The 112,081-nt window shown below is 65.4% G+C and carries 109 protein-coding genes and 2 tRNA genes (1 of these 111 running past the window's edge); 53 read left to right on the top strand and 58 right to left on the bottom strand.

What is annotated here, in order from left to right; genetic code table 11:
• The first annotated feature begins 97 nt into the window (after positions 1-97).
• Positions 98-988 carry a UTP--glucose-1-phosphate uridylyltransferase GalU gene (gene galU, locus EJI00_RS01335; RefSeq protein WP_126745660.1) on the top strand — a complete coding sequence of 297 codons (891 nt, stop codon included), beginning with the start codon at positions 98-100 and terminating at the stop codon, positions 986-988.
• Between the two features lie 65 nt (positions 989-1,053).
• Here galU and EJI00_RS01330 read toward each other — a convergent pair whose 3' ends face one another.
• The 3 genes from EJI00_RS01330 to cysM are packed head-to-tail and all read right to left on the bottom strand — an operon-like array spanning position 1,054 to position 2,761.
• A complete protein-coding gene (locus tag EJI00_RS01330; RefSeq protein ID WP_126745659.1) occupies positions 1,054-1,281 on the bottom strand; it encodes a sulfurtransferase TusA family protein in 228 nt (75 codons plus the stop codon).
• Positions 1,271-1,849: an NUDIX domain-containing protein gene (locus tag EJI00_RS01325; protein ID WP_126745658.1), complete on the bottom strand. Its 579-nt coding sequence runs from the start codon at positions 1,847-1,849 to the stop codon at positions 1,271-1,273. The genes EJI00_RS01330 and EJI00_RS01325 overlap by 11 nt, the downstream gene beginning before the upstream one ends.
• Positions 1,850-1,858: 9 nt before the next feature.
• Positions 1,859-2,761 carry a cysteine synthase CysM gene (cysM, locus tag EJI00_RS01320; RefSeq protein ID WP_126745657.1) on the bottom strand — a complete coding sequence of 301 codons (903 nt, stop codon included), beginning with the start codon at positions 2,759-2,761 and terminating at the stop codon, positions 1,859-1,861.
• Positions 2,762-2,828: 67 nt separating this feature from the next.
• On the opposite strand from cysM, the gene EJI00_RS01315 reads away from it, so the two are divergent.
• Positions 2,829-2,913: transfer RNA gene (locus EJI00_RS01315), tRNA-Leu, on the top strand.
• A 16-nt stretch (positions 2,914-2,929) separates the two neighbouring features.
• Here EJI00_RS01315 and EJI00_RS01310 read toward each other — a convergent pair.
• Positions 2,930-3,862, bottom strand: a complete 933-nt coding sequence (locus EJI00_RS01310) for an SDR family oxidoreductase (RefSeq protein WP_126745656.1) — start codon at positions 3,860-3,862, stop codon at positions 2,930-2,932.
• Between the two features lie 64 nt (positions 3,863-3,926).
• Here EJI00_RS01310 and EJI00_RS01305 point away from each other — a divergent pair, with 64 nt between their 5' ends.
• Positions 3,927-4,994: a CDP-6-deoxy-delta-3,4-glucoseen reductase gene (locus EJI00_RS01305; protein WP_126745655.1), complete on the top strand. Its 1,068-nt coding sequence runs from the start codon at positions 3,927-3,929 to the stop codon at positions 4,992-4,994.
• Between the two features lie 31 nt (positions 4,995-5,025).
• Positions 5,026-6,003 (top strand): Bug family tripartite tricarboxylate transporter substrate binding protein, encoded by a 978-nt coding sequence (locus EJI00_RS01300; RefSeq protein WP_126745654.1) that lies wholly within the window; start codon positions 5,026-5,028, stop codon positions 6,001-6,003.
• A gap of 15 nt (positions 6,004-6,018) precedes the next feature.
• On the opposite strand, the gene EJI00_RS01295 is transcribed toward EJI00_RS01300, so the two are convergent.
• The 8 genes from EJI00_RS01295 to EJI00_RS01260 all read right to left on the bottom strand — a co-directional run bounded on the left by EJI00_RS01295 (position 6,019) and on the right by EJI00_RS01260 (position 15,263).
• Entirely contained in the window at positions 6,019-6,804 is a 786-nt protein-coding gene (locus EJI00_RS01295) for an ABC transporter ATP-binding protein (RefSeq protein WP_185868036.1), read from the bottom strand.
• A 16-nt stretch (positions 6,805-6,820) separates the two neighbouring features.
• Entirely contained in the window at positions 6,821-7,594 is a 774-nt protein-coding gene (locus EJI00_RS01290; protein WP_124957304.1) for an ABC transporter ATP-binding protein, read from the bottom strand.
• Between the two features lie 19 nt (positions 7,595-7,613).
• Complete coding sequence (locus tag EJI00_RS01285) at positions 7,614-8,810, bottom strand: ABC transporter permease subunit (protein WP_126745653.1); 1,197 nt, start codon at positions 8,808-8,810, stop codon at positions 7,614-7,616.
• Between the two features lie 13 nt (positions 8,811-8,823).
• Complete coding sequence (locus tag EJI00_RS01280; RefSeq protein ID WP_126745652.1) at positions 8,824-9,753, bottom strand: branched-chain amino acid ABC transporter permease; 930 nt, start codon at positions 9,751-9,753, stop codon at positions 8,824-8,826.
• A gap of 240 nt (positions 9,754-9,993) precedes the next feature.
• The gene (locus tag EJI00_RS01275) at positions 9,994-11,286 is read right to left on the bottom strand and encodes a replication-associated recombination protein A (protein WP_126745651.1); all 1,293 of its coding nucleotides are present in this window, start codon (positions 11,284-11,286) and stop codon (positions 9,994-9,996) included.
• A 22-nt stretch (positions 11,287-11,308) separates the two neighbouring features.
• A complete protein-coding gene (gene lolA / locus EJI00_RS01270; protein ID WP_126745650.1) occupies positions 11,309-11,941 on the bottom strand; it encodes an outer membrane lipoprotein chaperone LolA in 633 nt (210 codons plus the stop codon).
• 153 nt (positions 11,942-12,094) lie between these two features.
• A complete protein-coding gene (locus EJI00_RS01265) occupies positions 12,095-14,497 on the bottom strand; it encodes a DNA translocase FtsK (protein ID WP_126745649.1) in 2,403 nt (800 codons plus the stop codon).
• A gap of 91 nt (positions 14,498-14,588) precedes the next feature.
• On the bottom strand, positions 14,589-15,263 hold the full coding sequence (locus tag EJI00_RS01260) for a Crp/Fnr family transcriptional regulator (protein WP_126745648.1): 675 nt from the start codon (positions 15,261-15,263) through the stop codon (positions 14,589-14,591).
• A 182-nt stretch (positions 15,264-15,445) separates the two neighbouring features.
• Here EJI00_RS01260 and trxB point away from each other — a divergent pair, with 182 nt between their 5' ends.
• The 3 genes from trxB (at position 15,446) to rpmG (ending at position 17,005) form a co-directional block, all read left to right on the top strand.
• Complete coding sequence (gene trxB / locus EJI00_RS01255; protein ID WP_126745647.1) at positions 15,446-16,405, top strand: thioredoxin-disulfide reductase; 960 nt, start codon at positions 15,446-15,448, stop codon at positions 16,403-16,405.
• Positions 16,406-16,586: 181 nt separating this feature from the next.
• A complete protein-coding gene (gene rpmB, locus EJI00_RS01250; RefSeq protein ID WP_007830293.1) occupies positions 16,587-16,820 on the top strand; it encodes a 50S ribosomal protein L28 in 234 nt (77 codons plus the stop codon).
• 11 nt (positions 16,821-16,831) lie between these two features.
• On the top strand, positions 16,832-17,005 hold the full coding sequence (rpmG, locus tag EJI00_RS01245) for a 50S ribosomal protein L33 (protein WP_007830291.1): 174 nt from the start codon (positions 16,832-16,834) through the stop codon (positions 17,003-17,005).
• Between the two features lie 165 nt (positions 17,006-17,170).
• On the opposite strand, the gene EJI00_RS01240 is transcribed toward rpmG, so the two are convergent.
• The 3 genes from EJI00_RS01240 to EJI00_RS01230 all read right to left on the bottom strand — a co-directional run bounded on the left by EJI00_RS01240 (position 17,171) and on the right by EJI00_RS01230 (position 21,671).
• Complete coding sequence (locus EJI00_RS01240) at positions 17,171-18,385, bottom strand: fatty acid desaturase (RefSeq protein ID WP_126745646.1); 1,215 nt, start codon at positions 18,383-18,385, stop codon at positions 17,171-17,173.
• 132 nt (positions 18,386-18,517) lie between these two features.
• Entirely contained in the window at positions 18,518-19,789 is a 1,272-nt protein-coding gene (locus EJI00_RS01235) for an RsmB/NOP family class I SAM-dependent RNA methyltransferase (RefSeq protein WP_126745645.1), read from the bottom strand.
• Positions 19,790-19,817: 28 nt separating this feature from the next.
• Complete coding sequence (locus EJI00_RS01230) at positions 19,818-21,671, bottom strand: M48 family metallopeptidase (protein ID WP_126745644.1); 1,854 nt, start codon at positions 21,669-21,671, stop codon at positions 19,818-19,820.
• A gap of 45 nt (positions 21,672-21,716) precedes the next feature.
• On the opposite strand from EJI00_RS01230, the gene EJI00_RS01225 reads away from it, so the two are divergent.
• Complete coding sequence (locus tag EJI00_RS01225; RefSeq protein WP_126745643.1) at positions 21,717-21,950, top strand: DUF1653 domain-containing protein; 234 nt, start codon at positions 21,717-21,719, stop codon at positions 21,948-21,950.
• A gap of 34 nt (positions 21,951-21,984) precedes the next feature.
• Here EJI00_RS01225 and EJI00_RS01220 read toward each other — a convergent pair whose 3' ends face one another.
• Complete coding sequence (locus EJI00_RS01220) at positions 21,985-22,308, bottom strand: I78 family peptidase inhibitor (protein WP_126745642.1); 324 nt, start codon at positions 22,306-22,308, stop codon at positions 21,985-21,987.
• A 37-nt stretch (positions 22,309-22,345) separates the two neighbouring features.
• The gene (gene purN, locus EJI00_RS01215; RefSeq protein WP_126745641.1) at positions 22,346-22,942 is read right to left on the bottom strand and encodes a phosphoribosylglycinamide formyltransferase; all 597 of its coding nucleotides are present in this window, start codon (positions 22,940-22,942) and stop codon (positions 22,346-22,348) included.
• Between the two features lie 154 nt (positions 22,943-23,096).
• Here purN and EJI00_RS01210 point away from each other — a divergent pair, with 154 nt between their 5' ends.
• The 4 genes from EJI00_RS01210 to EJI00_RS01195 all read left to right on the top strand — a co-directional run bounded on the left by EJI00_RS01210 (position 23,097) and on the right by EJI00_RS01195 (position 27,643).
• Positions 23,097-24,278 carry an acyl-CoA dehydrogenase family protein gene (locus tag EJI00_RS01210; protein WP_126745640.1) on the top strand — a complete coding sequence of 394 codons (1,182 nt, stop codon included), beginning with the start codon at positions 23,097-23,099 and terminating at the stop codon, positions 24,276-24,278.
• 12 nt (positions 24,279-24,290) lie between these two features.
• Positions 24,291-25,406: an acyl-CoA dehydrogenase family protein gene (locus EJI00_RS01205; protein ID WP_126745639.1), complete on the top strand. Its 1,116-nt coding sequence runs from the start codon at positions 24,291-24,293 to the stop codon at positions 25,404-25,406.
• A gap of 81 nt (positions 25,407-25,487) precedes the next feature.
• The gene (locus EJI00_RS01200; protein WP_126745638.1) at positions 25,488-26,840 is read left to right on the top strand and encodes an alpha/beta fold hydrolase; all 1,353 of its coding nucleotides are present in this window, start codon (positions 25,488-25,490) and stop codon (positions 26,838-26,840) included.
• An 11-nt stretch (positions 26,841-26,851) separates the two neighbouring features.
• Positions 26,852-27,643, top strand: coding sequence for an enoyl-CoA hydratase (locus EJI00_RS01195; protein ID WP_126745637.1), 792 nt, complete (start codon positions 26,852-26,854; stop codon positions 27,641-27,643).
• Between the two features lie 8 nt (positions 27,644-27,651).
• Here EJI00_RS01195 and EJI00_RS01190 read toward each other — a convergent pair whose 3' ends face one another.
• Entirely contained in the window at positions 27,652-28,212 is a 561-nt protein-coding gene (locus tag EJI00_RS01190) for an HNH endonuclease (protein WP_055804374.1), read from the bottom strand.
• Positions 28,213-28,378: 166 nt separating this feature from the next.
• On the opposite strand from EJI00_RS01190, the gene EJI00_RS01185 reads away from it, so the two are divergent.
• From EJI00_RS01185 to EJI00_RS01140, 10 genes are all read left to right on the top strand, one after another.
• Positions 28,379-29,416: a bifunctional riboflavin kinase/FAD synthetase gene (locus EJI00_RS01185; protein WP_126745636.1), complete on the top strand. Its 1,038-nt coding sequence runs from the start codon at positions 28,379-28,381 to the stop codon at positions 29,414-29,416.
• A gap of 121 nt (positions 29,417-29,537) precedes the next feature.
• Positions 29,538-32,387: an isoleucine--tRNA ligase gene (gene ileS, locus EJI00_RS01180; RefSeq protein ID WP_126745635.1), complete on the top strand. Its 2,850-nt coding sequence runs from the start codon at positions 29,538-29,540 to the stop codon at positions 32,385-32,387.
• Positions 32,387-32,899: a signal peptidase II gene (lspA, locus tag EJI00_RS01175; protein ID WP_126745634.1), complete on the top strand. Its 513-nt coding sequence runs from the start codon at positions 32,387-32,389 to the stop codon at positions 32,897-32,899. The genes ileS and lspA overlap by 1 nt, the downstream gene beginning before the upstream one ends.
• 133 nt (positions 32,900-33,032) lie before the next feature.
• Positions 33,033-34,043 carry a LacI family DNA-binding transcriptional regulator gene (locus tag EJI00_RS01170; protein ID WP_126745633.1) on the top strand — a complete coding sequence of 337 codons (1,011 nt, stop codon included), beginning with the start codon at positions 33,033-33,035 and terminating at the stop codon, positions 34,041-34,043.
• A 51-nt stretch (positions 34,044-34,094) separates the two neighbouring features.
• Entirely contained in the window at positions 34,095-35,108 is a 1,014-nt protein-coding gene (locus EJI00_RS01165; RefSeq protein ID WP_126745632.1) for an ABC transporter substrate-binding protein, read from the top strand.
• A 312-nt stretch (positions 35,109-35,420) separates the two neighbouring features.
• Positions 35,421-36,242, top strand: a complete 822-nt coding sequence (locus EJI00_RS01160) for an ABC transporter permease (RefSeq protein WP_126745631.1) — start codon at positions 35,421-35,423, stop codon at positions 36,240-36,242.
• A 15-nt stretch (positions 36,243-36,257) separates the two neighbouring features.
• Positions 36,258-37,061 carry an ABC transporter permease gene (locus tag EJI00_RS01155; RefSeq protein WP_126745630.1) on the top strand — a complete coding sequence of 268 codons (804 nt, stop codon included), beginning with the start codon at positions 36,258-36,260 and terminating at the stop codon, positions 37,059-37,061.
• Positions 37,051-38,112: an ABC transporter ATP-binding protein gene (locus EJI00_RS01150; RefSeq protein WP_126745629.1), complete on the top strand. Its 1,062-nt coding sequence runs from the start codon at positions 37,051-37,053 to the stop codon at positions 38,110-38,112. The genes EJI00_RS01155 and EJI00_RS01150 overlap by 11 nt, the downstream gene beginning before the upstream one ends.
• Positions 38,109-38,969, top strand: a complete 861-nt coding sequence (locus EJI00_RS01145; protein WP_126745628.1) for a phosphodiesterase — start codon at positions 38,109-38,111, stop codon at positions 38,967-38,969. The genes EJI00_RS01150 and EJI00_RS01145 overlap by 4 nt, the downstream gene beginning before the upstream one ends.
• Before the next feature lie 66 nt (positions 38,970-39,035).
• Positions 39,036-40,697 (top strand): Na/Pi cotransporter family protein, encoded by a 1,662-nt coding sequence (locus tag EJI00_RS01140; RefSeq protein ID WP_126745627.1) that lies wholly within the window; start codon positions 39,036-39,038, stop codon positions 40,695-40,697.
• 45 nt (positions 40,698-40,742) lie between these two features.
• Here EJI00_RS01140 and EJI00_RS01135 read toward each other — a convergent pair whose 3' ends face one another.
• Both EJI00_RS01135 and EJI00_RS01130 read right to left on the bottom strand, forming a co-directional pair.
• Positions 40,743-41,153 carry a response regulator gene (locus EJI00_RS01135; protein WP_126745626.1) on the bottom strand — a complete coding sequence of 137 codons (411 nt, stop codon included), beginning with the start codon at positions 41,151-41,153 and terminating at the stop codon, positions 40,743-40,745.
• A gap of 131 nt (positions 41,154-41,284) precedes the next feature.
• Positions 41,285-42,268 carry a quinone oxidoreductase family protein gene (locus tag EJI00_RS01130; RefSeq protein WP_126745810.1) on the bottom strand — a complete coding sequence of 328 codons (984 nt, stop codon included), beginning with the start codon at positions 42,266-42,268 and terminating at the stop codon, positions 41,285-41,287.
• Between the two features lie 102 nt (positions 42,269-42,370).
• On the opposite strand from EJI00_RS01130, the gene EJI00_RS01125 reads away from it, so the two are divergent.
• Positions 42,371-43,279 carry a DMT family transporter gene (locus EJI00_RS01125; RefSeq protein WP_126745625.1) on the top strand — a complete coding sequence of 303 codons (909 nt, stop codon included), beginning with the start codon at positions 42,371-42,373 and terminating at the stop codon, positions 43,277-43,279.
• Positions 43,280-43,294: 15 nt separating this feature from the next.
• Here EJI00_RS01125 and EJI00_RS01120 read toward each other — a convergent pair whose 3' ends face one another.
• From EJI00_RS01120 to EJI00_RS01105, 4 genes are read right to left on the bottom strand one after another with little or no spacing between them, the layout of a single operon-like run.
• Positions 43,295-44,089 carry an SDR family oxidoreductase gene (locus EJI00_RS01120; RefSeq protein ID WP_126745624.1) on the bottom strand — a complete coding sequence of 265 codons (795 nt, stop codon included), beginning with the start codon at positions 44,087-44,089 and terminating at the stop codon, positions 43,295-43,297.
• A gap of 26 nt (positions 44,090-44,115) precedes the next feature.
• On the bottom strand, positions 44,116-45,063 hold the full coding sequence (locus EJI00_RS01115; RefSeq protein WP_126745623.1) for a DMT family transporter: 948 nt from the start codon (positions 45,061-45,063) through the stop codon (positions 44,116-44,118).
• A 21-nt stretch (positions 45,064-45,084) separates the two neighbouring features.
• A complete protein-coding gene (locus EJI00_RS01110; RefSeq protein WP_126745622.1) occupies positions 45,085-46,698 on the bottom strand; it encodes a gamma-glutamyltransferase family protein in 1,614 nt (537 codons plus the stop codon).
• An 11-nt stretch (positions 46,699-46,709) separates the two neighbouring features.
• On the bottom strand, positions 46,710-47,684 hold the full coding sequence (locus EJI00_RS01105; RefSeq protein WP_126745621.1) for a Bug family tripartite tricarboxylate transporter substrate binding protein: 975 nt from the start codon (positions 47,682-47,684) through the stop codon (positions 46,710-46,712).
• A gap of 97 nt (positions 47,685-47,781) precedes the next feature.
• Between EJI00_RS01105 and EJI00_RS01100 the strand changes: the two genes are divergently transcribed.
• Positions 47,782-48,708 (top strand): LysR family transcriptional regulator, encoded by a 927-nt coding sequence (locus EJI00_RS01100; RefSeq protein ID WP_126745620.1) that lies wholly within the window; start codon positions 47,782-47,784, stop codon positions 48,706-48,708.
• A 370-nt stretch (positions 48,709-49,078) separates the two neighbouring features.
• On the opposite strand, the gene EJI00_RS01095 is transcribed toward EJI00_RS01100, so the two are convergent.
• The 7 genes from EJI00_RS01095 to EJI00_RS01065 all read right to left on the bottom strand — a co-directional run bounded on the left by EJI00_RS01095 (position 49,079) and on the right by EJI00_RS01065 (position 55,811).
• On the bottom strand, positions 49,079-50,590 hold the full coding sequence (locus EJI00_RS01095; protein WP_124957338.1) for a tripartite tricarboxylate transporter permease: 1,512 nt from the start codon (positions 50,588-50,590) through the stop codon (positions 49,079-49,081).
• Between the two features lie 16 nt (positions 50,591-50,606).
• Positions 50,607-51,095, bottom strand: a complete 489-nt coding sequence (locus tag EJI00_RS01090) for a tripartite tricarboxylate transporter TctB family protein (RefSeq protein ID WP_126745619.1) — start codon at positions 51,093-51,095, stop codon at positions 50,607-50,609.
• Between the two features lie 150 nt (positions 51,096-51,245).
• Complete coding sequence (locus EJI00_RS01085) at positions 51,246-53,042, bottom strand: GspE/PulE family protein (RefSeq protein ID WP_126745618.1); 1,797 nt, start codon at positions 53,040-53,042, stop codon at positions 51,246-51,248.
• On the bottom strand, positions 53,039-53,821 hold the full coding sequence (locus EJI00_RS01080) for a spermidine synthase (RefSeq protein WP_126745617.1): 783 nt from the start codon (positions 53,819-53,821) through the stop codon (positions 53,039-53,041). The genes EJI00_RS01085 and EJI00_RS01080 overlap by 4 nt, the downstream gene beginning before the upstream one ends.
• Complete coding sequence (locus EJI00_RS01075) at positions 53,821-54,348, bottom strand: DNA-deoxyinosine glycosylase (protein WP_126745616.1); 528 nt, start codon at positions 54,346-54,348, stop codon at positions 53,821-53,823. Before EJI00_RS01075 ends, EJI00_RS01080 begins: the two co-directional genes overlap by 1 nt.
• Before the next feature lie 78 nt (positions 54,349-54,426).
• Complete coding sequence (locus tag EJI00_RS01070) at positions 54,427-54,819, bottom strand: hypothetical protein (protein ID WP_126745615.1); 393 nt, start codon at positions 54,817-54,819, stop codon at positions 54,427-54,429.
• Between the two features lie 131 nt (positions 54,820-54,950).
• The gene (locus EJI00_RS01065) at positions 54,951-55,811 is read right to left on the bottom strand and encodes a TatD family hydrolase (RefSeq protein ID WP_126745614.1); all 861 of its coding nucleotides are present in this window, start codon (positions 55,809-55,811) and stop codon (positions 54,951-54,953) included.
• Between the two features lie 88 nt (positions 55,812-55,899).
• Here EJI00_RS01065 and EJI00_RS01060 point away from each other — a divergent pair, with 88 nt between their 5' ends.
• From EJI00_RS01060 to EJI00_RS01045, 4 genes are read left to right on the top strand one after another with little or no spacing between them, the layout of a single operon-like run.
• Complete coding sequence (locus EJI00_RS01060) at positions 55,900-56,898, top strand: S1C family serine protease (RefSeq protein WP_126745613.1); 999 nt, start codon at positions 55,900-55,902, stop codon at positions 56,896-56,898.
• A 55-nt stretch (positions 56,899-56,953) separates the two neighbouring features.
• The gene (locus tag EJI00_RS01055) at positions 56,954-57,967 is read left to right on the top strand and encodes an AAA family ATPase (protein ID WP_126745612.1); all 1,014 of its coding nucleotides are present in this window, start codon (positions 56,954-56,956) and stop codon (positions 57,965-57,967) included.
• Positions 57,948-58,937 (top strand): DUF58 domain-containing protein, encoded by a 990-nt coding sequence (locus EJI00_RS01050; RefSeq protein WP_126745611.1) that lies wholly within the window; start codon positions 57,948-57,950, stop codon positions 58,935-58,937. Before EJI00_RS01055 ends, EJI00_RS01050 begins: the two co-directional genes overlap by 20 nt.
• Complete coding sequence (locus EJI00_RS01045) at positions 58,934-59,971, top strand: VWA domain-containing protein (protein ID WP_126745610.1); 1,038 nt, start codon at positions 58,934-58,936, stop codon at positions 59,969-59,971. The genes EJI00_RS01050 and EJI00_RS01045 overlap by 4 nt, the downstream gene beginning before the upstream one ends.
• On the opposite strand, the gene EJI00_RS01040 is transcribed toward EJI00_RS01045, so the two are convergent.
• Complete coding sequence (locus EJI00_RS01040; protein ID WP_126745609.1) at positions 59,955-60,551, bottom strand: TetR/AcrR family transcriptional regulator; 597 nt, start codon at positions 60,549-60,551, stop codon at positions 59,955-59,957. The two genes, EJI00_RS01045 and EJI00_RS01040, sit on opposite strands and share 17 nt — an antisense overlap.
• 144 nt (positions 60,552-60,695) lie before the next feature.
• On the opposite strand from EJI00_RS01040, the gene EJI00_RS01035 reads away from it, so the two are divergent.
• Positions 60,696-61,499, top strand: a complete 804-nt coding sequence (locus EJI00_RS01035; RefSeq protein ID WP_126745608.1) for an SDR family NAD(P)-dependent oxidoreductase — start codon at positions 60,696-60,698, stop codon at positions 61,497-61,499.
• On the opposite strand, the gene EJI00_RS01030 is transcribed toward EJI00_RS01035, so the two are convergent.
• Both EJI00_RS01030 and EJI00_RS01025 read right to left on the bottom strand, forming a co-directional pair.
• Positions 61,481-62,125: a TetR/AcrR family transcriptional regulator gene (locus EJI00_RS01030; RefSeq protein WP_126745607.1), complete on the bottom strand. Its 645-nt coding sequence runs from the start codon at positions 62,123-62,125 to the stop codon at positions 61,481-61,483. The two genes, EJI00_RS01035 and EJI00_RS01030, sit on opposite strands and share 19 nt — an antisense overlap.
• A 64-nt stretch (positions 62,126-62,189) precedes the next feature.
• On the bottom strand, positions 62,190-62,792 hold the full coding sequence (locus EJI00_RS01025) for a phenylacetic acid degradation protein PaaY (RefSeq protein WP_126745606.1): 603 nt from the start codon (positions 62,790-62,792) through the stop codon (positions 62,190-62,192).
• 151 nt (positions 62,793-62,943) lie between these two features.
• On the opposite strand from EJI00_RS01025, the gene EJI00_RS01020 reads away from it, so the two are divergent.
• The 16 genes from EJI00_RS01020 (at position 62,944) to EJI00_RS00945 (ending at position 78,804) form a co-directional block, all read left to right on the top strand.
• Positions 62,944-63,747 carry an enoyl-CoA hydratase-related protein gene (locus tag EJI00_RS01020; RefSeq protein WP_126745605.1) on the top strand — a complete coding sequence of 268 codons (804 nt, stop codon included), beginning with the start codon at positions 62,944-62,946 and terminating at the stop codon, positions 63,745-63,747.
• A 312-nt stretch (positions 63,748-64,059) separates the two neighbouring features.
• A complete protein-coding gene (gene paaI, locus EJI00_RS01015) occupies positions 64,060-64,503 on the top strand; it encodes a hydroxyphenylacetyl-CoA thioesterase PaaI (RefSeq protein ID WP_126745604.1) in 444 nt (147 codons plus the stop codon).
• A 15-nt stretch (positions 64,504-64,518) separates the two neighbouring features.
• On the top strand, positions 64,519-65,835 hold the full coding sequence (gene paaK, locus EJI00_RS01010; protein WP_126745603.1) for a phenylacetate--CoA ligase PaaK: 1,317 nt from the start codon (positions 64,519-64,521) through the stop codon (positions 65,833-65,835).
• A 36-nt stretch (positions 65,836-65,871) separates the two neighbouring features.
• On the top strand, positions 65,872-66,882 hold the full coding sequence (gene paaA, locus EJI00_RS01005) for a 1,2-phenylacetyl-CoA epoxidase subunit PaaA (protein WP_126745602.1): 1,011 nt from the start codon (positions 65,872-65,874) through the stop codon (positions 66,880-66,882).
• On the top strand, positions 66,879-67,175 hold the full coding sequence (paaB, locus tag EJI00_RS01000) for a 1,2-phenylacetyl-CoA epoxidase subunit PaaB (protein WP_126745601.1): 297 nt from the start codon (positions 66,879-66,881) through the stop codon (positions 67,173-67,175). The genes paaA and paaB overlap by 4 nt, the downstream gene beginning before the upstream one ends.
• 9 nt (positions 67,176-67,184) lie before the next feature.
• Positions 67,185-67,964, top strand: a complete 780-nt coding sequence (gene paaC, locus EJI00_RS00995; protein ID WP_126745600.1) for a 1,2-phenylacetyl-CoA epoxidase subunit PaaC — start codon at positions 67,185-67,187, stop codon at positions 67,962-67,964.
• Entirely contained in the window at positions 67,961-68,488 is a 528-nt protein-coding gene (gene paaD / locus EJI00_RS00990) for a 1,2-phenylacetyl-CoA epoxidase subunit PaaD (RefSeq protein ID WP_409513996.1), read from the top strand. The genes paaC and paaD overlap by 4 nt, the downstream gene beginning before the upstream one ends.
• Positions 68,489-68,494: 6 nt before the next feature.
• Entirely contained in the window at positions 68,495-69,589 is a 1,095-nt protein-coding gene (gene paaE, locus EJI00_RS00985; protein WP_126745598.1) for a 1,2-phenylacetyl-CoA epoxidase subunit PaaE, read from the top strand.
• 36 nt (positions 69,590-69,625) lie between these two features.
• Positions 69,626-70,771 (top strand): ABC transporter substrate-binding protein, encoded by a 1,146-nt coding sequence (locus tag EJI00_RS00980; protein ID WP_126745597.1) that lies wholly within the window; start codon positions 69,626-69,628, stop codon positions 70,769-70,771.
• Between the two features lie 169 nt (positions 70,772-70,940).
• Positions 70,941-71,969: a branched-chain amino acid ABC transporter permease gene (locus EJI00_RS00975; RefSeq protein WP_126745596.1), complete on the top strand. Its 1,029-nt coding sequence runs from the start codon at positions 70,941-70,943 to the stop codon at positions 71,967-71,969.
• Complete coding sequence (locus EJI00_RS00970; RefSeq protein ID WP_126745595.1) at positions 71,966-73,864, top strand: ABC transporter permease subunit; 1,899 nt, start codon at positions 71,966-71,968, stop codon at positions 73,862-73,864. Before EJI00_RS00975 ends, EJI00_RS00970 begins: the two co-directional genes overlap by 4 nt.
• Positions 73,861-74,592: an ABC transporter ATP-binding protein gene (locus EJI00_RS00965; RefSeq protein WP_126745594.1), complete on the top strand. Its 732-nt coding sequence runs from the start codon at positions 73,861-73,863 to the stop codon at positions 74,590-74,592. The genes EJI00_RS00970 and EJI00_RS00965 overlap by 4 nt, the downstream gene beginning before the upstream one ends.
• Before the next feature lie 20 nt (positions 74,593-74,612).
• Entirely contained in the window at positions 74,613-76,664 is a 2,052-nt protein-coding gene (gene paaZ, locus EJI00_RS00960; RefSeq protein ID WP_126745593.1) for a phenylacetic acid degradation bifunctional protein PaaZ, read from the top strand.
• Positions 76,664-77,422 (top strand): SDR family NAD(P)-dependent oxidoreductase, encoded by a 759-nt coding sequence (locus tag EJI00_RS00955; protein ID WP_126745592.1) that lies wholly within the window; start codon positions 76,664-76,666, stop codon positions 77,420-77,422. Before paaZ ends, EJI00_RS00955 begins: the two co-directional genes overlap by 1 nt.
• 30 nt (positions 77,423-77,452) lie before the next feature.
• Positions 77,453-78,013, top strand: a complete 561-nt coding sequence (locus EJI00_RS00950) for a methyltransferase family protein (protein WP_126745591.1) — start codon at positions 77,453-77,455, stop codon at positions 78,011-78,013.
• On the top strand, positions 78,010-78,804 hold the full coding sequence (locus EJI00_RS00945) for a CPBP family intramembrane glutamic endopeptidase (protein ID WP_260590414.1): 795 nt from the start codon (positions 78,010-78,012) through the stop codon (positions 78,802-78,804). Before EJI00_RS00950 ends, EJI00_RS00945 begins: the two co-directional genes overlap by 4 nt.
• A 25-nt stretch (positions 78,805-78,829) precedes the next feature.
• Here the strand turns inward: EJI00_RS00945 and EJI00_RS00940 are convergent, their stop codons facing one another.
• The 9 genes from EJI00_RS00940 to EJI00_RS00900 form a co-directional block, all read right to left on the bottom strand.
• Complete coding sequence (locus tag EJI00_RS00940) at positions 78,830-79,471, bottom strand: flavin reductase family protein (protein WP_126745589.1); 642 nt, start codon at positions 79,469-79,471, stop codon at positions 78,830-78,832.
• Between the two features lie 356 nt (positions 79,472-79,827).
• A complete protein-coding gene (locus EJI00_RS00935) occupies positions 79,828-81,300 on the bottom strand; it encodes an N-acyl-D-amino-acid deacylase family protein (protein ID WP_126745588.1) in 1,473 nt (490 codons plus the stop codon).
• Positions 81,297-82,208: a MurR/RpiR family transcriptional regulator gene (locus EJI00_RS00930; protein WP_126745587.1), complete on the bottom strand. Its 912-nt coding sequence runs from the start codon at positions 82,206-82,208 to the stop codon at positions 81,297-81,299. Before EJI00_RS00930 ends, EJI00_RS00935 begins: the two co-directional genes overlap by 4 nt.
• A gap of 13 nt (positions 82,209-82,221) precedes the next feature.
• Complete coding sequence (locus EJI00_RS00925) at positions 82,222-83,541, bottom strand: amino acid deaminase (protein WP_126745586.1); 1,320 nt, start codon at positions 83,539-83,541, stop codon at positions 82,222-82,224.
• Positions 83,538-84,515 carry an ABC transporter ATP-binding protein gene (locus tag EJI00_RS00920; protein ID WP_126745585.1) on the bottom strand — a complete coding sequence of 326 codons (978 nt, stop codon included), beginning with the start codon at positions 84,513-84,515 and terminating at the stop codon, positions 83,538-83,540. The genes EJI00_RS00925 and EJI00_RS00920 overlap by 4 nt, the downstream gene beginning before the upstream one ends.
• A gap of 148 nt (positions 84,516-84,663) precedes the next feature.
• A complete protein-coding gene (locus EJI00_RS00915) occupies positions 84,664-85,701 on the bottom strand; it encodes an ABC transporter ATP-binding protein (RefSeq protein WP_126745584.1) in 1,038 nt (345 codons plus the stop codon).
• A complete protein-coding gene (locus EJI00_RS00910) occupies positions 85,701-86,540 on the bottom strand; it encodes an ABC transporter permease (RefSeq protein ID WP_126745583.1) in 840 nt (279 codons plus the stop codon). The genes EJI00_RS00915 and EJI00_RS00910 overlap by 1 nt, the downstream gene beginning before the upstream one ends.
• An 8-nt stretch (positions 86,541-86,548) precedes the next feature.
• Positions 86,549-87,490 carry an ABC transporter permease gene (locus EJI00_RS00905; protein WP_126745582.1) on the bottom strand — a complete coding sequence of 314 codons (942 nt, stop codon included), beginning with the start codon at positions 87,488-87,490 and terminating at the stop codon, positions 86,549-86,551.
• A 43-nt stretch (positions 87,491-87,533) separates the two neighbouring features.
• Positions 87,534-89,108, bottom strand: coding sequence for an ABC transporter substrate-binding protein (locus EJI00_RS00900; protein WP_126745581.1), 1,575 nt, complete (start codon positions 89,106-89,108; stop codon positions 87,534-87,536).
• 187 nt (positions 89,109-89,295) lie between these two features.
• On the opposite strand from EJI00_RS00900, the gene EJI00_RS00895 reads away from it, so the two are divergent.
• Entirely contained in the window at positions 89,296-89,682 is a 387-nt protein-coding gene (locus tag EJI00_RS00895) for a RidA family protein (protein ID WP_126745580.1), read from the top strand.
• A gap of 16 nt (positions 89,683-89,698) precedes the next feature.
• Here the strand turns inward: EJI00_RS00895 and EJI00_RS00890 are convergent, their stop codons facing one another.
• From EJI00_RS00890 to EJI00_RS00880, 3 genes are all read right to left on the bottom strand, one after another.
• Positions 89,699-90,292 (bottom strand): ATP-dependent Clp protease proteolytic subunit, encoded by a 594-nt coding sequence (locus EJI00_RS00890; protein ID WP_126745579.1) that lies wholly within the window; start codon positions 90,290-90,292, stop codon positions 89,699-89,701.
• A 92-nt stretch (positions 90,293-90,384) separates the two neighbouring features.
• Entirely contained in the window at positions 90,385-91,092 is a 708-nt protein-coding gene (lolD, locus tag EJI00_RS00885) for a lipoprotein-releasing ABC transporter ATP-binding protein LolD (protein WP_126745578.1), read from the bottom strand.
• Positions 91,085-92,341 carry a lipoprotein-releasing ABC transporter permease subunit gene (locus EJI00_RS00880; RefSeq protein WP_126745577.1) on the bottom strand — a complete coding sequence of 419 codons (1,257 nt, stop codon included), beginning with the start codon at positions 92,339-92,341 and terminating at the stop codon, positions 91,085-91,087. The genes lolD and EJI00_RS00880 overlap by 8 nt, the downstream gene beginning before the upstream one ends.
• A gap of 88 nt (positions 92,342-92,429) precedes the next feature.
• Here EJI00_RS00880 and EJI00_RS00875 point away from each other — a divergent pair, with 88 nt between their 5' ends.
• The 4 genes from EJI00_RS00875 to EJI00_RS00860 all read left to right on the top strand — a co-directional run bounded on the left by EJI00_RS00875 (position 92,430) and on the right by EJI00_RS00860 (position 96,869).
• Complete coding sequence (locus EJI00_RS00875; RefSeq protein WP_126745576.1) at positions 92,430-93,395, top strand: hypothetical protein; 966 nt, start codon at positions 92,430-92,432, stop codon at positions 93,393-93,395.
• Positions 93,392-95,113 carry a single-stranded-DNA-specific exonuclease RecJ gene (gene recJ / locus EJI00_RS00870; protein WP_126745575.1) on the top strand — a complete coding sequence of 574 codons (1,722 nt, stop codon included), beginning with the start codon at positions 93,392-93,394 and terminating at the stop codon, positions 95,111-95,113. The genes EJI00_RS00875 and recJ overlap by 4 nt, the downstream gene beginning before the upstream one ends.
• Before the next feature lie 215 nt (positions 95,114-95,328).
• Positions 95,329-96,351 carry an SDR family oxidoreductase gene (locus EJI00_RS00865; RefSeq protein WP_126745574.1) on the top strand — a complete coding sequence of 341 codons (1,023 nt, stop codon included), beginning with the start codon at positions 95,329-95,331 and terminating at the stop codon, positions 96,349-96,351.
• A 104-nt stretch (positions 96,352-96,455) separates the two neighbouring features.
• The gene (locus tag EJI00_RS00860) at positions 96,456-96,869 is read left to right on the top strand and encodes a YXWGXW repeat-containing protein (RefSeq protein ID WP_126745573.1); all 414 of its coding nucleotides are present in this window, start codon (positions 96,456-96,458) and stop codon (positions 96,867-96,869) included.
• 94 nt (positions 96,870-96,963) lie between these two features.
• On the opposite strand, the gene EJI00_RS00855 is transcribed toward EJI00_RS00860, so the two are convergent.
• The 6 genes from EJI00_RS00855 to petA all read right to left on the bottom strand — a co-directional run bounded on the left by EJI00_RS00855 (position 96,964) and on the right by petA (position 101,374).
• Positions 96,964-97,039 (bottom strand) — tRNA-Thr (locus EJI00_RS00855).
• 34 nt (positions 97,040-97,073) lie between these two features.
• Positions 97,074-97,658 carry a ClpXP protease specificity-enhancing factor gene (locus EJI00_RS00850; protein ID WP_126745572.1) on the bottom strand — a complete coding sequence of 195 codons (585 nt, stop codon included), beginning with the start codon at positions 97,656-97,658 and terminating at the stop codon, positions 97,074-97,076.
• A 140-nt stretch (positions 97,659-97,798) separates the two neighbouring features.
• Complete coding sequence (locus tag EJI00_RS00845; RefSeq protein ID WP_062473683.1) at positions 97,799-98,410, bottom strand: glutathione S-transferase N-terminal domain-containing protein; 612 nt, start codon at positions 98,408-98,410, stop codon at positions 97,799-97,801.
• A gap of 95 nt (positions 98,411-98,505) precedes the next feature.
• Positions 98,506-99,279: a cytochrome c1 gene (locus EJI00_RS00840; protein ID WP_126745571.1), complete on the bottom strand. Its 774-nt coding sequence runs from the start codon at positions 99,277-99,279 to the stop codon at positions 98,506-98,508.
• A 29-nt stretch (positions 99,280-99,308) separates the two neighbouring features.
• Positions 99,309-100,745, bottom strand: coding sequence for a cytochrome b (locus EJI00_RS00835; RefSeq protein ID WP_126745570.1), 1,437 nt, complete (start codon positions 100,743-100,745; stop codon positions 99,309-99,311).
• 14 nt (positions 100,746-100,759) lie between these two features.
• Positions 100,760-101,374, bottom strand: coding sequence for a ubiquinol-cytochrome c reductase iron-sulfur subunit (gene petA / locus EJI00_RS00830; RefSeq protein ID WP_126745569.1), 615 nt, complete (start codon positions 101,372-101,374; stop codon positions 100,760-100,762).
• A gap of 296 nt (positions 101,375-101,670) precedes the next feature.
• On the opposite strand from petA, the gene EJI00_RS00825 reads away from it, so the two are divergent.
• The 3 genes from EJI00_RS00825 (at position 101,671) to EJI00_RS00815 (ending at position 105,793) form a co-directional block, all read left to right on the top strand.
• Positions 101,671-101,958, top strand: coding sequence for a hypothetical protein (locus tag EJI00_RS00825; RefSeq protein WP_126745568.1), 288 nt, complete (start codon positions 101,671-101,673; stop codon positions 101,956-101,958).
• Between the two features lie 134 nt (positions 101,959-102,092).
• Positions 102,093-102,716 (top strand): YjbF family lipoprotein, encoded by a 624-nt coding sequence (locus EJI00_RS00820; RefSeq protein WP_185868032.1) that lies wholly within the window; start codon positions 102,093-102,095, stop codon positions 102,714-102,716.
• Entirely contained in the window at positions 102,713-105,793 is a 3,081-nt protein-coding gene (locus tag EJI00_RS00815) for a YjbH domain-containing protein (RefSeq protein ID WP_126745567.1), read from the top strand. The genes EJI00_RS00820 and EJI00_RS00815 overlap by 4 nt, the downstream gene beginning before the upstream one ends.
• Positions 105,794-105,835: 42 nt before the next feature.
• On the opposite strand, the gene EJI00_RS00810 is transcribed toward EJI00_RS00815, so the two are convergent.
• The 6 genes from EJI00_RS00810 to EJI00_RS00785 all read right to left on the bottom strand — a co-directional run.
• Positions 105,836-107,062: a lipopolysaccharide biosynthesis protein gene (locus tag EJI00_RS00810; protein WP_126745566.1), complete on the bottom strand. Its 1,227-nt coding sequence runs from the start codon at positions 107,060-107,062 to the stop codon at positions 105,836-105,838.
• Between the two features lie 2 nt (positions 107,063-107,064).
• Positions 107,065-108,300 (bottom strand): hypothetical protein, encoded by a 1,236-nt coding sequence (locus tag EJI00_RS00805; RefSeq protein WP_260590412.1) that lies wholly within the window; start codon positions 108,298-108,300, stop codon positions 107,065-107,067.
• A 23-nt stretch (positions 108,301-108,323) separates the two neighbouring features.
• Positions 108,324-109,397, bottom strand: a complete 1,074-nt coding sequence (locus tag EJI00_RS00800; protein ID WP_126745564.1) for a glycosyltransferase — start codon at positions 109,395-109,397, stop codon at positions 108,324-108,326.
• Positions 109,398-109,408: 11 nt separating this feature from the next.
• Complete coding sequence (locus EJI00_RS00795) at positions 109,409-110,557, bottom strand: polysaccharide pyruvyl transferase family protein (protein ID WP_126745563.1); 1,149 nt, start codon at positions 110,555-110,557, stop codon at positions 109,409-109,411.
• Between the two features lie 13 nt (positions 110,558-110,570).
• Positions 110,571-111,281, bottom strand: coding sequence for a sugar transferase (locus EJI00_RS00790; protein ID WP_126745562.1), 711 nt, complete (start codon positions 111,279-111,281; stop codon positions 110,571-110,573).
• Between the two features lie 335 nt (positions 111,282-111,616).
• Positions 111,617-112,081, bottom strand: the 3' end of a protein-coding gene (locus EJI00_RS00785; protein WP_126745561.1) for a polysaccharide biosynthesis tyrosine autokinase. The gene runs 1,788 nt beyond the window's last position; 465 of the gene's 2,253 nt are visible here — the last part of the coding sequence; the start codon falls outside the window, past its right edge; the stop codon is at positions 111,617-111,619.

Here is a 112,081-nt window from a genome sequence, read left to right as displayed (position 1 = left end):
GTCGGGTCAGGGTTTAGCATGGCAACGGCGGCTTTTGCGCCGCCGTTGACTGTAAGACCTTATTCTTCAACCGAACGAACCGACGCCCAATTTGTCCATGCCCACTCCCTCGACACGCATCCGCAAGGCCGTATTTCCTGTTGCAGGTTTCGGCACCCGCTTTCTGCCCGCCACCAAGGCGCAGCCAAAGGAAATGCTGCCGGTTGTCGACAAGCCACTCATCCAATACGCGGTTGAGGAAGCCTACGCGGCGGGCATTCGCGACATGATTTTCGTAACTGGCCGAAACAAACGTGCCATCGAAGACCACTACGACACCGCCTACGAGCTCGAGAGCCAACTCGAAGCCAGCGGCAAGCACGCATTGCTCGACATTGCGCGCTCGGTGATGCCCGACGACATGACCTGCTCCTACGTGCGCCAACCGCGCATGCTGGGCCTTGGCCATGCGGTGCTGTGCGCCGAACATCTGGTCGGCAACGAACCTTTTGCCGTGCTGCTGGCCGACGACTTGATGGTCGGCCCGGTGGGTGGCGCACCGGTGCTCGCGCAGATGACGGCTGCCTTCGGCAAGCTGGGCGCCTCGGTGCTTGCGGTGCAGGAAGTGCCGCTCGAGCACGTGAAGCGCTACGGCATCGTGGCCGGCGAATCCATCGGTGACGATCTCGTGAAGGTCGACCGCATGATCGAGAAGCCATCGCCGGACAAGGCACCATCGCGCCTCGGCGTGGCGGGCCGCTACATCCTCACGCCCGGCGTGTTCGATGAAATCCGCAACCAACCCAAGGGCGCGGGCGGCGAGATCCAGCTCACGGACGGCATTGCGTCGCTGATGAAGAAGGAATCGGTCTATGCCTATGCCTACAAGGGCATCCGCTACGACTGCGGCAGCAAGGAAGGCTTTCTGCAGGCCTCCGTGGAGCTTGCACTGGCGCACCCCGAAGTGGGCGCACAGTTCCGCGAATACTTGAAGAGCCTGGAGCTCTGAAAGAAAGAAAAAGAAAAGGGGCCCTGCGGGGCCCTTTTCTTTTTGCCGGCCAGTTTTGCTGCTGCTCAGCGCCTCTTCAGCACGTGGATGAAGTCGCTGCCGACGGTCTGCTGCTCGACCAGTTCGTTGCCGGTCTGGCGCGAGAAGGCCTGAAAGTCGCGCAGCGAGCCCGGGTCGGTCGACACCACCTTCAGCAGCTGGCCGCTGGCCATGTCGTTCAGCGATTTCTTCGCCTTGAGAATGGGCAGCGGGCAGTTCAGGCCCCGCGTGTCGAGTTCGCGATCAATTTGCATGCTTCGGCTCCTCGGGCGGCAAGTTCAGGCCGCGCCGCCGCTCTTCGTTTTCCGCCGCTGTAAAGAACACCGGCTCGTGTCCCCGCGTGCGCAGCCAGTCGGCCAGCGCGTAGCCGGTGCCGGCGGGCCAGCACTTGAGATCGGGCAGGTCGTAGAGGCGGTAGTCCAGCAGCTCGGGCGAGAGCTTCACCTCGCCGTCGGCCACCACGTGGTACGCGATGATGATCTGGTTCATGCGCTGGAAGTCGTAGGCGCCGACGAGCTTGGTCGCGCTCACGTCGAGGTTGGTTTCTTCCTTCACCTCGCGCGCAATGCCTTCTTCAGGCGTTTCGCCGGCTTCCATGAAGCCGGTGATCAGCGCATACATCTTCACCGGCCAGGCGGCGTTTCGCGCCAGCAGCACCTGGCCGCGGTATTCGACGATGGCCGCGAGCACGGGCGTGGGGTTGTTCCAGTGGGTGTGGCCGCAGTTGGGGCAGCGCAGGCGCTCCTTGGCGCCGCCGTCCTCCATCAGCGCGATCCATTCGAGCGGCGTGGCGCAGGCCTGGCAGAACTTGGGATGGGGCATGGGCTTCTGTCAGGCGGGGAACACGCCGGTCGAAAGATAACGGTCGCCGCGGTCGCACACGACGAACACGATGGTGGCGTTTTCGACCGTCTTTGCAACCTCGAGCGCCACCCACAGCGCACCGGCCGCGGAAATGCCACCGAAGATGCCCTCTTCGCGCGCGAGGCGCCGGCACATTTCTTCGGCGTTGTCCTGGCTCACGCTGATTTCTTCATCGACCCGGCTCGCGTCGTAGATCTTGGGCAGGTATTCTGCCGGCCATTTGCGAATGCCCGGAATGCGCGAGCCCTCGGCCGGCTGCGCACCGATGATGCGCACCGCGGGGTTCTTTTCCTTGAGGAAGCGCGAGACGCCGGTGATGGTGCCGGTGGTGCCCATGGCGCTCACGAAATGCGTGATCTTGCCCTTGGTGTCGGCCCAGATTTCAGGGCCGGTGGTCTCGTAGTGGATGCGCGGGTTGTCAGGGTTGGCAAACTGGTCGAGCACCCGGCCCTTTCCCTGCGTCACCATCTGCTCGGCCAGGTCTCGCGCGTATTCCATGCCGCCGCTCTTGGGCGTGAGCACCAGCTCGGCGCCGAAGGCCTTCATGGTCTGAGCGCGTTCCACGGACAGGTCCTCCGGCATGATCAGCACCATGCGGTAGCCCTTGATGGCCGCAGCCATGGCCAGCGCAATGCCGGTGTTGCCCGAAGTGGCTTCGATCAGCGTGTCGCCAGGCTTGATTTCACCGCGCTCCTCGGCGCGCTTGATCATCGAAAGGGCGGGCCGGTCTTTGACCGAACCCGCGGGATTGTTGCCTTCCAGCTTGCCGAGGATCACGTTGCCGCGCTTGGCGTTTTCGGCGGCATCGATGCGTTGCAGTGCCACCAAGGGGGTCTTGCCGATGGCGTCTTCGATCGTCGGATAATTCATAAGTAATGAGCGTGGGGGCAAGTCATTTTCCCACTGTGCCATAATTTTGGGCTTCGTTCAGAACCCTGCCCGGGTGGTGAAATTGGTAGACGCAGGGGACTCAAAATCCCCCACCGAAAGGTGTGCCGGTTCGATTCCGGCCCCGGGCACCATATTTTCGACTGGCATTCAGGCCGCCTCGCGCAGCCCTGTATGCACCGTCGGATGCGCAAGCCGCACGCGCAGCTCGCGCTTGAGCCGCGTGTTGTCCAGCCTGCGCGATTCCCCCATGAAACTCAGCAATTGCAGCGGCAACTGGCGCTCGGCTTCGTCGCGGGCCACGCGCGGAGGGCGCGGCATGCCGTACATGTCCGCGGCCAGGTCGATGTAGTCGCCCATGCGCAGCTCGGTGTCGTCGGCGGCATGCACGATGCGCTGCGGCCGGCCACGGAACAGCGCCGCCACGCAGGCGCGCGCAAGATCGTCGGCATGAATGTGGCTGGTGAACACGTCGTCCTCGCGCCGCAGCACGGGCGTGCCACGCTGCAAGCGCTGGCGCGGTGTGCCGCCCTCCCGGTCGGGCGCATAGATGCCCGGAATGCGCAGGATGCTCGCGCGCACGCCCGCACTGCGGCCGAGCCAGCGCACGGCGCGCTCGGCGTCCACGCGGCGGTGGGCACGGGGTGTATCGGGTCGCACCGTGCGCGTTTCGCTCACGCGCGCACCGCCGCAGTCGCCGTAAACCCCGCTGGTGGAGCCATAGACGAACGCGAGCGGCGTGGAACGCAGCCGCAGTGCACGCGCCAGCGCGGTGGTGCGCTGGTCGCGCCACCAGGCGGCGCCGCCGTCGCGGGCCGGCGGCGCCAGGTGCAGCACGCGGGTGGCCACGCCGGCCAGCCGGCGAAGCGTGGCGGGATCGTCAAGATCGCCCACGAGCGGACGGATGCCGGCGGCCCGCAGCGCCTGCACCCGCTCAGCCGATGAAGTGAGCGCCACCAGCTGCATGCGGCCGCGCAGATCGCGGGCCACGCGCTGGCCGACGTCTCCGCAACCGACAATGAGCAGGCGCTCGCGGCGGAAGCGCGCCGGCAGCGCGCCGGAAGGGCTATTGATTGAAGGCAAAATCCGGTTTCCTTTCCCTTTTTTCTCTTTTCTGCCACAGGCTGAAACAAGCCGAAGAATACCGATGACTGTTGCAGCGCCGCATGACGCGGGCTTTTCCATCACCGTCGAGCCCAGCGGGCGTCATTTCGTGGTGCATGGCGACGAAACCATTCTCGCGGCCGGCATCCGGCAAGGCATCGGCCTTCCCTATGGCTGCAAGGACGGCGCCTGCGGCTCTTGCAAGTGCAAGAAGCTCTCAGGCGAGGTGGAGCTGGGGCCGCACCAGAGCAAGGCCCTGAGCGCCGAGGAGCAGCTGGCCGGCTTCGTGCTGACCTGCTGCGCCCATGCCAAGAGCGACGTGGTGCTCGAGTCGCGCCAGGTCACGGAAGCCGGTGCTTTTCCAATCCGCAAGATGCCCGTGCGGGTGCTGGCGCTCACGCGCCTGTCACACGACGTGATGAAGCTGCGCCTGCAGTTGCCGGCCGGCGAGCCGCTGCAGTTCCACGCGGGCCAGTACGTGGAATTCATCCTGCGCGACGGCGCGCGCCGCAGCTATTCGATGGCCAATGCGCCGCACACGCTGTCCGCCGGACCCGGCACAGGCATCGAACTGCACCTGCGGCATTTGCCGGGCGGCAAGTTCACCGATCACGTGTTCGGCGTGATGAAGGAAAAGGAGATCCTTCGCATCGAAGGCCCGTACGGCAGCTTTTTCCTGCGCGAAGACTCCAGCAAGCCGATGATCCTGCTGGCCTCCGGTACGGGCTTCGCGCCCATCAAGGCGCTTCTCGAACACATGAAGTTCAAGGGCATCGACCGGCCGGCCGCGCTCTACTGGGGCGGCCGCCGGCCCGAAGACCTGTACATGGACGACTGGGTGCGCGAGCAGTTGGCGGAAATGCCGAACCTGCGCTACGTGCCGGTCGTTTCCAACGCCACACCGGAAGACAACTGGACCGGCCGCACGGGCTTCGTCCATCGGGCAGTGCTGGAAGACTTTGCCGACCTTTCTGGCCATCAGGTGTACGCCTGCGGCGCGCCGATCGTGGTCGATTCGGCCAAGCACGACTACGTGGCGTTGGCCGGCCTTCCCGAAGAAGAATTCTTTGCCGACGCGTTCACCACCGAGGCCGACAAGGCGCTGCCCTGATCGGCCTGCCTCCCTTGGACAACACAGAAAAATGAAAACGAGACACTTCCTCATCACCCTCCTCGCAAGCGCCGCCGCACTGCTTGCCACCGGCCAGGCCGCAGCGCAGCAGCAGCGCCCGATCCGCCTTGTGGTGCCGTACGCCGCGGGCGGCCCGATCGACGTGACGGCCCGCATCCTGGCCGAGCGCGTGAAGGACACCCTGGGCACGGTCATCATCGACAACAAGCCGGGCGCGGGCGGCAACATCGGCGCCGACGCGGTGGCCAAGGCCGCGCCTGACGGGCTCACCATCGGCATTGCGGCCACGGCCACGCATGCGGTCAATCCGTGGCTCTACAGCAAGATTCCGTTCAACGCGGCCAGCGACTTCGCGCCCATCACGCAGATGGTGCGCGTACCCAATGTGCTGGTAATGAACGCGGAAACGGCGCAGCGCCTGAAGATCAACACCGTGGCCGACCTGATCCGCTACGCCAAGGCCAACCCGGCCAAGCTCAACTACGGCAGCGGCGGCAACGGTAGCGCCGGGCACCTCGCGGGCGAACTGTTCAAGAAGCAAGCCGGCATCTTCGCGCTGCACATTCCGTACAACGGCGGCAATCCGGCGCAACTGGCGCTGCTCTCGGGCCAGGTCGACTTCAATTTCGACAACCTTGCCACGGCGGCACCGAACATCCGCTCGGGCAAGCTCAAGGCCATTGCCGTGACCACCTTGCAGCGCAGCAGCGCCATGCCCGACGTGCCGCCTGTGGCCGACACGCTCAAGGGCTTTTCGATCGATACCTGGTGGGGGCTGGTCGCACCGGCCGGCACACCGCACGACGTGCTCGCAAAGCTCAACCAGGCCTTTGTGGCGGCGCTCAACGCACCGGAAACGAAGACCCGTTTTGCCACGCTGCTGGCCGAGCCGGTGGCGAGCTCGCCGGAGCAGTTCGGCGCGTTCATGAAGAGCGAGCTCTCCAAGTACGAAACCGTGGTGAAGACCACCGGCGCAAGGGTCGATTGACCCTCGTGGTTTGGTTTATTCGCCGAGGTAGGCGGCCCGCACGCGCGGGTCGCGCAGCAGTTCCTTGGCATCGCCGGTCATGGTGATGAGCCCCGACTCCATCACGTAGCCTCGGTCGGCCAGTTGCAGTGCGCGATTGGCGTTCTGCTCTACCAGCAGAATGGTCACGCCCTGCGCGGCCACGGTCTGCACCACCTCGAAGATCTTGTCGCACATGATGGGCGACAGGCCCATGGTCGGCTCGTCGAGCAGCAGCACCTTGGGGCGCGCCATGAGCGCGCGGCCCATGGCCAGCATCTGCTGTTCACCGCCCGACATGGTGCCCGCGAGCTGGTCCTTGCGCTCGCGCAGGCGCGGGAAGGTCACGAACACCCGCTCCATGTCGCTGGCGATCTCGGCCTTGTCCTTGCGGATGTAGGCGCCGATCTGCAGGTTCTCGGTGATCGTCATGCGCGTGAACACGCCGCGGCCTTCGGGCACCATGACGAGGCCCTCGCCCACCAGGTCCCACGCCCCGCGGCCCTTGATGTTGCGGCCCAGGAACTCGATGCTGCCGGCGCCCGCCGGCAGCGTGCCGGTGATCGCCTTCATGGTGGTGGTCTTGCCGGCGCCGTTGGAGCCGATGAGCGACACCAGTTCGCCTTCGTGGACCTCGAAGTCCACACCCTTCACGGCCTGGATGCCGCCGTAGCCGACCTTCAGGCCGCTGACCTTGAGCAGCGTCTTGCCTGGGGCATTGGCCGCAGTCTTCAGCAGGGTTGCAGTTGCCGTTGCTGTCGTTGTTTCTTCTGCGCTCGTCATCGTCGTCGTCGCCATTTCAATGTCCTCCGGTGCCGAGGTAAGCCTCGATCACCTTCTCGTTCTTCTGCACGTCGTAGGGCGTGCCTTCGGCGATCTGCTTGCCGTAGTCGAGCACGGTGACGCGGTCGCACAGGCCCATGATGAGCTTGACGTCGTGTTCGATGATCAGGATGGTGCGGTCGTCCTTGCGGATGCGGTCGATCAGTTCGCGCAGCAGCACCTTCTCGGTGGAGTTCATGCCGGCGGCGGGCTCGTCGAGCGCGATGAGCTGTGGGTCGGTGGCCAATGCGCGCGCAATTTCGAGGCGGCGCTGGTCGCCGTACGAGAGCGTGCGCGCCTTGTAGTCGGCAAACTTGCCGATGCCCACGTAGTCGAGCAGCTCCTGTGCGCGGTCGGCAATGGCTTTTTCCTCGGCCTTGAACGAACGCGTGCGCAGCATGGCGCCGAACACGCCCGAATGGGTGCGGATGTGGCGGCCGACCATGACGTTCTCGAGCGCCGTCATTTCGGAGAACAGGCGAATGTTCTGGAAGGTGCGCGCAATGCCGGCCTTAGCCACTTCATGCACGGCCGTGGGCTGGTAGGGCTTGCCGGCCAATTCGAAGCTGCCGCTGTCGGGCGTGTAGAGCCCGGTGATCACATTGAAGAACGTGGTCTTGCCGGCGCCGTTGGGGCCGATCAGGCCATAGACCTGGCCGCGCTTGATGGTGATGCCGACGTCGGAAAGCGCCTGCAGGCCGCCGAAGCGCTTCGAAATTCCGCGAACGTCGAGGATGGTGTCTGTCGTCATGTTGATTGCTTCCTTCGGCTCACGGATTGATCGACATGGGACGCGAAGCCGCACCGGGCAATTCGTCGGCGGGTGTATCGATGCCGGGCGCATGAGTCTGGAGCGAGCCCGGGGCCACAGGAGCATCCGGGGCCACGCCCTTGCGCTGCAAGGTCTTGCCATGCTCGGGCGAAGGCCAGAGGCCGCGCGGGCGCATCAGCATGATGACGATCATGGCCAGCGCAATGAAGAGCTGGCGCAGGATGGACGCGTCGAGGCGGCCGTCGGTCATGGCTTGGAGCGGGCCGGCCACATAGCGCAGCACTTCGGGCAAGGCGGCCAGCAGCACGGCGCCGAGGATCACGCCCGGCAGGTGGCCGATGCCGCCCAGCACCACCATGGCGACGATCATCACCGACTCCATGAGGCTGAACGATTCGGGCGACACGAAGCCCTGGAAGGCCGCGAACATGGCACCCGACACGCCGCCGAAGCTCGCGCCCATGCCGAAGGCCAGCAGCTTCATGTTGCGGGTGTTGATGCCCATGGCCTTAGCGGCGATTTCGTCTTCGCGGATGGCCATCCAGGCGCGGCCGATGCGGGAGATCTGCAGGCGGTGCGAAATGATGATCGTGGCGATCACCAGCGCAAGGAACAGGTAGTAGTAGAGCGTGACCGACGAGATCGTGAAGCCGTCGAACTTCCATGCCTTGCCGAGGTCGAGCCCCCAGAACTTGATGGAGTCGATGGCGGTGATGCCCTTGGGTCCGTTGGTGATGTTGATCGGCTGGTCGAGGTTGTTCAGGAACACCCGGATGATTTCGCCGAAGCCGAGCGTCACGATGGCCAGGTAGTCGCCGCGCAGCTTGAGCGTGGGCGCACCGAGCATCACGCCGAGCACCCCCGCCACCACCAATGCCAGCGGTACCACGATGAGCAGCGAGGTGTGCAGCCCGTTCGGGAACATGGCCTTGAACCACGGGAAGGTGTCCGAAAGGTGCGACGAGCCCATGAGCGCGAAGAGGTACGCGCCCACGGCAAAGAAGGCGACGTAGCCCAGGTCGAGCAGGCCGGCGTAGCCGACGACGATGTTCAGGCCGAGCGCGAGCATCACGTAGAGCAACGCGATGTCGGCGATGCGCACCCAGGCATTGCCCTGGCTTTGCAGGAAGATCGGCAGTGCGAGCACCGCGACGACGCCGAGGATGTAGAGAGCGAGGTTCTTGCTGTTCTTCATGGTGTGCTGCTCCTCAGGCCCGATCCGCCACACGCTCGCCGAGCAGGCCCGAGGGCCGCAGCGTGAGCATGACGATCAACACGATGAAAGCGAAGATGTCGCTGTAGTTGCTGCCGAGCACGCCACCGGTGATCGCACCGATGTAGCCGGAGCCGATGGCTTCGATCAACCCGAGCAGGATGCCGCCGACCACCGCGCCGGCCAGGTTGCCGATGCCGCCGAACACTGCCGCGGTGAAGGCCTTGAGGCCGGGCAGGAAGCCCATGGCGTGCTGCGCAATGCCGTAGTTCGAGGCGTACATCACTCCGGCAATGGCCGCGAGCACGGCGCCGATGATGAACGTGGCCGAAATGACCATGTCGGGCCGGATGCCCATGAGCGCCGCGACGCGCGGGTTCTCGGCGGTGGCGCGCATGGCGCGGCCGAGCTTGGTGTAGTTGACCAGCCACATCAGCACCACGAGCGAGAACGCCGTGACGCTCAGGATCATGACCTGCGTGGGCGAGATCACCGCGCCGCCCACCTCGATGGGCGTGGTGGACAGCAGGTTGGGATACGCCTTGTTGGTGGGCTTCCAGATGATCATTGCCAGCGTCTGCAGCAGGATCGACATGCCGATGGCAGTGATGAGCGGCGCGAGCTTGGGGCTGTTGCGAAGGGGACGGTAGGCGACCTTCTCGATCACGAAGTTGAGCGTGGCGGCCACCACGCACGCAATGACCAGCGAGATGATGAGGATCAACCATCCGGGCGTGCCGGGCATCGATTCCTGCATGAGCCCGATGATGGTCCAGCTCGTAAGCGCCCCCACCATCAGCACCTCGCCGTGCGCAAAGTTGATCAGATTGATGATGCCGTACACCATTGTGTAGCCCAAGGCTATCAAGGCATACATGCTGCCGAGGACCAGACCGTTGATGATCTGCTGCAGCAATATTTCCATAACGCGTTCCTATTTATTGCACCGTTGCAGGGTGCCATTCACCCACCGTGGCACCGGTTTGGCACCTTGGCTTGATAAGCAAAAAACCAGCCAACATGTGTCGCTGGCTGATTTGTGGGCGGGATTGTAAGCACGCGCCAGCGCCGATTTGGTGCGCGCTCACCGGGGTTTACCCGCTCAAGTCATGCTATATGTAAGTGAAGCCATGCATCGCACGCACGCAAGCGTGCATGCGGCACCTTACTCGTCGCGCTGGCTGTTGAGGCGTCGAAGCTCGCGCAGTTTTTCTGCTATGCGGATCTCGAGTCCGCGTTCCACGGGCTGGTAGAAAACTTGGCCCTCGAGGCCTTCGGGCAGGTAGCGCTCGCCGGCGGCAAAACCGCCCTCCTCGTCGTGCGCGTAGCGGTAGCCCTTGCCGTAGTCGAGCTCCTTCATGAGCTTGGTGGGCGCGTTGCGCAGGTGCATGGGCACCGGACGCGTGCTGTCTTTCTTGATGAGCGCGCGCACGGCGTTGTAGGCGGTGTACACGGCGTTCGACTTGGGCGCCATGGCCAGGTAGATCACGCACTCGGCCAGCGCAAGCTCGCCCTCCGGCGTGCCGAGCCGCTCATAGACCTCGGCCGCGTCGAGCGCCAGCCGCAGCGCGCGCGGATCGGCCAGGCCGATGTCCTCGCTGGCCATGCGCACCAGCCGCCGCGCCATGTAGCGCGGGTCGGCGCCGCCATCGAGCATGCGCACGAACCAGTAGAGCGAGGCGTCGGGGTCGCTGCCGCGCACCGACTTGTGCAGCGCGCTGATGGTGTCGTAGAACTGCTCGCCGCCCTTGTCGTAGCGCCGCATGCGCTCGCCAAGCACGCGCAGCAGCCATTCGTCGGTGATGTTGTCGAGCTTCTCGGCCTTGGCCGCTACGGCCAGCGTTTCGAGCGTGTTGAGCAGGCGCCGCGCATCGCCGTCGGCATAGGCGACGAGCCGGTCGACGGCCGCGCCTTCGATGGCGGGCACGGCCTGGATGGCCTGCGCCTTGGCCACGATCTGCTTGAGATCGGCCTCGGTGAGCGGTTGCAGCACATACACCGCCGCCCGCGAAAGCAGGGCCGAGTTGACCTCGAACGATGGGTTTTCGGTGGTGGCGCCGATGAAGGTGAAAAGCCCCGACTCCACATGCGGCAGGAACGCGTCCTGCTGGCTCTTGTTGAACCGGTGCACCTCGTCGACGAAAACGATGGTGCGCCGCTGCTCCAGGCCGTCGCGCGCCGCGGTGGCGCGTTCCACCGCCTCGCGGATGTCTTTCACGCCGCCAAGCACGGCGCTGATGCTGAGGAACTGCGCATCGAAGGCATCGGCCATGAGACGCGCAATGGTCGTCTTGCCTGTGCCCGGCGGCCCCCAGAGGATGCAGGAATGCGGCTGGCCCGATTCGAAGGCAATGCGCAGCGGCATGCCCGGCCCCAGCAGATGCTGCTGGCCGATCACCTCGCCCAGCGTCTTCGGACGCAGGCGCTCGGCAAGGGGTTGATGCGAACTGGTGGCCAAACCTGCCTGTCTGTCTGATCTGCTATTGCTTGATGACGTCGGCACCGGCCGGCGCCTTGAATTCGAACACGCTGGCATTGAGCGCCGGGTTCACTTCGACCTTGCTGAACTTGAGCACCGAGCGCTGTCCAAAGCTGTCGAGAATTTCAAGCGCCGCCAGGGAATCGCCCTGGAAACCGACCAGCACATTCTGCAACTGGCCGTCCTTGTTCTTGGGCGTGGCCTTCACCCACTGCAGGCCGTCGCGCTCCGGCGCGGCCTCGAGCGTGAAATCGGCCTGCAGCGCGCGCACGTCCGGGGCCGCGGCAATCAAAGCGGCCGGCGTGGAGCCCAGCGCCTGCGACTGCGCACGCTGCGTCACCTGGTTCAGGTCGGCGTCGTACAGCCAGAGCGTCTTGCCGTCGGCCACGATGACCTGGGCGAATGGCTTCTGATAGTCGAACTTGAATTTACCGGGGCGCTGGAATTCGAAAGTGCCGTTCGATGTCTTGACGCGGCCCGGCTGCCCTTCGCGCGGCGGCGCGGTAACGGTCTGGGTGAACTCGGCGCGGCCCGACTTGACCGTCTTCACGAAGGCTTCGAGGCTCTCCAGGCCACCGGCCCAGGCGTTGGCGGATGAGAGAAGGCCGATCAACAGCCAATGACGAAATTTCAATTTGGATTCCTCGGAAAAGCAGTGGCGTTGAAGCGACCTTACCCCGCCACGCATTGCGGCATGTGCGGGGTTTGATGAAGTTTTGCAACGTTATTGCAGCTTTTGCAACGTGCCTGTCGGCGCGGGACGCCTGGGCTCGCAGGTGTTTGCCGGCTATTCCGCGCGTGCCGGCACCAGGATTTCGCGTTGCCCGCTGCCGCTCATGGCACTCACCAGGCCCGCCTTTTCCATGTCTTCGACCAGCCGCGCCGCGCGGTTGTAGCCGATCTTCAGGTGGCGCTGCACCAGCGAAATGCTGGCCTTGCGGTTCTTGAGCACCACCTCCACGGCCTGGTCGTACATCGGGTCCTTCTCGGCGTCGCCGCCCTCGCCCAGCATGTCGCCGTCGCCGTCGACCGTGCCGCCTTCGAGCACGCCTTCGATGTAGTCGGGCTCGCCCTGGCTCTTGAGGTAGGCCACCACGCGGTGCACTTCTTCGTCGCTCACGAACGCGCCGTGCACGCGGATCGGCAGGCCGGTGCCGCTGGGCATGTAGAGCATGTCGCCCATGCCGAGCAGCGCTTCGGCGCCCATCTGGTCGAGGATGGTGCGGCTGTCGATCTTGCTCGACACCTGGAATGCGATGCGGGTCGGAATGTTGGCCTTGATGAGGCCGGTGATCACGTCGACGCTGGGCCGCTGCGTGGCAAGAATCAGGTGAATGCCGGCGGCGCGCGCCTTCTGCGCCAGGCGGGCGATGAGCTCTTCGATCTTCTTGCCGACCACCATCATCAGGTCGGCCAGTTCGTCGATCACGACGACGATGTGCGGCTCGCGCTTGAGCGGCTCGGGATCGTCGGGCGTGAGGCTGAACGGGTTGTAGATGAACTCTTCACGCGCCTTGGCTTCGTCGATCTTGGCGTTGTAGCCGGCCAGGTTGCGCACGCCCAGCTTGCTCATGAGCTTGTAACGACGCTCCATTTCGGCCACGCACCAGTTCAGCCCGTGCGCGGCTTGGCGCATGTCGGTGACCACGGGGGCCAGCAGGTGCGGAATGCCTTCGTAGACCGACATTTCGAGCATCTTCGGGTCGATCATGAGCAGGCGAACGTCGCGCGCCTCGGCCTTGTAGAGCAGCGACAGGATCATGGCGTTGATACCCACCGACTTGCCCGAACCCGTGGTACCGGCCACCAGCACGTGCGGCATCTTTGCAAGATCGGCCACCACGGGGTTGCCGATGATGTCCTTGCCCAGGCCCATCGTGAGGAACGACTTGCCTTCGTTGTAGACCTGCGAGCCCAGGATTTCGCTGAGCTTGATCGACTGGCGCTTGGCGTTCGGCAACTCGAGCGCCATGTAGTTCTTGCCCGGAATGGTTTCGACCACGCGGATCGACACCAGCGAGAGCGAGCGCGCAAGGTCCTTGGCAAGGCCGACGATCTGCGAGCCCTTGACGCCGGTGGCAGGCTCGATTTCGTAGCGCGTGATCACGGGGCCCGGCGAGGCCAGTACCACCCGCACCTCGACGCCGAAGTCCTTGAGCTTCTTCTCGATCATGCGCGAGGTCATCTCGAGCGTGTCGGGAGAAACCGTTTCCTGGCGCGCCTGCGCGGCGTCGAGCAGGTCGACCTGCGGCAGCTTGCTGTCGGGCAGTTCCTTGAAGAGCGGCTTCTGTCGTTCCTTGACGACGCGGTCGCTCCTGGGCACTTCGGTCATCGCGGGTTCGATCTGCACCGGCGGAGAGGGCACCCTTCGCTTGGGGCGCGGCTCGATGCGCAGCTCTTCGTCGTCGTCGGCGCCCATCGGCTCGACGGCACCACCCGGTTCACGCGAGAACACGGGCTCCTCGGCTTCCGCGCGTTCGCGGGCGGCCTGCTTGCCCATGGCAATGTCGGCCGCCAGTTCGCGCTTTTCGCGGCGCGATTCAAACAGCGAGTAGGCCCGTGCGCCGATTCGTTCGGCGATCAGGCTCCACGAGAAACGGAACACCAGCGCCGAGCCGATCACGCCGGCAGCAATGGCCACCAGCGCGGAGCCTGTGAAGCCGAGCCAGCGAACGCTTGCGGGCCCGACGAGATAGCCGAGCGCGCCGCCGCCTGAACCCGGCAAATACGATTCGAGCCGGTACAGGCGCGACCACTCCAGCGTGGTGCTTGCACAGAGCAGCAACACAAGGCCGAACCAGAACGCCAGCCGGCTGCGGTTGAACCGGCCGCGCACCGGCTGCTCGGCTGGCGCGGCCTCGCCTCCGCGAAGCCAGTTGGCCAGGGAAGACAGCCAGGCCCGGAGTCCCGCGGCCAGGCACCACCAGACCGAATAGCCAGCCAGGAAATAGCTGCCGTCCGCCAGCCATGCGCCGATGCGGCCCGCCCAATTCTTGATTTCTCCTCCGGTGCCGGAGGTCGACCAGGCTGCATCTGAAGGCGTGAAGCTCAGCATGGCAAGCAGCCAGAACAGCAACGCGGCAAATCCCGCGATCAGCGTGATTTCGTGGGCGAAGCGCATGGCGCGAACGCGCACGGGTTGCCCCTCGGTAGCCGAAGAAGATTGAAGCGTATTGAGCGAATAGGTCATGAAAAACACAGCACCCAGCGCTCGGAAGCGGCGGCTGGAGGCCTGAACACTACAACAAAAGGACTTGGCCGCCAGGAGCGCCAGTGACGGCTCAAGTCAGCGACAGGAGCCGTTCCTTGACGAGCATGGAGCCGTCGTCCTGCGTCTGCACGAATCCGCGCTCTTCCAGGTCCTTCATCACGCGGCTCACCATCTCACGCGAGGCACCGACCATTTTCGCAAGGTCCTGGCGGGATATCTTGTCGCGCACCTTGAGGTTACCCGCGCCGTCGTCGATGGCGAACTCGAGCAGCGAGCGTGCCACGCGGCCATACACATCCATGAGCGCGAGCGACTCGATCTTGCGATCCGCATGGCGCAGGCGCTGCACGAGCCCGCGCATGATGTTGTAGGCCATGGAGGAGTTTTCGGGCAGGCAGCGCGCAAACGCATCCCGGCCGAGCATGAGAACGTCGCACTGGATTTCGGTGCGCACCGTGGCCGAATGCGGCTCGTCGTCGATCAGGCTCATTTCACCGATGTAGTCGCCGGGGTGCAGTGTCGCAAGAATCACTTCGCGGCCGCGGCTATCGGCGCTGGTGACGCGCGCCCGGCCGGTCAGGATGATGTAGAGCGCATCGGACTTCTTGCCCTGCTCCACAATGATTTCCGCTCGCTTGAGACGCTTCTTGACAATCGCATCCGCAATGCTCGACGACTGAGAGGACGTCAGCGAGGCAAACAGCGGAACGCGCCGCAGCAATTCAAGATTGGACAGCATCGACATTTATCAATCCCTGATATGGCGCGTGGGGAGCCCGTCCGCCGGCAAGCCGATGGATTACTACAATCGCGCGCATTGAAAACACCGTGCACCCGGTGTTGAACCGAGCGGTGATACTCCACATATATCGCTACCACCCTGAAAATGTACACGCTGAAGCAGCGCAAATCCTAGGTTTTCTACTTATGCCCGCACCCCAACACGCCAAGGTTTTGATTCTGGGCTCCGGCCCTGCCGGCTATACCGCCGCTGTTTATGCAGCCCGCGCGAACCTCCAGCCTTTGCTGATTACCGGCATTGCCCAAGGCGGACAATTGATGACAACCACCGAGGTCGACAATTGGCCAGCCGACGTGCACGGCGTGCAAGGCCCCGAGCTGATGCAGCGCTTTCTCGAACACGCGGAGCGCTTCAAGACACAAATCGTTTTCGATCACATTAACAAAGTCGATCTAAGCAGGCGTCCTTTTACATTAGCGGGCGACAGCGGCACTTACACCTGCGATTCCTTGATCATTGCCACGGGCGCCTCGGCCAAGTATCTGGGGCTCGATTCGGAACAGAAATTCATGGGCCGCGGCGTTTCGGCCTGCGCAACTTGCGATGGATTTTTCTACCGCGAGCAGGAAGTCTGCGTGATCGGCGGAGGCAATACGGCCGTTGAAGAAGCGCTGTATCTCGCCAACATCGCAAACAAGGTCACGCTGGTTCATCGCCGCGATAAATTTCGCGCAGAGCCCATCCTGATCGACAAGGTCAAGGAGAAGGTGGCCGAAGGCAAGATCGTGCTGAAGCTGCACAACGAACTCGACCAGGTGCTGGGCGACGACACCGGCGTGACAGGCATCCAGATCAAGAACACCCAGACCGGCGAAACCGAGCAGATCGACCTCAAGGGCTGCTTCATCGCCATCGGGCACCACCCCAACACTGACATTTTCCAGGGACAACTGGAAATGAAGGACAACTACATCCTGACCCGCTCCGGCCTGCAGGGCTTTGCAACGATGACCAGCATTCCGGGCGTTTTTGCCGCTGGCGACGTGCAGGACAACGTGTACCGCCAGGCCATCACGAGCGCTGGCACCGGCTGCATGGCCGCGCTGGACGCCCAGCGCTTCCTTGAGCAGGACGGCACGCTCTGACCCGAGCTGCCACAAAAGGGCTATAATCCAAGGCTTTGCCGAAATGAGGCCGCTCTTGTGGTGGCCTTCAGCGTTCGGGCAAGCCGGGGTACCGCCACCCGTTTCTGGCGAGGTCAAGCTGCAAAACACCTGCAATCTCCACGGTTGCGCCGGTGCCAGCTGTTCAAGAAAGAGTGTCCTCATGGCACGCGTATGCGACGTAACGGGCAAAGGCCCGATGGTCGGAAACAATGTTTCCCACGCCAACAACAAAACCAAGCGCCGGTTCCTGCCGAACCTGCAATACCGCCGTTTCTGGGTCGAAACCGAAAACCGCTGGGTTCGCCTGCGTGTTTCGAGCGCCGCGCTGCGCCTGATCGACAAGAACGGCATCGACGCCGTGCTCGCAGACCTGCGCGCACGCGGCCAAGCTTAAGGAGCTAAATCATGGCAACGAGCAAAGGCGGACGCGAAAAGATCAAGCTGGAATCCACCGCGGGTACCGGCCACTTCTACACGACCAGCAAGAACAAGAAGACGATGCCTGAAAAGATGTCGATCATGAAGTTCGACCCCAAGGCGCGCAAGCACGTCGAATACAAGGAAATCAAGCTGAAGTAATTCAGCGCTGGTTCCACCAACAAGAAACCCCGCCGGGCTTGCCCAGCGGGGTTTTTTGTTGCCCGCTTCATTCTCGCTTCCCTGGGCGCAGAAAACGGGCGTAAAAAAGCCGGCTCGAAGCCGGCTTTTTTATGAGGAGCGCGGTTCCCCGCCTCTTCTGATCGATCAGGCTCGTGCAGCGCGCAGACGCGTCGAGAACTCGCGCAGGCCGGCAATGCCGCTGGCTTCGGCACGATGGCACCAGGCAGCCAGGTCGGCGGCCAGTTGCTCGCGCGAGTGCGAAGTGTTGAGCCAGAGCTGGCGCAGCTCTTCGCGCATCGTGACCATCTTGTCGATCACCGGGTGGGCAGCGCGCGCCTGCACCAGGTGCGTGCGGGCCGACGCCGGCACCTTGTCGTCGTCGCGATGCAGCCAGTTCTTGGCCGCCTTGAGCACCGAGATGTCGCCGCCCTTGGTCTTGAGCGCAATCAGCTCGGCCTTGGTCACGCGGCGCATTTCGCGGGCGTAGCCGGCCATGACTTCGTAGCGATTCGCAATGACGGCCTCGAGCGTCTTTTCGTTGGCCACGGGCTGGATGTCGCCCATCTGCATCTTCGGCGGCACCTTTTTGACCTTGGCCCAGCCGATCGCCTGCATCATCTGGATGTAGACCCAGCCGATGTCGAATTCGTACTTCTTGACCGAAAACTTGGCCGACGTGGGATACGTGTGGTGGTTGTTGTGCAGCTCTTCACCGCCAATGATCAGGCCCCAGGGCGAGACATTGCGGCTGGCGTCGGGTGCCTCGAAGTTGCGGTAGCCCCAGTAGTGGCCAATGCCGTTGATGATGCCGGCGGCGGTGATGGGAATCCACAGCATCTGCACGGCCCAGACGGTCAGGCCCAGCGCGCCGAAGAGCGCCAGGTTGATGACCAGCATGAGGCCCACGCCTTGCCAGCTGTAGCGGGTGTACAGGTTGCGTTCGATCCAGTCGTCGGGCGTGCCGTGACCGTAGCGGTCCATCGTTTCCTTGTTCTTCGACTCGGCGCGATACAACTCGGCGCCGCGCCAGAGGACTTCGTCGATGCCCTTGACCTGCGGGCTGTGCGGGTCTTCCTCGGATTCGCACTTGGCGTGGTGCTTGCGGTGAATGGCCACCCATTCCTTGGTGACCATGCCGGTGCCCAGCCAGAGCCACAAACGGAAGAAGTGCGAGGGGATCGGCCCCAGGTCCATGGCCCGGTGCGTCTGCGTACGGTGCAGGAAGATGGTGACCGCGGCGATCGTGATGTGCGTGGTGACGAGCGTGTACAACACGATCTGCCACCATGTCAGGTCCCACAAGCCGTGACCGAGCCACTGGAGGGCCGCGCTCAAAACGGCAGAGTCAGGAATCAACATTGAATTAAGTACTCCATGGCCACACGAAGGTGCAGCCTTCAGTTAACCCACGATTTTAAGGTGGCAAGGCCAAAATGAGGCCTTTTACCCTTCCTTAATAGCGCAGATTTACCCTACTTTGGAGTGCCGAGCCTATTTGCGGTTCCACACCGCCGCAAAGAAACCGTCCGTGGCGTGGCGGTGGGGCCATAGCCGCAGGTAGCGCCGTCCGTCCTCGCCGCCGGCGCAAAGGGCCTCGAAGCCCTCTACCTTCAGGCCCTGCAGCAGTTCCGCCGCGTCCTGGGGCACGAAATCGGGGTTGGCGGCGCTGAAAGCCTCGGCAATGGCCTCGTTTTCCTCCGGCAGCACGCTGCAGGTGGCATAAATGAGACGCCCGCCCGATTTCAGAAGGCGTGCCGCGCTCTGCAGGATGGCCGCCTGCTTGACCGTCAGCTCCTCGACCGACTTAGCCGATTGGCGCCATTTCAGGTCGGGATTGCGGCGCAGTGTTCCCAGGCCCGAACACGGGGCGTCGACCAGCACCCGGTCGATCTTGCCAGCCAGGCGCTTGATGCGGTCGTCGCGCTCATGCGCAATGGCGGCCGGATGAACGTTCGAAAGCTTGCTGCGCGCCAGCCGCGGCTTGAGCGCATCGAGCCGGTGCGCCGACGTATCGAAGGCATAGAGCCGGCCGGTGTTGCGCATGGTTGCGCCAACCGCCAGCGTCTTGCCGCCGGCGCCGGCACAGAAGTCGACCACCATCTCGCCTCGCTTCGCGTCCAGCAGCAGCGCCAGCAACTGGGAACCCTCGTCCTGCACCTCGACGGCGCCTCGGGCGAACGCGTCCAGCTTGGTCAGCGCCGGCTTGCCGTCGATGCGCAAGCCCCACGGCGAGAACGGCGTTACTTCGGATTTGATAGCAGCCTTGGCAAGCTCCGCCTTGACTTCGGCGCGTTTGTCGGTGAGTGCATTGACCCGGAGATCGAGCGGCGCGGGCTGCTGCAGGCTTTCGACCATCGGCCAGAAACCGTCGCCCAATTGCGCCTTGAGCGGCGCGACCAGCCACTCGGGGAGATTGTGGCGATGGCGTTCCAGCAGGTCTTCGGGCTTGACGGCTTCGCAGTTGTCGAGCCAGCGCTTTTCGGTGTCGTTGAGCGCGCTCTTCAGAAAGTCGCGCGGGCCATGAAAGCCGAGGATCGCCATGCGGCGCTCCTTGGAGCCGCTGCCCGAGGGCGACAGGTGGTCGAACAGGAGCTTCTTGCGCAACACGGTGTAGACCGTCTCGGCAAGCGTGGCGCGCTCTCGGGGGCCGAACTCGCGGTGGTCGCGAAAAAATCGCGAAACGACCTGGTCGGCCGGGTGATCGAATTTCAGGACAAGGCCGACCAGATCGGCGGTGGCCTCCAACAGGGCTTTGGGGTGCATACCCCGATTGTCTCAGCCGGATGGCTCTCTACGCCCGGCGCGTCCAGATCGGCCCGAAAGCCTGTCGTTCAATGTCGGCCAGCGTAGGCGAATGGCCGGCCCACAGAACCAGCGCCGCCCCCGGCAGGCTCAAGGTGTGTTCGAGGTGGCGGCAAAGCTGCCAGCGGTCCTCGTCGTCCATGCCCGGCAGATCGACGAACACGATGTAGGCCCGGCGCCACGGAAATTCGCGCAGCGTCTTGCGCACCAGCCAGGCGCGCGAAATGGGAAGGCACCGCGCCAGGTCCGCCTGCAGCTCGCCCAATTCATAGTCGCTCAGATCATGCCGTGCGATCTGGCTGAAGAAGGGCGTCTCTGTGATCTCCTCCCAGGCCCGCGCTTCGGCTTCTTCCGCCTCCTTGAGGCGGCCGCGCCAGAGCTTGAGTGCTTCTTCGTCGTGAGCTCCGGCGTCGGGATTTTCGAGTGCGGCCACGGCGCTTTTTGCGGCCCACCAGCGGCTGGCGGCACTGGACCCGTGCAAGCGCTCGAGCACGGCAAGACGTGCTGCGCGATCGCGCACGGGGAGCATCTGGGACAGTCCCCGCAAGGCGCCGACATGCTCGGGCGAGACCTGGAGCGCACGTTCGTACCGAACGCGCACGGGTGCCGCCGGATCGAGCCGCCGCTCTGAATCGGCCCATTCGACGAGGTCGTCAGGGGTATTGCGCTCGCCCCGCGCCGCCAGAAGCTCGACGCGTTCCCGGATGCGGGACCGGTGCGCATGGTGCTGCTTCCAGTCGCTGGCGTGGTTGCGCCGCCACTGGTTGTCGAAATGCTCGATCCACTTGGCGCTGTCGGCCAGCATGCCCAGCGCGGGCTCGGCCGACCAGGGCGGCACCACGGCCTTCTGGCCGAGCGCCTCGAGCCGGTCGCGCAACACCGGATGTGTGTCTTCGAGATCGCTGACGCGCCGCATGGCGTCGCGCAATGCCCGGCGCGCGAATTCGTCGCTGGGCGGCGTGGCGGCAAGCTCCTTCAGCGCCTTGAAAGGGCCCGGCGGCTGCGGCTCCCTTTCGGCACGGGCCCAGTGCGAAGCCCAGAACTCATCGGCATACCAGTTCGCCTTGATGGCAATTTCCGTCAGCGCGGCAGCGGCGACGGTCGTGCCCAGGAGGCGGCCCGAAATGCGGTCGGCCTCGTACTCGTCCTGCCGGGCGAGCGCGAAAGTGCGGGCCGCAAAACGCGGAAAATACCAGCGAAAGAAGCTCTGCGACACCAGTGCCATCACGCCTTCGTCGCGCTGCAGGCTGGCGTCGAGCTTGAGCCACGACAGCCGCGTTCGGTAGATCCAGGCGCTGAGCTTGCCGTGGTTGCCGCGCAGGTGTCCGTACTCATGCGCAAGCACCGACAGCAGCCGCCGCCGGTCCAGCATCATGAGCAACGGCAGCCCGATGCTGAGGGAATTGACCGCGCCGCCAAACAGCCCGAAACGCGGCACCTGCCGGATGCTGGCGTTGAATTCGTCGTCCAGGTAAACGCGGTGAACCCGCGGGCCCTTGATCTTCTTGCGTATGCGGTCGAGCGCCTCGAACAGCGCCGGCGCATCCGCGCGCGAAAGCTCCCGCCCCTCGGGTTCGTCGAACCGCACCCAGAGCGCGCGCAGCGTGGCCCAGAGCAGGCCCAACGCAAACAGAGCCAGCCAGCCGCGCCCGAAACTGAAGCGTCCCTGTCCGGCCGACAGCGCAACCCAGGCGATGATGCCGACGGAGAGCGCCAGGCAGGCCAGCACCCACAGGTAGCCGAGTGCGGCAAATGCCGCGACGCTGCGCCGGTAGCGCGCACTGTCGTCCGCGCTGGCATGCTCGCTCAGGCGGACAAGGTGAACAAAATCAGCGCGATCCATCCGACTTTTCCCCAACCGACCCTACAGTTTGAAAGAAGCAAGACCGTGAACGACAACGACCTGCCACCCCTGATAGAGACGCCGCCCGGCCGTTATCGCCACTACAAGGGGGGCGAATACGACGTGCTGGGCACCGTGCGCCACAGCGAAACGCTGGAGCCGATGACGCTGTACCGTGCCCTTTACGGCGCCAAGGGGTTGTGGGTTCGGCCCGCCGCGATGTTCGGTGAAACCGTGGAGATCGACGGTGTTCGCCAATTGCGCTTCACCCCTGTCTAGGCCGCTACGTATTCGATAGCGTCATGGACGGCGCTCAGCCGCAGCGAACGTCCGTCACGCGGCCGCGGGCGTCCACATCGAGGTTGAGGCGTCCGCCATTGAGTTCCATCGTGACCACCTCACCGGGCTTCAGAGCCCGCACCGTGCCCGCACCGGCGCGAACGCGGGCCGCGGCTTCGAGTTGGGGCGAAAGCGGCTGGCCGACGGCGAAGCGCGCGCCATCGGCATTGCACTGGAACACCGGCTCGGGTGCCCGAGCAGCTGCAGCGGGGGTTACCGCAGGGGTTGAGCCTTGCGTGGCACAAGCCGTCATCAAGACAGCGCCGGCAACGATGAACAGTAGTGATTGGGTTTTCAACTTGTCTTCTCCCGAAAACCCGCGAATATAAACAACTTTAAAGAATGTGACCTGATGTATCTGCAAGCCATCCAGCAATGGCGCGTGGATACAACTGATGTTCCTGCGCCAGCACGCGGCCGGCCAGGGTGGCGGCCGTGTCGTCCGGCAGCACGGGCACCACGGCCTGCGCCAGGATCGGCCCGTGGTCGAGTTCGGTCGTCACCTGGTGCACGGTGACTCCAGCCACTTTGCAGCCCGCGTCGATGGCCCGCTGGTGGGTGTGCAGCCCCGGAAACGCAGGCAGCAGCGAGGGGTGGATATTGATCAGGCGCCCGGCGTAGCGGCCCACAAAGCCCGGCGTCAGGATGCGCATGAAGCCCGCCAGCACCACGAGCGCCGGCGCGTGCGCATCGACCACCTTGGCCAATGCCTCGTCGAAAGCTTCGCGCGTCGGAAATTCCTTGTGCGGAACCACGGCAGTTGCGATGCCGTGCGTGGCGGCAATCGCAAGCCCGCCCGCTTCGGGCTTGTTGCTGACCACCGCGGCAATGCGGGCGCTAAACCGCTCGGCCCAGCGGTCGCGCTCGGCGGCGCGCACGATGGCCGCCATGTTGGAGCCGCCGCCGGAAATAAGGATCACGATGTTCTTCATGGGACGCGGGATTATCTGTGCTCGGCTCCGGCCACCCTGAACTTGTCGCCGCGCGGACACCGATTCACAGCACGACCGTGCTAAAACTCGAAGTTCCGGAGACACACCGCCATCGGCGCGATGGCGGCGGACCGATCAACACAGCGAGGCACGCATGGATTTGAGCTTCACGCCCGAAGAACAGAAGTTCCGCGAGGAAATTCGCGCATGGGTCAGGGACAACCTCCCCAAGGAGATTTCGCACAAGGTGCACAACGCGCTCGAGCTGACGCGCGACGATCTGCAAGGCTGGGCCAAGATCCTCGGCAAGAAGGGTTGGCTGGGCTACGGCTGGCCGAAGGAATTCGGCGGCCCGGGCTGGACGGCCATCCAGCGCCACCTGTTCGAGGAAGAAACCGCCCTGGCCGGCGCGCCGCGCATCGTGCCGTTCGGCCCGGTGATGGTGGCTCCGGTGATCATGGCGTTCGGCAATGCCGAGCAGCAGAAGCGCTTTCTGCCCGGCATCGCGAGCGGTGAAGTCTGGTGGAGCCAGGGCTACAGCGAACCCGGCTCGGGCTCCGACTTGGCTTCGGTCAAGACCAAGGCCGAGCGCAAGGGTGACAAATACATCGTCAACGGCCAGAAGACCTGGACCACGCTCGGCCAGTACGGCGACTGGATGTTCAACCTCGTGCGCACCAGCAACGAAGGCAAGCCGCAAACCGGCATCAGCTTCTTGCTGCTCGACATGAAGTCGCCCGGCGTTACCGTGCGGCCCATCAAGCTGCTCGACGGCAGCCATGAAGTGAACGAGGTGTTCTTCGACAACGTCGAAGTGCCGGCCGAGAACCTGATCGGCGAAGAGAACAAGGGCTGGACCTACGCCAAGCACCTGCTCTCGCACGAGCGCACCAACATTGCCGACGTGAACCGCGCCAAGCGCGAGCTCGAGCGCCTGAAGCGCATTGCCAAGAGCGAAGGCGTGTACGACGACCTGCGCTTCCGCGACGAGATCGCCAAGCTCGAAGTCGACATCGTCGCGCTCGAGATGATGGTGCTGCGCGTGCTCTCGGCCGCCACCTCTGGCAAGAACTCGCTGGACGTCGCGGGCCTGCTCAAGATCCGCGGCAGCGAAATCCAGCAGCGCTACAGCGAACTGATGATGCTGGCAGGCGGCGCGTATTCGCTGCCCCTCATCCGCGAAGCCATGGAAGCGGGTTGGCAGGGCGACTTCCCGGGCGGCAACCCGGCGCTTGCGCCGCTCGCATCGACCTTCTTCAACATGCGCAAGACCACCATCTACGGCGGCTCGAACGAAGTGCAACGCAACATCGTCGCGCAGACGGTACTGGGCTGAGGAGACAAGAACATGGATTTCAATTTTTCTGACGACCAGGAACAGCTGCGCGACGCCGTGCGCAAATGGGTCGACAAGGGCTACGACTTCGAGCGCCGCCGCGGCATCGAGGCCAAGGGCGGCTTCTCGCGCGAAGCATGGGACGAGCTGGCCGAGCTCGGCCTGGGCGGCCTCTACATCGCCGAAGACGACGGCGGCCTGGGCATGGGCCCGGTGGCCGGCATGGTGGTGATGGAAGAACTGGGCCGCGGCATCGTGCTGGAGCCCTTCGCGCAGACGCTGATTGCCGGCGCCGTGCTCAGCGGCTACGCCGGCGCCGACCTCAAGGACAACTGGCTGCCCCGCATTGCAGGCGGCCAGGCCATCGTGGTGCTGGCTTATCAGGAGCGCAAGTCGCGCTACCGGCTGGACGTGTGCGAGGCCAAGGCCGTGAAGGCCGGCGACGGCTGGTCGCTGACCGGCGCCAAGAGCGTGGTGCCCGTGGGCGACGAAGCCGACGCTTACATCGTGCCCGCGCAGGCCGACGGCAAGATCGCCGTCTTCCTGGTCGAGCGCAGCGCCAGCGGTGTCGAGGCACGCGGCTACGGCACGCAAGACGGCAGCCGAGCGGCCGAGGTCGTGTTCGACAAGGCAGACGCCACGCTGATCACCGCGGACGGGTTGGCTGCGCTCGAGTACGCAGTCGACGTGGGCATTGCCGCCACATGCGCCGAGGCGGTCGGCGTCATGGACAAGACCGTGGCCCTCACGGTCGACTACATGAACCAGCGCAAGCAGTTCGGCGTGGTCATCTCCACCTTCCAGGCGCTGCGCCATCGCGTGGCCGACATGAAGATGCAACTCGAGCTCGCACGCTCGATGAGCTACTACGCCACGCTCAAGCTCAACGCGCCGGCCGACGAGCGGCGCCAGGCCCTGGCGCGCGCCAAGTACCAGCTGGGCGTTTCGATGCGCTTCGTGGCAGCCAACTCGGTGCAGCTGCACGGCGGCATCGGCGTGACGGACGAATACATCGGCAGCCACTATTTCCGCAAGCTCACGCAGCTTGAAATGACTTTCGGCGACACCCTGCACCACCTGGGCGAAGTGTCGGCCCGCATGCAGGACACCGCGGGCGTCTTCGCCTGACGATGTTTTTCCCATAGCATCCAACGCCCGCCCGCCTTGCGCCGGCGGGCGTTTTTACTTGGAACCAGCCAGGAACAAAACATGCCATCACGCCGCACCCTTCTTGCCCTCGGGCTCGCATCGACCGCCATGCTGACCGCTTGCGCCACCGCACCCTCGCCTTCGTTCAGCGAACGCCCGCCGATCGTCTTCATGCACGGCAACGGCGACTCCGCCGCGCTCTGGCAAACGACGATCTGGCGCTTCGAATCGAACGGCTGGCCGCGCAACCGGCTCTTTGCGGTCGATCAGCCCTATCCGCTGGCGCGCGACGACGACACCGTGGCGCAACCGGGCCGCAGCTCGACCGCCGATTCGGCCGCCTTCCTGAAGGCCGAAGTCGAGAAGGTGCTGAAGGCCACGGGTGCGAGCAAGGTGGTGCTGATCGGCAACTCGCGCGGCGGCAACACGATCCGGAATTACGTACAGAACGGCGGCGGCTCCGCCGTGGTGAGCCATGTGGTGCTGGGCGGCAACCCGGCGCACGGCATCTGGGCCGTGAAGGGCTTCCGCGAGAACAACGAGTTCTCGGGCCTGTCGGCCTTCATGCAGCAGCTCAATGCGCCCAAGGGACCGAACGGCGATGAGGTCACGCCGGGCGTGAAATGGCTCACGCTGCGCTCCGACAACAACGACAAATATGCGCAGCCCGATGGGCTGTGGATCGGCGTGCCAGGCCAGCCGACCAACATCGGCTTCGACGGGCCGGCGCTCAAGGGCGCGACCAACGTGGTGCTGCCGCGCGTGGACCATCGCGAGACCTCGTTCTCCCCCGCCGCCTTTGCCGCGACCTGGCAGTTCCTGACGGGCGAGCCGCCGCGCAGCACGGCGATTGCAGCCGAAACGAATGTCGTGCTCGATGGCCGTGCCGTCGGCGCGGAAAACCTCTCGCTGAACGGCGGCCACGTGACCGTTTACGCGGTCGATCCCGCCACGGGCGCGCGGCGGGGCAATGCGGTGCACAGCAAGAACATCGGAGCGGACGGCCGCTGGGGGCCCTTCAGCGCGCGCGGCGACACAGCCGATGAATTCGTCCTCAGCGCGCCGGGCTACGGCATCACGCACATCTACCGCAGCGCGTTTCCGCGCAGCAGCAGCGTGGTAAACCTGCGCCCCGAACGCCTGGCCGCGGCCGATGCCAGCGCCAATGCAGTGGTCGTCTTCACGCGCCCTCGCGGATATTTCGATGCGCAGCGCGACACCATGCGCTTCGACGGCCAGAGCCCGCCGCCCGGCGTGCCGCCCAAGGGCTCGGGCGTGTCGAGCTCCCGGCTGCGCGTTGCCGCGGCGGAGCCTCAGCGCGCCGTGACCGGTGAATTCAACGGCGAGCGCATCACCGGCCTCACCTGGCCGGCCTCACAACAGCATGTGACGGTGCTCGAGCTGACTTACTGAGGGGCAACAGCATGAACGACGCGGCTTCCTCCCCTTTCGTGCTGAAGGCACGCGATGCGCGCGGCGTGGTCACGCTGACGCTGAACCGTCCGGCCTCGTTCAACGCGCTTTCGGAGGGCATGCTCGGCGCGCTCGAGCAGGCCATCGCCGAAATTGCGGTGGACGAGAACGTGCGCGCGGTCGTCATCGCCGCGGCCGGCAAGGCCTTCTGCGCGGGCCATGACCTGAAGGAAATGCGCGCGGAACCGTCGCTCGGCTATTACCAGCAGCTTTTCGAGCGCTGCGGCGCGATGATGCTGTCGATCCAGCGGCTCTCCGTGCCCGTGATCGCGCGCGTGCACGGCATCGCGACCGCCGCGGGCTGCCAGCTGGTGGCAGTGTGCGACCTGGCGGTGGCCTCCAGCGAGGCGCGTTTCGCGGTCAGCGGCGTGAACGTGGGCCTGTTCTGCGCCACGCCCAGCGTCACCCTCTCGCGCAACCTCGGCCGCAAGGAGGCGTTCGAAATGCTCGTGACCGGTGAGTTCATCGATGCGCAGGAGGCCAGGCATAAGGGCCTGGTCAACCGGGTCGCCGAGCCGGCCGAGCTCGATGCCGCGGTCGAGGCGCTGGTTGCCAGCATCGTCGCCAAGCCCCGCAAGGCACTTGCGCTGGGCAAGGCCCTTTTCTATCGCCAACTCGAAACCGGCATCGAAGCCGCCCTGGCCGACGCCAGTCAGACCATGGCCTGCAACATGATGGACGAGAGCGCGCTCGAAGGCGTTCAGGCCTTCATCGAGAAACGCCCGCCCGGCTGGAGGCGCTGAGCCGCAGGCTAGCTGTCGTGAAGCCGTGAGCTCTGCGGCAGATGCGCCATAAGAAATTCCATCTGGTCCGCCAGGATGCGGCGGTTTCGCAGAATGAAATCTTCCCAGAGGCTGGGCACATAGGGCGCGTACAAGAGCGGCATGTTGGCCTGCTCCGGCGTGCGGCTGCTCTTGCGGTGGTTGCATGGCTTGCAGGCCGTGACCACGTTCATCCAGGTGTCGATGCCCTTTTGCGCGAACGGAATGATGTGCTCGCGCGTGAGTTCGTCTTCGTGGAAATGCCCCCCGCAATAGGCGCAGACATTGCGGTCCCGCGCAAAAAGCTTGCTGTTGGTAAGCCCTGGGCGCTGGGTGAAGGGGTTGATGCGCGGCACGCCCTTGGTGCCGATGATGCTGTTGATGGCAATCTGCGATTGCTCGCCCGTGATGGCGTTGTGTCCCCCGCGGAACACAGCCACCTGCGCGCCCACCTCCCAGCGGACTTCGTCCGCTGCATAGTGAATAACCGCCTGTTCGAGCGATATCCACGACTGGGGCAGCCCTTGGGCCGACAGCTTCAAGACCTTCACCACACGCCTCCTCAAAAAGGGAAGAATCACGGAAAGACCAGGGACACGGAGCGCGCCGGAGACCACTTCAAGCGACGCACTGAGTCACAATATACCGGCTTTGTGACAAAACGGCCTGATTCGCCCAATTGACGGGCGCAAGGCGCTATCAAAAAGATACTCACCAATGCAGGTTTTCCGCGGCTTCCGGCACCCGGGCGTGGCTCCGGCCTGCGCCCTCACCATAGGCAATTTCGACGGCGTGCACCGTGGCCACCAGGCCATGCTGGCGCTGCTGCAGACCGAGGCGCGCCATCGCGGGCTGCCGAGCTGCGTACTCACGTTCGAGCCGCACCCGCGCGACTATTTCGCCGCCGTCACCAAAAAGCCCGACCTGGCCCCGGCGCGCATCGGCACCCTGCGCGACAAGCTGACCGAGCTTGCGGCCTGCGGCGTGGCGCAGACGATCGTGCTGCCCTTCGACGGACGGCTGGCATCCCAGTCGCCTGACGAATTCATCCAGAACGTGCTGATCGACGGCTTGGGCGCACGCTACGTACTGGTAGGCGACGACTTCCGCTTCGGCGCCAAGCGGGCGGGCGACTACGCCATGCTCGACGCGGCCGGCGATGCCCACGGCTTCGACGTGGCGCGCATGAACAGCTACGAGGTCCACGGCCTGCGCGTTTCGAGCTCGGCCGTGCGCGAGGCGCTGGCCGAGGGCCGCATGGCCGACGCCCATCACCTGCTCGGCCGGCCCTACACGATCTCCGGCCACGTGGTCCATGGCCGCAAGCTCGGCCGCGCACTGGGCGCCTCCGAACCCGGCAAGGACGACGGGTTTCGCACCCTCAACCTGCGCTTCAAGCACTGGAAACCGGCCGCGAGCGGCATCTTCGCGGTGCTGGTGCACGGGCTGGCCGACCAGCCCCTGCCCGGCGTGGCCAACCTGGGCGTGCGCCCCTCCCTGGACGCCAACGACGTCAACGCCGGCCGGGTTTTGCTGGAGACGCATTGCCTGGAGTGGCCCTCGCATCTGGGAGCCGAAGGTGCCTACGGTAAAATCGTCCGCGTGGAACTCCTGCACAAACTGCACGACGAATTGCGCTACACCAGCCTTGAGGCCCTCACTGCGGGCATCGCGAAGGATGGGCGCGACGCGCGCGCGTTCTTTGCGTCGACCCACGCCGAAACCCATCGCCAGACGACACGCGATCGAATTTAGCCCTGCACGCACCGTGCTGCCGCCCTTCGACAAGCTCAGGGCGAACGGCTTTTCTTCCGCACCGACCGCTCAATGCAGTTCGGGCTGAGCCTGTCGAAGCCCCTCTGTTTCGCACCCCAACATGTCTGACGCCGCCTCCACCACCGATTACCGTTCCACGCTGAACCTGCCCGACACCCCCTTCCCGATGCGCGGCGACCTGCCCAAGCGCGAACCGGGCTGGGTGAAGGAATGGAATGACGAAGGCCGCTACCAGCGCCTCCGCGACGCCCGCCACGGCGCGCCCAAGTTCATCCTGCACGACGGCCCGCCCTACGCCAACGGCCAGATCCACATGGGCCACGCGGTGAACAAGATCCTGAAGGACATGATCACCAAGGCGCGCCAGCTCGAAGGCTACGACGCGCTGTACGTGCCCGGCTGGGACTGCCACGGCCTGCCGATCGAGAACGCCATCGAAAAGCAGTACGGCCGCAACCTGAGCCGCGACGAAATGCAGGCCAAGAGCCGCGCCTACGCCACGGAACAGATCGCGCAGCAAATGGCCGACTTCCAGCGCCTGGGCGTGCTGGGCGAATGGGACCATCCCTACAAGACGATGGATTTCGCGAACGAAGCCGGCGAGCTGCGCGCGTTCAAGCGCGTGATCGAGCGCGGCTTTGTCTACCGCGGCTTGAAGCCCGTGTACTGGTGCTTCGACTGCGGCTCGTCGCTCGCCGAGTTCGAAATCGAATACGCCGACAAGAAGAGCCAGACCATCGACGTCGCCTTCAAGGCGCACGACCGCGAGAAGGTGCTGAAGGCCTTCGAGACCGACCACACGATCCTCGGCGACATCTTTGCCGTGATCTGGACCACCACCGCGTGGACCATCCCGGCCAACCAGGCGATCAACCTGAACCCCGAGATCGAGTATTCGCTGGTCGACACCGAGCGCGGCCTGCTGATCCTGGCCAACTCGCTCGTCGAGATGTGCATGACGCGCTACGCGCTCGATGGCAAGGTGCTGGCCACGGTCAAGGGCGAGAAGCTCGGGGGCCTGGAATTCGAGCACCCGCTGTACGACGTCGATGCTGGCTACAAGCGCCTGTCGCCGGTGTACCTGGCCGACTACGCCACCGCCACCGACGGCACCGGCCTCGTGCACTCCTCGCCCGCTTACGGCGTGGACGACTTCAACTCCTGCATCGCCCACGGCGTGGCGTATGACGACATCCTGAACCCGGTGCAGGGCAACGGCAGCTACGCGCCCGACTTTCCGCTCTTCGGCGGCCAGAACATCTGGAAGGCAGTGCCGGTGATCATCGCCGCGCTGCGCGACGCCAACCGCCTGCTCACCACCGAGACCATCACGCACAGCTACCCGCATTGCTGGCGCCACAAGACGCCGGTGATCTACCGCGCCGCGGCGCAGTGGTTCGTGCGCATGGACGAAGGCGAAGGCGTGTTCACCAAGGACAAGGCGCCCAAGACGCTGCGCCAGACCGCGCTCGAAGCCATCGAGAAGACGAGCTTCTATCCGGAGAACGGCAAGGCGCGCCTGCACGACATGATTGCCAACCGGCCCGACTGGTGCATCAGCCGCCAGCGCAGCTGGGGCGTGCCGATCCCGTTCTTCCTGCACAAGGATTCGGGCGAGCTGCATCCGCGGACGATGGAAATCCTCGACCAGGCCGCTGACATCGTCGAAAAGGGCGGCATCGAGGCCTGGAGCCGGGTCACCGTCGAAGAAATCCTGGGCGCCGAAGACGCGCCGCACTACACCAAGAGCACCGACATCCTCGAGGTGTGGTTCGACTCGGGCTCGACCTTCTATCACGTGCTGCGCGGCACGCACCCCAACGTGCACCACGAAACGGGGCCCGAGGCCGACCTGTACCTGGAGGGCCACGACCAGCATCGCGGGTGGTTCCACTCGTCGCTCCTGATCGCCTGCGCGCTGGAAGACCGCGCGCCGTACCGCGGCCTGCTCACGCACGGTTTCACGGTGGATGCCAAGGGCATCAAGATGAGCAAGTCGCTCAAGAATGGCATCGACCCGCAGGAAATCAGCAGCAAGCTGGGCGCCGAAATCATCCGCCTGTGGGTGGCTGCGAGCGATTACTCGGGCGACATCGCGGGCGACGACAAGATCCTCGCGCGCGTGGTCGACTCGTACCGCCGCATCCGCAACACGCTGCGTTTCCTGATGGCGAACACCAGCGACTTCGACATCGCCAAGGACGCGGTGCCGCTCGACCAGCTGTTCGAAATCGACCGCTATGCGCTTGCGCGCGCTTCGCAGTTCCAGGCCGAGATCCTTGCGCACTACAAGGTGTACGAGTTCCACCCGGTGGTGGCCAAGCTGCAGATCTACTGCTCGGAAGACCTGGGCGGGTTCTACCTCGACATCCTGAAAGACCGGCTCTACACGACGGCGCCGGGCTCGCTCGCGCGCCGCAGCGCGCAGACCGCGCTCTGGCACATCTCGCAAGCCATGCTGCGCTGGATGGCGCCGTTCCTGAGCTTCACCGCCGAAGAGGCGTGGAAGTTCGTGAGCACCGGCAAGCCGGGCGAATCGATCTTTGCGCAGACATTCAGCAAATTCGCCGCGCCCGACGAAGCACTGCTTGCCAAGTGGGGCCGCATCCGCGAGATCCGCGATGTGGTCAACAAGGACATCGAGGCGGTGCGCGCCGAAGGCAAGGTCGGTTCGTCGCTGCAGGCCAACCTGCAGCTCACCGCACCGGCCGACGACTTCGCGCTGCTGGGTTCGCTGGGTGATGACCTGAAGTTCGTCTTCATCACCTCGGCCATCGCAATCGCTGCCGGCGAAGCGCTCTCGACGACGGTAACGCCGAGCAGCGCGCAGAAGTGCGATCGCTGCTGGCACTACCGCGACGACGTGGGCCACGACACGGCGCATCCGACGATCTGCGGCCGTTGCACGAGCAATTTGTTCGGCGCCGGCGAAGCACGGAGCTTTGCCTGATGGCGGCCGCTCGCTCCATGTCGGCATCGCGTTCGCGCAGCGGCAGCATCTGGCCTTGGCTCGGGCTGGCGGCGATCATCCTGATCATCGACCAGTTCACCAAGACGCTGATCCTGGGCTACTACAAGCTCGGTGACGCAACCTACGTCACGAGCTTCTTCAACGTGGTCCGCGCGCACAACACGGGTGCCGCGTTCTCGTTCCTGGCCGACCATTCGGGATGGCAGCGCTGGTTCTTCACGGCCATTGGCCTTGCGGCCGCAGTGTTCATCGTGTGGATGCTGAAATCGCACGCGGGACAGAAGCTGTTTTCGTTCGCGATGGCCTGCATCCTGGGCGGCGCCATCGGCAACGTGATCGACCGGATGATGCACGGGTACGTGGTCGACTTCCTGAGCTTTCACGCGGGGAACTGGTACTTTCCGGCCTTCAACGCGGCGGACAGTGCGATCACGCTGGGGGCCATCTGCCTGATCGTGGACGAGATCCGGCGGGTTCGGCGCGGGAAGTAAGCCAGTTTCTCAAGGGGCCTTCGGGCCCTTTCTCTTTAAGACTCAACGCGAGGGTTTTTCCCGGCTTTCTTGGCCTGTCATAGCGGGGTCATACTGCCGCGGTGCAATGTAATCGATTACATAGCACCGCACGATGAGCATTCAATCCGTTGCAGCCAAAGCCGGGGTTTCCGTGGCCACCGTGTCGCGGGCGTTCAACTTCCCCGACAAGGTCACGCCAGCCACGCGTGAGTTGGTGGAACGCGTGGCGCGCGAGCTCCACTACGTGCCCAACGCCAGCGCGCGCACCTTGCGCACCCAGCGCAGCCGCGCATTGGGCGTGGTGCTGCCGACGCTTCTGAATCCGACCTTCGCCGAGTGCTTGCAAGGCATTGCGCGTGCAGCCATGGCAGGCGGCTACGCCATCATTCCCGTCACCACCGGCTACCGGCTCGACGAAGAAGAACGCGCGGTCCATCTGCTGATGGCGGGCAATGTCGACGGGTTGATCCTGGTGGTATCGAACCCCTCCACTTCGGCGGCCCTCGCACGGCTTCGCACCACCGGCACGCCTTATGTGCTGGCCTACAACCGGCACCCTGATCACCCCTGCGTGACCGTCGACGGCGAAGCTGCCGTGGCCGACGCGGTCGCACGCCTGGTACTGCTGGGGCACCGCCGCATCGCCATGGTCAGCGGCACGCTGGCCGCCTCCGACCGGGCGCAGCAGCGCTACCGGGGCTACGAGAAAGGCATGGCCGATGCCGGGCTCGATGCGCCGCCGCTCATCGAGGTGCCCTTCGTCGAAAGCGCGGTCGGTGCGGTCGTCAACGTGTTGCAGGCCGACGATCGTCCCACCGCGCTGGTCTGCTCGAACGACCTGCTCGCCATCCGCAGCATTCGCGCCGCGCACATGAGCGGACTCTCCGTACCCGACGACCTCAGCGTGGTCGGCTTCGACGGCATTGCGCTCGGCGAAGACCTCACGCCGGCGCTCACCACCATCGCGCAACCCAACAGCGACATCGGCCGCCGCAGCGTCGAGTTGCTGATCCAGGCCATGGCCGGCGGCACCACGCTGCAAGCCGACGCGAGCCTGCTGCTGCCTTGCTTCTTCCGCGACGGCGAATCGTGCGCATCCGCACGCGATATCGCCGACGACTGATCACCCCTCTCACCCGCCTCAACCCTTACATCCACATCAAGGAGTTCTTTCATGTCTCTCCGCATCTCCCGCATGGCCCGCCTGGGCTTGCTCACCGCCGCGCTGGTCGCCGCCGGCAGCGCCGTGGCACAGACCGCCATTTGCTACAACTGCCCGACCGAATGGGCCGACTGGGGCACGCAGCTCAAGGCCATCAAGGCCAAAACCGGCATCACCGTGCCGGCCGACAACAAGAACTCGGGCCAGTCGCTCGCGCAGCTCGTCGCCGAGAAGGCCAGCCCCGTGGCCGACGTTACCTACCTGGGCGTGACCTTCGCGGTGCAGGCCCAGAAGGACGGCGTGGTCGAGCCCTACAAGCCGGCAGCGTGGAAAGACATTCCCGACGGCCTGAAGGACCCAGCCGGCAACTGGTTCACCATCCACTCGGGCACGCTCGGCTTCATGGTCAACGTCGATGCGCTAAAGGGCAAGCCGGTTCCCAAGTCATGGGCCGACCTGCTCAAGCCCGAATACAAGGGCCTTGTCGGCTATCTCGACCCCGCATCGGCCTTCGTCGGCTACGTGGGCGCGGTAGCGGTGAACGAAGCACGCGGCGGCACGCTCGACAACTTCGGCCCGGCCATCGACTACTTCAAGGCGCTGCAGAAGAACGAGCCCATCGTGCCGAAGCAAACCTCTTATGCGCGCGTGCTGTCGGGCGAAATCGCGATCCTGCTCGACTACGACTTCAACGCCTACCGCGCGAAGTACAAGGACAAGGCCAACGTCGCTTTCGTCATCCCGAGCGAAGGCACGCTGGCCGTCCCCTACGTGATGAGCCTCGTCGCCAAGGCACCACATGCAGCCGAAGGCAAGAAGGTGCTCGACTTTGTACTTTCCGACGAAGGCCAGGCCATCTGGGCCAAGGCCTACCTGCGGCCGGTGCGCGCTGGTGCGATGCCGAAGGACGTGGAGGCGCAGTTCCTGCCGGCTACCGAGTACGCCCGCGCGAAGAGCGTGGACTATGCGCGCATGGCTGAGGCGCAGCGGGCGTTCTCTGATCGTTACCTCAAGGAAGTGCGCTGAAGTGTCTTGTTCGGGGCGCGCACCCGCCGACGGGGTACCTTTCTCCGCGAATGTCCCCCGGCCTGCGGCCTCCTCCTTTATGTCGCTGCGCAAGGCACCCCGCCAGCGGGTGCGTTGCACGGAGCAGTGGTTGATCAGCGGAACACCACGAACCTGCCCAAGTGCACAGGGCATCGGGTGCTCCGCGCAGCGAAATAAAGGAGGAGGGGCGCAGCCCCGGGGGACATTCGCGGAGGGGAGTACCCGGTGGCCTTTGCACACGCCCTGAACAGCGGCGCCAAGAACAACAACGCCGCAAGACAAGCAACTGAGATGAAGCAACCCAACGCCTGGAACCCACGCTGGCGCCTGCTGGCCTGCGCAGCCCCCGCAGCCGTGTTCTTCGCTGCCTTCTGGCTATTGCCGGTGGTGCGCCTGCTCACGCTGCCCGCGACCAAGGGCTGGTCCACCTACTTCGCGGTGCTGACAGATTCGCGCTACCTCCATAGCATGGTCAACACCGTTGCGCTGTCGGCGGCGGTGACGCTGACGACACTGGTGCTGGGCGCGGCCGTCGGCATCTACCTCGCGCGCCATGCCTTCACAGGCAAGCGCATGCTGCTGTCGCTGCTCACGTTGCCGCTCTCTTTTCCGGGCGTGATCATCGGCTTCTTCGTCATCCTGCTCGGCGGTCGCCAAGGCGTGGTAGCCGACCTCAGCGACAGCCTGTTCGGCGAGCGCATCACCTTCGCGTATGGCCTGCTCGGGCTGTTCCTGGCCTATCTGTACTTCTCGCTGCCACGCGCCATTGCCACCTATGCCGCAGCGGCCGAGGCCATGAACGTGCAGCTCGAAGAAGCCGCGCGCTCGCTCGGTGCCTCGCGCCTGCGCGTGGCTCGCGATGTCTGGATGCCCGAGCTTGCCCCCACTACGCTGGCCTGCGGCGCCATTCTTTTCGCCACGTCGATGGGCGCCTTCGGAACCGCCTTCACGCTCGCCAGCAAGTTCGAGGTGATTCCGATCACCATCTACAACGAGTTCACCAACTACGCCAACTTTGCACTCGCCGCGTCGCTCTCGATTGCGCTGGGCCTCGTGACCTGGCTGGTGCTGTTCGTCGCGCGACGCTTCGGCGCCAACCCGGTCGCACGCTGAACCGAGGAAACGCTCATGCGAAAGAAGAACACGCAACCCAAGGCGCCCTTCCTGCTGGCCATTACCGTGCTCGTGAGCATTTTCATGATCGCACCGATGCTGCTGTCCGTCATGGCCGGTCTGGTCAACAACTACAGCACGGGCTTGAAGAGCGGCCTCACGCTGCGCTGGCTCGGTGAGGTGTGGGAGAACTATGGCGGCACCGTCGGCTGGTCGCTCGCGCTGGCGGCAGCCTGCGTCGTCGGCACCGTGCTGCTGGGCGTGCCCTGCGCCTATGTGCTGGCGCGCAGCCGCTCGCGCGCGGCGCACATCTTCGAGGAACTGCTCACGCTGCCCGTTGCGGTGCCCGGGCTTGCGACCGCACTGGCGCTCATCCTCGCCTACGGCCAGCTCACGGCCTTCCGCCAGAGCTTCGCTTTCATTCTGGTGGGCCACATCGTGTTCACGCTGCCGTTCATGGTGCGCACCGTGAGCTCGGCGTTCCAGCGTGATGACCTGCTCGCGCTCGAGGAAGCCGCCCGTTCGCTGGGCGCGAACTTCGGCCAGCGCTTCATGGGCATCCTGGTGCCGGCCGTGTTCCCCGCCATCGTGGCCGGCAGCCTCATGGTGTTCACGCTCTCGGTGGGCGAGTTCAACCTAACCTGGATGCTGCACACGCCGCTCACGCGCACCCTGCCTGTGGGGCTGGCCGACAGCTATGCCTCGATGCGCATCGAGATCGGGTCGGCCTACACGCTGGTCTTCTTCGCCGTCATTCTTCCGGTGCTGTGGGGGCTGCAGTACCTTGCCAACCTGATGCAGAAACGCCATGGAACTTGAACGCATTCCTATCGACATCGCGAACTGCGCGAAGACCTACGCCGACGGCACGCGCGGCCTGCTGCCGACCGACCTGCACGTGGAAGCGGGCGAAGTGCTCGCGCTGCTCGGCCCCTCCGGCTGCGGCAAGACGACGCTGCTGCGCCTGATTGCGGGACTCGAGGCACCCGACGAAGGCAGCCGCATCGTGTTCGGCGGACAGGACGTGACCGGGCGGCCGGTGGAGCACCGCGGCGTGGGCATGGTGTTCCAGAGCTACGCGCTTTTTCCGCAGATGACGGTGGCCGCCAACATTGGCTACGGCCTTCGCATCCGCGGCGTGGCGCCCGAAGAAGAAAAGCGCGCCGTGGGCGAACTGGTCGACCTGACGCGGCTCGGCGGGCTTGAAAACAAGCGACCCGCCGAGCTCTCCGGCGGCCAGCGCCAGCGCGTGGCCCTGGCGCGCGCGGTTGCCGTGCGCCCGCGCGTGCTGCTGCTCGACGAGCCGCTGGCCGCGCTCGACGCCAAGCTCAAGGAATCGCTGCGCGACGAACTCGCCGAACTGCTGCGGCGGCTGCACATCACGGCCATTCACGTCACGCACGACCAGCAGGAGGCGCTGGCCATTGCCGACCGCCTGGCAGTGATGAGCGCCGGGCGCATCGTGCAGATCGGCCGCGGCGAAGAGCTGTACCGCGCGCCCGCGCATCCCTTCGTGGCGGAGTTCCTGGGCCGGGTGAATCGGCTCACGCGCGAGCCCGACGCCGTTGCGCAAGGCGTTGTCCGACTCGGCGGAAGCACACTGCCTTGCCCACCTGCCTGGCGCGACCATGCGATGCTTCTGGTGCGACCCGAAGACGTGGAAGTGAGCGCGCCCCAGCCCGGCTGGGGGCTTGCCGCCGTCGAACGCCGCACCTTTCTCGGCGACCGCGTGCAGCTGCAGCTGCGCACGCAGGACCAGTCCTTGCTGGTAGCCGATGTAGGCCGCGACACGCCTTTCGGCCCGGGTGATCCGGTCGGCCTTCGCATCCAACCCGATCGCCTGATGACGTCGCAGGAAACCAGCGCATGAACACGGCAACGACACAAGACACCACCTTCCTGGCGCAGCTGACGGACCTGCACATCCGCGAGCCCGGCCGCCTGGCGTACGGCCGCATCGACACCGCGCCTTACCTGGAGCGCGCGGTGCAGTCGGTGCTGCGCCTGCCGCAATTGCCCGACGCGGTGGTGATCACCGGCGACCTGAGCGACTTCGGCCGCGCGGCCGAATACGAGCACCTGGCGCGCCTTCTGGCACCGCTCAACATGCCGGTCTACCTGATGCCCGGCAACCATGACGACCGCGACCAGCTGCGCCGCAGCTTTCCGGGCCACGGCTACCTGGCGGGGGGCGTGGGCTCCGCCGGCTTTGTCCAATACTCGGTGCGCGTGGGCGCGCTGCGCCTGCTGACGCTCGACACCTGCGTGCCGGGCGAGAGCCATGGTGCCCTCTGCAACGAACGGCTGGCGTGGCTGGAGCAACAACTCGAAACCTGCCGGGGGGAGCCCGTGGTCATTGCCATGCACCACCCACCTTTCCAAACCCTGATCGGCCATATGGACGAGATCGGCCTGCTGCAGGGCGCAGAGGCGCTGGAAGCACTGGTCGCGCGGCACCCCAGCGTCGAACGCGTGATCTGCGGCCACCTGCACCGCGCCATCGACGTGCGCTTTGGGGGCACCATTGCATCCACCTCGCCCGCACCGGCCCACCAGGTCTGCCTGGACCTGGCACCCGACGCGGCCTCTGCGTGGACGCTGGAGCCGCCCGGTTTCCGGGTTCACGCCTGGTCTGCGCGCAGCAGGCGGCTGGTCACCCATCTGGCGGCTTCCGGCACATTCGAGGGCCCTTTTCCTTTCCACGACAACGGAGCACTGATCGATTGAGCCCATAGTGTGGAAAATGGGGCTGAAGAAAACGAACCAAAACGAAAAGGATAGAAACCGCCACCCATGAAGCATCTTCTGAACCTGCTCGCCGCCGTCGCACTGCTGGTGTGGGGCACGCACCTCGTTCGAACGGGCGTGCTGCGCGTGTTCGGGGCCAACCTGCGCAAGATCCTCGTGCAGAGCATGCGCAACCGCTTCACCGCCGCGCTGTCGGGCATCGGTGTGACCGCGCTGGTGCAGTCGAGCACGGCCACGTCGCTGATGACTTCGTCCTTCGTGGGGCAGGGCCTGGTCACGCTGCCGGCGGCGCTGGCTGTGATGCGCGGGGCGGATGTCGGCACGGCGCTCATCTCGGTGCTGTTCTCGGCCGACCTCTCCTGGCTCTCGCCGATGTTCATCTTCGTGGGGGTGGTGCTGTTCATCTCCCGTTCGGCCACCGTGGCGGGCCGCGTGGGCCGGGTGCTCATCGGCCTGGGGCTGATGCTGCTGGCGCTGCAGCTGGTGGTGGAAGCCACCGAGCCGCTCTTCTCGGCCCCGACCGTGCGGGCGCTGCTGGCCTCTCTCAGCAGCGACGTGCTGCTCGAAATCACCCTTGGCGCCGCGCTCGCCATCGTGGCGTATTCCAGCCTGGCCGTGGTGCTGCTGGTGGCGGCCATGGCAAGCTCCAACGTGGTTCCGCTCGATGTGGCGCTGGGGCTGGTGCTCGGCGCCAACCTCGGCAGCGGCTTGCTGGCCGTGCTGACCACCGCCAAGTCGGCCATTCCGGTGCGGCAGGTCACGGTAGGCAACCTGCTGTTCAAGGCGCTCGGCGTGGCCATCGTCGCGCCCTTCGTCGGGCTCTGGCTGCGCTACGTGCAGCCCCAGGTGCCGAACGCGACCCACGGCGTGGTGCTGTTCCACCTGGCGTTCAACGTGATCATCAGCGTGGGCTTCATCGGACTCACGCAGTGGGTGGCAACGCTGGTCACCAAGATGCTGCCGGTGCCGCAGCAGCCGGCCACTTCCACGCGGCCGCATCACCTCGACCCCTCGGCGCTTTCAACGCCTTCGCTCGCCATTTCGAATGCGGCGCGCGAGGCGCTGCACCAGGCCGACATCGTGGAGACCATGCTCATCGGCACGCTCGACGTGATTCGCCACAACGACTTGCGCCTGTCGCAGGAGCTGCGGCAGCTCGACGACACGGTGGACGAGCTCTACTCGGCCATCAAGTACTACATGACGCGCATCTCGCGCGAGGCGCTGGGCGAAGAAGAAAGCCGGCGCTGGACCGACATCATCAGCTTCACCATCAACATGGAGCAGATCGGCGACATCATCGAGCGCGTGATCATCGACATCGAAGACAAGAAGATCAAGCCGCAGCGCAACTTCTCTGCCGCGGGCATGGCTGAAATCGTGGAGCTGCACGAGCGGCTGGTGGCCAACCTGCGGCTGAGCATGAGTGTCTTTCTCAACGGCAATGTGCGCGACGCGCAAAAGCTGCTCGAAGAAAAAGCCCGCTTCCGCGACCTCGAGCGGGCCTATGCCACCACCCACCTCGACCGGCTGTCCGACCGCACCACGCTGAGCATCGAAACCAGCTCGCTGCACATCGACCTGATCAGCGACCTGAAGCGCATCAACTCGCACATCTGCTCCATCGCCTACCCGATCCTCGAGTCGGCGGGCGCACTGGCGCCCAGCCGGCTGCGTGAATCGCGGCTGGGGAAGATCGAGGGCTGATTTTTTGAGGGGCGCGGCCTGCACGCGCAGGCCGCCACGCAAGCGTCAGTGCGCAGCCGAGAACGCTGAGCGCATGAACTGCTCCTGGCGGCGGCGCAGGCAGAAGTCGATCAGGTCGTCGATCTCCGTGGCCTTGTCGAACACCGCATCGGCGCCGAGCTGGGTGCACTTGCGGCGCATTTCGGGGGTGAGATGGTTGCTGAGCACCACCATCTTCTGCGCCGGTTCACGGTTGCGGCAGGCCTCGAGCACGCTGAACCCCGTGCCGTCCTTCAGGAACAGGTCGACGATGGCAAGGTCCCATTGCGCGAGGTTGCTCGTCAGCCAACGCGTACCTTCCCGCTCCGATTCCGCTTGGCCCACGGGGTCGACCCTGGCCACTTCCCGCAAGGTGCCCAACAGGTTTTCGCGGATGGTGGGGTTGTCCTCGACAACAAAGGTTCTAACGGTGTCCATGGCGGCGGCGATCCTCGGGCTTTCTAGCAGGCTACAAATTGCGCGCCGGACAAGACGAAGGCATGACACCCCATCGCGGGTAGGACAAGGCTGGCCCGTCGCCGGGCCGGCCGTGGCCCACTACCAGAGCGTCAGAGCGTGAGGATCGTGCAGCCGGTGGTCTTGCGCGCTTCGAGGTCGCGGTGCGCCTGCTGCACGTCGGCCAATGCATAGCGCTGGTCGATCGGGATCTTCACCGCGCCGCTCTGCGCCACCGCGAACAGGTCGTCCGCCATGGCCTGCGTGCTCTCGCGCGTGGAAATGTGCGTGAACAGCGTCGGGCGCGTCACGTAGAGCGAGCCCTTCGAGGCCAGCGTGCCAAGGCTGATCGGTGGCACGGGGCCCGAGCCGTTGCCGAACACTGCCAGCAAACCGAACGGGCGCAGGCACTCGATCGAGGCTTCCCAGGTGTCCTTGCCGACCGAGTCGTACACCACCTTCACGCCCTTGCCGCCCGTGATCTCCTTCACCCGGGCCGCGAAGTTCTCGGTGCTGTAGTTGATGGCATGCGCCGCGCCATGCTCGAGCGCAAGCTTGCACTTGGCGTCGCTGCCGGCCGTGCCAATCAGCTGCAGCCCCAGCGCCTTGGCCCATTGGCACGCGATGAGCCCGACCCCGCCGGCCGCGGCGTGGAACAGCACGAAGTCGCCGGGCTGCAACCCTTCCGCCGGCAGCGTCTTCTTGAGCAGGTATTGCGCCGTGAGCCCCTTGAGCATCATCGCCGCGCCGGTTTCGAACGAAATGGCATCGGGCAACTTGCAGACGCACTTGGCCGGCATGACGCGCAGCTCGCTGTAGGCGCCCGGGGGCTGGCTCGCATAGGCGGCGCGGTCGCCCGCCTTGAGGTGCGTAACGCCCTCGCCCACCGCCTCGACCACGCCCGAGGCTTCCATGCCCAGCTGCAAGGGCATCTGGAAAGGGTAGAGGCCGCTGCGCTGATAGGTGTCGATGAAGTTCAGGCCCACGGCCTTGTGGCGAATGCGTATTTCGCCGGGCCCCGGCTCGCCGACCTCCACGTCGACGATCTTCAGTTCCTCGGGGCCGCCATGGCGGTCGATACGGACGGCTTTGCTCATCATCTTTGCGGTCTCCAAGCATGCGGAAAAAGAAGACGCGCATCGTGCCACGTTTGGCCTTTCCGCGGCGGCGGCGGGCAATGCCCGGTAGAGTCGGCGGCCATGCAGATCCAGCAACGCCTCACACCGACGACCGTCTTCCTGCTCATCGTGCCGCCGCTGCTGTGGGCCGGCAATGCGGTGGTCGGCCGCATGGTGCGCGAGCTGGTGTCGCCGCTCACGCTGAACTTCGTGCGTTGGGTCATTGCCTTCGTGCTGTTGCTGCCGCTTGCATGGCCCGTGCTGCGCCCCGGGAGCCCGATGTGGGCGCACTGGAAGCGCTACGCGGTACTGGGGCTGCTCGGCATCGGCTGCTACAACGCCTTCCAGTACTTGGCGCTACAGACCTCCACGCCGATCAACGTCACGCTCGTCGGCTCCAGCCTGCCGCTGTGGATGCTCGCGACGGGTGCCGTTTTCTTCGGGGCCCGCGTCAGCGGTCGCGAAATCGGCGGCTCGCTGCTTTCGATGCTTGGCGTGCTGCTGGTGCTGAGCCGGGGCGAATGGCGGCAGCTGCTTGCGCTGCGCCTGGTGCCGGGCGACCTGTACATGATCCTGGGCACCATTGCCTGGGCGTTCTACAGCTGGATACTGGCCCGCACGCGGGAGCCTCAAACCGTGCGGCAAGACTGGGCCGCGTTTCTCATGGCGCAAATGGTGTTCGGCCTCGCGTGGTCGGGCGCGTTCGCGGCCGGCGAATGGACCCTGGCAGACGCCCGCATCGTGCCGGGCTGGCCCCTGTTCGCCGCCCTGGCCTTCATCGGCATCGGACCCGCCGTATTGGCCTACCGCTGCTGGGGCAGCGGCGTGCAGCATGCCGGCCCGCAGGCGGCGAGCTTCTTCATGAACCTCACGCCGCTTTTCGCCGCGCTGTTGTCCGCCGCGTTCCTGGGTGAGCCGCCGCACTGGTACCACGGCGCGGCCTTCTTGCTGATCGTGGGCGGAATCGTGGTCTCATCGTCTAGACGTTGAGACCACGACGCGGGCTCAATAAGTGCCGGGGTAGGCGCCGCCGTCGGCCAGCACGTTCTGCCCGGTCATGTAGCCGGCCTGCATGCTGCAGAGAAAGGCGCAGATGGCGCCAAACTCGGCCGGCGTGCCGAAGCGCTTGGCCGGGATGTTCTTCTTGCGGGCTTCCCACACGGTGTCGAAGTCCTGGCCGGTCTTCTGGGCCGTGCCGGCCATCGTGCCCTTGAGGCGATCGGTGTCGAAGGAACCCGGCAACAGGTTGTTGATGGTCACGCCCTGCGCCGCGATGGAGGTGCGTGCGACGCCCGCCACGAAGCCCGTCAGGCCGCTGCGCGCACCGTTCGAGAGGCCGAGGATGTCGATGGGCGACTTCACCGAACTCGAGGTGATGTTGACGATGCGCCCGAAGCCGCGCCGGGCCATGCCGTCGACCGTGGCCTTGATGAGCTCGATGGGCGTGAGCATGTTGGCGTCGACCGCCTTGATCCACGCCTCGCGGTCCCAGTTGCGGAAATCGCCGGGAGGCGGCCCGCCGGCGTTGGTCACGACGATGTCGAAGTCGTGGCCCAGCGCAAACACGGCCGCGCGGCCCGCCTCGGTGGTGATGTCGGCGGCCACGTGCTTGACGAAGGGCGCCGGCGAACCGGCCGCTGCCGCGGCCAGCCTGGCCGCCGCCGCTTCGAGCGCCTCGGCGCCGCGCGCCACGATCACCACGTTCACGCCTTCGCGCACCAGCGCTTCAGCGCAGCCGTAGCCTAGTCCCTTGCTCGCGCCGCATACCAGCGCGGTCTTTCCTGCAATGCCCAGATCCATGTTGCTTCTCCTGAACTGCAGGGGCGCTAGCGCCCCGTGCGTGTGAAAACGAAGATGCCCGCAATCACGAGCACCGTGCCGGCCGCGATCCACGCGGTGAACGGCTCGTCGAGTATGACCACCCCCATGAGGATGGTCGAAAGAGGCCCGATCATGCCGGTTTGCGCGGCCATGGCCGGACCGATGCGCTCGATGGCCATCATGACCATCAGGACAGGCACCGCCGTGCAGAGCGTGGCGTTGAGCACAGACAGCCAGATGACCTCGGGCGCCACCTGCATCGCAACACTCACCGGCCGCATCAGCACGAACTGCAGGATGCACAGCACGCAGGCCACGGTGGTGGCCAGGCCCACCAGCCGCAGCGACCCGAGGCGCTTGACGAACTCGCCGCTGTAGACGAGGTAGCCCGCATAGCTCACGGCGCTCAGGAACACCAGGAACGCGCCCCAGGCCGCGGCCCCTCCGCCCTTGCCGTCGCCGCCCGTCCAGAGCTCGTGCCCGAAGACCAGCAGCACGCCGGCGTAGCTCACGATCATGCCGAGCACCTGGGGACGCGTCGCGCGCCGCCGGTACAGGAGCCAGCCGAACAGCAGCACCAGCGTCGGGTTGAGATAGAGGATCAGCCGCTCGAAGCTGGCCGAGATGTAGGCGAGCCCCGCGAAGTCGAGGAAGCTCGCGAGGTAGTAGCCCGAGAAGCCGAGCCCCACCACCCCGAGCCAGTCGCGCAAGGTGAGCGCAGGCTTGCCGCGGCCGGCCCACCACGCCATGACGGCGAAGAGCGGCAGCGCGAACAGCATGCGCAGCATGATCAGCGTGACGGCATCGACGCCATGGCGGTAGGCCAGCTTGACGATGATGGCCTTGCCGCTGAACGCAATGGCGCCCAGCGAGGCGAGGACGAGGCCGGGCGCAATGCTCTTTGCGCCGCTCCGGGCAGTGGGAATGCCGGTCGGTACAGCGGACTTGGTCATCCCTCGATCATCGCGTGGCGGTCAAAAACCTGCAGCGAGGCCGTCGCGGCGCGGATCGCTGGCGGCCACGTAGCCTTCGACCGACGGATCGCCCGCGCGCCAGATGAACTGGCCGGCCCCGAAGTCCTGGTAGGAGTCGTTGATCACGTCGAGCTGGTGACCCAGATCGCGCAGGCCCTGCACCGTGCCCGGATTCATCGCGGCTTCGACGTTGAGCTCGAGCCCCGCGTTGAAGCGCCAGCGCGGCGCGTCGCAGGCGGCCTGCGGGTTCTGCTTGTAGTCGAGCATGCGCACCAGCGTCTGCATGTGGCCTTGCGGCTGCATGTTGCCGCCCATCACGCCGAAACTCATGACCGGCTGGCCGTCCTTTGTGAGGAAGGCCGGGATGATGGTGTGGAACGGACGCTTGCCCGGGGCCACGACGTTCGGGCTCTCGGCCTTGAGGCTGAAGCCGTGGCCGCGGTTCTGCAGGCTGATGCCGAATTCGGGCTCCACGCAGCCCGAGCCGAAGCCCATGTAGTTGCTCTGGATGAAGCTCACCATCATGCCGCTCTCGTCGGCGGCGGTGAGGTAGATGGTGCCGCCCTTCACGGGGTTGCCGGCCTTGAAGTCCTGTGCCTTTTTCACGTCGATGAGTCTCGCACGCGATGCCAGGTACGCGTCATCGAGCATTTGCGCGGGGGTCACCGTCATCGACGATGGCTCCGACACGTAGCGGTACACGTCGGCAAAGGCCAGCTTCATGGCCTCGATCTGCAGGTGCTGCGAAGCCACCGAGTCGACCGGCAGCGAAGCGATGTCGAACTTCTCGAGAATGCCGAGTGCGATCAGCGCCGCGATGCCTTGCCCGTTGGGCGGAATCTCGTGCAGCGTATGGCCGCGGTAGTCGCGCGAAATCGGCTTGACCCATTCTGGCTGGTAGGCCGACAGGTCCGCCACGGTGAGCGCGCCGCCCTGCTCTTTCGAAAACCTGGCGAGCGCTTCGGCGATCTCACCGTTGTAGTAGGCCTCGCCCTTGGTGCGGGCAATGGCCTTGAGCGCACGCGCGGCGGCCGGAAAACGAAACAGCTCGCCAATCTCGGGTGCGCGGCCCCAGGGCAGAAAGGCTTGCGCAAAGCCCGGCTGCGACTCGAGGAGCGAGGTGGCCGCCAACCACTTGCCTTGCACCACCGGCGGAACCAGATAGCCGCGCTCGGCAATGTCGATGGCCGGCGCCAGCAGGTCGGCAAAAGGCAGCTTGCCGAAGCGGTCGCTCAGCGCCGCCCAACTGCGCACGGCGCCCGGAACCGTGACCGAGTCGATGCCGCGCGTGGGCGGAGTGGCGGCGTCGGCGCCGTACTTGGCCTTGAAGTATTCGGGTGTCCAGGCCTTGGGCGCGGGACCGGAGCCGTTCAGGCCATGCAGTTCCTTGCCGTCCCACAGGATGCAGAACGCGTCGCTGCCAAGGCCGTTGCTCACCGGTTCGACCAGAGTCATCACGGCCGCCGTGGCAACCGCCGCATCGACAGCGTTGCCACCCTGCTGCAGCATGCGCAGCCCTGCCTGCGAAGCCAGCGGGTGCGAGGTCGACACCACGTTGCGCGCGAAGATCGGAATGCGCGTGGAGAGATAGGGATTGTTGAAGTCGAAGTTCATGGGATGTCTCGCTATTCGTTGGTGATCTTGCGTTCGACCACGATTTTTTTCCACTTGGCGGCGTCGGTGGCCACCATCTTCGCGAAGTGCTCGGGCGTTCCGGCCGCAGCGGGCTCGATGCCCAGGCGCGAAAGCTTGTCCTTCACCTCGGGATCGGCCAGCGCCTCGTTGGCGGCCTTGTTGACGCGCGCCACGATGTCGGCCGGCAGCCCCTTCGGGCCGTAGAAGCCGAACCAGGTGTTCGACTCGTAGCCCGGCAGCGTGTCGGCAATGGGCGGCAGCTCCGGTGCCAGCGGGCTGCGCTTGAGCGTGGTGACTCCCAGCGCGCGCAGGCGGCCGTCGCGCACGTGCGGCATGCCGGTGGGCAGCGAGTCGAACAGCACGTCGATCTTTCCGCTGATCAGGTCGGGAATGGCAAGCGCCGTGCCCTTGTAGGGAATGTGCGTGACGAACACGCCGGCCTGCGCCTTGAACAGCTCCGCCGTGAGCTGCACGATGGTGCCGTTGCCGCTCGAGGCGTAGTTGAGCTTGCCGGGGTTCTTTTTCGCGAAATCGATCCACTCGCGCACGGTCTTCGCGGGCGAGTTGACCGGCACCAGCATGATGCTCGGCGCGTCGCCCACGTGCGCGATGGGCGTGAAGTCGCGCACCGTGTCGTAGGGTAGCTTGCTGGTGATGGCCGGCCCGATCGAATGCGTACTGGTGGTGGCCAGCAGCAGCGTGTAGCCGTCGGCCGGCGCCTTGGAGACCAAGTCGGACCCGATGGCGCCTCCGGCACCGGGCTTGTTGTCGATGACCAGCATGGCGCCGAGCTTGTCGCCCATCTTCTGCCCGAGCGTGCGTGCGAAGAGATCGGTGGCGCCGCCCGCAGGGAACGGCACCACGAGCCGCACCGGCTTGTTCGGATAGCCCTGAGCCAGGCTGGCGGACGATGCAGCCATGCAAAGCGCGACGGCAACCCCTTGAAGGAACTGGATTCGTTTCATGGTGCTGGATTCTGGCCCGTGGAGAAAACCTTGCATGCTATGCAGGCGCCGCGCATCAAGCCAGATAATCCTTGTTATTCAACTATGAGCACGGCTTATGGCAAGGAACGCCACGGAAGAAGTCTCGCTGCAGCAGTTGCGGGCGCTGGCGGCGGTGGCCGAATCGGGCAGCTTCACGCTGGCGGCGGAAACACTGCAGCTGACGCAGCCCGCGATCAGCCACTTGGTCAAGCGCATGGAAGAACAGATCGGGCAGCCGCTGGTCGTGCGGGGCCGGCGCATCCAGCTGACGAGCGCGGGCCAGGTGATGGTCGAGACGGCGGTGCGCGCGCTGCGGCTCATCGATGAATCGGTGGACGCTTGCCGTTCGCAGTCGCAGTTGCGCGAAGGGCGCGTGGTACTGGCGGTGGGGCATCTGACGGCCGGCGCCTTGCTGCCGCCGATGCTCGGCCGCTTTTCGCAGAAGCACCCCACGCTGGCCACCACGCTGCTCGACAGCACTGCGGAGCAGATGATTTCGCGCCTGCTCTCGCAGGAGGCCGACCTGGGCTTTGGCTCGGACATCGGGCAGAAGCATTCGGAGCTGGCGACCGAGCCGTTGTTCACGGAGCGCATGGCTCTTTTCGTGCGCGAGGACCATCCGCTGGCGCAGCGCGTGGTGGTCGACGCCAGGCACCTGGAGGCGTTGCCGTTCATCCACGTGAACCCCGACGCCAATGTGTGGCGCTCGGTGAGCCGCCAACTGTCGAGCATGGCGAATGTGTACCCCCACGTGGTTCATCACGTGTCGATGCTGTCGACGGCCTTCGGCCTGATCCAGGCAGGTGCCGGGGTGGCGCTGCTGCCGCGTTATGTCGAAGTGTTGATGCCCGGAAATCTACGTGCAGTGGCGGTCACGCGGCCGACTCTGGAATACCCGGTAGTAGCCGTTCGGCTGGCCAAACACCCGCTCAGCCCTGCCGCGCTGGCCTTCCTGGCCATGGCTCGGCAGTACATGAAACCACCGAGAGCTGGCAAGCCATAGGTTTTGTTAATTCGTATCGTGGCGCGATCAGCGTCGACATTCAGGGCGGCGCACCCGCCGACGGGGCACCTTTCTCCGCGAATGCCCCCCGGCCTGCGGCCTCCTCCTTTATTTCGCTGCGCAAGGCACCCCATCGACGGGAGCGTTGCACAGAGCGGTGGTTGATCAGCGGTGCACCAGCAGCGTGCCCCAGTGCACAGGGCATCGGGTGCTCCGCGCAGCGAAATAAAGGAGGAGCCGAAGGCGGGGGACATTCGCGGAGGGGAGTACCCGGTGGCCTGTGCACACGCCCTGAAGCAACGCCCAAAACAAAGCACAAATAAAAACGGCGCCCAAAAGGCGCCGTTTCGATAAAGCCGGAAGACCGAAATCAGTCCTCGACGAAAGCTTCTTCGCGTTTCGCCTTCACCGCCGGCAACAGCACAATCACCAGCAGCAATGCAGCGGCAAGCAGCAGTCCGAGCGAGATCGGACGCGTGACGAACACGCTCCAGTCACCGCGCGAGAGCAGCAGCGAGCGGCGCAGGTTCTCTTCCATCATTGGCCCCAGGATGAAGCCCAGCAGCAACGGTGCAGGCTCGCAACCCAGCTTGAAGAAGGTGTAGCCCACAAAACCGAAGATGCCCACCATCCAGATGTCCCACGTGTTGTTGTTCGTGGAGTACACGCCAATGGCACAGAACAGCACAATCGCGGGGAACAGGAACTTGTAGGGCACCGTCAGCAACTTGATCCACATGCCGATCAGCGGCAGGTTCAGGATCACGAGCATTGCATTGCCGAGCCACATCGAGGCGATCAGGCCCCAGAACAGCTCGGGGTTGCTGGTCATCACCTGCGGGCCCGGCTGGATGTTGTGGATCGTCATGGCGCCCACCATCAGCGCCATTACCGCGTTGGGCGGAATGCCCAGCGTGAGCAGCGGAATGAAGGAGGTCTGCGCACCCGCGTTGTTGGCCGCCTCGGGAGCTGCCACGCCGCGGATGTTGCCCTTGCCGAAGGGCACTTCGCCCGGATGCAGCTTGGTCTTCTTCTCGATGGTGTAGGCCGCAAAGGCCGACAGCAACGCACCGCCACCGGGCAGGATGCCGAGCGACGAGCCCAGTGCCGTGCCGCGCAGCACGGCGGGGATCATGCGCTTGAAGTCTTCCTTGGTCGGGAACAGGCCCGAGACCTTGGCGGTGAACACTTCGCGCTCGTCGTCGGGACGCGAAAGGTTGGCAATGATTTCGCCGTAGCCGAACACGCCCATGGCGATGGCCACGAAGCCAATGCCGTCGGTCAGCTCCGGAACGTCGAAGCTGTAGCGCGCCACGCCCGAGTTGACGTCGGTGCCCACCAGGCCCAGCAGCAGGCCCAGCACGATCATGCCGATGGCCTTGAGCAGCGAGCCCGAGGCCAGCACCACGGCGCCGATCAGGCCCAGGATCATCAGCGAGAAGTATTCGGCGGGGCCGAACTTGAAGGCCAGTTCAGTGAGCGGCGGCGCAAAGGCCGCCAGGATCAGCGTGCCCACGCAACCGGCGAAGAACGAGCCCAGGCCCGCAGCGGCGAGCGCCGGGCCTGCACGGCCCTTGCGCGCCATCTGGTAGCCGTCGATCACGGTCACCACCGACGACGATTCGCCCGGCAGGTTCACCAGAATCGCGGTGGTCGAGCCGCCGTATTGCGCGCCGTAATAGATACCGGCCAGCATGATCAGCGCCGACACGGGCGGCAGCGCGTAGGTGGCGGGCAGCAGCATTGCGATGGTCGCAACCGGGCCGATGCCCGGCAGCACGCCGATCAGCGTGCCCAGGATACAGCCGCCAAGGCAGTACAGCAGGTTCGTGAAGGTAAAGGCAACGCCAAAACCCATCGAGAGGTGGTCAATCAATTCCATGTGAGCAGCTTTCTTCTCAACCGGTGATGAAGGTCGGCCAGACCTGGATCTGCAGCTTGAGCGCCCAGATGAATGCAACGTAGCTGCCGACGGCCAGCACGGTGGCCAGGATCAGCACGGTAGGCAGCTTGAACTCGTGGCCCGCAAGGCTTGCGATGATCACGAGCGCGTAGATCGCGATGATCATTCCCATGGCCGGCACGCCGAGGCTCGGCAGGCCGCCGAGCAGGATGCCGAACGCAAGGTTGGCGCCCAGGATGAAGATCACCTGCTTCCACGCCCACTTGCCGATCTTTTCGCCGTCGGTGGTTTCGACGGTCAGGCCGCTGAACATGATTCCCAGGCCGATGACGGCCATCAGGATGCCCAGCATCAACGGGAAGTAACCCGGACCCATGCGGGCGCCGGTGCCTACGCTGTAGGTGGTGGCGCCCCATGCGAACGCCGCGCCCACGACCGTAAACATCAGGCCCGAGAAAAAGTCTTTCTGACTCTTGATTTTCACGAACAGTCTCCTCGAACAAATTTCGATGCCGGATTGTCGAGTCAGCCAGTGGTCAGCCCGATGTGGATTCCACTAACGAAAGGCCTAGGGATAACCCGAAAGACTTCACAGCGCCGACTCCGGCACACCGGGGAATCGGCCCTGCAAGGCTCATTCCAAGGGGGGCGTCGCGCTCAGAACTTCTTCGATGGTGGTTACGCCCTCGGCGACGCGCAGCGCCCCTGCCAGGCGCAAGGGACGCATGCCGTCGATCACGGCCTGCCGCCGGAGCCCGCCGAGGTTCGGCTCCTTGTTGACCTGGCCCTTGAAGTCCTCGCTGATGCTCAGCAGCTCGTAAAGGCCCATGCGCCCCATGTAGCCGGTCATGCGGCAGTCGACGCAGCCCACCGGCTTGTAGGCGCGCACCGAACCGGTGATCTGCCACGGCTTGACGATGGCTTCGAGCTTCTCGCGCGTGATGGTGTCGTCGGGCTGCTTGCAGTTGGGGCACAGCGTGCGCACCAGCCGCTGGGCCAGCACGCCGAGCATCACGGCGTTGATGAGGTACGAAGGCACGCCCAGCTCCATCAGCCGCGTGATGGCGCTCGGCGCGTCGTTGGTGTGCAGGGTGCTGAACACCAGGTGGCCGGTGAGCGCGGCCTGCACCGCCATCTCGGCCGTGGCCAGATCGCGGATTTCGCCGACCATGATGATGTCCGGATCCTGCCGCATCAGCGCGCGCAGGCCTTCGGTAAACCCGAAGTCGAGCTGCGGCTGCACCTGGGTCTGGTTGAACGACGGCTCGATCATTTCGATCGGGTCTTCGACCGTGCTCACGTTGACTTCTTCGGTCGCCACGCGCTTGAGCGTGGAATACAGCGTGGTGGTCTTGCCGGAGCCCGTGGGCCCGGTTACCAGGACGATGCCGTTGGGCCGGGTGACGAGCTGCTCCCAGCGGTGCGCGTCGTGCTGCGAGAAGCCGAGCGCGTCGAGGTCCTTCACCGCCGTGTCGGGGTCGAAGATCCGCATCACCATCTTCTCGCCGAAAGCGGTCGGCAAGGTGGACAGGCGCATTTCGACTTCGTCGCCGCGCATGTTGCGGGTCTTGATGCGGCCATCCAGAGGTCGGCGCTTTTCGACCACGTCCATACGGCCGAGCAGCTTGATGCGCGACACCATGGCGTTCATCACGCCCATGGGCATCTGGTAGGCCGGGTGCAGGATGCCGTCGATGCGGAAGCGGATCACGCCCTGCTCGCGGCGCGGCTCCAAGTGGATGTCGCTGGCGCGCTGGTCGAAGGCGTATTGCCACAGCCAGTCGACCACCTGCACCACGCTCTGGTCGTTGGCGTCGAGTTGCTTGGTGCTCTTGCCCAGTTCCACCAGCTGCTCGAAGCTCGCGCCGCCGGTGTTGCCGCCGGCTTTCTGCGCGGCGCGCACCGACTTGGCGAGCGCAAAAAACTCGGCCGTGTAGCGCTGGATGTCGGTCGGGTTGGCCACCACGCGGCGCACGGTGCGGCGCGACTGGCGCTCCACTTCGGCAATCCAGTCGGTGAGAAACGGCTCGGCCGTCGCCACCACCACCTCAGTCGGCAGCACCTGCACCGGCAGCACCTTGTGGCGCTCGGCATAGGCCGCGCTCATGGTGTCGGCGACCTTGCCCACGTCGACCTTGAGCGGATCGATGCGCAAATAGGTGAGCCCCGCGCGGCCGGCGAGCCACTGCGTGAGCATTTCGAGATCGAGCGGTTTGCCGTCGCTTTCGCGCGTCATGGCCACATTGGCGAGCCGCACCAGCGGCGCCTGCCGGCTCTCGGCCTGGGCGCAGCGCGCGATGGTGCGCTTGGCTTCCACCGGCGAAATCACGCCATCGGTGGCCAGCCATTCAATCAGGCGGCGCAGGTCGAGCGGGCCTTCATGGCGGTCAGCGAGGGGTGCAGGGGCGGATACAGCGGGAACAGCGCTCATGGGCCGGAGGGTCGGGTGAGAGTGGGATTCATCGGTTTGAACACACGCAGCCATTTCGGCGCGGGCAAGCCCCATCGAGTCTGGATCGTTTGGCCGCGCTCGGCAAGGGCTTCGCGCTTCGGACGGCTCGGCGTGCGCTGCGCCAGCACCACCGTGTTGCCTTCGCGCGTCGGCTTGAAGGCCCAGACCGCATCGGCCCCGAACGCGCCGGCGATTTTCTCCAGGCTGCGCTCGTAGCTCGACGACCGGCCGAAGAGGTTGACCGTCATGCAGCCGTCTTCGGTGAGCAGCGCGCGGCAATCGGCATAGAAGTCTTCGCTGTCGAGCACCGGCGCGGCGGCCTCATGGTCGTACAGGTCGACCTGCAGCACATCGACCGTGCCCTGCCACTCGGGCTTGCGGATCTCGAGCGCCGCATCGGCGATGACCACGCGCAGCTTCGGGTCGTCGGCCGGCAATTTGAACCAGCCACGGCAGGCAGCCACCACCTGCGGATTCAGTTCGACCGCGGTGGTGCGCATGCGCAGGGTCTTGCGGCAGAACTTGGTGAGCGTGGCCGCGCCGAGGCCGAGCTGCATCGCATGGCGGCCCGCCACGCTTTTCGGGTCGGCGAACAGCAGCCAGGCCATCATGCGCTGCACGTATTCGAGCTCGATTTCGAAGGGCGCATCGAGCTTCATCGAGCCTTGGACCCATTCGGTGCCCAGGTGCAGGTAGCGAATGTCGCCCCAGTCGGAAAAGTTGACTTCGGGAAGAACGGGAATTTTGCTCGTGGCCATCAAAGAAGGTGGTGGGCGACAAAGACCTCGCGCCAGGCTGCGAGCTTGCGCTCGAAGCTCCACGACGCGTTGGCGGGGCTGGTGGAAGGCAACTGATAAACCGGCACCCCGAGTGTGCGCGTGTGGCGCGCATGCTTGAAGCTCTCGCCGCCGTTGTGCGCAATGGCCGCCAGGCGCGGCAGATGGAGCCCCGCGATGTCGTTGGCTACCGGGGCGCGAATGGCGGAATCGAGGCTGCCCTCGCGCTCGCAGGCGGCGTACACGTCCCAAACACCCAGGCCGCGCTCGAGCAACCACGCTTTTTTCCGGGGATAGCTGTCTGCCCCCATGGGGAGCGGGTGTCGGGGCCAAACGGCTTGCAAGATTTTCCAGAACTGATTTTGCGGATGCGCATAGTACTGCTGCTGCTCGAGCGACCGGACGCCCGGGAAGCTGCCGAGTATCAATACGACCGTGGCGGGCGAGACAACGGGCGCGAGGCCCGTCAGCACCGCGCCGCCGGAATCGGATGCAGTTGGTGGTTTCATGAACAGGCTCCATCTTGGCACTGTCGACGGCCATGAAAAAACCCGCCGAAGCGGGTTTGTGCTGAAGGCGAACGCCGATTATTTCTTGGCGGCTTCGTGTTCGGCGGTGCCGGGAACCTTTTCGCCGATGGCCTTGCCGGTGCTGCGCATGCCGTCGGCCGTCTTGTGGCCGGCAGTTTCAACAGCGTCGCCGGTCTTGGCGGCCACATTCTTGGTGGCGGTGGTGGCCTTCTTGGTGGTGCGCTTGGTTGCGTCCCACGCCTTCTTGGTGCCGCGTTCGGTGGCGTTCACGGCCTTCTTGGTCGTGCTCTTGGTCGCATCGACTGCATCCTTGCCGGCTTCCTTCACCTTCTCGGTGGTGGTGGGTTCGGCGGTGGCAGGCGCGGCGGTTTGCGCCACGGCGGACACGCCGATGGAGGCAAGCGCGAGGGCGAGCACGACGGGCACGGTGCGAATGAAAGATGTGGTCATGTAAAGACTCCTTTTTGGATGAAGTGTTGGAGTGACGGACTTGCCACTGAGCAAGCAACGCCGATTCGAACACCGAGGATGACAGCAAAAATGCAAGCCTCGCCCGCATCGTGGCAAGACGGGATATCGGCCTACGCGCGCTGCGGCCGGCCTTCCGACAAGGAAAGAAGACTTTCGAGCCGAGGCAGCGCATTCTTTGCATTCTGGGTTGTGGCCCCGGCCAGTTCGTCGATACCGACGCCGCGCAATTGCGCCACCACTTCAGCGATACGCGGCAGTTCGCCGGGTTCGTTGCGGCCCTGCGGTTCGCCGGCGGCGCGCTGCGCCTGCGTGCGGTAGATCCAATGCGGCTGGATGTCCGGCGCATCGGTTTCCATCACGATCGATTCGAGCGGCAGCGTGGCCGCCAGCCGCCGCAGCTGCAACGCGCGATCGAAGGTCACGGCACCACCGAAGCCGAGCTTGAGCCCGATCTCGATACAGGCCTTGGCCTGCTGCTCGCTGCCGTTGAATGCATGGGCAATGCCCTGCCATGGCCGGCCGGCCGCTGTCTGCCGCAGATGCTTGAGCACCTTGTCGACCGAGCGGCGCACATGAATGAGCACCGGCAGTTCGTATTTGCGCGCGAGTTGCAACTGAGTGTGAAAGAAATGCTGCTGTTTGTCGCTGTCCAGCCCTTTCACGAAATAGTCGAGCCCGATTTCGCCGACCGCGACCAGCCGTGGATCGCCGCGGCGCATGGACAGTTCGGCGTCGAGCGCCTCCAGGTCGGCGTCTTGCGCATTGCCGGTGCACAGCGGGTGGATGCCCAGCGCATAGGCGTCGCCCTGGACGCGTGCCAGCTCCCGCACGGTTGCAAAGTTGAAGACCGCCACGGCCGGAATGACGCACAGCGCCACGCCCCGCTCGGCGGCGCGCGCACGGATGAGCGGCATTTCCGCACCGAATTCGGGCGCGTCCAGATGGCAGTGGGTGTCGATGAATACAGCCATTGCGAGATGATGCCCGAAGGGATGCAAGGCAGAAGAAAGCGTGCTACTGTGAACCCCTCTCCCGTCATCCCTTGCCGGAGGTGTTTCGATGCGCAGGCCCGCTTTCTACAGCCGTTCGCCCCGCACGCTGCCTCAAGCGGCCGATTCCGCGGCCGCCGATCAGGCCGTGCCATCGCCCGAGGGCGGAGGCAATGGCGCGCCGCCCCCCAACTCCCCACCTCGAACCAAGCCAGGCTGGCAGCCCGGCCGGCGCAGTTTTGCGTTTCTGGTGGTGCTGTGCGCCGTCGCGGTCGGCAGCGCCACATGGTGGCCGCGCCAGGGCGCCAAGGCGCTGACGCAGAAAGACATCGATTCGGCCGTGCTGCGCACGCTGCAGACCCACACGCTCCCCTCGCCCGCCGCCAAGGCCGCCGAGATCGTGCGGCCTTCGGTGGTGCGCGTGGTCGGCTACGGCCCCGAGAAAGCCACGCCCGAGGCCAAGACCCAGAAGCGCGGCCGCAATCTTGCCAAGGGCAAGCCGCCCGAGGCCGACCCGCCGCCGGGCGAGACCGAACGCGGCGTGGGCACCGGCGTGGTCATTGTCGACAAGGGCGTCATCCTCACCAACCTGCATGTCGTGGCCGGCGCCGAAACCATCAAGGTCACCTTCTCCGACGGCCTGGAAGCCGTGGCCACCATCACCGGCGTGCAGCCCGAGAACGATCTCGCGGTGCTGCAGGCCCAGAAGATTCCCGACGACCTGATTCCGGCCGTGATGCGCTCGACCGCCGACCTGCAGTCCGGCGACCAAGTGGCAGCGGTGGGCTTTCCTTTCGGCATCGGCCCTTCGGTGTCGGCCGGCGTAGTGTCAGGCCTGAAGCGCTCGTTCCGCTCGCCCGAGGGCAAGCAGGAGCTGGGCAACCTGATCCAGTTCGACGCGGCAGCCAACCCCGGCAACTCGGGCGGGCCGCTGATCAACATGGACGGCGAGGTGCTCGGCATCGTCACCGCCATTCTCAATCCCACGCAGCAGCGCACCTTCATAGGCATCGGCTTTGCCGTCCCGATAGAAAACGCGGCCTCGGCCGCCGGTTCGCCGCCGTTCTAGAACCAGGAACCGGCATCAGCTTCGTTTTGATTTGTTCATAGAAAGAGGCCATCGCATGAGCACCGAGACCCCGTTTTCCACCTCTTCCGCCACGGCCGAGCTGATGGAGCAGATCCTCTATGAGGTCAAGCGCGTGGTGGTGGGCCAGGACCGGTTCCTGGAGCGGGTGATGGTCGCGATGCTCGCGGGCGGCCACTTGCTGGTCGAAGGCGTGCCGGGCCTGGCGAAGACGCTCACCGTCAAGACGCTGGCCGACACGGTGCGCGGCCAGTTCAAGCGCATCCAGTTCACACCCGACCTGGTGCCTGCCGACCTGGTGGGCACGCGCATCTACAACCAGAAGACCGGCGAGTTCAGCACCTCGCTCGGCCCGGTGTTCGCCAACCTGCTGCTGGCCGATGAAATCAACCGCGCGCCGGCCAAGGTGCAGAGCGCATTGCTCGAAGTAATGCAGGAGCGCCAGGTCACCATTGCCGGCGAGACGCACAAGGTGCCGCGCCCCTTCCTCGTCATGGCCACGCAGAACCCCATCGAAACCGAAGGCACCTATCCGCTGCCCGAGGCGCAGGTCGATCGCTTCATGATGAAGGTGCTGGTCGACTACCCGAGCGACGAGGAAGAGTTCGTCATCGTCCAGCGCGTGATCGGTCCGCTGGTCGAGGCGAACCCGGTCGCGACGACCGAACAGCTCGCGGCCCTGCAGGCCGAGGCGCGGCGCGTGTACGTCGACCCTTCGCTCATCCAGTACGCGGTCAAGCTCGTGTCGGCCACGCGCACGCCCGACAAGCACGGCCTGAAGGACATGCGCCGCTTCATCACCTTCGGCGCCAGCCCGCGCGCGAGCATCAGCCTTACCGAAGGCGCGCGCGCGCTCGCGCTGCTGCGCGGCCGCAGCTATGCCCTGCCCGAGGACATGACGGCGCTGGTACCCGACGTGCTGCGCCACCGCGTGACGCTTTCCTACGAAGGCTTGTCCGAAGGCCTCACACCCGACGGGCTGATCGAAAAGATCATGAAGGCCGTCCCCGCCCCTCCCAAACCTCTTGAACATGAAAAGCTGGTGGCGTAAGGCCCCCGCGGCCGCGAACGACGAACGGCTCATCGCTGAAGCCGGGGGTGCCGAGCGCGCGCTGCGGCGGCTCGAATGGACCGTCATCCGCCGCCTCGACGGCTTGCTGCAGGGCGACTACCGCACGCTGATGCGCGGCACCGGCCTCGACCTGGCCGACCTGCGCGAATACCAGCACCATGACGACGTGCGCCACATCGACTGGAACGTCACCGCCCGGCTGCAGGTGCCGCACGTGCGTGTGTTCACCGAGGACCGCGAAATGTCCGCGTGGTTCGTGCTCGACCTGAGCCGCTCGGTCGACTTCGGTTCGGGCCGCCGAGCCAAGCGCGAGATCTCGGCCGGCTTTGTCGGCGTGCTCGCGCGCCTGCTCACGCGACACGGCAACCGGGTCGGCGCGCTGGTCTACGGTAGCGACCTCGAAGCGGTGATTCCTCCGCGCAGCGGCCGCCGGCACGTGCTTCACCTGCTGCACGCCATGGAGCGCCGCGCCGACAAGGTCGAAAAGGCGCCCACGCAAAAAGGCATGACGCGCCTGGCCGACCTGCTGAAGTCGGCCGCTACGCTGATGCCGCGCCGCTCCACGGTGTTCGTGGTGTCCGACTTTCTGAGCGAGCCCGGCTGGGAACGCCCGCTCGGCCAGCTGGTGCAGCGGCATGAAGTCATTGCGGTGCGCCTGTTCGACCCACTCGAACTCGAACTGCCCGACCTCGGCCTGGTGCCGCTGCGCGACGCGGAAACCGACGAGCAGCTCTGGGTCGACACCCACGATGCCGGCTTTCGCAAGCGCTTCGCCCGCCTGGCGGCCGAGCGCGAAGCCGCGCTGCGTGCCTCGCTCGCAAAGGCCGGGGTCGATGCACTCGAGCTTTCAACCAGCGACGACCTGGTGGAAGCCATCGTTCGTTTTGCCGACATGCGCAAGCGCCGCACGCGCATCGGCTCGGGCAGCATGAAAGCGGTGGCAGCATGACTTTTCTCTGGCCTCAGTTCCTCTGGCTTCTGGCAGCCTTGCCGCTGCTGGTGTTGCTCTACATCTGGCTGATCCGCCGCAAGAAGAAGCTGGCGGTGCGCTACGCCAGCCTCTCGATCGTCCGCGAGGCGATGGGCGCCGGCCAAAGCGTGCGGCGGCACATTCCGCCCTTGCTGTTCCTGCTCGCCATGGCCGCTATGCTGGTGGCGGCCGCGCGGCCGATGGCTGTGGTGCTGCTGCCTTCGAACCAGCAGACCATCATCCTCGCAATGGACGTGTCCGGAAGCATGCGCGCGGCCGACGTGCTGCCCAACCGCCTCGTCGCCGCGCAGGAAGCGGCCAAGACTTTCATCAAGGACCTGCCGCGCCACGTGAAGGTGGGCATCGTGGCGTTCGCGGGCAGCGCGCAGGTGGCCCAGTTGCCCACCACCAACCATGACGACCTGGTCACCGCCATCGACAGCTTCCAGCTGCAGCGCGCCACTGCCACGGGCAACGCGATCGTGGTGTCGCTCGCCACCTTGTTCCCCGACGCGGGCATCGACGTTTCGCAGTTCAGCGCGCCCAGCCGCCAGCGCGGCACGCCCATCGACCAGACGGAGAAGCAGGCCAAGGAGTTCACGCCGGTGGCGCCGGGCTCCTACACCTCGGCTGCGATCATCATGCTGACGGATGGCCAGCGCACCACGGGTGTCGATCCGCTCGATGCCGCCAAGGCCGCCGCAGACCGCGGCGTGCGCATCTACACGGTGGGCGTGGGCACGGTCGACGGCGAAACCATCGGCTTCGAAGGCTGGTCGATGCGCGTGCGGCTCGACGAGGAAACACTCAAGGCCGTGGCCAACAGGACCAATGCCGAGTACTTCTATGCGGGCACCGCGAACGACCTGAAGAAGGTCTATGAAACACTGAGCTCCAAGCTCACGGTCGAGAAGAAGGAAACCGAGGTCTCGGCGCTCTTTGCATTGGGCGCGGCCATTCTCACGCTGCTGTCGGCGGGTCTCTCGCTGCTCTGGTTCAATCGGATTCTTTAGCTCCGGCCCTGGCGGGGGCCGGCAGGCCGGCGAGCACCTCGCGCAAAATTTCCTCGGACAAAGCCTCGTCGTCCATGGCGCGGGCCAGCACCACGCCGCCGTACATCGACGCCAGGATGCGAATCGCGTCGCCGCGGGCGTTCTTCTTCGACCGCCACGGAAACTTGCTGGCGAACCGGTCGATCAGCACCTTGAAGTAGGCCGTCAGCGGCGCACCAATGGCTTTCTCGCTCCCCGGCTGGCCCGCATGCGCGGCAAAGGCCGCCACAAGGCAACCGCAGGCGCGGCTGTCGCGGTGCTCAGGGCTCAGGTAGCTCCGCACATAGGCGCGCATGCCTTCGGGCGTTTTTCCCGCCGCATCGAGGTCGGCGAGCGCGGCATCCCCAGCGTGGACGATGCACTCCGCCATCAGCGCCTCCTTCGAGTCGAAGTGGTTGTAGAACGGCCCGTGCGTGAGCCCGGTGGCTTTCATGATCTCGCTCACGCTCACGCCGTCGAAGCCGCGCTCCTTGAAGAGGCGCGAGGCCTCGGCAAGGATCTTCTGGTGCTTTTCGGCGGTTTCCGCTGCGGGGTATCGCATGTGACCTCTTTCTGTTCCCGGGTACTTCAAGGCATGGCTTGACGTTAAGCATGATAACCATCATGCTTCGACACTTCAAACATGATGGTCATCATGCTTGCAGCAAGGCAACCCTTTCCAACCTAGCTTTTGAACGGATTCGAAATGAGCGAACAAGCAACCCTCGGCACCGCCGTCGTCACCGGCGCCTCGGCCGGCCTCGGCAAGATCTACGCAGACCGCCTGGCCCGCCGCGGCCACGACCTGCTGCTGGTGGCGCGCCGTGCCGACCTGCTGGAAGAAGTCGCAGCGGGCCTGCGCGCCAAATATGGCGTCAAGGTGCAAACGCTCGCGGCCGACCTTGCCGCCGCCGGCGACCTCGAGCGCGTGTCCAAGGCCGTGGCCACCGACCCGTCGGTCACGCTGCTGATCAACAATGCCGGCCTCTCCACGCTCGCACCCGTCGCGCTGACCACGAGCGCGCAGCTGCAGAGCATGCTTGACGTGAACATCAACGCCCTCGCTCACCTGAGCCATGCCGCACTGACCGCCTTCAAGGCGCGCAACCGGGGCACGCTGGTGAACATCGGCTCGGTGCTCGGCTTCTACACGCTGCCGATCAGCAGCATCTACAGCGGCACCAAGGCCTTCGTGGTCGCGTTCACGCGCGGTCTGCAGGAAGAGGTGGCGGGCACCGGCGTGAAGGTGCAATTGGTGCTCCCGGCCGCTACGGCCACCGACATCTGGGAGCTTTCGGGCGTGCCGGTGTCAGCGCTGGCCGAGGGCACGGTCATGCAGGCCGAAGATTGCGTGGACGCCGCGCTGGCCGGCCTCGACCTGGGCGAAGCGATCACGCTGCCGTCGGTGAACGACGCCGCCCTGCTCACCGGCTTTACCGATGCGAGCGCCAAGCTGTTCGGCGCTTCGCAGACCAGCAAGCCGGCCGCGCGCTACCTGGCGACGGCCTGATCGGCCTGCGCGGCCATCGCTGACTGGTCCGGCGACTTCACCGCGCCAATGCCGCCCAGGAACAGATCGGCCACGATCGGCGCAATCGCCGCATGGTCGAGCTTTCCGCCCGGCTTCATCCAGGTGAACATCCAGTTGATCATGCCGAACAGCAGCATGGTCAGCGGCTTGGCGAGGTCGTCGCTCGGCGCGCCGGGCCTGAGCGCCGAGACGGCGCGCGCAAACCCCGCGACCACCTCGCGCTCCTTGTCGAGCACGCGCTCGCGGTCTTCCTCTTCGAGAAAGCGCACGTCGTCGGTCAGCACGCGGTGCGCGTCCTGCGCGCCGGCGTATTCCTCGACGATGCGGTAGATGAAGCGGCGCAGCCGCTCTTCATCGGTGTGCGTCGACGCCTCTTCCTCGGCCACCAGCGCCGCGAGCTTCGAGACGTGCGTCTCGGCGATGCTGATCAGCAGGCTGCTCTTGTCCTTGTAGTAGTGGTAGAGCGTGGCCTTGGAGAGGTTGCAGGCTTCGGCCACCTGGTTCATCGAGGTGGCGGGATAGCCGCGGCGCGCGAACAGTTGGGCGGCCTGCGCGAGGATGAACTCGCGCTGGTCGTCGTAGGTGGCGGATCTTCCACGCGGCATCGGGTCTTCTTTCTTCCTTGATTGGAGTTGCGGGCAACCCGCAATCTTGCATGAAGCGCGCCGGCTAGCCGCGCCGGGTCGCAATCAGCGAACGCACGTCAGTGGCAGGCAGGCGCGGCCGATCGGGCTCCATCTGCCGCAGCGGCGCCACCTCGTGCAGGCTGGCCAGGCTGCGAACCGTCAGCGCCTGGTAGGTCTGCGTGCCCTCGAGCTTCCAGGCAATTTCCTCCTCGCTCAGCATCTTCTTCACCTTGGCGGGAATGCCGGCCACCAGCGACCGCGCGGGCACCTTCATGCCCGCGGGCACAAAGGCGCAGGCCGCCACGATCGCCTGCTCGCCGATCTCGGCCTCGTCCATCACCACCGCGTTCATGCCCACCAGCGCGTCGCGCCGCACGATGCAGCTGTGGAGGATCGCGCCGTGGCCGATGTGGCCGTTGACCTCGACCACCGTGTCCTGGTCCGGAAAGCCATGGATGCAGCAATGGTCCTGCACGTTGGAGCCCTCCTCCAGCACGATGCGCCCGAAGTCGCCGCGCAGGCTGGCGCACGGGCCCACATAGCAGTTGGCGCCCACGATCACGTCGCCGATCAACACGGCGCTGGGATGCACATAGGCCGTGGGGTCGACGACGGGTATGACGCCGTCGATGGAATAGCTGGGCATTCGGTCGGTCTCCTTTTTCCAAGTGGCTCAGGGTTTGCCCTGAATCAACCCCGCTTGTGCCGGATTCAAGGTCGATCCTAAAATCTACCGTCCGGTCGGTCAATAGTGTTTGCATGCCGATTCCGCCAAAACAAGGATGAGAGACAAGCCCATGCCAGAACCTTTAGTTCTCACCGATGATGCCGGCGCCGTCCGCACGTTGAGCCTCAACCGCCCCGCCGCGCTCAACAGCTTCACGACGGAAATGCATGCCGAGCTGATGGCCGCACTGGAGCTCGCAGCCAAGGGCGACAGCGTGCGCTGCGTGGTACTCACGGGCGCCGGACGCGCCTTCTGCGCCGGGCAGGACTTGGCCGATCCGTCGGTGGCACCCGACCCGACGCCGGGCGCCGCTCCCAAGGACCTGGGCCACGTCATCTCCACCTACTACGCACCGCTGGTCGCGCGCCTTCGTTCGATGCCGGTGCCCGTGGTCGCTGCCGTCAACGGCGTGGCCGCCGGCGCGGGCGCGAACCTTGCCCTGTGCTGCGACCTGGTAGTGGCCGCGCGCTCGGCCAGCTTCATCCAGGCCTTCACCAAGATAGGCCTGGTGCCTGACACGGGCGGCACGTGGTTGCTGCCCCGGCTCGTGGGCTCGGCGCGGGCACTCGGCATTGCGATGCTGGGCGACAAGCTCCCTGCCGAGGAAGCGGCGCGCATCGGGCTGATATGGCAGTGCGTGGACGACGCGGCACTGGCCGACACAACGGCCTCACTCGCATCGAAACTCGCCGCAATGCCGACCCGCGCCCTGGTCGCCACGCGGCAAGCCATGGCTGCGGCGCAGGACATGAACCTGGACGCGGCACTCGCCGAAGAAGCACGCATCCAGCGCGAATTGGGCAATGCCGCCGACTACCGCGAAGGCGTGGAAGCCTTTCGTGCCAAGCGTGCACCGGTGTTCAAGGATCGCTGAGATGACTTGCTGTTCATTGAGCCGCGTTGTGAGCCATTCAGGGCGCGCGCCCGCCGACGGGGTACCTTTCTCCGCGAATGTCCCCCGCCCTTCGGGCTCCTCCTTTATTTCGCTGCGCAAGGCACCCCATCGACGGGTGCGTTATGAACGGCGGTCGTTGATCGGTCGCACACCAGCAGCGTGCCCCAGTGCACAGGGCATCGGGTGCTCCGCGCAGCGAAATAAAGGAGGAGCCGAAGGCGGGGGACATTCGCGGAGGGGAGTACCCGGTGGCCTGTGCACACGCCCTGAACAACAGCGCCAAGAACCAAAATGACCGAAACCACCCGCACTCCCCAACAGACAGCCGAACACGTCCGCGACGGCATGTTCGCCAACGACAACGCCAGCAAGGGCCTAGGCATGCGCATCGTCGAGGTCGCCCCCGGCCAGGCCACCCTGCAGATGCAGGTGCGCCAAGACATGCTCAACGGCCACGCCATTTGCCACGGCGGCTTCATGGCCACCTTGGCCGATTCCACCTTCGCCTTCGCCTGCAACTCGTACAACGAACTCACGGTGGCCTCGGGCTTTTCGATCGACTTCATCGCCCCGGCACACGAAGGCGATGTGCTCACCGCGCGCTGCTTCGAGGTTTCGAAGGCTGGGCGCACCGGCGTCTACGACACCGAAATCACCAACCAGCGCGGCGAGCGCGTCGCCATTTTTCGCGGACGTTCATACACCGCCAAGGGCCGCCCCGCCGTTGCCGCCTGAGGAGACACAAGCACCATGACCGCCAGACACCCCGCCCCCGGCGAGCTCGAGCCCATCGAAACCGCCAGCCGCGATGAAATTGCCGCCCTGCAGCTCAGCCGCCTGCGCGCCACGCTGCAGCGCGCGTACGACAACGTGCCGCACTACCGCAAGGCCTTCGACGCCAAGGGCGTGCATCCGGATGATCTGAAGTCCCTCGCCGACCTGTCGAAATTTCCGTTCACGGTAAAGAGCGACCTGCGCGAGAACTATCCCTTCGGCATGTTTGCGGTGCCGCGCGCGCAGGTGGCGCGCATCCATGCCTCGTCGGGCACCACCGGCAAGCCGACCGTGGTGGGCTACACGCTGAATGACGTCGATACCTGGGCCGACCTGGTGGCGCGCTCCATCCGCGCCGCGGGCGGGCGGCCGGGCGACATGGTGCATGTCTCCTACGGCTACGGCCTCTTCACCGGCGGCCTGGGCGCCCACTACGGCGCTGAGCGCGCGGGCTGCACCGTCATCCCCATGTCCGGTGGGCAAACCGAAAAGCAGGTGCAACTGATCCAGGACTTCCAGCCCGACATCATCATGGTCACGCCCAGCTACATGCAGGTGATCATCGAGCAGTTCGAGCGCCAGGGCCTGAGCGCAAGAGACAGCTCGCTCAAGATCGGCATCTTCGGTGCCGAGCCGTGGACCGAGGCCATGCGCCGCGACATCGAAGGCAAGGCCGGCATCGACGCGGTCGACATCTACGGACTCTCCGAAGTGATGGGTCCCGGCGTGGCCAGCGAATGCGTCGAGAGCAAGGACGGCCCCGTGATCTGGGAAGACCATTTCTACCCCGAGATCATCGATCCCGACACCGGCGAGCTGAAGGCCGATGGCGAAGAGGGCGAGCTGGTCTTCACCTCGCTCAGCAAGGAGGCCATGCCCATCGTGCGCTACCGCACGCGCGACCTCACGCGCCTTTTGCCGCCCACCTCGCGGTCGTTTCGCCGCATGGGCAAGATCGTCGGGCGCAGCGACGACATGATGATCATCCGCGGGGTCAACGTGTTTCCCACGCAGGTGGAAGAGATCGTGCTCGCACACGAACGGCTCTCCGGCCTCTACCAGGTGCATGTGCGCCGCGAAGGCCTGCTCGACGAAGTCGAGGTGCATTGCGAGCTCGACCACCGCAACGCCGCCACCGGCGAAGCCGAACGCATGGCCATCGCCGGCTGGGTGCAGGAGCGCGTGAAGACGCTGGTCGGCATCTCGACGACGGTGCGCGTGTTCGACCCCGATTCCATCGAACGCACGCAGACCGGCAAGGCCCGCCGCGTGATCGACACCCGGCCGCGCTGAGCGCGCCTCTTCAACCCATTTGCAAAGGACAGGCACATGTACACCCAGGCCATGGACACCATGGGCAAGGACGCGGGCGACGGCAAGAAAAAATCCGTGCGCTCCGCCGAGGAGATGCGGCTCGAAGAGCGCTTCGATGCCCGCATCGACGCCGGCGACTTCGTCGAGGCGAAGGACTGGATGCCCGAGCACTACCGCAAGACGCTGGTGCGCCAGATCAGCCAGCATGCGCATTCCGAAATCGTCGGCATGCTGCCCGAAGGCAACTGGATCGGCCGCGCGCCCACGCTCAAGCGCAAGGCCATCCTGCTGGCCAAGGTGCAGGACGAAGGCGGCCACGGCCTCTACCTGTATGCCGCCGCCGAGACGCTGGGCACCTCGCGCGACCAGATGTTCGACGCGCTGCACAGCGGCAAGGCCAAGTACAGCTCGATCTTCAACTACCCCACGCTCACCTGGGCCGACATGGGCACCATCGGCTGGCTCGTGGACGGCGCGGCCATCATGAACCAGGTGCCGATCTGCCGCTGCTCGTATGCGCCGTATGCGCGCGCCATGGTCCGCATCTGCCGCGAGGAAAGCTTTCACCAGCGCCAGGGCTACGAAGCCCTGCTGACCATGATGACGCACGGCACCGAGGCGCAAAAGGCGATGGTGCAGGACGCGGTCAACCGCTGGTGGTGGCCCTCGATCATGATGTTCGGCCCGCCGGACGACCAGTCGCCCAATTCGGCGCAGTCGATGCGCTGGGGCATCAAGCGCTTCAGCAACGACGAGCTGCGCCAGAAGTTCATCGACGCCGCCGTGGAGCAGGCGCGCATCCTCGGCGTGACCCTGCCCGACCCCGACCTGAAGTGGAACGAAGAGCGCCAGGCGCACGACTTCGGAAAGATCGACTGGAGCGAGTTCTGGCGCGTGGTGGGCGGCGACGGCCCCTGCAACCGCGAGCGCCTGCAGGCCCGCGTCGATGCCTGGGAAGAAGGCGCCTGGGTGCGCGAAGCCGCCATGGCCCACGCCAACAAGCAACCGATGAAGGAGGCCGCATGAGCGCCGAACAGAAACAAGAGTGGCCCCTGTGGGAAGTGTTCGTGCGCAGCAAGGCCGGCCTCGACCACAAGCATTGCGGCAGCCTGCACGCGGCCGATCCGAAGATGGCGATCCAGTTGGCCCGCGACGTGTACACGCGCCGGCAGGAAGGCAGCAGCATCTGGGTGGTGCGCTCGGACCAGATTGTGGCAAGCGACCCGGGGGACAAGGACATGTTCTTCGATCCGGCGGAGGACAAGGTGTATCGGCATCCCACCTTCTATGCGCTGCCCAAGTCCGTGGACCACATGTAGGCGGCCGGCATGCAAGCATCCATAGAACTGAACCGCACCCCCACGGTGCAATACCTGCTGCGCATCGGCGACACCTGCCTGGTGCTCGCGCAGCGCCTGGGCGAATGGTGCGGCCATGCGCCCGTGCTGGAAGAGGACATTGCCATGGCCAACATCGCGCTCGACCTGGTCGGCCAGGCCCGCGCGCTGCTCACGCATGCCGGCAAGCTCGAAGGACAAGGCCGAGAACACGACGAAGACCAGCTTGCCTACCTGCGCGACGAACGCGACTACTTCAATCTCACGCTGGTCGAACTGCCGCGCGGCGACTTCGCCTTTGCCGTGGTGCGCAACACCATGGTCGCCACGCTGCTCAAGCTGCTGTGGCAACGCCTTGCCGCTTCGAGCGATGCCGAAGTGGCCGCCATCGCCGGCAAGGCTGTGAAGGAGGCGCGCTATCACCAGCAGCATTCGGGCGACTGGGTCGTTCGTCTCGGCGATGGCACCGATGAATCGCGCCGCCGTACGGAAAAGGCGCTGAAGCAACTCTGGCTCTACATGCCCGAGCTGTTCGAAAGCGACGCGGTGGATGAAGCAGCCAGGGCCACCGGCCTAGGCCCCGCGTGGAGCGAATTGCGCGAGCCGTGGCTCGCCGAGATGCAGCAGGTGCTCGATGCCGCCGGCCTCGCAATGCCGCAGGAAGCTGCCTTTCGGAGCACCGGCAAGCAGGGCGTGCACAGCGAGCACATGGGCTACATCCTCGCCGAGATGCAGCACCTGCAGCGCTCCTACCCGGGAGGCGTGTGGTGAACGCCGTCGCATCGCGCGTCGATGCGGCGTGGACCGTGCTGCACACCGTGCTCGACCCCGAGGTGCCGGCCGTGTCCGTCTGCGACCTGGGCATCGTGCGCGAGGTGATCGAGCATGACGATGGGCTGGAGATCGTGCTCACGCCCACCTACTCGGGCTGCCCCGCAACCGAAGCCATCGAGCACGACGTGCTCGCCGCCATCGAGCAGGCAGGCCTTGGCCGCGCACGCGCCACGCTGCGCCGCGCGCCCGCATGGAGCAGCGACTGGATCAGCGACGAAGGCCGCGTCAAGCTCAAGGCCTACGGCATTGCACCGCCCGCGCATCTCACGTCGGAAGCCGCGGCCAACACGGCAATGCCCATCCGACTCTTCGGCCGCATGGCCGGCAACGAAGGCATCGCCTGCCCCCGCTGCGCGAGCGAGCGCACCGAACGCCTTTCCGCCTTCGGCTCCACCGCATGCAAGGCGCTCTACCGCTGCATGGCCTGCCGCGAACCCTTCGAACATTTCAAGCCGATCTGACAAGCGATGAGCAACCTCTTCCATCCGCTGCGCGTGAAGGCGATCGAGCCCGACACGGCCGAGGCCGTCATCGTGTCGTTCGAAGTACCGGCCGACCTGCGGGAAACCTTCGGCTTTACCCAGGGCCAGTACCTCACGCTGCGCCGCGACATCGACGGGCAGGACCTGCGCCGTTCGTATTCGATCTGCGCCGGCCTCGACGACGGCGAGCTGCGCGTCGGCGTGCGCAAGGTGCGGGGCGGCGTTTTCTCCAACTGGATCAACGCGCACCTGCAGCCCGGCGACACCGTGCAGGTGATGGCGCCGCAGGGCCGCTTCTTCGTGCCCATCGAACACGGCGCCGCGCGGCACCATGTCGGCATTGCGGGCGGTAGCGGCATTACGCCCATTCTCTCGATCATGAAGACCGTGCTGGCGCGCGAACCCAAGAGCCGCTTCACGCTGATCTACGGCAACCGGCAGCTGCAATCCACGATGTTCAAGGAAGAAATCGAAGACCTGAAGAACCGCTACATGACGCGGCTTGTGCTGCACCATGTGTTCTCCGACGAGCACACCGATTCGCCCCTGGGCCACGGCGTGATGAACCGCGAAAAGATCGGCGAGTTTCTGCAGACCGTGGTTCCCGCCGGGGGCATCGACCACGCCTACGTTTGCGGGCCGTTCCAGATGAACGACGAGGCCGAGGCTGCGATGCTTGCCGCGGGCGTGCCCGAGGAGCGCATCCACATCGAACGCTTCGGCATTGCGCTGCCCTCCGCCACGTCGGCGGGCCAGGTGGGCGCAGTGGTGCACGAGGCCTTGCCCGGCGATGCCAAGCAGGCGCGCATCACCATCGTGCGGGACGGCCTGCAGCGCGAAATCGCCTTTACCGAAGGCCAGCCGAGCATTCTCGATGCGGCCTCGGCGGCGGGCCTCGAAGTGCCCTTCTCATGCACCTCCGGCGTGTGCGGCACCTGCCGCGCCAAGCTGGTGGAGGGGGAAGTCCGCATGGAAAGAAATTTTGCGCTCGACAAGAATGAAGTGGCCGCAGGATTCGTGCTGACCTGCCAGGCGCACCCCCTCACCGAACGCGTCACCCTGTCGTTCGACGAGCGCTGACACAACAACGATTTTTCAACCCGGAGACAAACCAAAATGAAATTCTTCAAGCCCCTGGCGATTGCCGCGCTGTGCGCCACAGCCGTCGTGGCATGGGCCGACGTGAACGTCGGCGTGACGCTCTCGGCCACCGGCCCGGCCGCCTCGCTCGGCATTCCCGAGAAGAACACCATCGCGCTGATGCCCAAGACCATCGGCGGCCAGAAGATCAACTACATCGTGCTGGACGACGCCTCCGACACCACCGCCGCCGTGGCCAACACGCGCAAGCTCATTGCAGAGAACAAGGTCGACATCGTGCTGGGCTCCACCACCACGCCCAACTCGCTCGCAATGATCGACGTGGTGAGCGAAGCCAAGACACCGATGATTTCCATCGCCGCCTCGGCCCGCATTGTCGAGCCGATGGATGCCAAGAAGCAGTGGGTCTTCAAGACGCCGCAGAACGACATCATGATGTCCCTGGCCATTGCCGAGCACATGGCCACCAGCGGCGTGAAGACGGTGGCCTTCATCGGATTTTCCGACGCGTACGGCGAAGGCTGGTCGCAAGAGTTCGCGAAGGCGGCCGAGCTGAAGAAGCTCAAGATAGTGGCCAACGAGCGCTATGCGCGCACCGACACCTCCGTGACCGGACAGGCCCTGAAGATCATGGCCGCCAAGGCCGACGCGGTGCTGGTGGCGGGCTCGGGCACGCCGGCCGCGCTGCCGCAGAAAACGCTCAAGGAGCGCGGCTACACCGGCAAGATGTACCAGACGCACGGCGTCGCCAATGCCGACTTCCTGCGCGTCGGCGGCAAGGATGTGGAAGGCACCTTCCTGCCTGCCGGCCCGGTGCTGGTGGCCGAGCAACTGCCGGCCAGCCATCCGGTGAAGAAATCGGCCATGGCCTACGTGACTGCCTACGAGGGCGCGAACGGCAAGAACACGGTATCGACCTTCGGCGCGCACGCATGGGATGCAGGCCTGCTGATGACGTCGGCCGTTCCCGTTGCCCTGAAAAAGGCGCAGCCGGGCACACCCGAATTCCGCGCCGCCCTGCGCGATGCGCTCGAGCAGGTGAAGGACGTGGCCGGCGCCCACGGCGTATTCAACATGACGGCGAACGACCACCTGGGCCTGGACCAGCGTGCCCGCGTCATGGTCAAGATTGAAAACGGCGCCTGGAAATACCAGCCCTGACCTGGTCTCGCTCCCTCCCCCTCTGGGGGAGGGCTGGGGTGGGGGCACGACGGCATCGACGTTCGTGCAGCCGTGAGCACGGGGCTGCCCCCATCCCAACCTTCCCCCAAAGGGGGAAGGAACAATGCAGGCACTGATTCGATACAAGGGCTGAGCCCAAAGGTTTTCTATGGATCTGCAGATCGCCCTTTTGCTGGGGCAGGACGGCATCGTGAACGGTGCCGTCTATGGATTGATGGCGCTCGCTCTTGTGCTGGTGTTCTCGGTCACGCGCGTCATCTTCATTCCCCAGGGCGAATTCGTCGCCTTCGGGGCGCTGTCGATGGCAATGCTGCAAACGGGCCGGGTGCCGGCCACGCTGTGGCTGCTGATTGCGCTCGCCGCGATGGTGCTGGTGGTCGAGCTCTGGCGCTGGAAGCGTGGCGCAGTCGTCGACTGGGCTTCCGCAGTTGCGTGGTGCGTCGTGTTGCCGCTGGCCGCCGCCGCACTGGTATTGCTGCTCAAGCCCACCTCGATGGCGGCTCAAGCCGTTACCACGCTGGTGTTGATCGCGCCGCTCGGACCGCTGCTCTATCGCCTTGCCTACCGGCCGTTGGCCGATGCCAGCGTGCTGATGCTGCTGATCGTCTCGGTCGCGCTGCACGGCGTGCTGGTGGGGCTGGGCCTGCTCTTCTTCGGCGCCGAGGGCTATCGCACCGCGCCATTTTCCGAAGAGCGTTTCGACCTTGGCGGCATTCCCGTCAGCGGGCAGTCGCTGGTGGTGATGGGCGTCACGCTGCTGCTGGTGATTGCAATGTTCCTTTTCTTCGGCCGCTCGATGATCGGCAAGGCGCTGCGCGCCACCGCGATCAACCGCGTGGGCGCTCGCCTGTCGGGCATTCCGACCGAGCTCTCGGGTGATTTGAGCTTTGCGCTCGCGGCGCTCATCGGCGCAATTTCGGGCCTGCTGATTGCGCCGCTCACCACGGTGTATTACGACACCGGATTCCTCATCGGCCTGAAGGGCTTCGTCGCCGCCATCGTGGGCGGGCTCGCGAGCTATCCGCTGGCGCTCGCGGGCGCGCTGCTGGTCGGACAGCTCGAAGCCTTTGCTTCATTCTGGGCCAGCCCGTTCAAGGAGGTGCTCGTCTTCACACTGATCATCCCGGTGCTGTGGTGGCGTTCGCTGCACAGCCATCATGTGGAGGACGAGGAATGAACAACACCTCCGCCGACAACACCGCCGCCGCGGCGGCATCCACCGGCCGCGCGCTCATCGCGCCGAGGCAGCTCACGATCGTCTGCGTCGTGGCGCTTGCAGCGGCCTGGGGTTTCCTGCCGGAGTTCACGGTATCGGTGCTCAGCAACATCGGTCTCTATGCACTGGTCGCGGTCGGGCTGGTCATGCTGACCGGCGTGGGAGGCATGACGTCTTTCGGCCAGGCCGCGTTCGTCGGCGTGGGCTCGTACGCCACCGCGTGGATCTGCACGTCGCCCGCCGCCGTGGCGTGGATGGGCAGCATGGCGAGCCCCGCCCTGCTGCCGTGGGCGGGGCTGCTGCTGGGCCTGTTGCTGACCTTTGCGCTCGCGTGGGCGCTCGGGGCGGTCACGCTCAAGCTGCAGGGCCACTACCTGCCGCTGTGCACCATTGCCTGGGGCCTGAGCCTCTACTACCTGTTCGGCAACATGGATTTCCTCGGCGGACAGACCGGCATCACCGGCGTGCCGCCGCTGGTCGTCGCGGGCTTCTCTCTCGCCACGCCGCGCGCGCTGGGCGTCGTGATCTGGGCCGTGCTGCTGCTCGCGCTCTGGGCCATGCACAACCTGCTCGATTCGCGCGAAGGCCGGGCCATCCGCGCGCTCAAGGGCGGGCGGCTCATGGCCGAGTCGATGGGCGTGGACACGGCCCGCCACCGTGTGAAGCTCTTCGTGCTCGCGGCCCTGCTGGCGGCCGTGTCGGGCTGGCTGTATGCGCACCTGCAGCGCTTCGTGAACCCCACGCCCTTCAACCTGAACATCGGCATCGAGCTTCTGTTCATGGCGGTGGTCAGCGGCGCAGGCCATCTGTGGGGCGCGGTGCTGGGCGCCGCGCTCATCACGCTGCTGAAGGAAAAGCTGCAGGACGTGCTGCCCTCGCTGCTCGGCAGCAGCGGCAATTTCGAGGTGATCGTGTTCGGCCTTCTCATGCTCTTCGTGCTGCAGCGGTTTGCGGAGGGGCTGTGGCCGACGCTGGCGCGCGTTGCGGGGCAATGGGTACGCCCGCGTCCCGTTGCAGCCGCCGATGCCGCGGCGCCAGCGGTGCAGCTCGCGCAGCGCAGCCTGCCCCCCAGGGGCGAGGTACTGCTGCAGGCCACCAACGTCAGCAAGCGCTTCGGCGGACTGGTGGCCAACAACGACATCTCGATGACCCTCAGGGCCGGCGAGATCCACGCGCTGATCGGGCCGAACGGCGCGGGCAAGAGCACCTTCTTCAACATGATCTCGGGCGTGGACGATCCGAGCTCCGGCGAGGTGCGGCTTGCGGGCCAGCCGATGGCGGCCAAGCCCTCGCGCGTGTTCGCCGCGCTCGGCCTGGGCCGCACCTTCCAGCATGTGCGCCTGCTCGGTGCGCGCAGCGTGGTCGAAAACGTGGCGCTCGGCGCCCACCTGCGCGCCCGGCGCGGCTGGCTCGCGGCCATGCTCCGGCTGGACCGCGCGGAGGAAGCAGCGCTCATGGCCGAAGCCCGCCGCCAGATCGAACGCTGCGGCCTCGGCGCGCACACCGACACGCCGGCGGCTTCGCTCTCGCTCGGCCAGCAGCGCGTGGTCGAGATTGCGCGCGCGCTGGCCGGCCAGCCCTCGGTGCTGCTGCTCGACGAGCCGGCCGCGGGCCTGCGCCATCTCGAGAAGCGCGCGCTTTCCGTGCTGTTGAGCCAGCTGCGCGCCGAAGGCCTCGGCATCCTCGTGGTGGAACACGACATGGAATTCGTGATGAACCTTGCCGACCGCATCACGGTGCTCGAATTCGGCACTGTCATCGCAACGGGCACGCCGGCCGAAGTGCAGGCGAACCCGCGCGTGCTCGAGGCCTACCTGGGCGGCGCCGACGACGAACTGCTGGAGGACGCGCGATGAGCCATCCCCTCCTTCAGCTCGACGGCTTCTGCGTCGCCTACCGCACCGTGGAGGCCGTACACGGCGTGCATCTTCATGTGAACGACGGCGAGATCGTCACCGTCATCGGCCCCAACGGCGCCGGCAAGACCACGCTGCTGTGCGCGGCGATGGGCCTGCTGCCTTCCACCGGCACGGTCACGCTCCACGGCGAGCGCATCGCGCGCCCCGGTGTCGAGACCATGGTGGCGCGCGGCGTGGCGCTGGTGCCCGAGCGGCGCGAGCTGTTCGGCGAGATGTCGGTCGAAGACAACCTGCTGCTCGGCGGGTTCTACCAGTGGCGCAAAGGCAAGCGCGACCAGCGCGCGCGCATGGAAGAAGTGTTCGAGATCTTTCCGCGGCTGCGCGAACGCAAGCCGCAGCTGGCCTCCACGCTCTCGGGCGGCGAGCGGCAGATGCTGGCCATCGGGCGTGCGCTGATGGCACGGCCGCGGCTCCTGATGCTCGACGAACCCTCGCTCGGCTTGGCGCCGCTGGTGGTGCGCGAAGTGCTGCGCGTGGTGTCTCAACTGCGCAGCCATGGGGTTTCGGTGCTGCTGGTGGAGCAGAACGCGCGCGCTGCGTTGCAGGTGGCCGACCGCGCCTATGTGCTGGAGATGGGCGCCGTCGCGCTCGAAGGCAACGCCCGCGAGTTGATGCACGACCAGCGAATCATCGACACCTATCTGGGCATCGGCAACAAACACTGACCCGCCTCAAGGACACTCACATGACCACCCTTCAAAGCTACATCGCCGGCCGCTGGATCGGCAAAGAGGGCGCGCAACAACTGCGCAGCGCCGTCAACGGCCAGGCCGTGGCCAGCACGCATGCCGAGGCCATCGACTTCGCCGAGGCGTTGAACCACGCACGCAACGTCGGCCTCCCCGCGCTGATGGCTCTCGACTTCCAGCAACGCTCCGAGCGCCTGAAGGCACTGGCCAAGTACATGGCCACGCACAAGGAAACGCTCTACGCCATCTCCGCCCACACCGGCGCGACCCGCGCCGACAGCTGGATCGACATCGAAGGCGGCGCCGGCACGCTCAGCGCCTATGCGGGCATCGGCACCAACGAGCTGCCCTCGGGCAACCTGGTGCATGAAGGCCCGGCCCTTGCGCTCGGCAAGAAGGGCGGCTTCGCGGGCACGCACATCCTGGTGCCGCGCGGCGGCGTGGCGGTGCACATCAATGCGTTCAACTTTCCGGTGTGGGGCCTGCTCGAGAAGTTCGCGCCCAGCTTTCTGGCAGGCATGCCGTGCATCGGCAAGCCGGCGACCGCAACAAGCTATCTGACCGAGGCACTGGTGCGGCTCATCGTGCAGTCGGGCATCCTGCCGGAAGGCAGCCTGCAACTCGTGGTCGGCGGCACGGGCGACCTGCTCGACCGGCTCGGGGGTGCCGACGTGGTCACCTTCACCGGCTCGGCCGACACCGCTGCCAAGCTGCGCGTGCACCCGAACCTGGTGCGCCAGTCGATTCCGTTCAACGCCGAGGCCGATTCGCTGAACTGCGCGATCCTCGCGCCCGACGTGACGCCCGATGACGAGGAGTTCGATCTCTTCGTGAAAGAAGTGGCACGCGAAATGACCATCAAGGCCGGCCAGAAATGCACCGCCATCCGCCGCGCGATCGTGCCGCGCCAGCATCTGGATGCGGTGGCCGAGCGCCTGCGCGCTCGCCTCGCAAAGACCGTCATCGGCGACCCGTCGCGCGAAGACGTGCGCATGGGCGCTCTCGCCTCGCATGCGCAAAAGTCCGACGTGGCCGACCGTGTCGCCACGCTACTGCAAGGCGCCGAACTGGTCTTTGGCGAGCGCGACGGCTTCTCGCCGGTGGGCGACGGCGTGAGCGAAGGCGCCTTCTTCGCGCCCACGCTGCTGTTGAGCCGCAAGCCGCTCGAACATGACGCCGCGCACGACGTCGAAGCCTTCGGCCCCGTCAGCACGCTCATGCCCTATGACGGCATCGACGAAGCGCTGGCGCTGGCCGCGCGTGGCCGCGGCAGCCTGGTCGGCACGCTGGTCACACGCGAGCCGGCCATTGCGGCCAAATCCATTCCGGTCGCTGCCGCATGGCACGGCCGCCTGCTGGTGCTCGACCGCGAAGCCGCCGCCGAATCGACCGGCCACGGCTCGCCGCTGCCGCAACTCAAGCATGGCGGCCCGGGCCGCGCGGGCGGCGGCGAAGAGCTCGGCGGCCTGCGCGCGGTGAAGCACTACCTGCAGCGCGCCGCGGTGCAGGGCTCGCCCACCATGCTGGCCGCGATCACCGGCGAGCACGTGCGCGGCGCGGCGGTGCGCGAGAGCGAGGTGCACCCCTTCCGCCGCCATTTCGAAGAGCTGCGCATCGGCGACTCATTGCTTACCCATCGCCGCACGGTCGGCGAGGCCGACATCGTGGCCTTCGGCGGCATCTCGGGCGACTATTTCTACATGCACTTCGACGAGGTGGCGGCGAAGGAGTCGCCCTTTGGCAAGCGCATCGCGCACGGGTACTTCGTGCTGTCAGCGGCGGCGGGCCTCTTCGTATCCCCCGCGCCGGGCCCGGTGCTCGCCAACTATGGGCTCGACACGCTGCGCTTCGTCAAGCCGGTGGGCATTGGCGACACCATTCGCGCACGCCTGACCTGCAAGCGCAAGATCGACCGCAACAAGAAGGACGCGAGCGGCCAGGGCCAGGGCGTGGTGGCCTGGGACGTGGAGGTGACGAACCAGGACGGCGAGCTGGTCGCGAGCTACGATATCCTGACCCTCGTCTCCAAGAAACCAGAATCCACCTGATGTTCGATCTCACAGGAAAAACAGCACTCGTCACCGGCGGCAATGGCGGCATCGGCCTGGGCATGGCCCAGGGCCTTGCGCAAGCCGGCGCCCGCGTCATCGTTGCCGCCCGCAACGCCCAGAAATCGGCCGCCGCCGTCGAAGCCCTGAAGGCGCTGGGCAGCGACAGCTTCGCGCTCGAAGTCGATGTGGCCGATGAAGCCTCGGTGCAGAAGGCCTTCGACGAGGCGGCCGCACGCTGCGGCAGGCTCGACATCCTCATCAACAACGCCGGCACCACGGTGCGCAAGCCGGTCGACCAGCTGGCGCTGGACGAGTGGCACAAGGTGATGGACACCAACCTGACCAGCGCCTTCCTGTGCAGCCGGGCCGCGCACCCGCATTTGAAGAAGGCCGGCGGCGGCAAGATCATCAACATCGGCTCGATGATGTCGATCTTCGGCGCGCCGTATGCACCGGCCTATGCCGCGAGCAAGGCCGGCATCGTGCAGCTCACCAAGTCGACCGCGCTCTCGTGGGCGGCCGACAACATCCAGGTCAACGCGATTTTGCCGGGCTGGTTCGAGACCGAGCTGACGGACGGCGCCCGCAGCCAGATTCCGGGCCTGTACGACCGGGTGGTGGCCCGGGCCGCCGCCGGCCGCTGGGGCAAGCCGGCCGACATTGCCGGCACGGCGGTGTTTCTCGCGAGCCAGGCCTCCGATTACGTGACCGGCACGGCCATTCCCGTGGACGGGGGCTTCTCCATCTCTGGCTGAAGTCGGGCGGGCCGTGTAAATTCGGCCGCCATGCTCCTCTGGTTTCAGATCTTTCTTTTTGTCGCCGGCACGGCCGCGCTGCTCTACGTTTCGCGCGGGCCGCTGCGCCAGCCAGGCTCGCACGGCTTCTACCGCTTCTTCGCGTGGGAGTGCATGCTGGTGCTGATCATCGTGAACCTGCCGGTGTGGCATGTCGACCCGCTGTCGTTTACGCAATTGCTCTCCTGCGTGTTGCTGGCGCTGTCGATCTGGCTGCCGATCCATGCGGTAAGGCTGCTCAAGGCCCATGGCAAGCCGACCGAGGCCCGCAACGACGATCCTGCGCTCTACGGTTTCGAGAAGACGTCTTCCATCGTGAGCACCGGCGCCTTTCGCTACATTCGCCACCCCATGTACACGGCGCTGATGCTGCTGGCCTGGGGCGCCTTCCTGAAGCAGTTCACCTGGCTCACCCTTGCGCTGGTGCTGGCGGCCACGGTGCTGCTGTTTCTGACGGCACGCAGCGACGAAAAGGAATGCATCGCGCATTTCGGCGATGCCTACCGCGACTACATGCGCCGCACGCGGCGCTTCATTCCTTTCCTGCTGTGAAAAGCCAGGGTTTTCCCAGCGGAGCACAAGCCGCGCTCCTGTTCCTCGCGCTGTTCCTCTGCGAGTTTGTCATTAGCCTGGCATTGCGCGACGCCAACCGCTGGCTCGGGCTGAACGAGATGCAGCTGGGCGTGCTTTCCGTGGTGCTGGGCAACGGCTGCGTATTCGCCGGGGTCATGCACTTTCAGCAGCTCACCTATCGCGAGCTGTTCCACCAGTCCCCGGCCTCCGCCAGGGCCACGCTGGTGCTGATCGTGCCGCCGGTGCTGCTGCTGGTGCCCGGTCTGATGGTGGTGATAGTGACCGCGATGAACCTGCTGATGCTGGTCGCGCCGCTTTCGGCCTGGGAGGAATCGATGTTCAGCCGCATGGCCGACGGCAGCGTTGCCGCCACGCTGGCCGTGTGCGTGATGGCGCCCCTGCTCGAGGAAATGCTCTTCCGCGGCATCGTGCTGCGGGGTTTCCTGCAGCGCTATTCGAGGTGGCAAGCCATCCTGGGCTCGGCGTTGCTCTTCGGCGTGGCACACATGAACATCTACCAGTTTGTCGTGGGTCTGGTCATGGGCACGGCGCTCGGGTGGCTCTATGAGCGCACACGCTCGCTCATTCCCTGCATCGCGCTGCATGCGGCCTACAACACCGGCACGATTTTCCTGAGCGACCTGCCCGAAACCATTTCGCTCGCGGATACCGCGCTGGCCTTGCTGGCAATCTTGCTTGCAACGGTGTGCGGCGTACTGGCTTTGCGGCACATGCTGGTGGCGCCCATTGCGCGCAGGCCGGCGCCCTGACCCGCGGGCGGCGGCGGCTCAAGAACTAAGTCTGCACGGGCGCGAGTGGCCGTGCATCCACCGCGTCGCCATCGACGATGAAGTGACCGCCTGCCACATGGTGCAGCGTGCGCAGGTCGTCATGCCCGATGAAGTTCCAGCGCCCGTCGGCAAACACGCGCGAGTCGGCCTCCGCGGCGATCACCTCGCCCAGGAACAGGTCGTAGCTTTGCTGGATGTGCGGCTCCGGCAGCAGCCGGCATTCGAGCCACGCCACGCAGCCTTCCAACAAGGGCGCCGTACCGGCGGTGCCGGCAAAAGTCTGCAGCCCGTAGGCTGCGAACTTGTCCTGGCCGTTTCGTTCGACGATCTCGCGGCCCGAGCTGTTGCCCAGGGCTTCCGTCAGGTCGAGCTGGGCGCGAGCGGGCACCTGCAGCGCAAAGGTACCCGCGCCTTCGAGCAGCTTGCGGGTCCACGTGCTCTTGTCGAGCACCACGGCCACCTTGGGCGGATCGAAGTCCAGCGGCATGGCCCAGGCCGCGGCCATGATGTTGCGCTGGCCGCCGTGGGCGGCGCTCACGAGAACGGTGGGGCCGTGATTGATCAGGCGGTAGGCCTTGGTCAGGGGTACGGGCAGGCGGTGCGAAGACGATGAAGCGTTGGAAGTGTCGGAGGATGGAGGGGTCATGCGGCCAGCATGCCACGCCTTGCGGCTCTTCGCAGCGCGCGGTCGGAGTGCGGGTGTTCAGGGTGCGCACCCGCCGACGGGGTACCTTTCTCCGCGAATGTCCCCCGGCCTGCGGCCTCCTCCTTTATTTCGCTGCGCAAGGCACCCCGCCAGCGGGTGCGTTGCACAGAGCGGTAGTTGATCAGCGGAACACCAGCAGCGTGTCCCAGTGCACAGGGCATCGGGTGCTCCGCGCAGCGAAATAAAGGAGGAGGGGCGCAGCCCCGGGGGACATTCGCGGAGGGGAGTACCCGGTGGCCTTTGCACGCACCCTGAACAGCAGCGCAAAGAACAACGCCACCCTGAACAAGTCCGCCCTAGCCCCCGCGGCTAAGCATCCGCCCCGCCCGAGCCAGCACCTTCGCCTCGGCGCCGCCGCCGCGATACGCCAGCACCCCATTCACCAACACCCACTCCACGCCCAGGCTCACGCCATGCGGTTTGTCGTAGGTGGCAGTGTCGGCAATGGTCTCCGGGTCGAACACCACCACGTCGGCCATGGCACCCACGCGCAGCAACCCGCGGTCGGCAATGCGCAGGTTGTGCGCCGTCATGCCCGTCATCTTGTGCACGGCCTGCTCCAGCGTGAACAGGCGGCGCTGGCGCCAGTAGCGCGCGAACACGCGCGGGAATGCACCCCACAGGCGCGGGTGCGGATGACGGTCGTGCGGCAGGCCATCGCTGCCGATCATGGTGAGCGGATGCGCGATGACGCGCTCCACGTCTTCTTCCTGCATCTGAAAGTAGCAGGCGCCGCCGGGCTTCAGGCGCAGGCACGCCTCCTGTTCGGTGGTGCCCCACTCGCGCGCAATGTCGGAAATGAGGCGGCCAGTCATCTCGGGGTGCGGGTCGGACCAGGTCAGCAGCACGTCGATGACGCCGTCGACCAGGTCTTCGCGCAGCACGGTGGAGCCGGCCACGTAGGGGTACACGTCCATCGAAATTTTCTGCCGCTCCGCCAGCGCCTCGATCAGCGGCAGCGTTTCCTTCGTGCGGCCCCAGTTGGCGGGGCCGGCGCATTTGTGGTGCGAAATGACGAGCGGCACGCCGGCGCTGAAGGCCGTATCGCCCGCTTCATGCAGCGCCTCGATGATCTGCTGCATTTCGCTGCGCAGATGCGTCGCGTAGACGCCGCCGTGCCTTGCGACGACGCGTGCGAGCGCAGTCACTTCCTCGGCGGGAGCGGCAAACGCTTCTTCATAGAACAGGCCCGACGACATGCCATGCGCACCTTCGGCCATGCTGCTGTCGAGCAGGGCCGTCATGCGCGCCAGCTCGTCGGCGCTCGCGGGGCGGTCAAGCGCTTCCATTGCCGCAAAGCGCAAGGTGGTGTGGCCCACCAGCGCAGCGACGTTGAGGGCGGGCTGCGTCGCATCGACAGCCGCGCGGTACTCGGCCATGGTGGCGTGCTTGAACGACTCCGCGCCCAGCAGCGTGAGCGGCGGCTTGGACTGCACCGTACGGTATGGCGCAAGCGAAATGCCGCAGTTGCCTGTCACCACCGTGGTGATGCCCTGCGATACCTTGGGCAGGCAGAGCGGGTCGCGCAGCACGATGGCGTCGTCGTGCGTGTGCGCGTCGATGAAGCCGGGGGCTATCACCTTCTTTCGGCAGTCGACGATCTCGATGTCGGCCAGCGTCAGGTCTTCTGGCAGCCGCTCACGCAGGCCTTCGCCGAGCGCAACGATTCGGTCGCCCTGCAGCAGCACGTCACCCGTCCATGAAGGCCCACCCGAGCCGTCGACCACAAGGCCGGCTTCGAGCAATATGGCTTTGGCTTCTCCACTCACGATGCGCGGCCTCCGGTGTTGATGCCGCCGCCGTCCCAGCTTTGCAGCGGGTGCGTGGCCGCGTCAATGCCGTGGCGCTGAAAGGCTTCGCGCGCACGCTGCAGGCGCTGTACCGCGGGCTCGCCGCGCCGCTGCGCCACCAGCACCGTGAGAATCTCGATGGCGGTGAGGTGCGTCAGGTAGGCATCGATGCCCACGTGCATCACGGCGTCGTCGGGCACGGACAGGCCCAGCAGAAAGTCGGCCTTGGCCGCCAGCGCGGTGTCCGGCCGCGTGAGCGCGACCACCTTGGCGCCCTGCCCGCGCGCGATGTCCACCGCGTCGAGCAGCGAAGGCATGCCGCCCACGTGCGAAATGGCGATGACCACGCCGCCCGGGCGCTGCGCCGCGCCCGCCACCTGCTGCAGGTGGTAGTCGGCCCAGGCATTGGCCGAGAGGCCGAGCCTGAAGAGCCGCGCCTGCAGGTCGTTGGCCATGAACCACGACGTGGCGCCCGCACCGTACAAGTCGACGTGCGGTGCGGCCGCAATGGCGGCCACCGCTCCTTCGAGCACCTGCATGTCGAGCTGCCCGCGCACGCCCGAGACCGAGGCCGCCGCGCTGCGCGCGATCTTGCTGACGACTTCGTCCGCTGCGTCCTCGATGTTCACGCGCCGGTGCAGCGGCGAGCCACCCAGCGCGAGTTCTTGCGCGAGCGCGAGCTTGAACTCTCGCAGCCCCGCAAAGCCCAGGTCGCGGCAGGTGCGCATGATGGTGGGCACCGAGCTGCCCGAGCGCTCGGCGAGCTGCTCGAAGCTTTCCTCGAGCGCGCGGTCCGGGTCTTCGAGGATCAGGTCGAGAATCGCGCGCCGCGTGGCAGGCGCGCTGCTGCGGATCTCGCCGATCTTCTGAAGCAATGAAGGAGTCATCGGTTGGCGTGGCTCAGAAGTGCATGGCGACGGCGTCGCTCACGCGGTAGTTCTCTTCGACCACCGGCATCCAGTGCCATTTGTCGAAGGTGGTGCAGGGGTGCGAAATGCCCAGGCCGACGCGGTCGCCCACCACGGGTGCCTGCGCCTCTTCCGACGCGTCCCAGCGCAGGTAGGCATGCTGGTCGTTCAGCGCGGTGATCTTCCATCCGGCGGGCACGGCCTGCGCTTCAAGCATGCCGCGGGGCGCGCGTGCGATCGGCACCGGCATCGAGAGATCGAAGGAAATGTCGCGCTTGCCCGCTGCAAGAATCGCCAGGCCTGGTTCGGGCCGCGACTGCACCGTGGCCCACACCTCCATGGCGGGGCGCAGGCTCTCGCCGCAATCGCAGCCCAGGCGCTCGTCCACCGCGCTCACCATGCGCTTGTAGAAGCCGTGGTCGTGCGTGACATAACAGCCCGAGCGCAGCAGGCCGCGCACCGGCGAACCCAGCGCTGGCTTCAAGCGGCCGGCCACGAGATCGAAGATGGCCGAGCCGCCGGCGGAGACCAGCACCTCATCGGTTTCGAACAGCTGCTGCGTGTCGCAATGGCGCGCGATGGCTTCCACCCGGTCCATCAGCGTGGTGGCGTAGGCCGTGTCGGCGCCGCTGGCACCGGTGGCGCCCTGCCCTTCGTAGGTTTCGATGCCGACGAGCTTGACCGCATCGCTCGCACGAAGCCGGGTGGCAAGCGCCACGGCTTCCTCGTGCGTGCGGCAACCGGTGCGCGCGCCTTCGACGCCGATCTCCAGCATCACGTCGAAAGGCACGCTCTCGGGGTGACGTTTCGACCAGTCTTCGATCAACGCGAGCTGCGCCAGCGAATCGATCAGGAACACCACGCGCAGGTCGGCATGCGCGTGCAGCAGCAGTTGGATGCCGGCCAGGTCTTCGTCGCTGACCACCTGGTTGGCGATGAGCGTGCGGCGCGCGCCAGCCGCCACGCCCACGGCAAGCTGCGTGACCGTGGCAAAGGTCAGGCCCCAGGCGCCGGCGTCGAGCTGGCGCTGGAAGAGCTGCGGCGACATGGTGGTCTTGCCGTGCGGCGCCAGGTCGATGCCCCACTCGCGCACGCGCGACTGCATCCAGGCCAGGTTGTGCTCGAGCGCTTCGCGCTTGAGCACGGCCAGCGGCAGCGGCAGATCGCCGGCCAGCACGTTCCAGCCCGCGGCGCCAACTTCGCTGCGGCGGCGCGGCGGCTGGGTGCGCGGATAACCCTTGAAGCTGCTGCCCAGCAGCGGGTCGTTGAAATCGTTGTTGTCGGCGGCGGCGGTGATGTCGGTCATGGTCATGCGGCAATATTGGAAAGCAGCTCTTTTCGGATGCAGGCGCTGTAGTGTCCAGGAGATATTTCATCGAGCGGCGGCACGGTCTGCGCGCAGGCCTCGATGGCGTGGGGGCAGCGGGTGCGGAACACGCAGCCCGATGGCGGCGAGATGGGGCTGGGAATGTCGCCCTTGAGGGCGATGCGCTCGGTGGCAAGCGTCGGGTCGGGCTTCGGGCTCGCGGCCAGCAGCGCCTGGGTGTAGGGGTGCGAAGGCCGCGCGAACAGCTCGTCGGTGGTGGCCACCTCCATCACCTTGCCCAGGTACAGCACCACCACGCGGTCGCACAGGTACTCGACCACATCGAGGTCGTGCGAGATGAAGAGCATGGTGAGCCCGAGCCGCTCGCGCAGGTCGGCCAAGAGGTTGATGACCTGCGACTGGATCGACACGTCCAGCGCCGACAGCGGCTCATCGGCCACGATGAACTCGGGCTCCACCGCGAGCGCGCGCGCCACGCCGATGCGCTGGCGCTGCCCGCCCGAGAACTCATGCGGAAAGCGGCTCGCATGCTCGGCGCGCAGGCCCACGGTTTCGAGCAGCTCGGTGATGCGCTTGTCGCGCGCCGCGGCGCCTTTGTGCAAGCCGTGCGTGGACAGCGCCTCGCCGAGGATGGCGCTGATGCGCATCTTCGGGTTCAGACTTGCATACGGGTCCTGAAAAATGATCTGCAGCTTGCTGCGCAGCTTGCGCATGCGCTCGCCGGAGAGTGCACCGATGTCGTCGCCGCGGTAGAGCACCTGGCCATCGGTGCGCTCGACCAGCCGCAGCACGGTGCGGCCGATGGTGCTCTTGCCCGAGCCAGATTCGCCGACCAGGCCCAGCGTTTCGCCGGGGCGGATGGCGAACGACACATCGTCGACCGCGCGCACCGGGCGGTCGCTGCTGCCGAAGTATTTCTTGAGGCTGCGGACTTCGATGAGGGGAGCGGCGGTGGTCATTGTGGACTTTCTCCCTCCCCTTCCGGGGGAGGGCTGGGGTGGGGGCTCTGGGCGGTGGAGACCGTCGCAACAATAAAACGGCCGCGTGCCCCCACCCCAGCCCTCCCCCGGAAGGGGAGGGAGCAAGACGGGGTCAGCGACGGGTGGCTCATGCAACCCTCGCAAGTTGCGCATCCGGCTGCACCCGCGTGCAGCGCACCTGGCGATCCTGGCGGATATCGATGAGCGGAGGCATCGCCTCCTTGCACCCTGCCACCGCATGGTCGCAGCGCGGCTCGAACGCACAGCCCGGCGGCGGCGCGAGCGGACTCGACACCTGCCCGCGAATGGCGAACAGCCGCTTGGGCTTGGGCTGCCCCGGCAGGCGAGCCTTGCCGGGAAGGCAGGCCAGCAGACCCTGCGTGTACGGATGCTCAGGCTGCGCGAACAGCGGCCGCACGGGCGCGCTTTCGACCACGCGGCCCGCATAGAGCACCACCACGTCGTCCGCATGGTGCGCGACCACGCCGAGGTTGTGGGTGATGAAAAGGATGCTCATGCCCGTCTCGGCCTGCAGCCGGCGCATGAGTTCGAGGATCTGCGCCTGGATGGTCACGTCGAGCGCGGTGGTGGGCTCGTCGGCAATCAGCAGCGTCGGGTCGCAGGCCATGGCCAGCGCAATCATCACGCGCTGGCGCATGCCGCCTGACAGCTGATGCGGGTACTCGTGAATGCGCTGCGCCGCGGCGGGAATCTCGACCAGCTCCAGCATGCGCAGCGCATGGGCCATGGCCGCCTTGCGGTCGAGGCCCTTGTGCAGCCGCACGCTCTCGGCAATCTGCTCGCCGATGGTGAAGACCGGGTTCAGGCTGGTCATCGGCTCCTGGAAGATCATCGACAGCTGGTTGCCACGCAGGCTGCGCATTTCGCGCTCGCCGATCTGCAGCAGGTCGAGCGACTTGCCTTCGCGGGTGACGAAAGAAGCCGAACCGCTGACCTGCGCATTCGCAGTCTTTGGCAAGAGGCGCATCAACGTGAGGCTGGTCACCGATTTGCCCGAGCCCGATTCGCCCACCAGCGCCGTCGTCTTGCCGGGCTGGATCGAAAAGCTCACGTCGGCCACCGAGCGGATGAGGCCATCTTCGGTGGGAAAGCTGGTGCTCAGGTTGCTGACCTGGAGACGCGGTGTGTTCGTGGGGGTCGTCATCACAGCGTCTTCTTGAGCTTGGGGTCGAGCAGGTCGCGCACGCCGTCACCCAGCAGCTGCAGCGAGAGCGCGGTGAAGATGATGGCGAGCCCCGGAAACAGCACCACCCAGAAGGCCTGGTGCGCGTACTGCTGGCTGCCCGCGACCATGGTGCCCCAGGTTGGAATTTCGGGCGGCACGCCCACCCCTAGAAACGAGAGCCCCGCCTCGGCCAGGATGGCGTAGGCAAAGATGAACGACACCTGCACGAGGATCGGCGACATCAGGTTGGGCAGGATGTGCCGCCACAGGATGCGCGAGGTGCGTACGCCCAATGCACGCACCGCTTCGACGAACAGCAGCTCGCGCACCACCAATGTCGAGGCCCGCACCACCCGCGCCACGCGTGGGGTGTAGACCAGCACCAGCGCCAGCACGGTGTTGATGAGCGAAGGACCGAGGATGGCGACGAGCGCAATGGCCAGGAGGATGTCTGGGAACGACATCATCGCGTCGACCACGCGCATCAGCGGCGCGTCGAGTCGCCGGAAGAAACCGGCCATGAGACCCAGCACCGTGCCGGCGACGACCGCGCCGAGCGCGGTAAGCGCCGCAATGGCCAGCGAGTAGCGGGCACCATGCACGATGCGCGAGTACATGTCGCGGCCGAGCTCATCGGTGCCCAGCAGGTGCTCGGCGCTTGGCCCCTTCAGGCGTTGCAGCACGGCGGTGTCGTTGGGATCGATGGAGGCAAACAGCGGCGCGCCGATGGCCATGACCGCGATGACCAGCAGCACCAGCGCGGAGACCATCACGATGCGGCGGTGCATCAGCTGGCGGAGCATTCGGGGCATTTGCATTTTTTCTCTCAAACCTTCACGCGCGGATCGACCACGGCATAGAGCAGGTCGATGGAGAAATTGATCAGCACGTAGATCGCCGCAATCACGAGCAGCGCGCCCTGGATCACCGGGTAGTCGCGCCGCAGCACCGCGCTCACCACGAGGTTGCCGACACCCGGCAGGCCGAACACGGTTTCGGTGATGACGGCGCCGCCGATCATCAGCGCGACCGTGAGGCCGATCACCGTCACGATGGGCACCAGCGCATTGCGCAGCGCATGCTTGAGCACGACCACGCTCTCGCTCAGGCCCTTGGAGCGCGCGGTGCGCACATAGTCTTCGCCGAGCACGTCGAGCATCGAGGCCCGCGTGAAACGAATGATGAGCGCCGAGTTCAAGAGGCCGAGCACCGTGGCCGGCAGTACCAGCGCATGCAGCCGCTCGGCGAACGGCGCATCGGGCGCGCCGTAGCCCGACACCGGAAACCAGCCGAACGACACGGCAAAGATCTGAATGAGCACGATGCCCAGCCAGAAGCTCGGAATGCTGGCGCCGAGCATCGCGATGCCGGTGAAGAGCTGGTCGACCACGCGACCGCGGAACACCGCCGAGACGATGCCGCAGGGCACGCCGATCAGTGCGGCAATGGCCACGGCCATGAGCGCGAGCAGCGTGGTCGGCTCGGCCCGCTCCCACAGCGCCTGCGTCACCGGCCGCTGCAGGAAGATGGACGTGCCGAGATTGCCCTGCAGCACCTCGCGCAGCCAGTAGCCGAACTGCACGGGCAGCGGCTTGTCCAGGCCGTATTCCTTCTGCACGCGGGCGATGTCGGCCGCGGTGGCCTGGTCGCCCAGCAGCACCGAAACCGGATCGCCCGAGGCTGCACGCGTCAGCACGAAGACCAGCACCGCCACGATGGCGAGCACGACGAGCATGCCGGCGGCGCGGGAGGCGATGTAGCGGATCATCGAATGCAGTCCGGGAAGGCCAATGCGAAAGCGAACGGCCCCATTACTTGATCCGGGCGTTCCAGAAGAACGGCCAGGTCGCGGGCTGGTAGTTGTCCAGTGCCGGGCTCTTGGCCGAGAGGCCGTTGAACTTGCCGACGTTGATGTACGGCACCTCTTCGTACACCACCTGCTGCACCTTGCCCCACAGTGCGCCGCGCTTGGCAGGGTCGCTTTCGACGTTGAAGGCCTGCAGCGCCGCCTTCTTGGCGGGCGTGTCCCACCAGCCGGGCGCGCCGTCGCCGAGCTGCGGAGGCGAGAGCATCGGCTCGGGGAACTGGCCCGAATGGGTAACGTAGATGTCCCAGAGCTTGGGGTCGTTGCGGCGCTGCACCAGCGTGGCCCAGTCGACCACGTTGAGGTCGACCTTGAACCCGGCGCGCTTGAGCTGCTCGGCCATCAAGAGCGACATGTTGTAGTGAAAGTCGTACTGGCGGCTGGTGAGCACGCGGATCGGCTCGCCCTTGTAGCCGGCCTTGGCCGCGGCCTCCTTGGCCTTGGGCGCGTTGCGTTCGTTGTACAGCGTGGCGCCGGCCGCCGAATAGAACGGCGAGCCCTTCGGAAAGTGGTTGCCTTCGGCCACGAAGAAGCGCGTGTCGCCGAAGCCGGCCGCGAGCATCTCGCCCTCGCCGAGCGCTGTTTGAATGGCCTGGCGGATGGCCTGATTGGAGGCAACGCCTTCCTTGGTGTTGAGCACCAGGTACGGAAAGCCGAACGACGGCGTCATGATCGGCACGGTCTTGCCGCCAGCCTTCTCCAGCCGGGGCAGCGCCTCCACGGGCAGCAGGTCGGCAAAGTCGTATTGGCCGGCCAAGGCGCCTTCGACGCGCGTGCTCGCATTGGGCACCGGCACGAAGCGCAGTTCTTCAATCGCCGCTTCGCGCTTGCCGCCATAGCCGTTCGCAGGCTCCTTGCGCGCGGTGTATTTGTCGAAGCGCGTGAGCAGCACGAACTGGTCGGGCCGGCGCTCCTTGAACTTGTAGGGGCCGGTGCCGACGAATTCCTTCAGCGGCGAGGCGATGGAATCCTTGGCCATGATGGCGGCCATGCCGCTCGGCAGCGCAAGCTGCGACAGCAGCGGCGCATACGGCGCCTTCAGCACGATCTCCACGCCCAGCGGGCCCTTGGCCTTGAGGCTCTCTATTTCCTTGCCCACGGCCTTGCCGCGCGGCGACTGGTCCATCCAGCGCTGCAGGCTGGCCACCACGTCGTCGGCCGTGAGTTCGCGGCCGTTGTGCAGCATCACGCCCTTGCGGAGGGTGATGGCGTAGGTCTTGCCGTCGGCGGAGATCTTGGGGCTGCTCTCGGCCAGCATCGGCACCACGTTCCACTTGGCGTCGAAGGTGTAGAGCGTTTCATACACGTGCTGCATGATGGTTCCGACCAGGTCGGCAGTCGACGCCATCGGGTCGAGCGTCTGCGGCTCGGCCACCATGGCCAGCGTGGCAAAGTTGCGCGGCCCCTGGGCCTGCGCCTGCTGTTGGGGCAGCGCGGCGCACAGCAGCGCAAGCAGGGAAGCACCCAGCAGGCTGCGCTTGGACAGGTGCGGCAGGCGCTGGACAAGACCGGCGTGAGGCATGGGGAACTCCTTCATGGGGCGGGCGGGTTTGAAAGAAATTTTCTTTTCGGCCCGGACTTTGAAGCAGTATTCATGTCAAATCATCCGTGTTAACCCTCGGTTGAGGGTTTTTCTGAAACTAACTTTCAGATTGGACCGATACTTACGATCCTCTTTCTTCTTCTTTTCTCACTTCAGGAGTTTTCCCATGCCGCTCGAATACCTCGGCGCCCCGCCCGTCGCCTCGGACCGCCAGGCCCGCCCCTTCTCGCCGGCCGTGCGCGCGGGCGATTTCATCTATGTGTCGGGCCAAGTGCCCGCCAATGCCGAGGGCGAAATCGTGGTGGGCGGCATCGAGGCGCAGACGCGCCAGGTGATGGAAAACCTGAAGAAGGTGCTCGCACTGGCCGGCGCCACGCTCGACGACGTATGCAAGAGCACCGTGTGGCTGCAGGACGCGCGCGACTTTGGTGCCTTCAACCGCATCTACATGAGCTATTTCGGCGAAAACAAGCCGGCGCGCTCGACCACCGAGGCGAGCCTGATGGTCGACGCCAAGGTCGAGATCGACGTGGTGGCCTACAAGCCCAAGTAAGCGGCGCCAGTCAGCGCTACAGCAGCTCGGTCTTGCGCTGGATGATGCGCGAGACCAGCCCGTAGGCGACCGCTTCTTCGGCCGAGAGCCAGCGGTCGCGCTCGATGTCGGCCAGCACCACGTCGATCGGCTTGCCGGTTTCGCGCGCAATCTCATGCGCGATGCGGTGCCGGGCCTTGATGATCTCTTGCGCCTGGATGGCAATGTCGGTCGCCTGGCCGCCCGCGCCGCCGCTGGGCTGGTGGATCAGGAAGCGCGTGTTCGGCAGGCACACGCGCCGTTCCTTCGGCGCGGCCAGGTACAGGTGCGTGGCGGCGCTGCCGACCCAGCCGGTGCCGATCATGTTCACCGGCGCGGAAATGAAACGCACGATGTCGTGAATCGCATCGCCCGACTCCAGATGGCCGCCGGGCGAGCTCACGAGAATGTCGATGGGTTTGTCCGGGCTGTCGGCGTCCAGCGCGATGAGCCTGCGCGTGACGTCGGCGGCGACGGAGTCGGTGATGCTGCCGAAGATCAGCAGCGTGCGCGATTTGAAGGCTTTCTCTTCCAGGTAGGAATTGCGCGGCTCCGCAGTGGCAGCGGGCGTGGTGTCGTCGTCGGTTTCCATGATCAAGAAGCACTCCTGTGATTGAACGGCATCTTGCCGAACAGACAAACAGTTTCGCCGACATTGCATGCCCGCGTGGCAGCGGCATCAACTCAACCCGCCAGACGTCCCGCCACCAGTTGCAGCACGCGGTCGCAGCGCCTTGCGAGTTCCTGGTCGTGCGTGACCATCACGAAGGCCGTGCGGTGCTTGTGCGCGAGTTCGATCATCAGCGCAAACACGGCGTCGGCCGTGTTGCGGTCGAGGTTGCCCGTGGGCTCGTCGGCCAGCACGCAGGCCGGCTGCGTGACGAGCGCGCGCGCAATGGCCACGCGCTGGCGCTCGCCGCCCGAGAGCTCGGCCGGCCGGTGATGCAGGCGGCCGCCCAGGCCCACGCTTTCGAGAATCTTGGTGGCCGCCGCCGCCGCTTGCGCGGGCTCGGTGCGCCGGATCTTGAGCGGCATCGCCACGTTGTCGAGCGCGCTGAATTCGGGCAGCAGGTGGTGAAACTGGTAGACGAAGCCCAGGTGCTGGTTGCGCAGCCGCCCTTGCTCGGCCGCATCGGCATGCGCGATGTCCTTGCCGAGCAACTCGACCTTGCCGGAGGTGGGCGCGTCGAGCCCGCCCATCAGGTGCAGCAGCGTGCTCTTGCCGGAGCCCGAGGCGCCGACGATGGCCAGCGTTTCGCCGGCGCGCACGTCCAGGTCGACGCCGTGCAGCACGGTGAGGTCGATGCGCCCTTCGTGAAAGCGCTTGGTGAGGCCGCGCGCCTTCAGCACCACGCCGTTGCCAAGCGTGGCGATATCTTGTTGTTCACTCATAGCGCAGGGCCTCGGCAGGGTTGACGCGGCTGGCGCGCCAGCTCGGATACAGCGTGGCCAGGAAGGCCAGGACCAGCGAAATGATGGCAATCGGCATGATGTCGCTGCGCTGCGGATCGCTCGGCATCTTGCTGATCAGGTAGATGTCCTTGGGTAGGAAGCTCGCATGAAAAAGCTGCTCGAGCGCGGGCACGATCACGTCGATGTTGTAGGCAATGCCCAGCCCCAGCAGCAGCCCGGCCACGGTGCCGATCACGCCGACCATGGCGCCCTGCACCACGAAGATGCCCATGATGCTGCGCGGCGAACTGCCCAGCGTGCGCAAGATGGCGATGTCCGCGCGCTTGTCGGTCACGGTCATCACCAGGGTGGACACCAGGTTGAAGGCCGCCACCGCCACGATGAGCGTGAGGATGATGAACATCATGCGTTTTTCGACCTGCACGGCCGCAAACCAGGTCTTGTTCTGGCGCGTCCAGTCTCGAATCAAAAACTGGCCCGGCAGCGTGACGGCCATCTGGTCGGCCACGTCGCGCGCCTCGTTCAGGTCCTTGAGCTTGATGCGGATGCCGGTGGGCCCGTCGAGCCGAAACACGCGCTGGGCGTCTTCCGCGTGAATCATGGCCAGCGCCGAGTCGTATTCGTAGTGGCCCGAATCGAAGGTGCCGACCACGGTGAACTGCTTGAGCCGCGGCACCACACCCGCGGGCGTGACCTGACCGCCGGGTGCCACCAGCGTGACCTGGTCGCCGGGCTGCACGAAGAGCGACCGCGCGAGCTCGCCGCCGAGCACAATGCCGAATTCACCCGGCACCAGCTTGTCGAGCGTGCCCTTTTGCGCGGTGGTGGCAATGTCGGTGACCTCGGGTTCGAGCTTGGGCACGATGCCGCGCACCAGCGTGCCCTTCATGTCCTCGCCGCGCGCAATGAGCGCCTGCGTGGCAATGAAGGGAGCCGCGCCGACCACCTCGGGGTTCTTGCGCGCCGCGGCCATGATGGCGTCGATGTCGGGCAGGGCCTGGCCGTCGCGCGAAAGTATTTCGATGTGCGACACCACGCCGAGCATGCGGTCGCGCACTTCCTTCTGGAAGCCGTTCATCACGCTGAGCACAATGATCAGCGCCGCCACCCCCAGCGCAATGCCGAGCATCGATACGCCCGAGATGAAGGAGATGAAGCCATTGCGCCGTGTCGCCCGGCCTGCGCGCGTGTAGCGCCAGCCGAGTTGCAGTTCATAAGGAAGTCGCATATTTCCAGTTCTTTGACGCGCTTCCGGCGCCAAGGGCGCTTCGGGGCGTTGCATCCCCGGGATTGTGGCATTCCCGGACAATAGGGGAATGGCCGAACCTCTCCCACGTCATCTGTTGATTCCCTTTGCCGGCCGCGGTTCCCCTGCATGCCGCGCGGCCCTGCCATCGCTTCGGCTGCCCAACCTCGAGTCCCTGCTCTCCCGGCTCTCGCTGGTGGAGACCGATACGCAAGACGAAAGCACGCGCTCACCGCCCCATGAACGGGCGCTGGCCGCGGCGCTGGGGATTTCCGCAGCCGACGGCTGCATTCCCTGGGCCGCGCTCGAAGCCAGGCAGATCGGCATTGCCGAGCCCGGCGACCGCGAAGGCTGGGGCCTGGTGTCGCTGTGCAATTGGCAGGTGGGCATCGACGACGTGGTGCTGGGCGACCCGGCCGCTATCGAGATCGACGCCGCGGAATCGGCCGCGTTGCTGGCCGCCGCCCATCCTTTCTTCGAGGAAGACGGCATTGCGCTGCACCCCTCTTCCACGCCGGGCCGCTGGCTGGCGCGCGCGCGCATCTTCGACGGCCTGGCAACGGCATCGATCGACCGCGCGGTGGGCCATCCGATTTCGCAGTGGTCGCCCTTGGCCGAAGCCGCGCGGCCGCTGCGCCGCCTCCAGAACGAAATGCAGATGCTGCTCTATACCCAACGCGTGAACGACGACCGCGCCGCCCGCGGCGTGCCGCCGATCAACTCCTTCTGGCTCAGCGGCACCGGCGCGCTGCAGACGGACCCTTCTCCCGCCATGCCCGCGCCCACCGTGAGCGACGCGCTTCGCGTCGCTGCGTTGCGCGACGACGGCCCGGGCTGGGCACAGGCGTGGCAAGCGCTGGATGCAGGCCCCGTCGCCGGCCTGCTGGCCGACTACACCGCCGGTGCGACCATCACGATCACGCTGTGCGGCGACCGTGCGGCGCAGCGCTATGCAGTACAGCAGCGCGGGCTGGTGGGTTGGGCCAAGAGCCTGTTCGACCGGCCACGCGCCCCTGCGGTGCTCGAGGCCCTATGAAGATCATCGCCAGGGAAATTCCGCCCCGCACGGTCTGGGCGCTGGAGCAGGCCGGCGTGCACCCCTTGCTGGCCCGCCTCTTTGCCGCGCGCGGCGTGCTGGCCAAGGAAGAACTCGACGACGGCCTCGCGCGCCTGTTGCCGCCCGATACGTTGCACGGTACGCGCGAGGCCGCGGTGCTGCTGGCCGACGCCATGGCGCTGGGCAAGCGCCTGTGCATCGTGGCCGACTACGACTGCGACGGTGCCACTGCCTGCGCCGTCGGGGTGCGAGGCCTGCGCCTGCTCGGCGCAAAGAACGTGAGCTACCTGGTGCCCGACCGCGTGGTCGACGGCTACGGCCTCACGCCGCCCATTGCCGAGCGCGTGGCCGACAGCGGTGCCGACATGCTGATTACCGTCGACAACGGCATCGCCAGCGTCGAGGGCGTGGCCGCCGCCAAGGCGCGCGGCCTGCAGGTGCTGGTGACCGACCACCACTTGCCCGGCCCCGAACTGCCGGCCGCCGATGTGCTGGTGAATCCCAACCAGCCGTGCTGCGGCTTCGAGAGCAAGAGCATTGCCGGCGTGGGCGTGATGTTCTATGTGCTGCTGGCGCTGCGCGCCGAGTTGCGCACGCGCGGCATCTTCACGGCGGCCACGCAGCCCAAGCTCGACGTGCTGCTTCCGCTGGTGGCGCTCGGCACCGTAGCCGACGTGGTGAAGCTCGACGCCAACAACCGTCGCTTGGTGGCGCAGGGCCTGCGCCGCATTCGCGCCGGCGCGCTGCCGGCGGGCATTGCGGCCCTGTTCAAGGCGGCGGGGCGCAATGCCGCCGTGGCCACCACTTTCGACTTCGGCTTTGCGCTGGGTCCACGCATCAATGCGGCCGGACGCCTCGCCGACATGACGCTGGGCATCGAGTGCCTGCTGACCGACGACACGGGCCGCGCCGACGAACTCGCGCGCATGCTCGACGGCATCAACCGCGAGCGGCGCGACATCGAAGGCGGCATGCGCGACCAGGCGCTGATGCTGGCCGAGTCGCTCTTCGGCCCCGATGCCAAGGGCGGCGAAGCGCCGCCGGCCGCCATCAGCGTGTTCGACGCGGAATTTCACGAAGGCGTGGTCGGCATTGTGGCCTCGCGCCTGAAAGACCGCTTCCATCGCCCGACCTTCGTGTTTGCCGCGAGCGGCGCACCAGGCAAGGAGCACGAGCTCAAGGGCTCGGGCCGGTCGATTCCGGGCTTTCACCTGCGGGATGCGCTCGACCTGGTGGCCAAGCGGCATCCGGGCGTGCTGCTGCGTTTCGGCGGCCATGCCATGGCGGCGGGCTGCACCGTGGCGCGCGAGAAGTTCGAGGTGTTCGAGCGCGCGTTGGCCGAGGTGGCGCACGAGTGGCTCGACGCAGCCACGCTGACGCGGCGCCTCGACACCGACGGGCCGCTGGAGCGCGAGTACATGCGCATCGACCTCGTCGACACGCTGCACCGCGAGGTGTGGGGCCAGGGCTTTGCGCCGCCCACCTTCAGCGAGGAAGTGGAGGTGGTGTCGCAACGCCTCGTGGGCGAAAAGCACCTGGCGCTCAAGCTGCGGCACCAAGGCCACCCGGTCGACGGCATCTGGTTCGGCCATACCGACCCGCTGCCCGCGCGCGTGAAGCTCGCCTTCAGGCTCGATGCCGATGAGTGGCAGGGCGTGCGCCGCGTGCGCTTCCTGGTCGAGGGCGCGGAGATTTAGCTCGCCCCCAGGCTTCGCGCACTTCGTGTCGCTACTCCCTCCCCCTACCGGGGGCAACACCAGCGGCCCGGCAAAGCCGGTTCCGCGGTGTTTCTGAAACAGGCACGAAAACTCTCCTTGGTCGGCATCGGTGGGCGTGCATTCGAGACGGATTCCTACGCGGGCCGCGCGACGCGGTTCTACGGTTGTCTTTCACATGCAGGAGCCCAGGCACCATGAAATCGACCACCGCATCACCTTCCAAATCCGCCAAATCATCCAAGTCCGCGGAACCAGCCCGGACCGCGGCCAAGCACCGGGAAGTCCAACGCGCGCAAGATGAAAAAGACAGCGCGAAACCCGCCGCCAAGAAGTCCAGCCAGCCCGCGCAGGCAGGCTCGCGGCCGCAGCCGGCCAACCCGATGCCGGCCCAGCACCTGAGCAAGCCCGGCCAGGAAGCGGACATGGCGCTGCGGCCCCGGTTCGAGGCGCCGGACTACCAAGGCAGCGGCAAGCTCGAAGGCATGACGGCACTGATCACCGGAGGCGACTCGGGCATCGGGCGCGCCGTGGCGCTGCTCTATGCGCGCGAAGGCGCCGACGTGGCCATCGTGCACCTCGATGAAGACGACGACGCGGAGGAAACCCGCCGGCATGTAGAAGAGGAAGGCGCGCGCTGCATCGTGATCAAGGGCGACGTCTGCGATCCGGCGTTCTGCCGCAAAGCGGTCGACAAGACGGTCGAAGCTTTCGGCAAGCTCGACATCCTGGTGAACAACGCGGCGTTCCAGCTGCATGCGGCGTCGATCGAGGACATTACCGATGAGCGCTTCGACCTGACGCTCAGGACCAACGTGTTCGGCTATTTCCAGATGGCGCGCGCCGCGGTGCCGCACCTGGGCCAGGGCTCGTCGATCATCAACACCGGCTCGGTCACCGGCCTCGAGGGAAGCGCGCACCTGCTCGACTACTCGACCACCAAGGGCGCCATTCACGCGTTCACCAAGTCGCTGGCCAGCAACCTGCTGCCCAAGGGCATCCGCGTGAATGCGGTGGCGCCCGGGCCGGTGTGGACGCCCTTGAACCCCGCGGACAGCCCACCTGAAAAGGTCAAGGACTTCGGCAAGAACACCGACATGCAACGGCCGGCACAGCCGGAAGAGCTCTCCCCCGCCTATGTGTTCCTGGCCGCGCCGAGTTGCGCCAGCTACATCACCGGCATCGTGCTGCCGATCACGGGCAGCGTGGGCGCGGTTTGAGACGCAGTAGCACGGTTTCGATGCGAGCCGTCCTGAGGAATGTGCTGACTACACTCTGCACCGGTTTGCGTTGTGCATACGTGTTCACATGTTCCAAGGTTCCAATGAAAATCTCCGCCTCCGCTCTTGCTCTTCTGGTGGCCGCCGCGCTCGCCGCGTCTGCCCTGCCCGCCGCGGCACAGGTTTCCGTCAATATCAACCTGCCCCTGGTTCAGGTGGCGCCTCCCGCGCCTCGCTATGAGCCCATGCCGGGTCCCAGGGCCGGCCAGGTGTGGGTGCCGGGACACTGGCAATGGAACCAGCGCGCCTATGTCTGGCGCGCCGGATTCTGGCAGGCCGCACGGCCGGACTACGCATATGCGCCCGGCCGCTGGGTTCAGGCGGACGGCGGATGGCGGTGGAAGGAAGGCAACTGGCGCCGGGCGGAGAGGGCTCGCCACGCCGACCATGGCGGCGACCACGGCGGCGGCGGGCACGCGCACTGCCCACCGGGACAAGCCAAGAAAGGCCGCTGCTGATCTCTGTAAGCCGCTGGCAGGAAATGAAAAAGGGGCGAGAAATCGCCCCTTTTTGCTTGCCGGCCAAGGCGAGTGCCTTCCGGGATCTTCGATATGGTGCCGCTTGTCGGAATCGAACTGACGACCTTCCGCTTACAAGGCGGGTGCTCTACCAACTGAGCTAAAGCGGCACGAATCCTGGGATTTTAGCGGTGCGAAACGCGCCTACTTCACGCGCTTGAGCGAGGGGCGGCTACCGCCACCGGCCGGAGGGCGCGGCGGCTCGTCATGGGGGTCGGTGGAGGAGCCGGAATCGTCACCGACATCGACCATTTCATCCGCGTCTTCCCCCGTAACCAGGTGCACGATCTTGCCGGCATCGCCTTCGGTGCCGCGCGAGGCATCGCGCAGCGGCATGCGCGCAGGGCCCTGGGGCGAAGGTACGGCGCCCGTGGAAGCACCGCCCTCGGCGCCGCTGCCTGCAGGCACGGGAGCCGGAAAGGCCATGCCCTGCCCGTTTTCCCGCGCATAGATCGCGATGACCCGGCCTACGGGCACGATGATCTCGCGCGCGCTGCCGGCAAATCGGGCCTTGAACTCGATGAAGTCGTTGCCGAGTTTGAGCGAGCTGGTCGCGTCGAAGCTGATGTTCAGCACGATCTCGCCGTTCTTCACGTACTCCCGCGGCACCTGGACGGTGTCGTCGACCTGCACCGCGACATAGGGCGTGAACCCGTTGTCGGTGCACCATTCGTACAGCGCCCGGATGAGGTACGGGCGGGTGGAAGACGACTCGAGCGCGTTGATCATGAATTTTCTACCGTGCAATCTCTGGCTTCGACTCTTCGCAGAACACCGCGGAACCGGCTTTGCCGGGCCGCCGGTGTTGCCCCCCGGCGAGGGGGTTGGAGAAGCGACACGAAGTGCGCGAAGCCTGGGGGAGAGCCTAGTTACTTGCGCATGACCTTTTCGGACGGGGTGAGCGCTTCGATGTAGGCCGGGCGCGAGAAGATGCGCTCAGCGTACTTCAGAAGCGGCGCCGCGTTCTTGCTGAGGTCAATGCCGTAGTAGTCCAGGCGCCAGAGCAGCGGCGCAATGGCCACGTCGAGCATCGAGAAGTTGTCGCCCAGCATGTACTTGTTCTTGAGGAACACGGGTGCGAGCTGCGTGAGCCGGTCGCGAATGTGCGAGCGGGCCTTTTCGAGCGCTTTTTCGTTGCCCTTGGCGGTGCGGTTCTCGAGCGTGGCCACGTGCACGAAGAGTTCCTTCTCGAAGTTGAGCAGGAACAGGCGCACGCGGGCGCGGTCGACCGGGTCGCCGGGCATCAGCTGGGGATGCGGGAAGCGCTCGTCGATGTACTCGTTGATGATGTTCGACTCGTACAGGATCAAGTCGCGCTCGACCAGGATCGGCACCTGGCCGTACGGGTTCATCACGCTGATGTCTTCGGGCTTGTTGTAGAGGTCGACGTCGCGGATTTCAAAATCCATGCCCTTTTCGAACAACACGAACCGGCAGCGGTGGGAAAAGGGGCAGGTCGTTCCTGAATACAAGACCATCATGGCGAGAGACTCCTAAAAATCAAAAAGAGTGGGTCGCGTTGGCAACCCACTCTGTGGGACCGGACGCACGGGGCGCCCGGTCGGCGTGGACGGAACTACTTGACGTCTTTCCAGTACGAGGCGTTCAGTCGCCACACGAAAACCAACGACATGGCCAGGAACAGCAGCACCCACACGCCGATACGGATGCGCGTGTTCTGTGCCGGCTCGGCCATCCATTGCAAGTAGCCCACCAGGTCGCCCACGGCATTGTCGAACTGCAGCGGCGTCATGGTGCCGGGGGTGACTTGCTCCCAGCCCTTGAACACTTCGGTGGCGTGGCCGTGCTGCTCGACCTTGGCGTAGACCGGACGGCGCTCGCCTTGCAGCTCCCACAGCGGGTTGGGCATGGCAACGCTCGGGAAAACGAGGTTGTTCCAGCCCGTGGCCTTGGTGTCGTCGCGGTAGTAGGTGCGCAGGTAGGTGTACAGGTAGTCGGCACCGGTGCCGCCGTGGCCGGCACGCGAGCGCGCGACCAGGGTCAGGTCGGGCGGCGTGGTGCCGAACCAGTCCTTGGCCTGGCGTGCGTCGATGTTGGCCTTCATGGTCTCGCCGACCTTGTCGGTCGAGAACAGCAGGTTGTCCTTGATCTGCTGCTCGGAGATGCCGATGTCCTGCAGGCGGTTGTAGCGCATGAAGGCCGCGGAGTGGCAGTTCAGGCAGTAGTTGACGAACAGCTTGGCGCCGTTCTGAAGGGAGGCGACGTCGGTGGTCTTGTTGGGCGCCTTGTCCCAGGCAATACCGCCGGATTCGGCCGACGCGGCTGCGGAAAAGGTCAGGCCCAGTGCCAGGCCCACAACCGCGAGCCAGCCAGAAATGCTTTTCTTCATCGTGTTTCTCTCGAGCTCTCTTGGGCTTCTCAATGGGCGGCGAAGGTCACGCGGTCGGGCACGGGCTTGAACTCGCCCTTGCTGCTCCACCAGGGCATGAGCAGGAAGAAACCGAAATAGAAAAGCGTGCCGATCTGCGAGATGGTCTGCGCGATGTCGAGCGCGAACGAACCGATGACCAGGTTGCCCCAGACGCCGGGCGCCTGGATGCCCAGGTAGCCCAGGATCAGGAAGAGGAACACGAAGACGCCGTAGACATACTTGTGCCAGCCCGGACGGTAGCGGATCGACTTGACTTCGCTCTTGTCCAGCCAGGGCAGGAAGAACAGGATGATGACCGAACCACCCATCACGACCACGCCCCAGAACTTGGCGTCGAAGGCCTTGAGCAGGAAGATGGCCACGGCTGCCACCACCACGACCGCGATTTTCAGCGCGGTGCCCGACTTGCCCTTGATGAAGTTCAGGATGGCGGCCAGGCCAATGATCAGCGCGAACACGTTGACCATGTCGTCGGTGGTTGCACGCAGCATCGAATAGAACGGCGTGAAGTACCAGACCGGCGCGATGTGGTTGGGCGTCTTGAGCGAATCGGCCGGAATGAAGTTGTTGTACTCGAGGAAGTACCCACCGGCTTCCGGCGCGAAGAACACCACGGCCGAGAAGATCGTGAGGAACACCACCACGCCGAAGATGTCGTGCACCGTGTAGTACGGATGCGACGGGATACCGTCGAGCGGATGGCCGTCAGGGCCGCGCTTGGCCTTGATCTCGATGCCGTCGGGGTTGTTGGAACCCACTTCGTGAAGCGCGATCAGGTGAGCCACCACAAGGCCGAGCAGCACCAGCGGCACGGCGATCACGTGGAAGCTGAAGAAGCGGTTCAGCGTGGCGTCGCTCACCACGTAGTCGCCGCGAATCAGCAGGGCCAGATCAGGACCGATGAACGGGATGGCGGCGAACAGGTTCACGATCACCTGGGCGCCCCAGTAGCTCATCTGGCCCCACGGCAGCAGGTAGCCCATGAAGGCTTCGGCCATCAGGCACAGGAAGATCGCGCAGCCGAACACCCAGATCAGCTCGCGCGGCTTGCGGTAGCTGCCGTACATGAGGCCGCGGAACATGTGCAGGTACACCACGATGAAGAACGCCGAGGCGCCCGTCGAGTGGATGTAGCGGATGAGCCAGCCCCAGGGCACGTCGCGCATGATGTACTCGACCGATGCGAACGCCTGGTTCGCGTCGGGCTTGTAGTGCATCACCAGGAAGATGCCGGTGACGATCTGGATCACGAGGACCAGCATCGCGAGCGAGCCGAAGATGTACCAGAAGTTGAAATTCTTCGGCGCGTAGTACTTGCCCCACTGGTCGTTCCAGAGCTTGGTCAGCGGGAAGCGGTTGTCGACCCAGTTGAGCAGCTTCTCGCCGGCGGGCGCGTTGGGGGAAATTTCGTGGAATTCAGCCATGTTCTTCTTCTGCCTCAGGCCTTCTTGTCTTCGCCGATGAGCAACTTGGTGTCCGACACGTACATGTGCGGGGGCACCGGCAGGTTGTCGGGCGCGGGCTTGTTCTTGAAGACGCGGCCGGCCAGGTCGAAGGTGGAGCCATGGCAGGGGCACAGGAAGCCGCCTTCCCAGTCGTTCGGCAGCGAAGGCTGCGGACCGGCCTGGAGCCGGTCGACCGGCGAACAGCCGAGGTGGGTGCAAATACCAACGACCACCAGCACGTCGGGCTTGATGGAGCGGTGCTGGTTTTGCGCGTATTCGGGGGTGAACTCGTCGGGGTGCCGCTTGGAGAGCGGATCGGCCAGCTGGCCGTCGAGCTTGGCGAGCTCGGCAACCTGCTCGGGCGAGCGCTTGAGAATCCAGACGGGCTTGCCGCGCCATTCGACGGTGATCTTCTCGCCGACCTTGAGGCCCGCAATGTCCACCTCGACCGCAGCGCCCGCGGCCTTGGCCTTTTCGGAGGGCTGGAAAGTACTCACGAAGGGAATCGCGGTGGCCACGCCTCCCGCTACGCCGGCACAGCTGGATGCGATTAACCACGTCCGCTTGCTTGTGTCGATCCGGGGGGAACCGGAGGTCATGTCACTCATGGGGATCCTCTAAGTCTTCTTCGCTGGAGCAGGGTCAACCGGCGATTGTAGCGGGCTGTTGCGGGCATATTCAACGCCGCGAGTCCGGAGCGCGTTCGAATGCGCCCCTCCGGACACTTCGGAAGGTCAATTAAGAACAATTAATTAGTATTTATTTGCAACTTATTTACAAGACATTTCGACACAACGATTTGCACCAACAAAGCGTCGCAAAAGGCTAAATCAGTTGCGGCACACTTCGCCTGCTGCTAATCTTGACTCAACTGTTAATCGTCAAAATCAAAAGGATTTTTGCCATGAGAATCAAGCCACTGGTTTCCGCAACCGTCATTGCAGCTGCAGGCATTTCTTCGGCACTGGCGCAAACCCCGCCCCCGTCTCAAACGCCCGCCCCGCAGCCGGCAAGCGCCACGGGCGCAACCAATTCCGCGTTCGGCCGCATTGCTGCCGGACAGGCTGGCGGCGTGGCCGCCAGCGCCGGCCTGGCAGCTGCAGTAGCCAGCGGAAACGGGGGCAACAGCGGTGGCGGCAGCGGCACCGGCGGTACGGGCGGCACCGGCACAGGTACTACCGGCACGAATTGATCGTGCGGGCCCTCCTGACGGGAGGGCATTCGCTGAATAGTCCGCGCGTTGGCCAAGCCACGCGACTTGTTGAATGCTGTCTTTTGGCGGCATTTCTTTTGGGCGTTGGCGGCTGTTCTTCCGGCTCTTCTGCCATGCTGGCAACGGCGCGGCATATCTATAGCGGCACCTCTTCGGCGCCCCCTCCCACCTTTAATCCTAATTACCGCTATTTGCGCGTGGCCACCGGCAATCAAACGGTGTTCATGGTGCTCGGCTATATCGACAAGCGTCCCGAAGGCGCGGTCGAAGTCTGGTACAGCGGCAGCGGCGAGGTCGTCAGGTTGCTCGACGGGCGCCTGGTGGGAACCACCGGACTTTCCGCCGACTGGCGGGAGGTGCGGTTTTCGGGGCTGCCGGCCTGGGCCGCCGAGGCGAGCAGCCCGACCTCCATAAAAACCTACCAACGCCAGCGCGACATGATGCCGGGCTACCGTTTCGGCATTCGCGACGAGATCGTGCTGGCGCCGATTGCCGCACCGCAGCAAGTCTCACTGGCTGGCACGGCCGCTGCTTCCCTGCGCTGGTACGAGGAGCGCAGCGTTTCCCGGCCGGCAAGCGCCTCGCTGCCCCCCGCGCGCTTCGGCGTTTCGCAAGCGGGCGGCACCCCGCGAGTCGTTTATTCCGAGCAATGTATTTCCAATGATCTGTGTATGAGTTTCGAGCAGTGGACGCCTTCTTCCCCAGCACCCGTCGCAGCGGCGAGCGCTGGTACATGAGCCGTTTGCTTCTTCGTGGCTCCGGCAGACAACCCTGGCCCCTTCGCGCGGTGGTGGCCTGCGCGCTCGCAGCCAGTTGCGCCGCGGCGGCCCAGCCCCTGGGCAGCGGCCCGGTCGACAACAAGACACCGGCCAACGATGCCGACATTCGCCCGGGCGAACGCCTGAGTGCCTGGCTGCTGCGGCAGCCGACGGAATCGGCCGCCCCTGGCTTGTCCTGGCGCGTTCCACAGGAGCGGCTGGCGCAACAGTTCCTGAAGAACCAGGTGCTGCTGCGGCTCGAGGCCGCCAGGCGGCGCGCGCCCCGGGCCGAACAGGCCCAGCGCCAACAGCTGATCGCATGGCTGCAGAACCTTCCCGTCACGGGCCGGGTTGCGCTCGGCATTGTGGACCCGCGCTGGCTCGAGGCGCACCCCGAAGAAGATCCGGTGCTCACGGCAGGCCAGCAGCTCATTGCGCCTCCGCCGGTCCTGAGCACCATTTCGGTGGTGCAGCCCGACGGTCGGCTTTGCCAGGTGGCGCACGAGCCGGGCCGCACGGCATGGGACTATGTCGCGGCCTGCGACCCCGAAAGCAAGCACGACTGGGCATGGGTGGCGCAGCCCGACGGCCGCACCGCGCGTGTCGGCACGGCAAAGTGGAATGCGCATCCGTCGGACGAGCCGGCACCCGGCGCCTGGATGTGGGCGCCCCCTCGCGGCAAGGACGACCTGGAGGCAGTTTCCGAAGGGCTGATCAAGTTCCTCGCCACGCAAGGGCCATCGCCGCAGGGCAATACGATGGCAGAAATGCCCGCCGCGGCTACGGCCTTTGCGACCAGCGCCCCTGCGGCCGCGGCACCTGCGGCCATTCCATTGGCGACAGAGTCCTCTCCCCCGGCCACACCGTTCCAGCCCACCACCGTTTCGGTGCGCCCCGAGGCGGTACCGCAGTACCGCCCGCTGCAGCCCAGCGGCAACGACTGGGGCGAAACCGGCTTACTGCAGACGCCCTCGGCCCGCATGGGCCAGACAGGCGACATGCGCACCTCCATCACGCATGTCTCGCCCTATACGCGGCTGAACGTGATGTTCCAGCCGCTCGATTGGCTGGAAGCCGGCTTCCGCTACACGTCCATCGGCAACCGCATCTACGGTATCGGCCTGAGCAACCAGGACTACAAGGACAAGAGCATCGACTTCAAGGCGCGGCTGTGGAAAGAGTCGGCCTACCTCCCCGAGGTGGCGCTGGGCTTTCGCGACATCGGCGGTACCGGTCTCTTTTCCTCCGAGTACCTGGTGGCGAGCAAGCGCCACGGCGACCTGGATTTCAGCCTCGGCATCGGCTGGGGCTACATGGGCAGCAGCGGCAACATCAGCAACCCCTTCGGCTTGCTGAGCAGCCGCTTCAAGACCCGCGTGAGCGAGACCACATGGGGCGGCGCCAACTTCGGTCGGCTCTTTCGCGGACCCACCGCGCTCTTCGGCGGCGTGCAATTGCGCACGCCCTGGGACCCGCTCACGCTCAAGCTCGAGTTCGAGGGCAACAACTACAAGAACGAACCGCTCAACAACGACCAGCCGCGGCGCTCGCCGATCAATATCGGCCTGGAATACCGCTACGCCCCTGGCGTGACCTTCTCGGCCGGCCTGGAGCGCGGCAACAAGGTGATGGTGGGCCTCACGCTGCAAACCAACCTGGCGAACATGCAGATGGCCAAGACGGCAGACCCGCCGGCGCCGCGCTTTTCGCCGACGCCGCCTGCCACATCGCCAGGCTGGGCCGCCACCGCGGCCGACATCGAAAGCCGCACCGAGTGGACCGTCCAGCGCATTGCGCCGCAGGGCCAGATGCTGCACGTGTGGATCACCGAAAGCGCCACCGTGTACCGCAACGCGCGCGTCGAGCAGATCATTGCCGTGCTGCACCGCGATGCGCCGGGCACCATCAAGAACTTCGTGCTGCACTACTCGGAGCGCGGCTTGCCCATGCATGCGCAAGTGGTCGACCGGAACGAGTGGGTCACGGCGCACTACCAGGCGCAAACGCCCAGCGAAGCGCGCGCGGCCAGCCAGCGCGACTATGCGCCCCCGCCCATCGGCGCCGACTTCCAGCCGGCCAACATTTCGAATGCCAATGCGGCCATCGCGTCGAGGGACGCGCCCGGGATTGCGGACGACAACAAGGCGCTCGCGCCGTGGGAGCGCCGCACCTCCAAGTTCAGCATCGGCCTGACACCCAGCCTCGGCCAGATCCTGGGCGGCCCCAATGCGTTCGTGCTTTACCAGATCGGCGTGCAGGCGGTTGCCGAATACCGCTTCACGCCAAGCACCTGGGTGAACGGTGCGCTGAACCTGCGCCTGCTCGACAACTTCGACAAGTTCACCTACACGGCGCCCAGCAACCTGCCCCGCGTGCGAACCTTGCAGCGCGAGTTCGTCACCGCCAAGCGCCTGACCATGCCGGTGCTGCAGCTGACGCACGTGGGCAAACTCACGGACGACCAGTACTACAGCGTGTACGGCGGTGCGCTGGAAAGCATGTACGCGGGCGTCGGCGCGGAATGGCTCTATCGCCCATGGCGCAGCCGCATGGCCATCGGCATCGACTTCAACCATGTGCGGCAACGCGACTTCGACCAGGACTTCGGCCTGCGCGACTACAAGGTCAACACCGGCCATGCCACGCTCTACTGGGACACCGGCTGGAACGGCATCCTCGCCAAGATCAGCGCGGGGCAGTACCTGGCGGGCGACCGTGGAGTGACCATCGACATCAGCCGCCGATTCGACAACGGCGTGGTGCTCGGCGCCTATGCCACCAAGACCAACATCTCGGCAAGGCAGTTCGGCGAAGGCAGCTTCGACAAGGGCATCTACATCTCGGTGCCCTTCGATGCGCTGCTGCCGCGCTCGAACAAGTTCACCGCCAACTTCGCATGGGCGCCGCTGGTGCGCGACGGCGGTGCGCGCCTGGGCCGCATCCACCCGCTGTACGAGATGACGTCCGCGCGCGACCCGAGCGCCTTCAAGTTCGGCCCGCCGGACAGCGGTGCGCCGGGCACGGGCGACAACATCCTGAAGTTCGAACGGCGCTAGGGCTCTCGCCCTTCCCCCCTTCCCGCACCGTTCGTCGCCAGGTCAGCGAGCCTGCGGCGCAGCGGGGGCGCGCATGATGAAGAACAGCCAGGCCATCATCGCGGCCGCCATGCAGGCAAAGCCCAGCGTCATGGCGTTGATGGTCTGTATGTAGGAGATCGGCGGCTTGCCCATGAGCATGCAGGCCGCGAACACCAGCGCACCGAAGATCGAGCACCACAAAAGAGCTCCGGGCCGGCCCGCGGCCCTGAACCCGGTCCGCAGGCACATCGTGAGGCCGAAGATTGCGGGCGCGTAGAAAAACGGCGAGAAGTCCATTCCACCGTAGTTCTTGCCGAAGGCCAGCACTACCAGGTAAGGCCCCAGCAGGCCCAGCAATACGCCGCCGATTTCCGCCACCAAAAATCCGAAGACGACGAACTTGATGAACAGGCGAAACGCGTCTTTCCGGCGGTCGGATTTCCAGCTCGCCGCCAGCTTGGGCAGGATGTAGTAGCCCAGCGCGAGCAGCACGTACTGCATTGGCAGCAAGAAGGTGATGTAGATCTTCAGCAAGCCGCCCTGCGCCGAATCGGCCGAAGAGCCCAGCAGCAATATGGCGCCGCCCGTCATGATCCAGCTCATGAGTTGCGACAGGCTCGCCTTCCAGCCATAGGCTGTGGCTTCCTTGATGGTCAGGGTCTGTGTGTTGGCCGGTGCGGGAAGCGGCGCAATCACGTTCTTCAGGCTCCTGGCGACCAGCAACAAGAACGACAGCTGAATAGCGGCAATCCAGAGCAAGGCCTGCGTCCATGTTGCCGGTCTCAAGCCGACCAGGACCACCAGGTAGCCGCTGCTGATCAGCACGCCTGACACGCAGAGCACCACGAACCGGCGCCCCACGAGCAAGACGCTGCGAGAAATCCAGAATATCTCGTAGCCCACGATCAACGCCACGCCGGCCCAGTTCAACGGCCCCGGAAACCCGGTGACCTGCCAGATCAGAGAGCCGGCAACGGACACCGCGACAACCAGCGCCCAGCTCCACCAGGCGGCGGAGCGATCCGCGTAATAGCGTTTGATGAGCAATGGCTCATGCACCACCGCCGTATGCAGGATGTACTGGAAACTGACGATCGCCAGGAAAGCCGATGCAATACCGAAATCCGAAGGCGACAACACCCGCGCCAGCGCAAAGCTCAGCAGCAGCTGGCTCGCGCTGTAGATGCATTGATCTGCAACTGCATAGATCGGTCCAAGACGCTTCCGAATTCCGGAGAAGGACGCCATCCTCAGTCAGAAATCGACAACAGGAACGGATAGGCGGTTGCCTTGGCAGCAAAGCCCCCGTCGACCGGATTGCCGCAGGTGCCGTGCCGCACCTGCGGGAAGAAATCGACGCGCGTGCACTTCTTTCCCTTTTCGGCGGGCACCAGCACGTTCTGCTCAGAGCTTTGCGTCCACACCACGTGGAGCAGCGAAGCTCCACGGCTCAGCACCAGCTTGTTCAGCCCGGCGTTGCTCTCGTAAGAAACCTTCCTGGAATTTCTGGCAATCTTGAGGAATTCGGTAAGGCTGGAGAAGGCTTCCTTCTTCTCGCCCCCCTTCGACTTGAGCCCGAAATTGTCTTCTCTCGAAATGGCGGAAGTTCCCCGGTCTTGCCACGCATAGAGGTTCAGGAGCTTGATGCCAGCAGCAACATTGGTCAGGTATTCGCGAAAGATGAGCGAAGCCTGGGTGTTGCGGTCCCGAACAGGAAGATACGACGCATACCCCCATTCGGAAGCAACGATGCCGACCTTTCCAAGCTGCAGTTCGTCCAGCTTGCCACGCAGCTTTCTATAGTCGGCAATGGCTGTTTCAGGAACGGAACGGTAAGGATGGATCGATATGTCCGTCAGGCAATTGGCCTTGGCCGCCGAGACAAAGGCGTTTTCGAGTTGCAGAGGAACTTGGCCCTGCTTGAAAGGAAGCTTCGCAAACCCGAAGCCCATGACGATCTGCGGCTGGTTTTTCAACTGCGTGATGCTGCGGCAGAACTCAGCGGTCGCCGTCTGGAAGCTCGAAAAAAGCGCCGGGTTCAGAAACGTCTTGTGGTCAGGCTCGTTCCACAGTTCCCACACCGCCACGTCGGCGGCGTGTGCGTTCATGAATTCGGCCGCAAAGTTTGCGAACAGCTTTTCCTTCTGCCCACCGGCCTGCTGGTCCGACGAATCGTGCCCCCAGATCTCCCTGCCTCCGAACAGCGTCACGATGGCTTCGAGCCTGGCATTGCGCACGCGCCGGATCAGCTTCGAGTAGTCGATCATTGCGGGGTTGACGCTTTTCAGCGGCGGCCGCACGCCGAACCGGACGAACTCGAACCCGGCCGCCCTGATCTCGTTCAGGTCTTCGTCCGATATATCGCTCGGGTCGATCTGCACGCTCAGTGCGGTCGGATATTCGGTGCTCAGCTCGCTGACGCCCCGCGCCTGTGCCGGGAGCGAGATTGCGGCAAGCACCATCACTGCGCAAAAGAGCTTGGCCATTCCGGACAGGGATGAATATCTCATCAAAGTACCGACTCCTTGTAGAGATCGACGATGGCCGAGTTCATTCGGTCGGCGGTGTATTTTTCTTCGAAGACCTTTCGCCCGTTCCGTCCCATTCGCACCAGATCCTCGGTCGGAATCTGATCGATTTCGTGCAGCATTTCGTCCAGGCGATCGAGCGGAAACAGCCGTCCGTTTTTCGTGTCTTCGACAATGTCGACCAGCCCGCCCACGGCGGAGGCAAAAACCGGCTTGCTTCGCGCCATGGCCTCGACGGCGACAAAGCCGAAGCCTTCCCACCTCGACGGTACGATGACCGCGTCGCAAGAGCGGTATGCGGCATCGAGTTCATCCTTTTCGAGCCAGCCCTTGAACTCGATTTCATCGGAACGGGCCAGGGAAAGATCGTTTCGAACGGCGCCGCCGACGATGGTCAGCTTGAATCTAGGCCGCACGCTGGCGTAGGAATCAAGCAGCAGGTCGATACCCTTCTGCCGGTCGAGCCGGCCCACGAACAAGATCTGTCTTTGCCGCGGCGAAACCTCCTCTTCCGGAGCAGCAACCTGTTCATGGCCCAGCGCCGCGGGTGTGATTCCGTTCGGAATGCACCTGCATCGCTTGATGCCGAATTTTTCGGCGATGCGCAGCTCATGGTCGCTGATGCAGATGATCGCGTCGGTCCAATATGAAAGCAGCCATTCGGCCCAGCGATAGATGGACTTCTTGTACGAAGGGCCGATCTGGTCGAATGCCCAACCGTGCGAGCAATAGACGATCTTTGTCTCTTGTGGCACCTGGCCGAGCAGCGCCATCGCGCGCACCACCCCACCGGCAATCGAGCTGTGGAGATGAAGAACCGATGGCCGCTCGGTCCGGATGATCTTCCTGACTTCTGCGGCGTAGCTCGCAAGCGCCAAGGGGCTGCGCGCCGTGGGCACCACGTGGGTGTCTTGCGAACTGAGCCACTCCACCGGTCCGGGCAAAACGAACTTCGCCTGGGTGATCATGGGGGAGTTCTGCTGAAAGCCGGAAACCATCCGCAAATAGGTTTCCAGCCCGCCCTTGAGCGTTTCGGCAATGTGCAATATTTTCATGGCCTGCGCAGTCAGATCAAGGCATGAATTCCGGCCACCACTTCGCCTCTGAGCAGATCGAGTGTTTGCCGGTCCGGAGTCTTTTCGTTCAGCACGCCCAGCACCGAGGCTTCGAGCTTTTCCACGCGAGGCGACAAGTCGAAGAGATAGCGCTTTCGCTTCGTCAACTCGAAGAAGGATTCGACCTTCTTGTCCCAATTCATCCCAATCGACGGAATGTTCAGGCTGTAGGCCACGATGTTTGCGTGCAGCCGGTGCGCCACGATGCATGAACAGGCGCTGATGAGGGAAACGAGTTCATCTGGGTGCCGCGGAACCAGGAAACTGGATTTCGGCGCGTCCGATTCCGCAGAAATCTCGTTCAGGATCTTGTTGTCTTCAGACGCGCCATTGGTGAAATACAGCACCCGCTTTCCCTCGGCCCGCAGCGATTCAGCCAGCGTTGAAAAGAACTTGGCCGACTCCGTCGAGTTGGCGTTCGCGTATTCGGAGTTCATGACCAGCGCGTCGAGGCTGCTCACGCAAATGCCGATGTCCCAGTTCTTCTCCGGCGAAAGCTCTTCCGAGAACGCATCGGCGCAAACCAGCGCGGGATCGGGAACCACCCTGATGCTTCCCGTCGGAATTCCGAAATGCGTATGCAGGTTGTTTGCCGATTCCTTGTCGCGCGTGGCGTAGAAAACCGGCCTTGCATTGCTGATGACGCGCTTGACGAGGAAGCGGCCCAGAACCGACCACCGGGCCGTAACCCCGACCGACACCACCACCACCCGCTTTCCGCGCAAAAGCCGGCTCAGGAGAAAAAGCTTGGCCGGAAAATTGAGCGCCACGTCGCAAAACAGCTGGCCGCCTCCAATGACGATCAGGTCCGCATCGCTGATGGCGGCTTTCCAGTTCTTCCGCCAGACCAGAAAGTAGCCCTTGAGGCAGTAAAGAAAAACGATCAGTGACCGAAGCAGGGAAGGCAGCTTTGCGAAAAGCCGGAAAGCGCCCCCGCCCCGCAGGTTTTCTTCTTCGAAGCCCACCCGGCCGGCAATATCCAGAAACTCGACGGTGGCGCGCGGGTACTTCATTCCCGCGATATGGGCCAACGATGCCGCGATGACCCCGTCTCCCAGGTTGTCGCTGAACGGCACCGCGCAAATCAGAATCTTTTTCATCTTTGAATGAGCGTCACCGAGAACCGTGGCCTACCGCCACCACCCAGATGGTCCTGATGAAAATCCCGATATCCCTGCCCACCGAAAGCGTCTCGACATAGGTGACGTCCAGCGCCACGCGTTTTTTGTAGCTCAGCTGATTGCGGCCGCTCACTTGCCACAGGCCCGTGATTCCGGGCCGCACGGCGCAATAGAACGACCAGTCGGCGCCATAGAGCCCCTTCTGATCGAGCATGCAAGGCCGGGGGCCGACCAGGCTCATGTCTCCAACCAGCACATTCCAGAACTGCGGCAATTCATCCAGGCTGGTCTTGCGGATGAACTTGCCGAAGCGGGTGATGCGCGGATCGTTCTCGAGCTTTTGATAGTCGTCCCATTGCTGGCGTGCCACGGGATCGTTCTTGAGGTGCTCCTCGAGGATCTGGGCGGAGTTGGGCAGCATGGAGCGGAACTTGTAGAACTTGAACACGCGCCCTCCCCGTCCGTAGCGCGGCTGCGAATAAAGAACAGGGGCTCCGGAAGTGAGAAAGACGCCAATGGCGAGCAAGACATAAAGCCAGCCGAACGCGGTAAAAAAGAAAAGAGATGCGGCAATATCCACCGCTCTTTTAGCGGCACGCAGCATGGCTGGGTGATTGACCTTATCCCAATCCGGGTCCGAAAACTCGGTATGCATATCCTCGCCTCTGGGTGCGGTCAATTCCTCGGAATGGAAATTGGTCATAGGGATGCTCCATTCTTGCATTTGAAGCAGAAGCAATTTTTTAGCTTACGAACTCTCATTTCTGGCGCACCTTTCGTCTTGCAAGCAAATGCCTGCCACTAGCGGGTCGGCGATAAGTTGCGGCTCGGGTTCAGGCCCGATACGGCCACCGGGAGCCTCGGAGGATGCTGCGCAGAAAAAACATTGCGCAATCCCAGCGACTCAACACGCAATACAAAGAACGAAATACTTAACCTAGGACTTTGTCATTAGCTCTTGAGCAAGGGCACCAAATCAGTGCTTGAAGTGATAAATTCCACATTCAAGCCTAATTTTCACAGATACCGAGGCGCCAACTAGGTGGTATCCCTGTTGTTTTTATATTTATAGTGTATGTATCGGTAACCACCATATTTGTAGCTGCTGCTACCCGCGTGGCGCCGCGATAAGTCCATAGCATTCAAAATGACGCCATTGGCTGAACAGCCCGCGTGCGCCAATCTCCGGACACTCTCGTTCAGTTCCCCCAACTGGGTTTTCTCGGCGCGGGCTACCAGCAGCAGCGAGCCTGCGAGCGGTGCCACCGAGGCTGTATCCGCGGCCACCAGTACCGGTGCCGTATCGATGATCACCAAGTCATAGCTTGGCGACAGTTTTTCCAAAATCTGCGAAAAAGAATCGCTCATGAGCAGTTCGGCGGGGTTGGGTGGAAGCACCCCGGTCGTTATCACGTCCAGATTGGGCAGAACCGACGAACGAACGGCTTTTTCGAGACTCAATGTGCCCGCGATCAATTCGGATAAACCGGGTGATCGAGACAT

This window comes from Variovorax sp. DXTD-1 (genome assembly GCF_003984625.1).
Lineage (GTDB): Bacteria > Pseudomonadota > Gammaproteobacteria > Burkholderiales > Burkholderiaceae_C > Variovorax.
This window is presented reverse-complemented; position numbering and strand designations above follow the sequence as displayed.

Coding starts and splice junctions, on each gene's coding strand:
- galU (WP_126745660.1), top strand. CDS start 98: ATGCCCACTCCCTCGACACGCATCCGCAAGGCCGTATTTCCTGTTGCA.
- EJI00_RS01330 (WP_126745659.1), bottom strand. CDS start 1,281: ATGCAAATTGATCGCGAACTCGACACGCGGGGCCTGAACTGCCCGCTG.
- EJI00_RS01325 (WP_126745658.1), bottom strand. CDS start 1,849: ATGCCCCATCCCAAGTTCTGCCAGGCCTGCGCCACGCCGCTCGAATGG.
- cysM (WP_126745657.1), bottom strand. CDS start 2,761: ATGAATTATCCGACGATCGAAGACGCCATCGGCAAGACCCCCTTGGTG.
- EJI00_RS01305 (WP_126745655.1), top strand. CDS start 3,927: ATGACTGTTGCAGCGCCGCATGACGCGGGCTTTTCCATCACCGTCGAG.
- EJI00_RS01300 (WP_126745654.1), top strand. CDS start 5,026: ATGAAAACGAGACACTTCCTCATCACCCTCCTCGCAAGCGCCGCCGCA.
- EJI00_RS01295 (WP_185868036.1), bottom strand. CDS start 6,804: ATGACGAGCGCAGAAGAAACAACGACAGCAACGGCAACTGCAACCCTG.
- EJI00_RS01290 (WP_124957304.1), bottom strand. CDS start 7,594: ATGACGACAGACACCATCCTCGACGTTCGCGGAATTTCGAAGCGCTTC.
- EJI00_RS01285 (WP_126745653.1), bottom strand. CDS start 8,810: ATGAAGAACAGCAAGAACCTCGCTCTCTACATCCTCGGCGTCGTCGCG.
- EJI00_RS01280 (WP_126745652.1), bottom strand. CDS start 9,753: ATGGAAATATTGCTGCAGCAGATCATCAACGGTCTGGTCCTCGGCAGC.
- EJI00_RS01265 (WP_126745649.1), bottom strand. CDS start 14,497: ATGACCTATTCGCTCAATACGCTTCAATCTTCTTCGGCTACCGAGGGG.
- EJI00_RS01260 (WP_126745648.1), bottom strand. CDS start 15,263: ATGTCGATGCTGTCCAATCTTGAATTGCTGCGGCGCGTTCCGCTGTTT.
- trxB (WP_126745647.1), top strand. CDS start 15,446: ATGCCCGCACCCCAACACGCCAAGGTTTTGATTCTGGGCTCCGGCCCT.
- rpmB (WP_007830293.1), top strand. CDS start 16,587: ATGGCACGCGTATGCGACGTAACGGGCAAAGGCCCGATGGTCGGAAAC.
- rpmG (WP_007830291.1), top strand. CDS start 16,832: ATGGCAACGAGCAAAGGCGGACGCGAAAAGATCAAGCTGGAATCCACC.
- EJI00_RS01240 (WP_126745646.1), bottom strand. CDS start 18,385: ATGTTGATTCCTGACTCTGCCGTTTTGAGCGCGGCCCTCCAGTGGCTC.
- EJI00_RS01235 (WP_126745645.1), bottom strand. CDS start 19,789: ATGCACCCCAAAGCCCTGTTGGAGGCCACCGCCGATCTGGTCGGCCTT.
- EJI00_RS01230 (WP_126745644.1), bottom strand. CDS start 21,671: ATGGATCGCGCTGATTTTGTTCACCTTGTCCGCCTGAGCGAGCATGCC.
- purN (WP_126745641.1), bottom strand. CDS start 22,942: ATGAAGAACATCGTGATCCTTATTTCCGGCGGCGGCTCCAACATGGCG.
- EJI00_RS01210 (WP_126745640.1), top strand. CDS start 23,097: ATGGATTTGAGCTTCACGCCCGAAGAACAGAAGTTCCGCGAGGAAATT.
- EJI00_RS01205 (WP_126745639.1), top strand. CDS start 24,291: ATGGATTTCAATTTTTCTGACGACCAGGAACAGCTGCGCGACGCCGTG.
- EJI00_RS01200 (WP_126745638.1), top strand. CDS start 25,488: ATGCCATCACGCCGCACCCTTCTTGCCCTCGGGCTCGCATCGACCGCC.
- EJI00_RS01195 (WP_126745637.1), top strand. CDS start 26,852: ATGAACGACGCGGCTTCCTCCCCTTTCGTGCTGAAGGCACGCGATGCG.
- EJI00_RS01185 (WP_126745636.1), top strand. CDS start 28,379: ATGCAGGTTTTCCGCGGCTTCCGGCACCCGGGCGTGGCTCCGGCCTGC.
- ileS (WP_126745635.1), top strand. CDS start 29,538: ATGTCTGACGCCGCCTCCACCACCGATTACCGTTCCACGCTGAACCTG.
- lspA (WP_126745634.1), top strand. CDS start 32,387: ATGGCGGCCGCTCGCTCCATGTCGGCATCGCGTTCGCGCAGCGGCAGC.
- EJI00_RS01170 (WP_126745633.1), top strand. CDS start 33,033: ATGAGCATTCAATCCGTTGCAGCCAAAGCCGGGGTTTCCGTGGCCACC.
- EJI00_RS01165 (WP_126745632.1), top strand. CDS start 34,095: ATGTCTCTCCGCATCTCCCGCATGGCCCGCCTGGGCTTGCTCACCGCC.
- EJI00_RS01160 (WP_126745631.1), top strand. CDS start 35,421: ATGAAGCAACCCAACGCCTGGAACCCACGCTGGCGCCTGCTGGCCTGC.
- EJI00_RS01155 (WP_126745630.1), top strand. CDS start 36,258: ATGCGAAAGAAGAACACGCAACCCAAGGCGCCCTTCCTGCTGGCCATT.
- EJI00_RS01150 (WP_126745629.1), top strand. CDS start 37,051: ATGGAACTTGAACGCATTCCTATCGACATCGCGAACTGCGCGAAGACC.
- EJI00_RS01145 (WP_126745628.1), top strand. CDS start 38,109: ATGAACACGGCAACGACACAAGACACCACCTTCCTGGCGCAGCTGACG.
- EJI00_RS01140 (WP_126745627.1), top strand. CDS start 39,036: ATGAAGCATCTTCTGAACCTGCTCGCCGCCGTCGCACTGCTGGTGTGG.
- EJI00_RS01135 (WP_126745626.1), bottom strand. CDS start 41,153: ATGGACACCGTTAGAACCTTTGTTGTCGAGGACAACCCCACCATCCGC.
- EJI00_RS01130 (WP_126745810.1), bottom strand. CDS start 42,268: ATGAGCAAAGCCGTCCGTATCGACCGCCATGGCGGCCCCGAGGAACTG.
- EJI00_RS01125 (WP_126745625.1), top strand. CDS start 42,371: ATGCAGATCCAGCAACGCCTCACACCGACGACCGTCTTCCTGCTCATC.
- EJI00_RS01120 (WP_126745624.1), bottom strand. CDS start 44,089: ATGGATCTGGGCATTGCAGGAAAGACCGCGCTGGTATGCGGCGCGAGC.
- EJI00_RS01115 (WP_126745623.1), bottom strand. CDS start 45,063: ATGACCAAGTCCGCTGTACCGACCGGCATTCCCACTGCCCGGAGCGGC.
- EJI00_RS01110 (WP_126745622.1), bottom strand. CDS start 46,698: ATGAACTTCGACTTCAACAATCCCTATCTCTCCACGCGCATTCCGATC.
- EJI00_RS01105 (WP_126745621.1), bottom strand. CDS start 47,684: ATGAAACGAATCCAGTTCCTTCAAGGGGTTGCCGTCGCGCTTTGCATG.
- EJI00_RS01100 (WP_126745620.1), top strand. CDS start 47,782: ATGGCAAGGAACGCCACGGAAGAAGTCTCGCTGCAGCAGTTGCGGGCG.
- EJI00_RS01095 (WP_124957338.1), bottom strand. CDS start 50,590: ATGGAATTGATTGACCACCTCTCGATGGGTTTTGGCGTTGCCTTTACC.
- EJI00_RS01085 (WP_126745618.1), bottom strand. CDS start 53,042: ATGAGCGCTGTTCCCGCTGTATCCGCCCCTGCACCCCTCGCTGACCGC.
- EJI00_RS01080 (WP_126745617.1), bottom strand. CDS start 53,821: ATGGCCACGAGCAAAATTCCCGTTCTTCCCGAAGTCAACTTTTCCGAC.
- EJI00_RS01075 (WP_126745616.1), bottom strand. CDS start 54,348: ATGAAACCACCAACTGCATCCGATTCCGGCGGCGCGGTGCTGACGGGC.
- EJI00_RS01070 (WP_126745615.1), bottom strand. CDS start 54,819: ATGACCACATCTTTCATTCGCACCGTGCCCGTCGTGCTCGCCCTCGCG.
- EJI00_RS01065 (WP_126745614.1), bottom strand. CDS start 55,811: ATGGCTGTATTCATCGACACCCACTGCCATCTGGACGCGCCCGAATTC.
- EJI00_RS01060 (WP_126745613.1), top strand. CDS start 55,900: ATGCGCAGGCCCGCTTTCTACAGCCGTTCGCCCCGCACGCTGCCTCAA.
- EJI00_RS01055 (WP_126745612.1), top strand. CDS start 56,954: ATGAGCACCGAGACCCCGTTTTCCACCTCTTCCGCCACGGCCGAGCTG.
- EJI00_RS01050 (WP_126745611.1), top strand. CDS start 57,948: ATGAAAAGCTGGTGGCGTAAGGCCCCCGCGGCCGCGAACGACGAACGG.
- EJI00_RS01045 (WP_126745610.1), top strand. CDS start 58,934: ATGACTTTTCTCTGGCCTCAGTTCCTCTGGCTTCTGGCAGCCTTGCCG.
- EJI00_RS01040 (WP_126745609.1), bottom strand. CDS start 60,551: ATGCGATACCCCGCAGCGGAAACCGCCGAAAAGCACCAGAAGATCCTT.
- EJI00_RS01035 (WP_126745608.1), top strand. CDS start 60,696: ATGAGCGAACAAGCAACCCTCGGCACCGCCGTCGTCACCGGCGCCTCG.
- EJI00_RS01030 (WP_126745607.1), bottom strand. CDS start 62,125: ATGCCGCGTGGAAGATCCGCCACCTACGACGACCAGCGCGAGTTCATC.
- EJI00_RS01025 (WP_126745606.1), bottom strand. CDS start 62,792: ATGCCCAGCTATTCCATCGACGGCGTCATACCCGTCGTCGACCCCACG.
- EJI00_RS01020 (WP_126745605.1), top strand. CDS start 62,944: ATGCCAGAACCTTTAGTTCTCACCGATGATGCCGGCGCCGTCCGCACG.
- paaI (WP_126745604.1), top strand. CDS start 64,060: ATGACCGAAACCACCCGCACTCCCCAACAGACAGCCGAACACGTCCGC.
- paaK (WP_126745603.1), top strand. CDS start 64,519: ATGACCGCCAGACACCCCGCCCCCGGCGAGCTCGAGCCCATCGAAACC.
- paaA (WP_126745602.1), top strand. CDS start 65,872: ATGTACACCCAGGCCATGGACACCATGGGCAAGGACGCGGGCGACGGC.
- paaB (WP_126745601.1), top strand. CDS start 66,879: ATGAGCGCCGAACAGAAACAAGAGTGGCCCCTGTGGGAAGTGTTCGTG.
- paaC (WP_126745600.1), top strand. CDS start 67,185: ATGCAAGCATCCATAGAACTGAACCGCACCCCCACGGTGCAATACCTG.
- paaE (WP_126745598.1), top strand. CDS start 68,495: ATGAGCAACCTCTTCCATCCGCTGCGCGTGAAGGCGATCGAGCCCGAC.
- EJI00_RS00980 (WP_126745597.1), top strand. CDS start 69,626: ATGAAATTCTTCAAGCCCCTGGCGATTGCCGCGCTGTGCGCCACAGCC.
- EJI00_RS00975 (WP_126745596.1), top strand. CDS start 70,941: ATGGATCTGCAGATCGCCCTTTTGCTGGGGCAGGACGGCATCGTGAAC.
- EJI00_RS00970 (WP_126745595.1), top strand. CDS start 71,966: ATGAACAACACCTCCGCCGACAACACCGCCGCCGCGGCGGCATCCACC.
- EJI00_RS00965 (WP_126745594.1), top strand. CDS start 73,861: ATGAGCCATCCCCTCCTTCAGCTCGACGGCTTCTGCGTCGCCTACCGC.
- paaZ (WP_126745593.1), top strand. CDS start 74,613: ATGACCACCCTTCAAAGCTACATCGCCGGCCGCTGGATCGGCAAAGAG.
- EJI00_RS00955 (WP_126745592.1), top strand. CDS start 76,664: ATGTTCGATCTCACAGGAAAAACAGCACTCGTCACCGGCGGCAATGGC.
- EJI00_RS00950 (WP_126745591.1), top strand. CDS start 77,453: ATGCTCCTCTGGTTTCAGATCTTTCTTTTTGTCGCCGGCACGGCCGCG.
- EJI00_RS00940 (WP_126745589.1), bottom strand. CDS start 79,471: ATGACCCCTCCATCCTCCGACACTTCCAACGCTTCATCGTCTTCGCAC.
- EJI00_RS00930 (WP_126745587.1), bottom strand. CDS start 82,208: ATGACTCCTTCATTGCTTCAGAAGATCGGCGAGATCCGCAGCAGCGCG.
- EJI00_RS00925 (WP_126745586.1), bottom strand. CDS start 83,541: ATGACCATGACCGACATCACCGCCGCCGCCGACAACAACGATTTCAAC.
- EJI00_RS00920 (WP_126745585.1), bottom strand. CDS start 84,515: ATGACCACCGCCGCTCCCCTCATCGAAGTCCGCAGCCTCAAGAAATAC.
- EJI00_RS00915 (WP_126745584.1), bottom strand. CDS start 85,701: ATGACGACCCCCACGAACACACCGCGTCTCCAGGTCAGCAACCTGAGC.
- EJI00_RS00910 (WP_126745583.1), bottom strand. CDS start 86,540: ATGCAAATGCCCCGAATGCTCCGCCAGCTGATGCACCGCCGCATCGTG.
- EJI00_RS00905 (WP_126745582.1), bottom strand. CDS start 87,490: ATGATCCGCTACATCGCCTCCCGCGCCGCCGGCATGCTCGTCGTGCTC.
- EJI00_RS00900 (WP_126745581.1), bottom strand. CDS start 89,108: ATGCCTCACGCCGGTCTTGTCCAGCGCCTGCCGCACCTGTCCAAGCGC.
- EJI00_RS00895 (WP_126745580.1), top strand. CDS start 89,296: ATGCCGCTCGAATACCTCGGCGCCCCGCCCGTCGCCTCGGACCGCCAG.
- EJI00_RS00890 (WP_126745579.1), bottom strand. CDS start 90,292: ATGGAAACCGACGACGACACCACGCCCGCTGCCACTGCGGAGCCGCGC.
- lolD (WP_126745578.1), bottom strand. CDS start 91,092: ATGAGTGAACAACAAGATATCGCCACGCTTGGCAACGGCGTGGTGCTG.
- EJI00_RS00880 (WP_126745577.1), bottom strand. CDS start 92,341: ATGCGACTTCCTTATGAACTGCAACTCGGCTGGCGCTACACGCGCGCA.
- EJI00_RS00875 (WP_126745576.1), top strand. CDS start 92,430: ATGGCCGAACCTCTCCCACGTCATCTGTTGATTCCCTTTGCCGGCCGC.
- recJ (WP_126745575.1), top strand. CDS start 93,392: ATGAAGATCATCGCCAGGGAAATTCCGCCCCGCACGGTCTGGGCGCTG.
- EJI00_RS00865 (WP_126745574.1), top strand. CDS start 95,329: ATGAAATCGACCACCGCATCACCTTCCAAATCCGCCAAATCATCCAAG.
- EJI00_RS00860 (WP_126745573.1), top strand. CDS start 96,456: ATGAAAATCTCCGCCTCCGCTCTTGCTCTTCTGGTGGCCGCCGCGCTC.
- EJI00_RS00850 (WP_126745572.1), bottom strand. CDS start 97,658: ATGATCAACGCGCTCGAGTCGTCTTCCACCCGCCCGTACCTCATCCGG.
- EJI00_RS00845 (WP_062473683.1), bottom strand. CDS start 98,410: ATGATGGTCTTGTATTCAGGAACGACCTGCCCCTTTTCCCACCGCTGC.
- EJI00_RS00840 (WP_126745571.1), bottom strand. CDS start 99,279: ATGAAGAAAAGCATTTCTGGCTGGCTCGCGGTTGTGGGCCTGGCACTG.
- EJI00_RS00835 (WP_126745570.1), bottom strand. CDS start 100,745: ATGGCTGAATTCCACGAAATTTCCCCCAACGCGCCCGCCGGCGAGAAG.
- petA (WP_126745569.1), bottom strand. CDS start 101,374: ATGAGTGACATGACCTCCGGTTCCCCCCGGATCGACACAAGCAAGCGG.
- EJI00_RS00825 (WP_126745568.1), top strand. CDS start 101,671: ATGAGAATCAAGCCACTGGTTTCCGCAACCGTCATTGCAGCTGCAGGC.
- EJI00_RS00820 (WP_185868032.1), top strand. CDS start 102,093: ATGCTGGCAACGGCGCGGCATATCTATAGCGGCACCTCTTCGGCGCCC.
- EJI00_RS00815 (WP_126745567.1), top strand. CDS start 102,713: ATGAGCCGTTTGCTTCTTCGTGGCTCCGGCAGACAACCCTGGCCCCTT.
- EJI00_RS00810 (WP_126745566.1), bottom strand. CDS start 107,062: ATGGCGTCCTTCTCCGGAATTCGGAAGCGTCTTGGACCGATCTATGCA.
- EJI00_RS00805 (WP_260590412.1), bottom strand. CDS start 108,300: ATGGCCAAGCTCTTTTGCGCAGTGATGGTGCTTGCCGCAATCTCGCTC.
- EJI00_RS00800 (WP_126745564.1), bottom strand. CDS start 109,397: ATGAAAATATTGCACATTGCCGAAACGCTCAAGGGCGGGCTGGAAACC.
- EJI00_RS00795 (WP_126745563.1), bottom strand. CDS start 110,557: ATGAAAAAGATTCTGATTTGCGCGGTGCCGTTCAGCGACAACCTGGGA.
- EJI00_RS00790 (WP_126745562.1), bottom strand. CDS start 111,281: ATGACCAATTTCCATTCCGAGGAATTGACCGCACCCAGAGGCGAGGAT.